This is a genomic window from Paracoccus laeviglucosivorans, assembly GCF_900182695.1.
Classification (GTDB): Bacteria; Pseudomonadota; Alphaproteobacteria; order Rhodobacterales; family Rhodobacteraceae; genus Paracoccus; species Paracoccus laeviglucosivorans.
Genome location: NZ_FXTK01000005.1, coordinates 55,346 through 165,610, shown reverse-complemented (window position 1 = coordinate 165,610; position 110,265 = coordinate 55,346). Strand labels below are relative to the sequence as shown.

Below are 110,265 nucleotides of genomic sequence, written 5' to 3'. Positions count from 1 at the left end.
AGCCCGATGGACAGGCGCAGCAGACCCGGCGTGATACCCAGGCCCAGACGAACCTCCTCGGCCAGACGCGAATGGGTCGTGGTCGAGGGATGGGTCACGATGGATTTCGCGTCGCCAAGGTTGTTCGAGATCAGGAAGATCCGCATCCGGTCCATCGCGGCAAAGGCGGCTTCCTTGCTGCCCAGATCGACCGCGACCATCGTGCCGCCCGCACCCATCTGGCGCATCGCCAGATCGTGCTGGGCATGGCTGGCAAGACCCGGATAGATGACGCGCGAAACGCCGGGCTGATCCTGCAGCGCCGTGGCAAGCGTCAGCGCGGTGTCCGACTGGGCGCGCACGCGCAGGTCCAGCGTCGTCAGCCCGTTCAGCATGATCCATGCGTTGAAGGGGCTGATCGCCGCGCCGGTATGTTTCAGATAGGGCTCGGCCACCTCACGCACGAATTCGCGCGTGCCGCAGATCACGCCGCCAAGGCAACGCCCCGCCCCGTCGATATGCTTGGTCGAGGAATAGACGACGACATCCGCCCCCTGCTCTACCGCACGGGAATAGACCGGCGTGGCAAAGACGTTATCGACGATGACCAGCGCGCCGACCGCATGGGCCAGCTTGGCCACGCCCGCGATGTCCACGATCTCAAGCGTGGGGTTCGACACGGATTCAAAGAACACGGCCTTGGTGTCGGGCCGGATCGCGGCCTGCCATTGATCCAGATCGGTGCCATCGACATAGCTGATTTCGACCCCGAAGCGGGCCAGCACGTCCAGCACGTACAGGCAGGAACCGAACAACGCCCTGGACGACACGATGTGATCGCCGGGCTTGGCGAAACACATCAGCGCGCCGTTCACCGCAGCCATCCCCGAGGCCGTGGCAAATGCGTCCTCGGTGCCTTCCAGATTGGCGATCCGATCCTCGAACATGCGCGAGGTGGGGTTGCCATAGCGGGCATAGATGAATTCGTCGGGTCCAGTCTTGATGAAGCGGGCTTCGGCCTGTTCCGAATTGTCATAGGCAAAGCCCTGCGTCATGAACAGCGCCTCGGCCATCTCGCCATATTGGCTGCGGCGGATGCCGTGATGGACGGCGCGGGTGCGCGGATGCAGGGCTTTGTCAGACATAGCGGGCCTCATTGAATGGGTCAGGCCGGGTTACTCCTGCGCGCGCAGGCGTGCAAGGGGCCGTCATTCGTCCTTGGGCAGGGCGTGACGCTCAAACAGCTTGGCGTTCAGGACGAAAAACACGACCATGACCGCAGGCAGGCCAAAGGTCTTGAAATTGACCCAAGCCGTTTCCGACATGCTGCGCCAGACGACCTCATTGGCAAGGGCAAGGCCAAGGAATAGCCCGACCAGCCGCTGGGTCAGGATGCGCCAGCCTTCGGCGGACATCGGCAGCGCCTCGGACATGACCAGTTGCAGCCAGTTGCGGCGCAGGGCCAGACTGATCCCCAGCGCACCCGCGAACAGCAGATAGATCAGCGTGGGCTTCATCTTGAAAAAGCGCGGATCGTTCAGCCAGACGGACAGACCGCCGAAGACGATCACCAGAACCAGCGTGGCGATCTGCATGGGCGCAAGCTTGCCCGTCAGCCGCCACAGCGCCAGCGTGCTGAGGATCAGCACCGGGATAAAGACCAGCGTGGCCACGATGAAACCGGAATATTCCGTGCCGCCGATGGCCACCGTCTTGTCGCGCAACCGCATGAAGACGACAAAGAACAGGATCAAAGGCCCGAATTCCAAAGCGGCCTTCAGCAGCGGGTTGATCTTTTTCGTCTGGGTCATCGCATGGCCTCCGGGTTCATCGCTTGGCCTGTCTGGCGCAGCGCGCGGCCCCAGTCCAGCCCGTTCGCTGGGTCAGTCCAGCCGGATCGCAGCAAGGATCGGCCCGGTCGCCGCCGTCTTTTCATGCCCGCGCCCCATGGCCTGCGCCAGAATGGCGTGGCGCGTATCGGCCGGGAAGGCGTCGCCGCTTTGCGCATCCGCCTTGACGGTCATGCGCAAGGGCGCGCGCCCATCCCATTCGCCGATCCGGTCCACGGCCAGAACCACGTTGCGATAATTCACCGCGACGCCGCGATTTTCGCCCGCCTTGATCGTCACGCTGCGTTCAGGCGCATAACGCACCAGCAAAATCGCGACGCGGCTGCGGATCTGGGCGCGCGGGGTCAGCTCGATCTGGTAATCGGCATCGTGCTGGCTTGCCGTGACCAGCACCGGGGCCGGACGGGCCATCTGGGTTTCCAGCAGCGACATCAGTTCCGCCGGGCGCAGGGCGATCAGCGTATCGGTGCCGCCCACGACCATCTGCGGCGTATAGATCCCACGTTCGCCCCACGCATGGGCATAGGCCTGCTGACGCCGGGTAAAGGCCGGGTTCGCGAATTCATCCGCCCAACCCAGATAATCCCAGTAATCCACATGCCACGACAGCGCCAGAATGTCGTCGCGCTCGGCCAGTTCCGCCAGCATCTGATCGGCGGGCGGACAGGACGAACAGCCCTGAGAGGTGAAAAGCTCAACCACCACGGGGGGATGACCGATCGGGCCGAACATGCGGGCGCGGCTTTGCGCGGTGCGGCGTTCGGCAAAGGATGCAACCCCCGGCCCCTCGGCAAAGGGGGTGTTTGCAAACGGATCGGCTTCGCCTTCGGTCATTGCATCGGCGGCAAAACCGGGATCGCCGTCAGGCGCCTCGATCAGGCCCACATCTTCGCCGCCGGGGGCAGCATCGGCAGTCGCCGTGCTGGCCGATATGTCCGAACCCTGCGCAGGCAGGACCGAGACGCCCACGGGTTCGTCCAACGGCACCGGGCTTTCGACGCCGGGATCCATATGCGACAGCGGCATTCCCGGATCGGCAGACAGGGGCGCGGCCTGCCCGCCGACCTGCATGTCCTGTGCCAGTGCGGCCTGCCCCATCATCAGCCCCGCAATCAGGACCGATGCGGCAAGACGGAACCCAAGGACCGCGCCGCGCGATGATCCTTGCGTTCCATGCCCAACCTGCATGTATCCAACTGCCAAGCGAGAAGCCATGAGTCTGCTTATTCCCGAAATTTTCGATCCGCATCACCTAACGCCCACGCCGCCAAGGGAACAAATCAATGCTTTGTTAGCAGGCCGTTCCCGTCATGTGATCGTTGCCTGAAACACACATCATGCAGGTGCAGAAAAATCTGCATACCATCGCATACCATTTACGCCCTGCCCTTGAACCCCTGCCTGAAAAGGATCAAATGACAGGGCGAAGATGCCAATCAGCCACCTTTTTTTCCAAGAATTGGGAGCCGAGTCATGACCATCGTAACCGGAACCGACACCGCCAAGACGCGCCGTCAGCTTGACGTGGGTGGTTCCTCCATCGCCTATTACTCGATCGATGCCGCGACCGAGGCGGGACTGGGTGATTTCTCGCGGCTTCCTGCCTCGCTGAAAGTCGTCTTGGAGAACCTGCTGCGGTTCGAGGATAACGGCCGCACCGTCAGCGTGGACGACATCAAGGCATTCGCCGAATGGGCCGTGCAAGGCGGCCAGAACCCGCGCGAGATCGCCTATCGCCCTGCCCGCGTGCTGATGCAGGACTTTACCGGCGTGCCCGCAGTGGTGGACCTTGCCGCAATGCGCGATGGCATCAAATCGCGGGGTGGCGATGCACAAAAGATCAACCCGCTGAACCCGGTCGATCTGGTCATCGACCATTCGGTGATGATCGACGAATTCGGCAATCCCCGTGCGTTCCAGCGCAACGTGGAACTGGAATACGAACGTAACCTTGAACGCTATACCTTCCTGAAATGGGGGCAGAATGCGTTCAACAATTTCCGCGTCGTGCCGCCGGGAACCGGCATCTGCCATCAGGTGAACCTTGAATATCTGGCCCAGACCGTCTGGACCGACAAGGATCAGACCGGCGCCGAAGTCGCCTATCCCGATACGCTGGTCGGCACCGACAGCCACACCACCATGGTCAACGGCCTAGCCGTCCTTGGCTGGGGCGTCGGCGGGATCGAGGCCGAGGCCGCGATGCTGGGTCAGCCGATCTCGATGCTGATCCCCGAGGTCGTGGGCTTCAAGATCACCGGCGCGCTGCGCGAAGGCGTCACGGCGACCGACCTTGTGCTGAAGGTTGTGCAGATGCTGCGCAAGCATGGCGTGGTCGGCAAATTCGTCGAATTCTACGGCGAAGGTCTGGACCACATGCCGCTGGCCGATCGCGCCACCATCGCCAACATGGCGCCCGAATATGGCGCGACCTGCGGCTTTTTCCCCATCGACGACGAAACCCTGCGCTATCTGCGCCAAACGGGCCGCGAGGAAACCCGCATCGCGCTGGTCGAGGCTTATGCCAAGCAGAACGGCTTCTGGCGGACGCAGGATTACGCGCCAGTTTATACCTCGACGCTGGAACTGGATCAGGGCACGGTGGTCCCGGCGATTTCGGGCCCGAAACGTCCGCAGGATCACGTCGCACTGACCGATTCGGCCTTTGAGTTCGCGAAATATATCAGCGGCACGCGCAAGCTGGCCGAACCCACCCGCGAATCGCTGAAACGCTGGAACGGCGAAGGCGGCGCCCCCGCCGAAGGTGAGCTGCCCGGCCATCACGAAGGCTATAAATCCGGCGCAGTCGATGGCGAAACCTATCAGCTACATGACGGATCAATCGTGATCGCCTCGATTACCTCATGCACCAACACCTCGAACCCCTATGTGCTGATGGCCGCCGGGCTGGTGGCGCGCAAGGCGCGTGCGCTTGGCCTGACGCGCAAGCCTTGGGTCAAGACCTCGCTTGCGCCTGGATCGCAGGTGGTTGCCGAATACCTTGAAGCGGCGAACCTGCAAGAGGATCTGGACGCACTTGGGTTCAACCTTGTCGGCTTCGGCTGCACGACCTGCATCGGGAACTCGGGTCCGCTGCAGCCCGAAATCTCGAAGTCTATCAACGAAAACGATCTTGTCGCGGTGTCGGTCCTGTCGGGCAACCGCAACTTCGAAGGCCGGATCAGCCCTGACGTGCGCGCGAACTATCTGGCCTCGCCGCCGCTGGTAGTAGCCTATGCCATCGCGGGCGACATGAACATCGACCTGACCACCGAACCGCTGGCCCACACCGCCGAGGGCAAGCCGGTCTTCCTGAAAGACCTGTGGCCCAGCTCGAAAGAGGTGGCGGAACTGGTCGATACCATCGTCACGCGCGAAATGTTCCAGACGAAATATGCGGACGTTTTCAAGGGCGACGAACGCTGGCAGGCGGTCGAGATCACCGATAGCGAAACCTATGACTGGCCGGCATCTTCGACCTACATCCAGAACCCGCCTTACTTCCAGGGCATGTCGGCGGAAAAGGGCGAGATCCACAACATCCACGGCGCCCGCGTGCTGGCGCTGCTGGGCGACATGATCACCACCGACCACATCTCGCCCGCTGGTTCGTTCAAGCCGACAACCCCGGCAGGCGTCTATCTGACCGAACGGCAGGTCGCGCCCAAGGATTTCAACAGCTACGGCTCGCGTCGCGGCAACCACGAAATCATGATGCGCGGCACGTTCGCCAATATCCGCATCAAGAACGAGATGCTGGACGGCGTCGAAGGCGGCTTTTCCAAAGGCCCGGACGGTGAACAGGCGGCGATCTATGACGCGGCCATGGCCTATAAGGCGGCAGGCATTCCGCTGGTCGTGATCGGCGGCATCGAATACGGCGCGGGTTCGTCGCGCGACTGGGCGGCCAAGGGCACCAACCTTCTAGGCGTCAAGGCTGTGATCGCCGAGTCGTTCGAGCGTATCCACCGCTCGAACCTTGTGGGCATGGGCGTCGTGCCGTTCGAATTCACCGGCGGCGACAACCGCAAGACGCTGGACCTGAAAGGCGACGAGGTGATCTCAATCGACGGGCTGGAAGGGGACTTCAAGCCGCTTTCGCTGGTTCCCTGCACCATCAAATACGCCGATGGCACGGAAAAGGTGATCCAGCTGAAAGCCCGCGTCGATACCGAGGTCGAGATCGAATACCTGGAGAACGGCGGCGTGCTGCATTACGTGCTGCGCAACCTTGCGAAAGCCTGACCGCCTGAAAATCACAACGGCCCCGGAACTCTCCGGGGCCTTTTTCATTGGGCTGGCTGGAGGTTCCAGATGACAGTTGTGCGCTGGCAGGATGCGAACGGCACGGGGATCGAGCATTGCCAGCTTGATCGCGACAGCACGGGCCTGCGCTTGTCGGGCGTGGTCGCGGGCATTCGCGAAAGCGGCGATGGCGGCTTTTATCTGGTCACGACCGACGCGCATTTCCGCACGCGCGAGGTCTTGGTGTGGCTGACCAGCGGCCCGCGCCTGCATCTGCATTCGGACGGTCTGGGCCATTGGCACGACCTGCGCGACGGCAGTTCCCTGCCCGCTTTGGCTGGATGCATAGATGTCGATCTGGGCATGTCGCCCGTGACGAACACCCTGCCGATCCTGCGGTTGGGGCTGGACATCGGCCAGACCGCCGACATCCGCGCGGCCTATGTCCCCTTACCGGGCGAATTCCCGAAGTTTCAGGCACGGCGTATGTTACAGCACTACACGCGACTGGAACGCGATCTATACCGCTATGAAAGCAACGACTTCAGCGCCGAACTTCACGTCGATGCGGACGGCCTGGTGCTGGACTATCCGCAGCTGTTCCGCAGGCTTTAGCCTTCCGAGCAATACCACATCGTCCCGCCCACGGCGGCTGATCCGATGACCATCGAACCCACGGCCACGGGCGATGCGGCCACGCCCATTGCCGCTGCCCCCGCCGCCTCAAGCGTGCCGACCATGGAACCGGAGGTCGCGGCCAAAACCGCCGCACCGGGCCGCTGCGTGATCGCGTCGTAGCCTGCCACCGCCATCGCATTGGCGTTGCGGAAAGTGGCTGCGCGGGTGCTGTTCACACGCTCGCAGAACGTCTTGCGACAGACCGCATTGTTTTTGCGCGGCCCCTGCTGCGCCCCGATATAGGTGTCGTTCTGGCTGTCCCACAGCAGGCAATAGCTGCCATCGTCGCCCATGGCGTTGCGGCGCAAAATCTCGCGCAGGGTGACATAGCCGGGGCAGGAAATCTTGCCCCAGCCCGAGAAGTTCTTTTCCATCCGCCCGACATTCGCGCGGAATTCATCGTCGCGGACATATTTGATCTCGGTCCGGGCACCCGCGATCGAGGTTTCGCAGGTCCACAGCCGCTCATCCCGCGCGGATTTGCCGGTGGGCGCGGCCGCTTCCTGGGCCGGGGCGACATCTGGCGCGACTTCGGGCATGGCGGCGTCAGGCGCAGGTGTTTCCGGCGCGGGTTCGGGGGCAACTGCCTCGGCTGGCTCGGGGGTAGCGTCGGGCGCGACCGTCTCGGGCGCGGCCAGTTCAAGCAGCGGCGCGGGCGGCACAGTATCCTGCGCCGTGACCGGACCGGCCAGCCCCGCCATCATGGCCACCACTAGAAGCGCCGATCTTGCCCGCATCGCATCCCCCGAAATCGAATCTTGGCACTAAAAGCCGAAATGCCGTGCCGGTTTCAATCCGCCACGACACAACCTCCGGCCATTGTGATGCGGGCGGGGCACATGAACGAAAAAGGCCGCCCCGAAAGGGACGGCCCGGATCGCTGCAAGAACCGAAAAGGATCAGTTCTTCGCGTAGAATTCGACGACCAGGTTCGGTTCCATCTGCACGGCATAGGGAACATCGCCCAGAGCCGGGGTGCGAACGAAGGACGCGGTCATCTTGTTGTGGTCGACTTCCAGATAGTCGGGAACGTCACGCTCGGTCAGGGCGACGGCTTCCAGCACGACGGCCAGTTGACGCGAACGCTCACGGATCGAGATGACATCGCCTTCTTTGACGCGGTAGGACGCGATGTTCACGCGCTGGCCGTTCACCTCGATATGGCCGTGGTTCACGAACTGGCGTGCGGCAAAGATGGTGGCGACGAATTTCGCGCGGTAGACAACGGCGTCCAGGCGGCGCTCCAGCAGGCCAACCAGGTTTTCACCGGTGTCGCCCTTGACGCGCTCGGCTTCGGCATAGATGCGGCGGAATTGCTTTTCCGTCAGGTCGCCGTAGTAACCTTTGAGTTTTTGCTTGGCGCGCAGCTGGGTGCCGAAGTCGGACAGTTTGCCCTTGCGGCGCTGGCCGTGCTGGCCCGGACCGTATTCGCGCTTGTTCAGCGGCGACTTGGCGCGGCCCCAGATGTTTTCGCCCATGCGGCGGTCAATTTTGTACTTGGCAGACGTGCGTTTGGTCACGGCTGATCTCCTTCTTTAAGTTGTCGAAGGGCGTTGTCCTCTGGCCGAAGCCTGACAGGGTTCCCCTTGCGGGGTCCACCAACACCAGTGAAGCGGCGCTTATAGCTGCGTTGCCGCCCGTGTCAAGCACCCCTTGAGCGGCGGGCCCGATGCCCTTAAATAGGGGGGACAGAACAAGGAAGGCCCGCGATGTTTGCGATCCCCGGCAAGTCACCCGTCACCATCACCCCCGCCGCTGAAAAGCACATCGCGCGGCTGATGGCATCCAAGTCCGCAAGCGGGCTGCGCATCGGCCTGAAAAAGGGCGGCTGCGCAGGTATGGAATATACGATGGAACTGGCCCAGACCGCATCGCCGGGTGATGAGGTCGTCGAACAGGGCGACGCACGGGTGCTGATCGCGCCCACCGCGCAGATGTATCTGTTCGGCACGGAAATCGACTACGAAAACGGCATGCTGGAATCGGGCTTCAAATTCCGCAATCCGAACGTGACCGATGCTTGCGGTTGCGGTGAATCGGTCAGCTTCGCCCTGCCCGGTGCCAAAGCCTAAGGCTTTTTTCACACGTTAGCGCACACATCCCAAAGGGCCGCTTGATCCCCCGGCGCGCGGCCCCTATCCCCTTGGCAGACCATGACAAGGGAGAGGCTGATGGCCCCGCGCAAACTTGCTGCCGGTAACTGGAAGATGAACGGAACCCTGGCCTCGCTGGCCCAGATCGACCAGCTTCTGGCCGATGCCGTGCCGGGTTGCGATGTGCTGATCTGCCCGCCCGCCACGCTGATCCATGCGGTCGCGGCCAAAGGCATCGCCACCGGCGGTCAGGATTGCCACGCCAACGCCTCGGGCGCGCATACCGGCGACATCGCGGCGGCGCAGTTGAAAGATGCGGGCGCAAGCCATGTCATTCTGGGCCATTCCGAACGCCGCACCGACCATGCCGAAACCGACGCGCAGATTGCCGCGAAATCCGTCGCTGCGCATGAGGCGGGCCTGATCGCCGTGATCTGCGTCGGCGAGACCGAGACCCAGCGCGACAGCGGCGCGACGCTGGACGTGATCTCGGCGCAGTTGGCCGGCTCGGTTCCCGATTGCGCCACGGCGGCGAATACGGTCATCGCCTATGAACCCGTCTGGGCCATCGGCACCGGCCGCACGCCCACAGACGCCCAGATTGCCGAGGTTCACGCCCTGATGCGCGAACGCCTGTCCGAGCGTTTTGCCGATGGCGCCGATTTCAGCCTGCTTTACGGCGGCTCGGTCAAGCCCGGCAACGCGGCGGAAATCTTTGCCATCGCGCATGTGAATGGCGCGCTGGTGGGCGGGGCCAGCCTGAAGGCCGCCGATTTCGCCCCCATAGTCGCGGCGCTTTCGGCAGCCTGACCGCAGAATTTCACTCAAAAAGAACGCTATTCCATCCGTAACGCCGCGGATGGAATGGCATTGCCGTTTCCATGGGCAGGTGCCTCTTGCAAAGCGGGGGCTTGCGCGCATAGGTCAGCCTGAACTTCAGGAAGGACTTATGCAGGCTCCCGCAATCTCATTTCTGGACGTGACGCGCCGCTATCCGCAAAAGGGTGGCAGTGACGTGATCGCGTTGCAGGACATCACGCTATCGGTGCCACAGGGTGCCGTCACCGGCATCATCGGGCGTTCCGGCGCGGGCAAATCCACGCTGCTGCGCATGGTGAACGGGCTGGAACGTCCCAGCGCCGGACAGGTGATGGTGAACGGGCGCGACGTGGGCGCGGCATCGGGGTCGGAGCTGCGCGCCATCCGGCGCGAGGTCGGCATGATATTTCAGCACTTCAATCTGCTGGCCAGCCGCACGGTGGCGGAAAACATCGCGCTGCCGCTGGAAATCGCGGGCGAACGCAATATCGCCCCGCGTGTGGCCGAACTGATCGAACGGGTCGGTCTGACCGCGCAGACGAACCGCTATCCGGCGGAACTGTCGGGCGGGCAGAAACAGCGCGTCGGCATTGCCCGCGCCTTGGCGACCGGCCCCAAGGTGCTGCTGTCAGATGAGGCGACCTCGGCCCTTGATCCCGACACCACGCGGCAGGTGCTGGACCTACTGGCACGGATCAACCGCGATCTTGGCCTGACGATCCTGCTGATCACCCACGAAATGGCCGTGGTGCGTGACATCTGCAGCCATGTCGCCGTGATCGAAGGCGGCCAGATCGTCGAGGCGGGTGAGACTTACGCCGTCTTCTCTCGGCCAGCGCATCCGACCACGCGGTCGTTCCTGAAAGGCGTCACCGGCGTCACCATGCCGCAATTCGTGGCCGAACGCCTGCGCGACACCCCGGAAGGCGCGTCCGAGGCGGTGGTGCAGATCACATTCACCGGCACGCACGCGACCGACCCGATGCTGGCCCGTCTGACGGCGGAACGCGGCGTCAGCGTCAACATCCTTGCCGGCGCCATTGAGGAGATCGGCGATCAGCCCTTTGGCAGCCTGATCGTCGGCATCCCCGCCGAACGGGCCGAGGAATCGCGCCGCTTTCTGGAAGAACACGGGCTGCTGACCGAGGTGCTTGGCTATGTGGACTAACCTTGCGCCCCTGCTGTGGGAATCCACGCTGCAAACGCTTTACATGGTCGCCATGTCCACGCTGATCGGCACGCTGATCGGTGGCCCCTTGGGCATTTTTCTGGCCACTTCGCGCCGGGGCGAATTGCTGTCGGCCCCGATCCTTAACACGGTGCTGGGGCTGGTCGTGAACGCCGCGCGTTCGACCCCCTTTATCATTCTGGTCGTGGCGATCATTCCGCTGACGCGGCTGATCGCGGGCACGTCCATCGGCACCACCGCCGCCATCGTGCCCCTGACCATTGCAAGCGCCCCCTTCATCGCCCGCCTGATCGAAACCGCCATCCGCGAGGTGGATGCCGGCCTGATCGAGGCCGCGCGCGCCATGGGTGCCACCCCCGGCCAGATCGTCCGCAAGGTGCTGATCCCCGAGGCGATGCCCGGCATCATCCTTGGCCTGACGCTCGCGGTGGTCAGCCTGATCGGCTATTCCGCCATGGTCGGCGCAGTCGGCGGGGAAGGCTTGGGCGACCTTGGCATCCGCTATGGCTATCAACGCTTCATGCCCGAAGTGATGCTGGCCGTGGTGGTCATCCTGATCGTGCTGGTGCAACTGGTCCAGTCCCTTGGGGAATGGATCGCATCGCGCTTTGACAAACGCGCACCCCGCAACCGGGGCCGTTAACCCTGAAAGGACCAAACATGCGTAAACTTCGCATTGCCGCCCTCGCCTCGACGCTTGCGCTGATCGCGGGCATGGCCTCGGCCGAAGAAATCAAGGTCGGCGTTTCGGTCGGCGAACATGCCGAAATCATGGAACAGGTCGCCAAGGTCGCCGAAACCAAGGGCCTGACCATCGACATCATCGAATTCACCGATTACGTCGTGCCGAACCAGGCCCTGAACGATGGCGACCTGCAAGCCAACAGCTTCCAGCACCAGCCCTATCTGGACAACCAGATCAAGGATCGCGGCTTCGATCTGGTGTCGGTGGGCAAGACCATCACCACGCCCATGGGCGTCTATTCGCAAAAGCTGAAATCGCTGGACGATCTGGCCGAAGGCAACAGCGTCGCGATCCCGAACGACCCGACCAATGGTGGCCGCGCGCTGCTGCTGCTGCAAGCCAAGGGACTGATCAAGGTCGATGACGCGGCTGGCCTGTCTCCCACACCGCTGGACGTGACCGAAAACGCGAAAAAGCTGAAATTCCTTGAACTGGACGCGGCGCAACTGCCCCGCGCGCTGGCCGATGCCGATGCGGCGGTCATCAACACCAACTATGCGCTGGAAGCCGGCCTGAACCCGGAAAAAGACGCCATCGCCATCGAAGATGCCGACAGCCCCTATGCCAACATCATCGTCGTGCGCACCGCCGACAAGGATGCGGATTGGGCGAAAACGCTGGTCGAAGCCTATCACTCGCCCGAGGTAAAGGCATACATCCAGAACAAATATACCGGCGCGGTCATCCCCGCCTGGTAATACGTAAACGCCCCGCGAAAGCGGGGCGTTTTTCATTTCAGCGTTTGCGGCCCAAGGACCAAGCCCCGTCGCCCAACAGCGACAGCGCCCCCATCACCACGGCCCACAGCACGGGATATTCCCAGCCGCCGCCCGGATTGCTGAAGGTGAACCCGTTGCCGGCATGGCCGAACAAGGCCGCACCCAGCAGCACTGGCACCATCACCAGCGACACCCAACGGGTGGCGATCCCGGCGATCAGGGCAAGACCGCCCAGAATCTCGATCAGCATGGTCAGATAGCCAAGCGCACCCGGCAGGCCAATTGACTGGAAATAGCCCGCCGTGCCCGCAGGGGTGAACACGATCAGCTTGGTCAGGCCATGGACCAGAAACACCGCCCCGGTCGAGACGCGCAGGATAAAGGCGGCGATGTCCGCATTATTGTTGGTCATTTCATTTGCTCCGTCGAACAATTTGCATGAAGCGAACCTAAGCCTTTGCGACTATCGCAGAAATGGGTATGATTGGCGAAATATTGTCGCCGATATGGGGATCAATGGACAGACTTGACGGCATCCGTGCATTCGTCGCCGTGGTGGATTCCGGCTCGTTCACGCGGGCGGGGCAGCGGCTGGGCATCTCGAATAAGCTGGTCAGCAAATATGTCGCAGCGCTTGAGGGGCAGCAGGGCATCACGCTGCTGAACCGCACCACCCGCGCGCTGTCGCTGACAACGGCAGGCGAACGCTATCTGCTGGCCGCCCGTCGCGTGCTGTCGGCAGTCGAGGAGCTGGACGCACAGGCCAGCGCCGACGAAGGCGCGCTGTCGGGTCGGTTGCGCATCACCGCCCCCGTCAGTTTCGGCGAGATGTTCGTGCGTGTCCTGACCTCGGATTTCCTAAGCCAGCATAGCGGGATCGAGGTCGATCTGCGCCTGACCGACCGCTATGTCGATCTGGCCGCCGAAGGGTTCGATCTGGCCATCCGCATCGGCGTTCTGGGCGATTCCAGCCTGATTTCGCGCCGGATCGGCCGGACCGAGACATGGGCGGTCGCCAGCCCCGATTATCTGGCGCAGCACCCTGCCCCGCGTCATCCCGACGACCTGCGCGACCATCGCAATATCCGCGACAGTAATGCGGCATCCGCCCATCGTGGCACCTTCGTGATCGAAGGGCGGGCGATCAGCGTTCCCCTGCCGGGCAAGATCACGGTAAACAGCGCGCAGGCCGTGCGGCGTCTGGCGCTACAGGGCGAAGGGATCGGGCTGATCCCGCGTTTCATCATCACCGAGGACGTGTCACAGGGGCGGCTGGTGCGCCTGCTGGACGGCTTTCCGGGTCCGCAGCTGGATATTCAGGCGCTGTATCTGCCGCAGCCGTTCATCCCGCCGCGTCTGACCGCCTATCTGGATCACCTGCGCCACAACCTTAGTCCTGCGCTTGGGAAAGCACCGCCCCCGGATTCATGATGCCCAGCGGGTCCAGCGCCGTCTTGATCGCCCGCATCGCGGCCAGACGGGCGGGGTCGCCCCATTCGGCAAGCTCGGCCACCTTCAGGCGACCGACGCCATGTTCCGCCGAAAAGCTGCCGCCCCGATCCACCACCATCTGATGGACCAGCCGCGACAACGCCTTGCGGCTGGCATCATATTCGCCGCGCTGCCGCCCCGCCGCCGGGAACAGGTTGTAATGCAGATTGCCGTCGCCCAGATGGCCAAAGCAGTTGATGCGCAGATCATGGCCCGCCAGCGCCGCGCCCGCATCGCGGATGAAGCCCGCGATTTCCGAGAGCGGCAAGCTGATGTCATGGCTGGCAATGGCACCGATGCGGCGATTTCCTTCGGGCAGATGTTCGCGCAGGTTCCAGAAATCCGCCGCCTGCTGGCCCGACTGCGCGATAACCCCGTCCGTGACCAGCCCGCGTTCCATGGCGTCGGTCAGCAGCCCCTCCAGCGCGGTGTCCGAGGGCAGACCTTCGGGCAAACCGACCTCCAACAGCACCGACCATTCGGCGCCGGGCAAGGGCTGGCGGATCTCGGGCAGCTTCTCGGCCAGAAAGGCCAGCCCCTGCCCGGAGATCAGCTCAAAGCTGGTGACACCGCCTGCCATGCGCCCCTCGGCCAGCGACAACAGTGTCAGCGCGGCATCTGGGGAAGGCACTTGCAGCATCGCCACGCCCGTCGCCGCAGGCGGCACGACCAGACGCAGGCTGGCAGCAGTGATGATGCCCAGCGTCCCCTCGGCCCCGATCAGCAGGTCGCGCAGATCGTAACCGGTATTGTCTTTGCGCAGGCGTTTCAGGTCGTGAATGACGCTGCCATCGGGCAGCACTGCCTCGATCCCCAGACACAGCGCGCGGGCCGTGCCGTGGCGCAGCGCTGACACGCCGCCCGCATTGGTCGCAAGGCAGCCGCCAATCGCGGCCGTCCCCTGACTGGCCAGCGACAGCGGGAACAGCCGTCCCGCGCCCGCCGCCGCGTCGCGCACGGTTTGCAGGGTCATGCCCGCCTCGGCCACCAGCACGTTTTCCTCGGGCCACAGGCCACGCAGCGCGGTCATGCGTTCCAGCGACAGGATCAGCGGCGCGGGACCATCGGGCATGACCTGCCCGGCGACCAGCCCCGTCCCGCCGCCACGCGGCACGATACCCACACGCGCGGCAGCACAGGCCCGGACGATGGCTGCCACCTCAGCCGTGTTTCGCGGCGCAGCGACCAGACCCGCCTGCCCCAGATACCGCCCCCGAGGTTCCTCAAGATAGGCGGGCGTCAGTTCACGCAGCACGCCATCCGGCAGGGCTGCGGCCAAAGCGGAATCGGCAGGGTTCAGCATCAGCGCACCTCGGTCTTGCCGCGACGATCGCCCCGCAGGTTGGCGTATAGCACGTGGTTGCGCCAGCGCCCGTTGATCTGCAGATAGCTTTGCGCCACGCCTTCATATTTGAAGCCCGCGCGTTCCAGCACCCCGCGCGAGGCGGCGTTTTCCGGCAGGCAGGCGGCCTCGATCCGCGACAGATCCAGCGCGTGAAAGGCGTATTTTACCAGCGCGTCGATCGCTTCGCGCATATAGCCCTGCCGCGCGAAGGGCTGGCCGATCCAATAGCCGATGCTGGCCATCTGCGCAGGCCCGCGCCGGATATTGTCCAGCGTGATCGCCCCCAGCAGCGTGTTGTCATGCCGCATCAGAAACAGCGGCAGCGCCGAGCCGTTGCGATGCGCCCGCTGCGCCCAATAGACGCGGTTGGTGAAACTGCGCTTGGACAGGTGGTCGGCTGCCCAGACAGGTTCCCACGGCGTCAGGAAATCGCGGCTGGTGACGCGCAGGGCGGCCCAAGGATGATGGTCGCCATGCACGGGCAAACGCAGCACCATCCGCTCGGTTTCCAAACGAGGCGGACGGCGGCGGTTGAACATTATGCGGCAAGCCTTTCGGACAGCTTGTCGCGCGATGGGGCCGATTTCACCGGCCCATATAGCGCAAGCGCAGGCCGGGCATTCTGGATCAGCCGCACCGCGTGGTCGCGAACGTCCTGAATGGTCACGGCGTCGATGCGCGCGGCCACCTCGGCGGGGTCGGCAACGCGGCCCCAGATCGCCAGCGAACGCGCCATGCGTTCGGCCTGCCCGGTCGGGCTTTCCAGCCCCATCAGCAGACCGGCCTTTAGCTGCGCACGGGCACGGGCGATTTCACCTTCGGTCATATCCTCGGCCGAGCGGCGGATTTCATCGACCGTCAGGTTCGCCAGATCCGCGATCTGGTCGCCCGAGGTGCCAGCATAGATCGTGACCATGCCGGTATCGTCATGGAAACCCGACTGTGCGAATATCGAATAGCACAGCCCCTTTTCCTCGCGCAGCTTCTGGAACAGGCGCGATGACATGCCGCCCCCCAGTGCCGAGGTCCAGATCTGCGCCGCATAGAAATCCGGGTCCAGATAGCCCGGACCTTCGAAGGCCAGCGCGAAATGCGCCTGCTCCAGCTTTTTCACGCGCCGCGTCTCGGCGCCCTGCCACCGCGCCGGTTCGCGCGAGGTCAACGGACGCGCCGCCAGATGCGAAAACGTCGCCTGAACCTGCGCCAGAATGGCATCGTGATCGACCGCGCCAGCGGCGGCCACGATCATGCGTTCCGGCCCGTAATGTTCGCCTATGAAGCCCGAAAGATCGTCGCGGCTGAAATTGCTGACACGCTCGGCCGGGCCAAGGATGGTGCGGCCCATCGGCTGGTTCGGATAGGCAGCTTCCTGCAGCCAGTCAAAGATCACGTCATCGGGCGTGTCCAGCGACTGGCCGATTTCCTGCAGGATCACGCCACGCTCGACCTCGATCTCGCGCTGATCAAAGATCGGGTTCAGCACGATGTCGGAAATCACGTCCAGCGCCATGCCGACATCGCCCGCCAGAACGCGGACGTAATAGCTGGTCACATCGCGCGAGGTATAGGCGTTGATATAGCCGCCGACATTTTCGATCGCTTCGGCGATTTGCAGGGGCGTGCGCGTGGGCGTCCCCTTGAAGGCCATATGTTCAAGAAAATGCGCGATGCCGTTCTGTTCGGCGCGTTCGTCGCGACAACCGGCGCTGACCCAGATGCCGATGGCGGCTGAATGCAGGCCGGGCATGTCGCGGGTGATGACGCGCAGACCGTTCGGCAAGGTGCTGATGCGGGTGTCGTTCAAGCTGTTCTCCGTTCAAGGATCAGCGATTTAAGCTTTTCCGGGTCGTTTTCAACTCGGGTGATGCGTTCGGGTTTGTCGAAAAGATCGGCCATATGCGGCGGCAGCGCCGGGCGGATGCCGATTGCGGCCTCGACCGCATCGGGGAATTTGGCCGGATGCGCGGTGGACAGGCTGATCATCGGCACGCCGGGGCGCAGATGTTCGCGCGCGATCTTCACGGCGACGGCGGTGTGCGGGCAGATGACTTCTGCCGTTTCATCACGGATCACGGCGATGGTTTCCGTCGTCTCGGCTTCGGACACGCGGCCCGAAACGAAGGTTTCGCGCAACGCCTGCAACGCACCTTGGCTGATGGTGAAACCGCCGGATTTCAGCTCCTCCATCAACTGCGTCACGGCCGCGCCGTCCTGACCATAGGCCAGCCACAAGGCACGTTCGAAATTCGAGCTGACCTGAATGTCCATCGAGGGGCTGATCGAGGGTTCGACCGTGCCCACGCGATATTCGCCGGTGGTCAGCGCGCGGTGCAGGATGTCGTTCTGGTTCGTCGCAACGACCAGTTGGCCGACCGGCAGGCCCATGGCCTTGGCGATCGAACCCGCGAAGATGTCACCGAAATTCCCCGTGGGCACGGTGAAATCGACCTGGCGCCCCGGCGCGCCCACACTGACGGCGGCGGTGAAGTAATAGACGATCTGCGCCAGCACCCGCGCCCAGTTGATCGAGTTCACGCCCGCCAGACCCACGCCATCGCGGAAATCATGGTCGTTGAACAGATCTTTCAGCCGTGCCTGGCAGTCATCGAAGGTGCCGTCCACGGCCAGCGCGTGCACGTTTGCATCCGCAGGCGTGGACATCTGGCGGCGCTGCACTTCGCTGACGCGGCCATGCGGATACATGATGAACACATCGACGTTGGACAGGCCCCGGAACGCCTCGATCGCGGCCGAGCCGGTATCGCCCGAGGTCGCGCCAAGGATCGTGACCCGCTGCCCCGATTTCGCCAGCGCCAGTTGGAACAGCTGACCGATCAGCTGCATGGCAAAGTCCTTGAAGGCCAGCGTGGGCCCGTGGAACAGCTCCAGCAGGAAATGACCGGGGGCGAGTTGCACCATGGGCGCGCGGGCGACGTGATCGAAGCCTGCATAGGCGCGGCTGATCGCGCCCTTCAGCTCGTCCTGCGTAAAGCTTTCGCCGACAAAGGGGGTCAGGACGCGCAGCGCGACTTCCTCATAGGACAGGCCGTCAAGCGCCGCGATCTCCTCAGCGGTAAAGGTCGGAATCGTTTCCGGCAGATACAACCCGCCATCGCGGGCAAGGCCCGTCATCATGGCCTGCGCGAAATCCAGAACCTCTGCCCGGCCTCGGGTCGAAACGTAGCGCATCCTTGATCCCTTTAGAATTGACGCTGCCTGATACGCCAGATCAGCGCGACTGTCATCCCTGCCCAGACAACCGCAATCATTAACCATTGCACGGCATAGCTAAGATGGTTGTTCGGAATGCCCTGAATGGCGACTGGCATGGGTGCGACGCCCTGCATGTCACCTGCAGCCTGCGCCACGACGACCAGCACCGGGTCCGTGCCCAGCTTTTGCGCCATCGCGGGCACGTCGCGGGCGAACCAGATGTTTTCCGACAGGTTCGGCGCAGGTGTGGCCGAACCCTTTTCGTCCGGCCAATGCAGGTTGCCCACCACCTCAAGCCGCGTGGGCGGGCGCGGGTCGCGGCGATGATCCTGATCAACGAAACCGCGATCCAGCATGATGCGGCGCCCGTCATCGGTCACAAAGCCGGAAATCACCTGATAGCCGCCACCCAGATCCTTGGTGCCCGAAAGCACGTCGATTTCATCGCCGGTGGTCGTGCCGGAAACGGTGACGGGCTGGTATTTCATGGACGGGTCGGGATCCGCAGGCAGCGCGACCGGCGCGCCGTCGATGCGGGACTGGATCTGCGCCAGCATCGCTTCCTTCCATGCCATGCGCTGCAATTGCCAGACGCCAAGCGAAATCAGCGCCGCGCAGCCCAGCACGCCAAGGATCAACGGAAACAGATAGCGGCGCATATACCCTCATAGAAAACGGCGCGAGGGCTGTCCCCGCGCCGCCCGGAAAATCTTCAGGGGTCAGCGGCCCCAGATATAGACCACGACGTAAAGGAACAGCCAGACCACGTCCACAAAGTGCCAATACCAGGCCGCCGCCTCGAAGCCGACATGCTGCTTGGGGGTCATCTGCCCGCGCATGAAGCGGATCAGGCAGACGAACAGGAAGATCGTGCCGATGATGACGTGCAGCCCGTGAAAGCCCGTCGCCATGAAGAACGTGCCCGCATAGACCGTATCGGCCAGACCGAAGGCCGCGTGGCTGTATTCATAGGCTTGCAGCGCAGTGAAGCACAGGCCCAGAACCACGGCGATGATCAGGCCGTTGATCGTGGTCTTGCGGTCGCCTTCGTGGACAAAGGCGTGGTGCGCCCAGGTCACGGCAACGCCCGACAGCAGCAGGATCAGCGTGTTGATCAGCGGCAGGTGGAAGGGGTCGAATGTCACGATCCCCTCGGGCGGCCAGACGCCATCCTTGATCGGGCTGTCCGGCCCCATCGGGTAAAGCGCGTTCTTGATGAAGGCCCAGAACCAGGCGACGAAGAACATCACTTCGGACATGATGAACAGGATGAAGCCGTATTGCAGGCCGATGCGGACGACGGGGGTATGCTCGCCCGTCTCACCCTCGGTCACGACGTCGGACCACCAGCCGAACATCACGTAAAGCACTGCGACAAGGCCGATCAGGAACATCCACGGGCCTTCGATGGGCGCGCCGAAGAAGGTGATCCCCTTCATCCATGCCACCCCGCCGGTCAGCATCACGAAGGCACTGATTGCGCCGAGGAACGGCCAGATCGAGGGCGGAAGGATCTGATAGTCGTGGTTCTTTACATGGGCCATGGCTGCGCTCCGCTGTTGGCTCGCGTCTTCGTTGCTAGTTGACGTTTTGATCCGGCTTCTTGTCCAGAGCCGCCTGCTTGGGAGCAGAAGGCTCGGTCCGGTGGAAAGTATAGGACAGCGTGATGTCGCGGACGCGGCTGGCGTCGTCGTCATCCACGATCCCGGCATCGACGAAAAAGCTGACCGGCATTTCGATCCGCTCTCCGGGTTGCAGGGTCTGCTCGGTGAAGCAGAAGCATTCGATCTTGTTGAAGTAATAGCCCGCGATGTCGGGGGCGACGTTATAGCTGGCGGTGCCGGTGATCGGCTGGTCCGTTGTGTTCACCGCCTCGTAGAAGGCGATGGCGTTTTCACCGATCCGCAACTCCATGTCGCGCTGCATCGGGCGGAAGGTCCAGCCCATCTTGGGATCGACATTGGCATCGAACCGCACGCGGACCTTTTCATCCAGCACATGGTCGGATGCCTGCGTCGCGACGTTCGTCGTGCCGCCATAGCCGGTGACCTTGCAGAACCAGTTGTAGAACGGAACCGCGGCCCATGACAGGGCGCCCATCACCACGACGATGCCAAGCAGGTAGCTGACGGTGCGGGTGTTGGAACGCTGGATCACGGGCTTTCCTCCAAAGCTCGGGCGCCCGGCGTGCCCGGCGCGGCCACGGGACCGGCGGGCTTGGCGGGCGGGTTCGGGTCCTGCGGCAGGACCGAGGCGCGGGGCTGGTGGTCGAAGCCCTCCATCATGTCGCCATTGGTGATCTTGACGATCGACAGGCCGAAAACCAGCGCGGCAAAGGCCAGAAGCACGACCAGAAGGCCGATATTGCGGCTGCGGCGGCGCTTGTGCAGCTCATGCTCGACCCGTGGCAGCATCACCATCCCCCCATCCAGTGCTGCACCAGCAGCGCCAGGAAATGCAGGAAGGTGTAATACAGCGACTGGCGGAAATAGCGTTTCTCGACCTTGTAGCCATCCGCCTCGGCCTGTTCTTCGGAACGGCGCAGGATCTGCCAGCCGCCCGCAATGAACATGACGTTCAGCACGGCCGAGACCGCAAGGTAGAACGGCCCACCGACCGAGGTGAAGGCCAGCCAGATCGCGAAGGGCGCCAGCACCAGCGTGTAGCCAAAGATGTGGCGGCGCGTGACGCGGCGGCCATGCGTCACGGTCAGCATCGGCACGCCCGCCTTGGTGTAGTCGTTGTTCATGAACAGCGCCAAGGCCCAGAAATGCGGCGGCGTCCAGAAAAAGATCAACGCGAACATCAGCAGCGATTCCAGCCCGATGCCGCCCGTGGCGCAGGCCCAGCCGATCATCGGCGGGAATGCCCCCGCCGCACCGCCGATGACGATGTTCTGCGGTGTCGAGCGTTTCAGCCAGATCGTGTAGACCACAGCGTAAAAGAAGATGGTGAAGGCCAGAAAGCCCGCCGCGAACCAGTTCGCAGCCAGCCCCAGCATCATCACCGACAGACCCGACAGTGCCAGCCCCACGGCCAGCGCATCATCGCGCGACACGCGGCCGGACGGTACGGGGCGACCCGCCGTGCGTTTCATCACGGCGTCGATGTCCGAATCATACCACATGTTCAGCGCGCCCGACGCCCCGCCCCCCAGCGCGATGAACAGCACCGAGCAGAAGGCGACGAACGGATTCATCGGCACCGGGGCGATCCACAGGCCGACAAAGGCCGTAAACACGACCAAAGACATCACGCGCGGCTTCAAAAGCGCGACGTAGTCACCGAAGCCCGCTTCGGCGGGCCCCTCATATGCGTTGGTATCAGCCACAGCTTTCCCTTATTGCGCCTGCGCCAGCTTGACCGGCTGGGCAGGCAGATAGTCAGAGGCGTCGGCGGCGAATTCTTCCTTCGCACCGGCCAGCCAAGCGTCGTATTTCTCTTGGCTCACAGCCTTGACCACGATGGGCATATAGGCGTGGTTGATGCCGCAGAGTTCGGAGCATTGGCCGAAATATACGCCCTCATGATCCGCCGAAAACCAGAGCTGCGCAATGCGACCAGGCACCGCATCCTGCTTTACGGCGAATGCCGGGATCGTCCAGCTGTGAATCACGTCGGTCGCGGTGACTTGAACAAGCACCGTCTTGCCGACCGGCACGACGACCGGGTTATCGGCGGCCAGCAGATATTCATCCTCGGAATATCCCGCATCGGCCAGGGCATCCTTTTCCAGCATCAGCGCATCGAAAGCCACGCCGTCATTGGGGTATTCATAGGACCAATACCACTGGTGGCCGATGGCCTTGATGACCAGATCGGGATTGTTGGGCATTTCCTGGCTGCGGAACAGGATCGGCAGCGAAAACGCACCGATCGCGACAAGGATCAGCACCGGAACCAGCGTCCATGCGATCTCGATCGGGGTGTTGTGGGTAAAGCGCGCCGGAACCGGATTCGCGCGCCGATTGTAGCGCAGAATGCAGATCAGCAGCAGCAGGCAGACAAAGATCGTGACGGCGGTGATGATATAAAGGACGAAGTGGTCCAGCCATTGCTGGTCATGCGCAAGCGGGCTTGAAGGCGGCTGAAAACCCATTCCCTTGGCGTGCGGCTTGCCGATCACCGGCAGATCGCCCAGCACCTCTTGGGCGGCGGCTGGAACGCCTGACAATGCCGCGAAACCAAGGCCAGTAACTGCCGCGAATTTGCGGCGCATCGTCGCAATTGCCATTATCCCATCCCGTTGCCTACTGTCTTGTCGGTGAGCCAACCTCCTCCGGCTCAGCCAACATCGGTATTGTTTGACAACCATATTCTCTGTTCACGGGCAAGTCATACCTATCGACTTGCGACCAAAAAACCCCTAGTCGATGCTTCCAGGCAAAGGACTTTCGCATGACAGACGCGCCATTTTCCCCGTTTGAAACCCATCTTGACCGCGAACGCGCCCTGCGTGTGCTGCAAGATGCGCTTGCCGGGGCTGATGACGGAGAGCTGTTCATGGAACGCTCGCGCGCAGAAACGCTGGTCTTTGATGACGGACGCCTGCGCACCGCCAGCTATGATGCGGAACAGGGTTTCGGACTGCGTGCCGTACGCGGCGAAGTGACCGGCTATGCCCATTCGACCGAGATTGATGAAAACGCACTGAAAAAGGCCGCGCAGACGGTGCGCCTTGCGGTGGGCGACGGCGGGGCTTCGCTGGCTTTGCCGCCATCGGCCAATATCACCCCGCTATACGCGCCCATCGACCCCGCCGAGGGGATCAGCTTTGCCACCCGCGTGGCCGTGCTGCGCGAAATCGACGCCTTCGCGCGCGGGCTTGATCCCCGCGTGGTGCAGGTTTCGGCCAGCATCTCGACCTCGGTTCAGGAAATCGCGATTCTTCGCCCCGAAGGCGGGCTTGCGACCGACATCCGGCCCATGGCGCGGGTGAATGTCTCGGTCATCGTGGAATCGAACAGCCGCCGCGAAGCCGGCACCGCAGGCGGCGGCGGGCGCATCGCATTGGACGGGCTGATCGCGCCCGAACATTGGCAGGCACAGGTGCACGAGGCGCTGCGCATCGCATTGGTCAACCTGCGTTCGGTCCCGGCCCCTGCCGGAGTGATGGACGTGGTGCTGGGCCCCGGCTGGCCCGGCATCCTGCTGCATGAAGCCGTGGGACATGGGCTGGAAGGCGATTTCAACCGCAAGGGCCATTCTGCTTTTGCCGGGCTGATGGGCCAGCGCGTGGCGTCCCCCGGCGTGACGGTGCTGGACGACGGCACGATCCCCGACCGCCGCGGCTCGATCTCGGTCGATGACGAAGGCAACGCGCCCGCCCGCAACGTGCTGATCGAGGACGGGATTCTGGTCGGCTATATGCAGGACCGCCAGAACGCCCGGCTGATGGGGGTTGAACCCACCGGCAACGGTCGGCGCGAAAGCTATGCCCACGCACCCATGCCGCGCATGACCAACACCTTCATGCTGGCTGGGCAGGACGATCCGGGGGCGATTCTGGCCGATCTGAAAGACGGCATCTATGCCGTGGGCTTTGGCGGTGGTCAGGTGGACATCACCAACGGCAAGTTCGTGTTTTCCTGCACCGAGGCTTACCGCGTCAGGAACGGCCAGATCGGCGATCCGGTGCGCGGCGCGACGCTGATCGGCGATGGCGCGACCGCGCTGCAACAGATCCGCGCCATCGGCAACGATCTGGCGCTGGATCCCGGTATCGGCAATTGCGGCAAGTCGGGGCAATGGGTTCCGGTCGGCGTCGGGATGCCGTCCCTGATGATCGGCGGGCTGACCGTGGGCGGCTCATCTTCCTGATTGTCGTCGGAAAATTCTTCGGCGGCTAACCCATTCTTAACCATTGCCGTGCCATCACCACCCCAGCGGATGAGGCAGTGGTTCGAAAGCGATGGCAAGTCTTCCCCTTTTTGATCTCCACCACAGAACGATCAAGAACGGGGATGCGATTGCGGTCCTGCGCCTCATCCGCTCGCGCAAGGTGGGGCCTGCGACGTTTCACCGGCTGATGGCCGAACATGGCAGCGCAGAAGCCGCGCTGGACGCCCTGCCCCATATGGCGCGTGGCGCAGGTATTCAGGACTATGCCCCCTGCCCCATGGGTGTGGCAGAGGCTGAGATGGCCGCAGGTCACCGCGCCGGGGCAAAGCTGATCGCATGGGACGACCCGCATTATCCGCCGCAGCTGCGCGAAATTGCCGAAGCCCCGCCAGTGCTGTGGGTCAAGGGTGACATGACAGTGCTGCATCGGCTGCCGGTGGCGGTGGTTGGCGCGCGCAACGCCTCATCCCTTGGGCTGCGCATGGCGCGGGGGCTGGCGCTGGGGTTGGCCGAAAACGGTGCTGCGGTCGTTGCCGGACTGGCCCGCGGGATCGACACCGTCGCGCATGAGGCAACGCTGACCACCGGGACAGTCGCGGTCATGGCAGGCGGCATCGACATGATCTATCCCAGCGAAAATGCGGGGTTGGCCGCATGTATTTGCGAAACCGGCCTGTTGATGACCGAACAACCGCCGGGGACCGAGCCGGTAGCGCGGCATTTCCCGGCGCGAAACCGCATCATCTCGGGTCTGTCACGGGCCGTCGTGGTGGTCGAAGCGGCGCATCGTTCAGGCAGCCTGATCACGGCCAAAACCGCGCTGGATCAGGGGCGCGAAGTGATGGCCGTGCCGGGGCATCCCATGGATGCGCGCGCGGCAGGCTGCAACGCTCTGATCCGCGATGGGGCGGTGCTGGTGCGCAACTCTGCCGACGTGATCGCCGCGCTTGCCGAAAACGGTGCCATGCTGCATGAACAACGCGTCGTTTCCCCCGCCGTTCAACCTGCCGCCAAGCCCTTGCAACCGACTGCGATGGCGCGCCGTCTGGTCGATGTCGGTCGTGCCGTCTTGCCGCAATCATCCAAACGACCGGCTCAGGGCGGTCCCATCGAATTGGAGACGCGGATCCTGTCCATGCTTGGCCCCAGTCCGACCGAGGAAAACCTGCTGATCCGCGATCTTGGCCTGCCCGCAGCGACCTTGGCCCCCGCAATCCTTGCGCTGGAGCTTTCAGGTCGTGTTCAGCGCATATCAGGGGGCAAAATCGCACGGATTGGTGATTGAAATCCTTTGACCGCGGCCCCTTATCGCCCAAAAGCGGCTGTAACCGGCCATTTATGGCCTGTTCACATATGTTCACGCGGATGTTCTGGAACTGCCCAGATTAAGGGCGGTTAAGAATGCGATGAATTTATTCGCATCGGAAAAGGAACCGACATGCGTCGCATTCTCAGGGCCACCACTGCGCTGGTCACGTGCTTTTCGCTGATCGCCCCGCAGATTGCGGTGGCGCAGGAACAAGGCCAGATCATTCGCAAGGAACAGCAGCAGCGCCAGAAAGAACAAGCCCAGCCTGAGCGTAAGCAGCAGCCGAAGCCACGGGCCGAGCAGCGCGAAGCGCCTCGCCAGCAGCAAAAGGCCGAACAGCCGAAACGTCGTGAGCAAGCCGAACAGCCGCAGCGCCAACAGCGCCCTGCGCAGGCCGAGGGGCAGCAGCGCCGCCCGCAGCCCGAAGCTCAGCAGCAGCGTCAACGCGCACAGCAACAACAGCCGCAGCGCGAACAGGCGCAGCAGCGCGAACAGCCCCAGCCGCGGCGCGAACCGCAGCAACAGCAGCGCCCTGCGCCGCAACGGGAAGCCCAGCCGCAGCGCGATGTTCAGCAGCCCCGCCCTCGTCAGGCCGAGGAGCAGCAAAACCGTCAGCCGCAGCAGCGCCAGAACGGCGATGCCCCAGCCCGCCGCCCTGCCGCCGACGCGCAACAGCAGCGCGAAAATCGCGCCCCTGCCAACGACGCGACCCCGCCGCGCAACGCCGATGATCTGCGCCGCGCGATGGAGCAGCGTGAAAACGGCGGACGCGAAGCGCAACCCAACCGTAACCGCCCCGAACAGGCTGGCAACGGCCAGCCGCAGCAGCGCCCTGCCAATCAGCAGGAAGGGAACCGTCAGGCGGCAGAGCCGGGAGATCGCCCCGCCAACCGAAACGGCAATCCTGAAACTCCGCCCCGCAATGCCGATGAGTTGCGCCGTGCGATGGAGCAGCGCGAAAACGGCGGACGCGAACCTCAGATGCCCAATCGTAACCACCCCGAACAGGCCGGCAACGAACAGCAACCGAACCGCGCGCAGCAGCAGCGCCAGCAGCAGGCTGGCAATCAGCCGCGCCTGTCGCCGCAGGATCTGCAGAACCGCCTGCGCGAAGGCAATGGCGAGGCGAAGCTGCCCCCGCCCGAGGCATCGGGCCAGCAAAACGACATTGCCCGCCGCGCCGCCGAAGGTGCCAAGATCGGTCCCGCTGCCGCACTTGCCGCCAATGGCGAAGCCAAGGGCGAAGTCAGCGAACGCAAAATCTCGGATGACGACCGCCGCCGCTCGGATCAGGACTTCCGCACCCGAGTGCAGGACGGCGAGCGTCGTGGCGAAGGTCAGCGCCGCCTGACCGACGAAGAAATGCGCCGCGACCTTGAACGCCGCGAGCGCAACCTGCGCGAGGGGGAACGCGACCTGCGCGACGGCGAGCGTGAGGCAGACCGCCGCGAAGATCGGCTTGATCGGCGCGATGCGTGGATGGACCGCCGCGACAACCGTTGGGACGATCGCCGCGATGAATGGCGCGACAATGACGACGATGACAATTCAAGCGACATCGCCAAGTTGCTGCTGGCAGGTGCCGCCGGTTTTGCCGTCGGCAAGATGATGTCGGGGAACCGTCAGGTCGCGCTGAATACCGGCGACCGCGCGGTGCTGATGCTGCCCGATGGCAGCCAGCAGGTCGTGCGCGATGACAACGCGCTGTTGTATCAGCCCGGCTCGGACGTGCGGACCGAAACCTATCAGGACGGCTCGACCCGCACGACGGTGTTGCGTTCGGATGGCAGTCAGGTCGTGACGATCCGCGATGCCGATATGAATATCCTGCGTCGCACCCTGATCCGCCCGAATGGGACCGAGACGCGGCTGATCGACGATACGGCGGTGCAGCCCGTCGATGTCGCGACCCTGCCCGCGCCGCAGCCCGTCGTCTATACCAACCGCCCGTGGCAGGAGGATGAGCTGCGTCAGGCCCTGTTGACCGAATCGTCGACTGATCGTCGCTTTACGCTGGGCCAGATCCGCGACATCCCCGAGGTGCGTTCGCTGGTGGCGCCGGTCAATGTGCCGGAAATCACCTTCGATACCGGCTCGGCGGCGCTGTCCTCGGGTCAGGCAGAACAGCTTGCGACGCTGGGCAAGGTCATCGGCGACGCGGTTCAACAGAACCCGAATGAGATATTCATGATCGAGGGCTATACCGATTCCGTCGGCTCGAATGCCGCAAACCTTGCGCTATCCGACCGTCGCGCGGAATCGGTGGCGCTTGCCCTGACCGAGTATTTCCAGGTTCCGCCGGAAAACATGGTGGTGCAGGGTTACGGCGAACAGTTCCAGCTTGTGCCCTCGGACGGGGATGAGCGTGAAAACCGCCGCGTCAGCGTGCGCCGGATCACCGATCTGCTGGAACAGGGCAGCTAACCCCAGAAAACAAAAGCCGCGGGCAAGACCCGCGGCTTTTTCGTTTTCAGAAGATCCGGATCAGCCGAGCGCGTAACCCGTGCCGCGAACGGTGCGAACGGGATTGTCGCCGCCATTCACCATCAGCGCTTTGCGCAGCCTGCCGACATGCACATCAATCGTGCGGGTATCGACATAGATGTCGCGACCCCAGACCCGATCCAGCAGCTGTTCGCGCGTCCAGACCCGACCGGGCTTCTCCATCAGCGTGGACAGCAGCCGGAATTCAGTCGGACCCAGATGCAGCGCCAGACCGGCGCGGAACACCCGATGTTCGCCGGCGTCCAGAATGATGTCGCCATAGCTCAGGCGTTCACCCATCGAGGCAGGACGGGTCCGGCGCAATTGCGTGCGCAACCGGGCCATCAGCTCAACCACTGAATAGGGTTTCACCACATAATCGTCCGCGCCGGTTTCCAACCCACGCACCCGGTCCACCTCTTCCGAGCGGGCCGAGAGCATGATGATGGGGATCTGGCGGGTATGCGGGTCGGCCTTGACGCGACGACAGATTTCGATGCCGCTGACATTGGGCAGCATCCAGTCGAGCACGATCAGATCGGGCTGTTCTTCGGCAACGAGAAGCATTGCCTCGTCACCGTTTTCGGCGAGCACGACCGAGAAACCCTCGGCTTCGAGGTTGTATTTCAACACCTCGCGTTGCGCGCCTTCATCCTCGACCACCAGCACGCAGGGTTGCGCCTGAGCCATTAGTTCAGTCCTCGCCTTCGTTCAGGGTGGCACGGGTCACGCTGTCGCTTTTCGGGCGCGAATCGTCGGGCAGTTGGCCGGTGGCCAGATAGATTACCTGCTCGGCGATACCGGTGGCGTGGTCACCCATCCGTTCGATGTTCTTGGCGATGAAATGCAGGTGCATACAGGCCGTGATGTTGCGCGGGTCTTCCATCATGTAGGTCAGGAATTCGCGGAACAGCGCGTTATACATCTGATCGACTTCCAGATCGCGGTTGCGAACGTCAGTCGCCAGTGCTGCGTCGCGCTGGATATAAGCGTCCAGCGCGTCTTTCATCATGCCTTCGACGGTGGCCGACATGCGGCGCAGCGCCATGCCCGAGCTTTCGACGGCGGGCATATGCACCAGAACATGGCTGCGTTTCGCGATGTTCTTGGAGTAATCGCCCACACGTTCAAGAATGCCCGAGATCTTGATCACGGTCAGCACGGTGCGCAGGTCGGTCGCGGTCGGCGCACGCAGCGCGATCAGACGCGCCGCTTCTTCGTTGATCTGGACTTCCAGCTCATCCACGGCCTTGTCGCGGCGGCGGACGTTTTCGGCCAGTTCCTCATCGCGGGTTTCCAGCGCGATTGCCGCGTCATGGATCGCGCTTTCGACCATGCCACCCATCTTGACGACCAGTGCCTGGACGGTCTCCAGGTCACGGTCAAAGGCCGACATGATATGCCGTTCGGTATTCATGATATGTCCTTTCCGAGACAGGATCAGCCGATGCGGCCCGAGATGTAGCTTTCCGTGCGCGGGTCTTGCGGACGGGTAAAGATGGTGTCGGTGTCATCGTATTCCACAAGGTTGCCCAGATGGAAGAAAGCCGTTTTCTGGCTGACACGCGCTGCCTGCTGCATCGAGTGCGTCACGATCACGACCGAGAACTCGGTGCGCAGCTGGTCGATCAGTTCCTCAACCTGGCTGGTTGCGATCGGGTCCAGTGCCGAACAGGGTTCGTCCATCAGCAGGACTTCCGGCTGGGTCGCCACGGCGCGAGCGATGCACAGACGCTGTTGCTGACCACCCGACAGGCCCGTGCCCGGCTCGGCCAGACGGTCCTTGACCTCATTCCACAGCGCGGCCCCGCGCAGCGATTTTTCGACGATCTCGTCCAGCTCGGCGCGGTTGCGGGCCAGACCGTGGATGCGGGGACCGTAAGCCACGTTGTCATAGATCGACTTCGGGAAGGGGTTCGGTTTCTGGAACACCATGCCGACCTTGGCGCGCAGCTGCACCGGATCGACGCGCTTGTCGTAGATGTCTTCGCCGTCCAGCATGATCTTGCCTTCGACGCGGCTGATGTCGATCGTGTCGTTCATCCGGTTCAGGCAGCGCAGGAAGGTCGACTTGCCGCAACCCGACGGGCCGATGAAGGCGGTGACCGTCTTGTCCAGAATGTCCACGTCCACGTCTTTGATCGCGTGCTTGTCGCCGTAATACACCTGAACCTTACGGGCCGAAATCTTGATGTCCGTTTGGCTCACGGTGCGCTCCACTTTGCTCATGTCGTTCATAATGGTAACTCCTTCCTGGCTTTACCAGCGGCGCTCGAACTTGCGGCGCAGGAAGATGGCGAAAAGGTTCATACACAGCAGGAAGACCAGCAAGACGATGATCGCTCCCGAGGCACGTTCGAAGAATGCGGGGTCGGCGCGCTGGGTCCAGTTATAGACCTGAACCGGCAGAGCCGAGGCGGGGTCCATCAGACCTTCCGGCGGAGCGCCGGGGAAGTTGCGGACAAAGGCCACCATACCGATCAGCAGCAGCGGGGCGGTTTCACCCAGCGCCTGTGCCAGACCGATGATGGTGCCGGTCAGGATGCCCGGCATGGCCAGCGGCAGGACGTGGTGGAACACCGACTGCATCTTGGACGCGCCAACACCCAGTGCCGCATCGCGGATCGACGGCGGGACCGCCTTCAGCGCCGCGCGGGTGGCGATGATGATGGTCGGCAGCGTCATCAGCGTCAGAACCAGACCGCCGACGATGGGCGCCGATTGCGGCAGGCCTGCGACGTTGATGAAAGCGGCCAGACCAAGGATACCGAACACGATCGACGGCACGGCGGCCAGGTTCGAGATGTTCACCTCGATGATGTCGGTCAGGCGGTTCTTGGGCGCGAATTCCTCAAGATAGATCGAGGCTGCGACACCGATCGGCACGGCCAGAACCAGCACGACCAGCATCATGTAAAGCGAACCGAGGATGGCGATGCCGACACCGGCCGCTTCGGGACGTTGATCCGAGGCGTCGGGCATGGTCAGGAACGACCAGTTCCATTCGGTGGCGATCAGCCCTTTTTCCTTCAGCGCGTCCGCAAGTTGCAGCTGCGCCGGAGAGGTATTGCTGTCACGCGCCGCCGTTTCCATGGTGACGCGGCCTTTGTAATAGCCGTCCACGCGACCGTTGGTCAGCACGCGGGCGTCAACAGTCTGACCCACCAGATCGGGATTGGCCAACACGCGGTTGCGCAGCTGGGCCGACGCCTCTTTCGAGATCAGGTTGGCCACGTCAGGGCCGGACAGACCTTCGACGTTGATCCCGTTCGAGGTAATCGCCTGTTGCAGCGAGTTCTCAAGGATCTTGCCATAGCTGGTGGTCAGGACTTTCTTCAGATCCTCGGGGTCGCGGTTGCCGACCTTGTCCAGCTGGGCGGCGTCCAACGTAACCGGGATCTCCAAATAGGTCTGGCGGAATGCGCCGGTCCCGTCACGAAAGATCGTGAACATCAGGATGACCAGCAGCGCCACCGAGATCAGGATCGCGCCAAGACCATAGGCACGAAAACGGGCTTCTGCGGCATTGCGCTTGCGGGTGCGGGCATCGACGACCAGAAGCGAGCTTTTTGCGGCAGGCGCGCTGGACACGGGAAAGGTTGCGTCTGTCATTCGTACTGCTCCCGGTATTTACGCACGACGTAAAGGGCGACGATGTTCAGGCCCAGCGTGACGACGAAAAGGGTGATGCCCAGGGCGAATGCGACCAGCGTTTCAGGCGCGGCGAAATCGGTATCGCCGGTCAGCTGGCTGACGATCTTGACGGTGATCGTCGTCATCGCCTCGAATGGGTTCATGCTCATTTGTGCGGCGGCCCCTGCCCCCAGCACCACGATCATGGTTTCACCGATGGCGCGCGATGCGGCCAGCAGGATCGCACCGACGATGCCCGGAAGCGCGGCGGGCAGAACCACCTTGCGCACGGTTTCCGAAGGCGTCGAGCCCAGACCCAAGGCACCGTCGCGCATGGATTGCGGCACGGCGTTGATGATGTCATCGGACAGCGAGCTGACGAACGGGATCAGCATGATGCCCATGACCAGACCGGCGGTCATCACGGACGACCCCGAGCTGCCCAGCCCCAGCGGTTGCGCGAAATAGTCGCGCAGCATCGGACCGACGGTCACCAGCGCGAACAGACCATAGACGATGGTCGGGATACCGGCCAGCACCTCGATCGCGGGTTTCGCGAAGCTGCGCAGACGGGGCGAGGCGTATTCGGACATGTAGATCGCGGCGAACAGGCCGATCGGGATCGAAACGGCAAGCGCGATGAACGAGATATACAGCGTGCCCCAGACCAGCGGCAGGATGCCCAGCTGCGAACCACCACCAAAGCGGGGCGACCAGGTGCTGCCAAAGAAGAACTCGGTCCACGAGTATTGTTTGAAGAAGTTGCTCGTCTCGAACACCATCGAGAACACGATCCCGGCGGTGGTCGCGATGGCGATCATCGAGCACAGGATCAGCAAATAGCGCACGAAGGTTTCAACGGCGTTGCGCGCGCGGAAATCCGGCGTCGTCCGCATCAGGTTGAAGCCCATACCCACGGCAGCCATGATCAGCGCAACGACAGCAAGGACGGTGCCGCTGGCAGGTTTGGCGATGCTCCAGATTCCAATCAGAAACAGCGCCGGCACGGCGGTAAACAGCGCGACGTTCCAGCCATAGTAGCTGGTGCGCGAATGCAGACGGCGGCTATCGCCACCAGCTGCGGAAAGAACACGGGAGCGACCGATGAAATAACCGGCAACTGCCAAAGCCAGGACAAGCAGCAGGGTCCAGGTGACAGGCATGTGAGCCTCGGGGAATGGGAGGGGAGAAGAGGCGCGGGACCGTCATGGCCCCGCGCCAGCCGGCAGCGAATTAGTTCGCAGCCATGACGGTTTCGTCGGCAACGGCTTTTTGCACGTCAGCCAGCGCCGGGTCCGAAACCAGACCGTAAGCGGCCAGCGGGCCTTCCGGGCCAGCCATTTCGTCCGACACGAAGAATTCGACGAACTCTTTCAGGCCGGCGATTTCACCGATATGCGCTTTCTTCACGTAGAAGAACAGCGGACGCGAAACGGCGTATTCGCCTTTCGCGATGGTTTCGGTCGACGGTGCGACGCCAGCAAAGGTGCCGACTTTCAGCTTGTCGGTGTTGTTTTCGTAGAACGACAGACCGAACACGCCGATACCGTTCTTGGCCGACTGGATGCGGGCCAGAGTCTCGGTGTAGTCACCGTCGATGTCGACCGACTTGCCATCGGTGCGCAGCGCGCCACAGGCTTCGCCGCCTTTTTCTTCGCCCAGCTCTTTGTTGAAGATTTCGGCAGCGCCCGACTCTTCACAACCAGCGTGGATCACTTTTTCTTCGAACACTTCACGGGTGCCGTGCTTGGTGCCCGGAACGAAAGCCAGGATTTCCTGGTCCGGCAGCTCGGCGCGGATTTCGTTCCATTTGGTATAGGGGTTCGCGACGACTTTGCCGTCAACGACGACCTGAGCGGCCAGAGCGTTGAACCAGTCCGAAGCGGTGTATTGGAAATCGGCGCCAGCGATGTCGTTGGCGAACACGATGCCATCGTAGCCGATGCGAACTTCCATGATGTCGGCAACGCCGTTGGCCTTACAGGCTTCGACCTCCGACGATTTGATCGGACGCGACGAGTTGGCGATGTCGATGGTGTTTTCACCAACGCCTTCGCAGAATTTCTTCAGACCAGCCGAAGAACCGCCCGATTCCACGACGGGGGTCGGGAAGTCCGAGTTTTCGCCGAAAGCTTCGGCGACGATGGTCGAATAGGGCAGAACGGTCGAAGAACCCGAGACCTGGACCTGGTCACGGGCAGCGGCGACGGTCGCCGAAGCGGCGATGATTGCGAGGGCCGATACGGCGAGTTTCGCGGATTTCATAGGATCACTCCTGACATTTCCATGGGGCCGGTAGCGGCCTGCCCGACCCCTTAGAGGCCGGATGCGACGCTTATGCGTCAGGAATGTAACAAGGTTGCGACAATGCCGAATTCGCAAAAATTGTCTGTGGAAACAGGCGCCGCGGCCTGGATGTCAACCGATTCGGCCGCGTGTCCCGCCCGTTTGAGCGCGGTCCAAAAGCAGGTGGTCCAGAATCACGCAGGCCGCCATTGCCTCGGCGATGGGCACTGCGCGGATGCCGACGCAGGGGTCGTGACGACCCTTGGTGATCAGCTCGATTTCCTCGCCGCGCTGATTGATGGTGCGGCGCGGGGTCAGGATCGAACTGGTCGGCTTGACCGCGAAGCGCACCACGATGTCCTGCCCCGTGGAAATCCCGCCCAGAATGCCGCCTGCGTGGTTCGACAGATAACGCGGGCCGTCATTGCCCATGCGGATCTCATCGGCGTTATCGGTGCCGGTCAGCGCGGCCGAAGCCATACCCTCGCCGATCTCGACGCCTTTGACCGCGTTGATCGACATCATCGCTGCCGCCAGATCGGTGTCGAGCTTGGCATAGATCGGCGCGCCAAGACCCGCGGGGCATCCCCGGATCAACACTTCCAACGCCGCGCCGACGCTGTTCTGATCCTTGCGGATGCCGTTCAGATAGTCCTCCCACGCGGGCACCGCCGAGGCGTCGGGCAGGAAAAACGGATTGTTGCCGATCTCCTCGGCATCGAAATTCGCGCGGTCCAGATGCAGCGTCCCCATCTGCACCATGTAGCCCGTGATCGTCAGCTGGGGCGCAAGATCGCGCAGGACCGCATGTGCGATGCCACCCGCAGCGACCCGCGCCGCCGTTTCCCGCGCGCTGGAGCGCCCGCCCCCGCGATAGTCACGCAGGCCGTATTTCATGTGATAGGTGATGTCGGCGTGACCGGGCCGGAACGCCTGCGCGATGTCGCCGTAATCCTTGCTGCGCTGATCGGTATTTTCGATCATCAGCTGGATCGGCGTGCCTGTGGTTTTGCCTTCGAACACGCCCGACAGAATGCGCACCTGATCAGGTTCCTGACGCTGCGTGGTGAACTTCGACGTGCCCGGACGGCGACGATCCAGAAATTGCTGGATAAAGGCTTCGTCCAGCGCGACACCCGGCGGGCAACCATCGACCGTCGCCCCCAGCGCAGGACCGTGGCTTTCGCCCCATGTGGTGAACGTGAAGACCCGACCGAAGGTGTTGAAGCTCATCTTTCCTGCCCTTTTTGCCTGCGATAGCCGGACATAGGTGGTCAGGCAACGGAAAATGCATATTCAGGCGGCGAATCGCACGCGCGAATCGATCGCGGCAATATTTTACCACATGATCAAATTGCTAGCGCGATTCACGGGCTATTCACGGTATGGCGGGATAGTGACAAAACGGTCAAATGCCCTAAGCGGAATGTTTGTATTGTCCTTTCAAACCAAGGCGCAAAAAAACGGACCTGTCGGCGGATTTCGCAACAGCAGGTTCCAGAATTTCTACAATTTGGTCGGGAAGCTTGCGAACCGGCCCTTGGCGGCGCACGTTGGTAGCTGTAGAGGGAAAGGCCAGCAAAGGCCCGGATGCGCGAACTGGATGTCGACCAGCCGCAAGTGGTTGGATACCAAAGCGAGAGTCATAGGAATCATGCATTTCCTTTTTTCTACTCAACCACTAGTAGTGGTCCGTGGTAAATATTTCGGGCGGCGTTCAGACGTTCCTGTTGCCCAGTGCTACCGACACGCGCGACCGACTTTCGGGGTTGCAGCACTCGGTTCGACCAATTGCGGGTTGACGGGCATGACCGGATCGTAACGATCGCATCGGAACAGTTGCTTTTCCGTGCTTGTGGTGGGGTGCGGGCAAAGCAACTCGGGAGGGCGCGGGCCGGAGACACCCGCGCCCTTTCCCTATTTCGCGCGCGGCTTTGGCAACAGCATCGGCGGATGAAAGTTCCCGCTCAGGGAACGATTTCAACGCGCCGGACGTATAACCCCTGTTAGGTCCAACAGGGGGACATCATGACGGCCAAGACCCAAACCGAACCGGGCACGCCGCATCAGCCCGAGCTGAAGCGCGTGATGGGACCAAAGCTGCTGCTGCTATTCATCGTCGGCGACATTCTGGGCACGGGCGTCTATGCCCTGACCGGCACCGTCGCGGGTGAGGTTGGTGGTGCGGCATGGGCACCCTTCCTTGTAGCATTCCTTGTCGCGACGATCACCGCCATGTCGTATCTTGAGCTGGTGACGCGCTATCCGCAGGCTGCCGGTGCAGCGCTATACACCCACCGCGCCTTTGGCATCCACTTCCTGACATTCCTAGTCGCATTTACGGTGATGTGTTCCGGGATCACCTCGGCCTCGACCGCGTCGAACGCCTTTGCGGGCTTTCTGAATGACGGCTTCGGCCTTGGCTTTGCCAAGGATGGCAGCGGCATCCTGATACTTGCGCTTGGCTTCATGGCACTGGTCGCGCTGATCAACTTTCGCGGTGTCGGCGAAAGCGTAAAAGCCAACGTCGTTCTGACGCTGGTGGAATTGTCGGGCCTGCTGATGGTCATCTTCATCGGCTTTTACGCCATGTCCCAGGGTCGCGCCGACTTTACCGAGGTGATGATCTTCCGCTCTGCCGACGAAAAGGGCGCATTCATGGCGTTGACGGCGGCGACCGCGTTGGCCTTTTTCGCGATGGTGGGATTCGAGGATTCGGTCAACATGGCCGAAGAGGTCAAAGACCCGGTTCGCATCTTTCCGCGGATCATGCTGACGGGCCTTGCGATCACCGGCGTCATCTATGTGCTGGTCGCGATCTGCGCGGTGGCGTTGGTGCCGGTCGGTCAGCTTTCCAACCCCGATAACGGCTCAGCCCTGACGCAGGTCGTGCGCGCGGGCGCGCCCGGACTGCCCTTTGACAAAATCTTCCCGTTCATCGGCATGTTTGCTGTCGCGAACTCGGCGCTGATCAATATGCTGATGGCCAGCCGCCTGCTTTACGGTCTTGCCCGTCAGCGGGTTCTGCCCCACGCGCTGGGGCTGGTGCATCACGAACGCCGCACGCCATGGGTGGCGATCATCTTCACCACCCTGTTGGCATTCGGGCTGATCTATTTCGTCGTCACCCGTTCCGCCACGCCTGCGGTCAGCCTGCTGGGCGGCACGACATCGTTGTTGCTGCTGGCTGTGTTCACCATCGTGAACATCTCGCTTTTGGTGCTGCGCAAGCATCCGGTCGAGCATGAACATTTCCGCACGCCAGCCTTCCTGCCCTGGATCGGCGCGATCACCTGCGCATTCCTTGTCGGCCCCTGGGCCCGAAGCGAGGCGCAGATGGGCCAGTATCGCGTCGCCGCATGGCTTCTGGGCATCGGCATCATCCTGTGGATCGCCACCTATATCTGGAACCGCAGCACGCACCGTCCCGGCGACATGAGCCATATCGACGACATGTCATCGCATCACGGCGACTCGCCCCGGAACTGACGGGCATCCGCAAAAGCAAAAGGCCTCTCGGATGAGAGGCCTTTTTCGTTCAGTTTGCCAAGGCAGCGATCACGCCTGCAGCGACCGCACGCCCACTTCACCCTCGCCACGCGATTTGATCGCGGCGACGGCAGCGATGCTGCCCGCAGCGGTGGTGTAATAGGGGATCTTGTCGTTCAGCGCGACGGCGCGGATCTCGCGCGAGTCGGCAATGGCCTGCGCCCCCTCGGTCGTGTTCAGGACCATCACGATCTCGCCGTTTTTCAGACGATCCACGATGTTCGGGCGGCCTTCATAGACCTTGTTGACCAGATCCGTTTCCACCCCTGCGCCGCGCAGGAAGTTGGCCGTGCCACCCGTCGCGATCAGCTTGAAGCCCATCGCGGTCAGATCGCGCGCAGCCGATGCCAGCGCCTCGGACTTGTCGGCATCCTTGACCGAGATGAACACCAGACCTTCATGCGGAAGCTGCGTGCCAGCGCCCATCTGCGCCTTCAGGAAGGCGCGGGCAAAGTTGCGGTCCCAGCCCATGACTTCGCCGGTCGAGCGCATCTCTGGCCCCAGCAGCGTATCGACGCCGGGGAAACGGGCAAAGGGCAGCACCGCCTCCTTGACGCTGAACCAGGGCGTGTTCGGATCGGCCAGCGTCAGCGGATCGGCCAGCGGCAGATCATCCTCGGGGGCCACGCCTTCGGGATAGGCGGCGCGGGCGGGGAAATTCGACATGGGTTCCCCGGCCATCAGCCGCGCGGCGATGGATGCGATGGCGCTGTCAGTGGCTTTCGCGACAAAGGGCACGGTGCGGGACGCGCGCGGGTTCACCTCAAGCACATAGATCGCGCCGTCTTTCAGCGCGAATTGCACGTTCATCAGACCGACGACGTTCAGCGCCTTGGCCATGGCAACGGTCTGGCGCTTCAGTTCGGCCACGGTTTCGGCGTCCAGCGTGTGGGGGGGCAGCGAACAGGCGCTGTCGCCGGAATGGACGCCCGCTTCCTCGATATGTTCCATGATGCCCGCGACATGAACGGTTTCGCCGTCCGACAGCGCGTCCACATCCACCTCGATCGCGCCGGTCAGATAGCTGTCCAGCAGCACGGGGCTGTCACCCGAAACCTGCACCGCTTCGCGGATATAGCGCTTCAGATGGTCCATATCGCGCACGATTTCCATGCCGCGACCGCCCAGCACATAGCTGGGGCGGATGACCAGCGGGAAGCCGACGCTTTCGGCGATTTCCAGCGCCTGCGTGTCGGTGCTGGCGATGCCGTTCACCGGCTGTTTCAGGTTCAGGTCGTTCAGCAGCTTCTGGAAACGCTCACGATCCTCGGCCAGGTCGATGGCGTCGGGGGTGGTGCCCAAAATCGGGATACCCTCGGCCTCAAGCGCATTGGCCAGTTTCAGGGGCGTCTGGCCACCGAACTGCACGATGACGCCGTGCAGCGTGCCGTTTTCCTGCTCGATCCGCAGGATTTCCAGCACGTGTTCCAGCGTCAGCGGTTCGAAATACAGCCGGTCCGAGGTGTCGTAATCGGTCGAGACCGTTTCCGGGTTGCAGTTGACCATGATGGTTTCATAGCCGGCCTTGGTCAGCGCGAAGCAGGCATGGCAGCAGCAATAGTCGAACTCGATCCCCTGCCCGATCCGGTTCGGACCGCCACCAAGGATGACGACCTTCTTGCGGTCGCTGGGGCGGGCCTCGTTTTCCACGTCGCCCATCGCGGGGGCTTCATAGGTCGAATACATATAGGGCGTCTGCGCCTCGAACTCGGCGGCACAGGTGTCGATGCGCTTGAAGACCGGGTGCAGGTCATGGCCGCGACGTGCCTTGCGCACGGCGGTTTCCGATTGCGCCGACAACGTGGCCAGACGCGCATCGGTAAAGCCCATCATCTTCAGATGGCGCAGACCGTCCAAGTCTGCGGGCAGACCATTGGCGATCACGCCAGCTTCGGCATCGACGATCTCGCGCAGGCGGGACAGGAACCACGGATCAAAGGCGGTGGCATGGCCGATTTCATCATCGGACAGGCCGTGGCGCATGGCCTGCGCGATCAGGCGCAGGCGGTCGGGGGTCTGGGCGCTGATCGCCTTGACCACGGCCGATTTCTCGGGCGCGCCGGGAATTTCGATGTCGTCAAGGCCGGTCAGCCCGTTCTCCATCGAGGTCAGCGCCTTTTGCAGCGATTCGTGGAAGGTGCGGCCGATCGCCATGACCTCGCCCACGGATTTCATCGCGGTGGTCAGCTCGGGCTTCGATCCGGGGAATTTCTCGAACGCGAAACGCGGGATCTTGGTGACCACATAGTCGATGGACGGCTCGAAACTGGCGGGCGTGACCTTGGTGATGTCGTTGTCCAGTTCGTCCAGCGTATAGCCGACGGCCAGCTTGGCGGCGATTTTCGCAATCGGGAAGCCGGTGGCCTTGGACGCCAGCGCCGAGGACCGCGACACGCGCGGGTTCATCTCGATCACGACCATGCGGCCGTCCTTGGGGTTCACGGCCCATTGCACGTTGGACCCACCGGTTTCCACGCCGATCTCGCGCAGCACCGCAATCGAGCCGTTCCGCATCCGCTGGTATTCCCGGTCGGTCAGGGTCAGCGCCGGAGCGACGGTGATGCTGTCGCCGGTATGCACGCCCATCGGGTCCACGTTCTCGATGGAACAGACGATGATGGCGTTGTCAGCGCGGTCGCGCACCACTTCGAATTCGTATTCCTTCCAGCCCAGCAGCGATTCATCGACCAGCACCTGCGCCACCGGGGACGCTTCCAGCCCCGAGCGCACGATGCGTTCGTAATCGTCGCGATTATAGGCGACGCCGCCGCCCGTGCCGCCCAGCGTGAAGGCGGGGCGAATGATCGCGGGCAGGCCGATATCTTCCAGATCGTTCAGCGCCTGCGCGATACCCGCGCCGATGTCGTATTTGCCGTTCGGCAGCTTAGGTGCGGCGACGATGGTGGCGCGGGGGTTTTCCAGCCCGATGCGGTCCATCGCTTCGCGGAACAGTTTGCGGTCCTCGGCCATCTCGATGGCGGCGCGTTGTGCGCCGATCAGTTCCACGCCGTAGCGGTTCAGCACGCCCATATCGGCCAGCGCCAGCGCGGTGTTCAGACCCGTCTGCCCGCCCATCGTCGGCAACAGCGCATCGGGGCGTTCCTTGGCGATGATCTTTTCGACCATCTCGGGGGTGATCGGTTCGATATAGGTCGCGTCGGCCATTTCCGGGTCGGTCATGATCGTCGCGGGGTTCGAGTTCACAAGGATGACCCGATAACCTTCTTCGCGCAGCGCCTTGCAAGCCTGTGCGCCGGAATAGTCGAATTCGCAGGCTTGCCCGATGACGATGGGCCCCGCGCCGATGATCAGGATGGATTTGATATCGGTTCTTTTGGGCATGGCGGCATCCTCGGGCTGGCGGCAGGTAAATCGACCGGGGTTATAGCCATGGCAGGCAGCGGCGCAAGGGTGTGCGGCACGGGGGCGGCGGAAAAGATGCGCCGCCCCTGCCCTTGCGTCAATCCGTGGTCTGGACCTCGACCAGCGCGGTCACGGGTTTCCCATCTACAAGGATCGGGCGATGATGGTCGTCGGCCAGCAGGATCCCGATGACATGCCGGCCCGCAGGTGCCGGGCAATGGCCGAAACGCGCCTTGACCAGATCACCGCCCGTGTCGCTGTTCATGCTGTTATAGGGGCGGCCCGGTATGTTGCAGCTATCCCCATCGGGATCGATCTTCATGTGGATGTGGCCGCAGGCAGGATCGCCTTGACAGGTTCCGGCGGGTTTCAGCGCAATATTGGTGTCCACGACGATGCCGACGGCACGTTCGGGATCAGCGCCCAAAGGCACGGTCGCACCCGCAGGCGGCCACTTGATCGACAGGCGCGGCGCGTCCTGCGCAATCGCCGGGTTGGTCAGGACAAGCAGGGTCAGGGTCAGGGACAGTCGCAGCATGGCTGATTCCATTCATGTAATCGCTGATTACTTTACCTTGCCCACAGTTTCGCGCTAAGTAAACGGTGATTACAAAGGAATGCCGATGACGGATGACCGCCCCTATCACCACGGCAATCTGGTCGAGACCCTGCTGGCCGCGACCGTCGCCATCATCGAGGAAAAAGGCGTCGAGCATGTCTCGATCCGCGAGGCGGCCAAGCGGTCGGGCGTCTCTGCCGGTGCGCCGTTCCGGCATTTCGCCTCCAAGACGGCGCTGCTGACGGCGGTGGCCGAACAGGCCATGGCGCGGCTGCGTCAGGCGGTGGATACAGCATTGGAACAAGCCGGGGACGATCCGCTGCAAGGGTTCGAGGCGATCGGACGCGGTTATCTGAACTGGGCCATCGACAATCCCACGCATTTCATGGTGATCAGTTCGCGCACATTGATCGATTTCGACAGTTCCCAGACCTTGCGCCGCGACAATGCCGCGCTGCGCGCTCTGATGGTCGAATTGCTGGGCCGCGCGCAGGCTGACGGGGCTTTGCGCGCGGGGCAGGATCTGGATTATCTGGTTCTGGGCGCGCGGGCCTTTGTCTATGGTCTGGCGCGGATGGCGGCGGACGGGCATTTCCCCGAATGGCACGACAGGGAAAATCCCAAGGACGCGGCAATGCGCGCCCTTGGGCTGTATATCCTGCAGATCCGGGCTTAGGCGTCGATGAATTCCCGCACGAAAGGCGTGGCAGGACGGGCGCGGATGTCCTGCGGACGGCCCACCTGTTCGATTTTGCCCATCGACATCACGACCACCAGATCGGCCAGCTCCATCGCCTCGTCCTGATCATGCGTCACGAAAACGGTGGTCAGGCCGGTATTGTCGTGGATGTCGCGCAGCCCCTGACGCAATTCCTTGCGCACGCGGGCATCCAGCGCGCCGAAGGGTTCGTCCAGCAGCAGCATCCGCGGCTCGATCGCCAGCGCACGGGCCAAAGCCACGCGCTGACGCTGACCGCCCGAAAGCTGGTTCGGGAAACGCTTCGCGATCTGCGGCAGCTGGATCAGCTCCAGCAGCTTGGTGACGCGGCGCTGAATCTCGGCCTCGGGCGGGCGGTTGCGGCGTGGGCGGGCGCGCAGGCCATAGGCGATGTTTTCAAACACCGTCATGTGGCGAAACAGCGCATAGCTTTGGAACACGAAGCCCGCCTGACGTTCCTGCACCGACAGGCCCGTCGCGTCCTTGCCGTCAAACAGCACCCGCCCCGAGGACGGGAATTCCAGCCCGCCCAGAATGCGCAGCAGCGTCGTCTTGCCCGAACCCGACGGCCCCAGCAGCGCGACCAGCGCACCCGAAGGGATCGGCAGGCTGACCGGGTGCAGCGCCGTGGTGGAACCGAATTGCTTGGCGATCTCGTCGATCTCGATATGCATGATGGAACCTTTTAATGGCGACGGGTTGCTGCAAGCTGGTCGGCATGACGCCATTCCAGCGCGGTTTTCAGCGCAAGGGTGATCAGCGCCAGCAGGGCCAGAACGGCGGCCATGCTGAAGGCGGCGACGGACAGGTATTCGTTGTAAAGCATCTCGATGGTGATCGGCATGGTGGCGGTCTGCCCGCGGATTTTCCCCGAGACGACGGCAACGGCCCCGAATTCCCCCATGGCGCGCGCGTTGCACAGCAGAACACCGTAAAGCAGCGCCCATTTGATGTTGGGCAGCGTCACGGTGCGAAACACCCGCCAGCCCGATGCGCCAAGGGTCAGCGCGGCCTCTTCCTCGGCGCGGCCCTGTTCGATCATCACGGGGATCAGTTCGCGGGCGACAAAGGGAAAGGTGACAAAGATCGAGGCCAGCACGATCCCCGGCAGCGCGAAGATGATCGGAAAGCCGCTGGCGACCAACCAGCCGCCGATCAGGCTGTTGGTGCCGAACAGCAGGACCAGCGCCAGACCCGCGACGACCGGCGACACCGAAAACGGCAGGTCGATCAGCGTGATCAGGAACGCCTTGCCCTTGAAGTCGAACTTGGTGATGACCCAGGCGGCGGCGATGCCAAAGACCGCGTTGACCGGGACTGAGATCGCCGCGACCAGCAGCGTCAGTTGAATGGCCGAACGCGCATCGCGCGATCCCAGCGACTTGACGGCGGCCCACGCCCCCTTGGCCAGCGCCTCGGCAAAGACCACGGCAAGGGGGGCAAGGACCAGCAGCGCAAGCCCGCCAAGCGCAATCGCGATCAGGACGATGCGGGTGGTGCGGCTTTCCTCGGCGACCGGGCGCCATTTGCCCGGCACGACATCGGTATGGTCAAAGGCGGCGTCAGACATGGCCAATTCTCCGGCGGCTCCAGATCTGGATGAGGTTGATGACCAGCAGCATCGAGAACGAGATCAGCAGCATGGCGATGCCGATGGCCGCCGCGCCGTTATAGTCGAACTCTTCCAGCTTGATGACGATCAGAAGGGGGGCGATCTCGGTCTTCATGGGCAGGTTGCCCGCGATGAAGATGACCGAGCCGTATTCACCGACCGCCCGCGCCAAAGACAGCGCAAAGCCGGTCAGCGCGGCGGGCAGCAGCATGGGCAGGATGACCCGGCGCAAGGTGTAAAAGCGGCTGGCGCCCAGCGTGGCGCTGGCCTCCTCGACCTCGCGTTCGATTTCCGCGATGACGGGCTGCACGGTGCGGGTGACAAAGGGCAGGCCGACGAAGATCAGCGCAATCAGGATGCCCCATTCGGTATAGGCGATCTTGCCGCCAGCGGCCTTGGCAAGGCTGCCAAAGACACCGTTCGGGGCATAAAGCGCGGTCAGCGCGATGCCCGCCACGGCGGTCGGCAGCGCAAAGGGCAGGTCCACCACGGCATCGACCAGCCGCCGGCCGGGGAATTCGTAGCGCGCCAGCACCCATGCCAGCAGCGTGCCGAAAATCAGGTTGAACACGGCCGCAAAGAAGGCCAGCCGGAACGACAGGTAAAGCGCGGCCCAGACGCGGGGCGTGTTCACCGTGTTCCAGACCCCGGCAGGCCCGTAGCTGATGCCTTGCGCCAGCAGCGCCCCGATCGGCAGCAGCACGATCACCGACAGCATCGTCAGGGTGATCCCCATGCCAAGGCGGAACCCCGGCATGGGAGATTTCTGAGCTTGAGAGCGGAGCGCCAGCGCCATCGCTTATTTCCCGCTATAGATCTGATCGAAGGTGCCGCCATCGCCGAAATGCTCGGGCTGCGCTTTCTTCCAGCCGCCGAAATCGGCGATGGTCACCAGATCCAGTTTTGGGAAGCGTGCCACGTCGTCTGCATTGGCGGCGCTGGTATCCCATGCGCGGTAATAGTGTTTGAAGGCCAGCGCCTGCCCTTCGGGCGAATACAGGAACTGCAGATAGGCATCGGCCAGCGTCTTTTGTTCATCGTCGGCGATGTTCTTGTCAACCAGAGCCACCGGCGGTTCGGCCAGGATCGAAACCGAGGGAACCACGATGTCGAACTGGTCGTCGCCCAATTCGTTCAGCGCCAGATAGGCTTCGTTTTCCCAGGCCAGCAGCACGTCGCCGATTTCGCGCTGGGTGAAGGTCGTGGTCGAGCCACGCGCGCCGCTGTCCAGCACGGGGACGTGCTTGTAGATCTCGCCCACGAATTCCTTGGGATCCAGGTTGTTCTTCTGGGCATAGGCCCATGCCGCCAGATAATTCCAGCGCGCCCCGCCCGAGGTTTTTGGGTTCGGCGTGATGACCTCGATGCCGTCCTTGGTCAGGTCGTTCCAGTCCTTGATCCCCTTGGGGTTTCCCTCGCGGACAAGGAACACGATGGTCGAGGTATAAGGCGACGAGTTGTGCGGCAGACGCGACTGCCAATCCTCGGGCAGCAGGCCCTTGGCGGCGATCTGGTCGATGTCGGATGCCAAGGCCAGCGTGACAACCTGCGCTTTCAGGCCGTCGATCACTGAACGCGCCTGCGCACCCGAACCGCCATGCGAGGTTTCGATCGTCGGCGCCTTGTGGCCCTCGGCTTCCCATTTCGCGGCAAAGGCTTCGTTCACTTCGCGATACAACTCGCGCGTCGGGTCATAGCTGACGTTCAGCAGCGTGTTTTCCGCATGGGCCTGACCACCGGCCAGCAGCGCCAGACCGCTGACGGTCACGATCGCAGCCAGCGTGCGGCGACCAGCCAAGCCAAGGCAGCGCGACAGGATGCCCTGACGCAGCGGGTAGCCCGTCTGTTCCTTGGTGCCGTCCTGAACGGTCAGGCGGCCATCGAAATGGCGGCGCACAACGCGTCCATGGGCAAGCTGGGTGTCGTTCACGCGAATGGTGCGGATCATGGCGACTTTCCTCGTAACTCGGTTCCGGGCCTTTCGGGCCAAGGCTTCATGTCCACAATTACGACAGAGTTAGTCGTTAATATCAAGAAAAAAGACGAATAATTCTATCGTTTTTAATATTGTTATTTTTCATACTATTATACGAAAGAAAACGGTTGCAGCACCGGGTTTTTCGACCACCTGAGCCGCGCAAAAACAGCGCCTGGAAGCGAATTCGACGTAGAATCGTAGTCTATTCTGAAAAAATTTGGCCGCGCTTTCGGGGTCGAAAACGCGGCCAGCTAGACGTTTGTTTTACGGCGCGGACTAACCCGGCAGTTGTTCCTCGGCCTTTTGGGCCAGGGCTTCGGCACGGGCGGCAAGCTCGGCCATAGCCTCCGACAGGCTGGCGGGAACCACCGGAACCTCGACCCGCGCGGGGTTGGTCTTCAACCGCGACAACTCGCGTTCGGCAGTGATGGCGCGGTCCTCGAACGCAGTCGTGCGCTCGGCCAGCATCAACCCGGCCAGCAGCAGCAGGCGCGGTTCAGGCATCCGGCCCGCCTGCTCAAGGATATGCTGCGCCTCAGTATCCAGCAGGGCGGCGGCGCGTTTCAGCAGCCGCTCCTCGCCCTCCTGGCAGGCCAGCGTATAGGTCTTGTGCCCAATCGAAAAATCGACCTCGGCCATGTGTCAGCCCCTTTCCTGTTCGGATGCGGCCAGCGTGTCCTCCAGCGCCGCATCGGTCGCGACCGGGCTTTCCACGATGGCAGGCGTATCTGCGGGGCGCACGGATGCGGCAGGCGCGCCCAGCATCCGGTCCAGCGTGTCAACGATGTCGCCCATCTGCGCGACTTCGGCATCGCGGGCCGCGCGCAAAGCCGCGATCTCGGCCTGCAAAGCCTGATGCGGGGCGTCATCCACCCCTTCCAGCAGCGCGCGGTTGGCGCGGGCCAGATCCTCGTTCGCGGCGGCAAGGCGCGCGGCTTCGTCGCTGGCGGCGCTTAGCCGGTCATTCGCCTCGGCCAGCCGCGTCTCGAAGGTCGCGATCAGCGCGGCCTGCTTGTCGTGCAGCGCGGCAAGCTCATCCGACAGGCGGCGGTTTTCATCCTGCAGGCCATCGGCCGGGACAGCGGCGCGGGATGCCGTGCGGTCGATATACTGGTCAAGGCGGTCCAGCGCCGCGATCAGCCGCTTTTCGCTGGCGTTGAGGTCGTCTTTCATCGGGCGGGGTCCTTTCGGTCGCTCGTCCTTGGGCGTGATGTAACTTTTTGGCATCACTCCGCCCATATGACAAGCAAAGGCTGGGCCATACCCCTGCCCGTTCGCGCATTCGCGCCGATCGCGCGGCTTTTCACATCGCCTGCGCATGCCTATAAGGCGGCAGCACAACCGACAGAGAGGCCAGATGCGCAGCGCCACCATCACCCGCGAAACGGCCGAGACCCGGATCGAGGTCACGCTGAACCTTGACGGCACCGGCGTCTATGACAACCAGACCGGCGTCGGGTTCTTCGATCACATGCTGGACCAACTGTCGCGCCATTCGCTGATCGACCTGACGGTGCGCGCCAAGGGCGACCTGCATATCGACGATCACCACACCGTCGAAGATACCGGCATCGCCATCGGTCAGGCTCTGGTCCGCGCGCTGGGGGATAAAAAGGGCATTCGCCGCTATGGCAGCTTTCACCTTGCGATGGATGACGCGCTGATCCGCGCGGCGCTGGATTTGTCGGCGCGGCCGTTCCTGATCTGGAACGTCGATTTCCCGACCGCCAAGATCGGCACCTTCGACACCGAACTGGTGCGCGAATTCTTTCAGGCGCTGTCCACGCATGGCGGCATCACGCTGCATGTGGACCGCCTGCATGGCCTGAACAGCCACCACATTGCCGAAGCGGCCTTCAAGGCCGTCGCCCGCGCGCTGCGCGAAGCGGTCGAGCCTGACCCCCGCATGGCGGGCGTGCTGCCCTCGACCAAGGGCGCGTTGTGATGCGGGTCGCCCTGGTCGATTACGACAGCGGCAACCTGCATTCGGCGGAAAAGGCATTCGCGCTGATGGGGCGCGACGTGGGCGCGCAGGTCATCGTGACCTCGGACCCCGAGGCGGTGGCCGACGCCGACCGGATCGTCCTGCCCGGCGACGGGGCGTTCCCCGCCTGCCGCAAGGCTCTGGACGAGGTGCCGGGCATGGTCGATGCGCTACGCGATGCGGTGCTCGCGCGCGGCGTGCCCTTCATGGGCATCTGCGTCGGAATGCAGATGCTGGCCGAAACCGGGCACGAATATCGCGAGACTGCCGGCCTTGGCTGGATCGGTGGCCAGATACAGGCCATCCGTGCGCCCGGCCTGAAAGTGCCGCATATGGGCTGGAACGACCTGACGGTGCATGGCGCGCATCCTGTGCTGGACGGCATCAAGACCGGCGATCACGCCTATTTCGTGCATAGCTGGCAGTTTGACGTGACCGATCCGGCCCATCTGCTTGCGACGGTGGATTACGGCAGCGCGGTGACGGCGGTGGTCGGGCGCGACAATATTGTCGGCTGCCAGTTCCACCCGGAGAAATCGCAGGATGTCGGCCTGCGGATCATCGCGAACTTCCTGCGCTGGCGCCCCTAAGGGCGCAAGCCCTCGCCTTCGCGGCCCCTTGGATGGGGGCGGCGAAGGCGCGCCCGGTTCAGCGAACCTGCGTCCATGTTTGCGTCTTGCAGAACACCGCCACACAGCCCGACACGCTCAGCGTCTTGCCGTTCAGCACCATCTTGGACTTATAGGTCTTGTCCGCACCCGGATCCCAGATCGTCCCGCCCGAGAATTTGCCGCCGCCATCGTCGGTCATCCCCGCCACGATGTTCTTGCCAGTATGGGCCGAGCTGATTTCCTTGCCTGCCTTGTCGAAGGATTTCACCAGCCGCCCGCAATATTTGCCGCCGCAGTCATAGAATTCGACCATGCCGACATGGCCCTGATCGTTGGCCTGCGTCTGGAAGATACCGCCGATGCCATCGGCTTGCGCAGCACCCGCGCCCAGCATCAGCATCATGGCGAAAGCCCAAGATTTCATAGTGATTCCTCCCCCTGCGGGTCCGTGCCCGACAGGACAAGGATGCGCCTGCAACCCCGGCGCGATCAAGACTGACGTGGCGTTGGCGGGCCGCAGCCTGCGACCCTGCGGCCCCTTTCCGATCTTGCCGCCATGTGGCAAAGGGGCGCCAACCACAGGAGAGATGCGATGATCCTTTACCCCGCCATCGACCTCAAGGACGGCAATTGCGTGCGCCTGCTGCGCGGCGACATGGAGGCGGCGACCGTCTTCGGCACCGACCCCGCTGCACAGGCCCTGGCGTTTCAGGAAGCGGGTGCGCAATGGCTGCATCTGGTCGATCTGAACGGCGCCTTCGAAGGCCATCCCGTGAACGCCGCAGCGGTCGAGGCGATTCTGGCCGCGACCGACATTCCCGCCCAGCTTGGCGGCGGTATCCGCGACATGGCCACCATCGAAAGCTGGCTGGATCGCGGTCTGGCCCGCGTCATTCTGGGCACGGTGGCGGTCGAACAGCCCAGCCTTGTCCGCGAAGCAGCGCTGGCATTTCCCGGAAAGATCGCGGTCGGCATCGACGCCCGCGGCGGCCGTGTCGCGACCCGCGGCTGGGCCAAGGAGACCGACGTGATGGCCGTCGATCTGGCCCGCCAGTTCGAAGACGCCGGCGTGTCCGCCATCATCTATACCGACATCGACCGCGACGGCGCCATGCAAGGGCCGAATATCGCAGCGACCGAAGCTCTGGCGCGGGCCGTCAATATCTCGGTCATCGCGTCTGGCGGCGTCAGCTCGATGCAGGATCTGCTGGCGCTGCGCGACACGCGGGTCATTTCGGGTGCGATCTCGGGGCGGGCGCTTTATGACGGCGCGATCAATCTGGGCGAGGCGCTGCGCGCGCTGGCCTGATGATCCGCAAGGGTCCCCTGCCCGGTCCGAACCCGTTGGACGGGTATCGCAGGCCGGGCGATTTTCTTGATTGCTACAGCGCGCCCTCGGGCCTTTCCGCGCCCGAGGCTGCGCGTATCATCACCGCATTTCCCGGCTGGGCCAAGCGCCTGCTGGCATTGCGCAATGCCTTGATGCGGCCCTTTGGCCTGCGGGTCGAACCGCGCGAGCCCGGCCCCTACGGCTTTTTCCCGGCCGAGATTGAAAGCCCCGATCATGTGCTGCTGGGCTTTGACGACCGGCATCTGGATTTCCGCATCCTGATCCTGCGTGCGGATGGCCGCATCCATTGCGCGACATGGGTGGGGCCGCATCATATCGGCGGCAGGCTTTACCTTTGCGCTGTCATGCCATTTCACATATTGATCCTGCGAAACGCGATGGCGCGGCTGATGCGCGCCCCGGAAGGCCAAAGAACATGCTGAAAACCCGTGTGATCCCTTGTCTGGACGTGGCCGATGGTCGCGTGGTCAAGGGCGTGAACTTTGTCGATCTGGTGGATGCCGGCGATCCCGTCGAAGCCGCCCGCGCCTATGACGCGGCGGGCGCGGATGAGATCTGCTTTCTGGACATCCACGCCACACATGAAAACCGTGGCACCATGTTCGATCTGGTGACCCGCACGGCGGAAGCCTGTTTCGTGCCGCTGACCGTGGGCGGCGGCGTGCGCAGCCACAATGACGTGCGTGCGCTGCTGCTGGCGGGCGCCGACAAGGTCAGCTTCAACTCGGCCGCCGTGGCGAACCCCGATGTCATTGCCGAGGCCGCTGACCGCTTTGGCAGCCAATGCATTGTCTGCGCCATCGACGCCAAAACGGTCGCGCCCGGCAAATGGGAAATCTTTACCCATGGCGGGCGCAAGCCCACCGGCATCGACGCGGTGGAATTCGCCCGCACCGTCGCCGCCAAGGGCGCGGGCGAGATCCTGCTGACCAGCATGGACCGCGACGGCACCAAATCCGGCTTCAACATCCCGTTGACCCGCGCCGTGGCCGATGCCGTATCGATCCCCGTCATCGCATCCGGCGGCGTCGGCGCGTTGGAACATCTGGCCGAAGGCGTGATCGAAGGTCACGCCAGCGCCGTTCTGGCGGCCTCGATCTTTCACTTCGGAACCTTCACCGTGCGTCAGGCCAAGGAACACATGGCCGCCGCAGGCATCCCCATGAGGCTGGCATGAGCGGTATCCAACGACTGGCCGACACCATCGCCGCCCGCAAGGGCGCTGACCCGGACACAAGCTGGACCGCCAAGCTGCTGTCCAAAGGCCCCGAGAAATGCGCCGAGAAATTCGGCGAGGAGGCCGTCGAGGCGATCATCGAGGCCGTCAAGGGCGACCGCGCCCGCCTGACCTGCGAAGCGGCGGACGTGATCTATCACCTGCTGGTCATGCTGGCGGCGCGCGATGTGACGCTGGCCGATGTGGAAAATGAACTGGACCGCCGCGAAGGGCGTTCGGGAATCGAGGAAAAGGCTTCACGGACATGAAGACATGCTCGATCAACTGCTTGCGGAATTCCAACGCCCGATGAGCCTGCCGCTGCCGGTCGTGACCCTTCGACTGGTCATGGCTCTGCTGCTGGGCGGCGTGATCGGCTGGGAGCGTGAGGCAAAGCACCGTCAGGCCGGGCTGCGCACCCATATGCTGATCTCGCTGGCGGCTGCCTGTTTCACGCTGGTCGCGATGGAATTGGCCGAGGCGTTTAGAACCCATCCCGGCGAACAGCGCACCGATCCGTTCCGGCTGATCGAGGCGGTGACGGCAGGCGTGGCCTTTCTGGCCGCCGGGTCGATCATCACGCGGGGCGGCGATGTGCGTGGCGTCACCACCGGCGCATCCATGTGGCTATGCGGCGCGATCGGGCTGTGCTGCGGCACGGGCGATCTTTGGCTGGCGATCATGGTCACCCTGCTCGCCATCGCCGTGCTGTTCGTGGTCCGGCAGCTGATCAGCCCTGTCCTGCGCGACGAAGATTAGCGCGGAACGGTCACGACCTTGACCGCACCACCCTGCGCGGAAAGCGCAATCTCTCCGGCGGCAAGACGCAGCGCGTCCTGACCGAACACCTCGGAACGCCAGCCCGACAGCGCGGGCAGGTCGCGCGCGCCCGACGCAATCGCATCCAGATCGGCAGCCGAAGCGATCAGGCGGGGCGCAACCCCTGCCTCATCCGATTTGGCTTTCAGCAGCACGCGCAGCAATTCGGCCAGCGCGGCATTGCCGGGGCGGCCCGGTTCTTCGGGGGCGGGCTTGGGCAGATCCTTGGTTTCCAGACCAGCCTTGACCGCGGCAAGGATACCGTTCGCAATCTCTCCGCGCCGCGCGTCGCGCAGCAGCAGGCGGGATTTGCCCAGATCGGCCTCGGACAGCGGTTTGGTCGAGGCAAGCTCGATCAGCGCATCGTCCTTGAAGACGCGGGCACGGGGAATGTCGCGTTCCTGCGCATAGTTTTCGCGGAAGCGGGCCAGTTCCCGCACCACCGCCAGAAAACGCGGCGAGCCCGAGCGGGTGCGCACACGTTCCCAAGCCTCTTCGGGGCGGGTGATATAGGTTTCGGGGTTCAGCAGCACCGCCACTTCTTCCTGAAGCCACGGCGCGCGCCCGGTCTTGTCCAGCTGCGCCGCAAGGAATTCATAGATCGCGCGCAGATGCGTCACATCGGCCAGCGCATAGCTTGCCTGCGCCTCGGACAGCGGGCGGTGCGACCAGTCGGTAAAGCGCGAGGATTTGTCCAAGGGCTGACGCGCGATCTTTTTCACCAGCGTCTCATAACCCACCTGTTCGCCGAAACCGCAGACCATCGCGGCAATCTGGGTATCGAACAGCGGATCGGGCAGCACGCCTGCATCGTGGAAAAAGATTTCCAGATCCTGACGGGCTGCATGGAAAACCTTGACCGTCGCCTTGTGGCGGAACAGGTCGTAAAGCGGCTCAAGCGACAGATTGCCCAGCAGCGGGTCGATCAGCACAGCGGTCCCGCCATCGGCCTTGGTGCCAGAGGCGGGCGGAAGCGCCGCCTGAATCAGACACAATTTGGAGTAATAGGTCCGTTCCCGCAGGAATTCGGTGTCCAGCGTCACATAAGGCTGGGCCTTGGCCAGTTCGCAGAATTCGGCCAGTTCTGCAGTCGTCGTGATCGTGCGGATTTCGTCGTGCTTGGCGGTCGTCGGTTGGGCTGGCATGGGGCTCTTTCAGGCATGGGCGGGGCGTCCGCCGAATCTATATTCCGGCCATGCGGCAGTCTTTCCTAAAAATCAAGGCGCTACGTCACGACCTACAGCGGATCGATGTCGCCCTGTGCCCGCATTGCCTCGAATTCGGTGACAAACGCCGCAAGACGCCCGTTGGCGATCGCGTCGCGCAGGCCCGCCATCAGTTCCTGAAAATAGTGCAGGTTGTGCCAGGTCAGCAGCATCCCCGAAATCATTTCGCCCGAACGGAAGACATGGTGCAAATAGGCGCGGCTATAGCCGGTGCATGCGGGACAGGTGCAGTCGGCGTCCAAGGGGCGCGGGTCATCGGCATGACGCGCGTTCTTGATGTTGACCTGACCACGCCGTGTCCATGCCTGACCCGTCCGGCCCGAACGCGACGGCAGCACGCAATCCATCATGTCAACGCCGCGTACGACCGCGCCCACGATGTCGTCGGGCTTGCCCACGCCCATCAGGTAGCGCGGCTTGTCTTCGGGCAGGAAGCCGGGCGCATAGTCCAGCACGCCGAACATCGCGTCCTGCCCCTCACCCACCGCCAGCCCGCCGATGGCGTAGCCTTCGAAACCGATGGCTTTCAGCGCGGTCGCCGATTCCTCGCGCAGTTCGGGCGTGACGCCACCCTGCATGATGCCGAAAAGCGCATGGCCGGGCCGGTCGCCAAAGGCGTCGCGCGAGCGTTGCGCCCAACGCATCGACATGCGCATGGATGCCGCAACCTCGGCATCCGTTGCGGGCAGTGCGGGACATTCGTCAAAGGCCATGACGATGTCGCTGCCCAGCAGGCGCTGAATTTCCATGCTGGTTTCGGGCGACAGGAAGTGCTTTGAGCCGTCCACATGGCTGGCAAAGGTCACGCCTTCCTCGGTCAGTTTGCGCAGGCCCGCAAGCGACATGACCTGAAATCCGCCCGAATCGGTCAGGATGGGGCGTTCCCAGTTCATGAATTTGTGCAGGCCGCCCAGCCGCGCCACGCGCTCGGCCCCCGGACGCAGCATCAGGTGATAGGTATTGCCCAGCAGAATATCGGCCCCGGTGGCGCGCACCGATTCCGGCAACATCGCCTTGACGGTCGCCGCCGTGCCCACAGGCATGAATGCGGGTGTGCGGATCTCGCCCCGAGGGGTCTGGATCGCGCCGGTGCGGGCGCGGCCATCGGTGGCCGATACGGAAAATGCGAATCTCTGGGTCATGCCCGCGCAGATATGCGCTTTGGACCCGCGATGGAAGGCCCGCTTACGCCCCTGCTGCGCGAAGCAGTTTTGCCCGCGCGGGCGGAATCGCGCGAATCTCCAGCCCGGTGAAGACATGCAGCGTGTTCAACTGGCTATCGACCACCGCATGATCGCTGACCCAACCACCCATCGCCAGATAGGACCGCAGCAAAGGCGGCATCCCTGCCATAGCAGCGCGCGGATCGGGCTTGCGCAGCCGCAGCGCACGGGCAAAGCGGAACACCTTGGGCGCCTTGACGCGCGGCAGCCAACGCTTAGGCGCCAGGTGCCGTTCGCGCAACATGGCAAAGGTATCTTCATAGCCCTGCGTATCCGTGCCCATGAAGCTTGAGCAGCCGAACAGCATTTCCACCTGTTCCTGATCGACATGACGGGCCAGCGCACCCCATGCCAGGCGCAGGATGTCGGGATCGTGCCATTCGGGATGGATGCAGAAACGCCCGATCTCGACCATCTTGCCGTCGAATTCGCGCAGGCGGGACAGATTGTAATAGCGCGCGGAATAGCTGTCGCCGATCTCGTGACCGCCCGAAAGCGTCAGCATCCGAAAACACGCGATAAGTTGTCCCGATGATTCGCGAATCAACACATGCGTGCATCGGTCGTCGTAATCGTCGGCATCCACCGCCTCGGGCATGTCCGACATGGCGCGCTTGCCAATGAAACATAACCAGCGCAAACGCTGTGCTTCTAGGATTTCCGCTGCGTTTTCGGCGGTGCGGACTTCGTAGCGGCCTTTGTGCAATGCCATCATGGCACTCCTGCCCAATCCCCGGAAGACGGGGGCGAACGCGCCCGCCTTGTTCCTGTCCTCCCTGCACCTATCTTGTAACAGCAGCGCAAACAAATGAAGGGCCAAGATGACTGACCGCATCACGAAATCCGATGCCGAATGGCGGGCTGAACTGGACGACGAAACCTATCGCGTCACGCGCCAGGCCGGGACCGAGCGTCCGTTTTCGCATCCGGGCTTTCCCAAGGGACCGGGGCATTACGAATGCGTCTGCTGCGGTGCGCGGCTGTTTGACGGCGATGCCAAGTTTGAAAGCCATTGCGGCTGGCCCAGCTTTTCCAAGCCCGGCGGCGCGATCGACGAACATCGCGACATCACCCACGGCATGATCCGCACCGAGGTGCGCTGCCACCGCTGCGACGCGCATCTGGGCCACGTCTTCCCGGACGGACCACCGCCCACGGGCCTGCGCTATTGCATCAACGGGGTGGCGCTGCGCTTCGTGTCCGACGCCGCCTGAACCGCCCGCCTGTTACGAAAAAAGCGCCCCACGGGGCGCTTTTCTTATTGCTGATCCAGCAATTGCCCGGCCGAGACGCGGCCCACATTGCCCATCAGCTGCCGGATCAGGCCACTGCCGGACACGCCCGTATCGGTCACGCGGCGCGACAGCACGACGACTTGGCCGCGTTCCTGCCCAAAGCGTTCGACATTCGACACCGTGCCGCCTTCGTTGAAGCTGATGGCCAGCACCTGCCGGTCAACCTCGCGCGGGGGGCGGGCCCCGAAGGTTTCCCAGCGCGACCCGACGTAATACCAGGCCGAGCCGGTCAGCAGCCCCTGCGCGCTGGGACGACCAATCATCCCTTCCAGCTGGTCCTGCCGGGTCTGGCCCACGACAACCTGCGAAAGCTCATGCTCCGGCGGCACATAGCCGTGGTTGCGATAGGTGGCCTGACAGGCAGCAAGCGCCATCGGCACGGTCAACACGAGAGCCATGATCTGCCGCCTGGAAATCTTCATCTTGCCACCTGTTTCTTGTCGCGGCTGTTGACGCCGCGGGACCGACTTAGCAAACTCGCGCCCCGCGCTCAAGAATATCCCAAGCCGGCGTCATATCACGGAAAGGCCAGCAAAATGTCGCAACCCTCGCAGCCGCAGAGCCGCTACCGCGTGGCCCAGCTTAATCCGCGCCAGCCAACCGCCTTCACTTTGGCCCCCGATGCCGAGGCCCGCGCCGCAATTGCAGCAGAACTTGGCATCTCGGCCCTGTCCTCGCTGCGTTTTACCGGCGAAATCCGGCCTGCACCCAGCGAAGCATGGGAAGTGATCGGCCAGCTTTCCGCCAAGGTCGTGCAACCCTGCGTGGTGACGCTGGCCCCGGTCAAGACCGCGATCAGCGAATCCGTGCATCGCGTCTTTTCGCCCCATACCGCCACGCCATCGGGCGATGACGTGGAGATGGGTGATGAAGAACTGGAGCCGCTGGGCCAGTTCATCGACGTAGACGCCATCATGATCGAGGCGCTGACTCTTGCCCTGCCGCTTTATCCCCGCGCCGAAGGTGCCGAACTGGACACCCCCGAGGATGCCGAGGACGAAGGCGAGACCCGCAAGCCTTTCGCCGGGCTTGCTGATCTGCTGAAACAGCCCAGGAACTAGGCCGTCGCGTTCGGGCGCTGCTCATCTTCCCAATGGGTGTCCATCACGGGACCAAGGTTCAGCGGCGCCAGCATCCCCTGCCCCAGCACGTGATCGGCGGCCTTTTCGCCGGTCATGATGGACGGCGCATTCAGGTTGCCGTTGGTGATGCGCGGAAAGACCGAGCTGTCGGCCACCCGCAGCCCCTCGACCCCGATCACCCGCAATTCGGGATCGACCACCGCCATCGGATCGTCCGCACGCCCCACCCGCGCCGTGCCGCAGGGATGGAATGCCGATTCGGCATGTTCGCGGATAAAGGCATCGATCTCGGCATCGCTGGTGACACCTTCGCCCGGCTGTATCTCGTGCCCCTTGTATTCCGCAAATGCCGGCTGGTCGAAAATCTCGCGCGTCAGTCGGACGCAGGCGCGGAATTCCGCCCAGTCGTCGGGATGGGACATATAGTTAAAGCGGATTTCCGGGGCTGCGGTCGGATCGGCCGAGGTCAGCCGCACCGTGCCCCGCGATTTCGAGCGCATCGGCCCGACATGGACCTGGAAGCCATGCCCTTCGGCTGCCGCCTTGCCGTCATAGCGCACGGCCAAAGGCAGGAAGTGATATTGGATGTCGGGATACTCGACGCCCGCCCGCGACCGGATGAAGCCGCAGCTTTCGAACTGGTTCGACGCGCCAAGACCCGTCCCCGTCGCCAGCCATTGCGCCCCGATCGAGCCTTTGCCCCACAGGTTCCAATGCTTGTAAAGCGTGATGGGCTTGGTCGCGGTGAACTGCATATAGACCTCAAGATGGTCCTGCAGATTTGCGCCCACGCCGGGGCGATCCGCCCGGACCTCGATCCCATGCTCGGCCAGATGATCCGCCGGACCGATGCCCGACAGCATCAGCAACTTGGGCGTATTGATCGAACTGGCTGACAGGATGACCTCCTGGCTGGCGCGGAACACCGTGACGCCGCGATTGTTGCGCACCTCGACGCCCACCGCGCGGCCATCCTCGAACACAACGCGCTGCGCCAGACCGCGCCGCAAACGCAGCAGCCCGGTTTCCTGCGCCGGGCGCAAATAGGCGTTGGCCGCGGACCAGCGGCGACCTTCCCAGATCGTCGCCTCCATCGCGCCGAAACCTTCCTGACGCGCGCCATTGTAATCCTCGGTCGTGGGATAGCCCGCCTGCCGCCCCGCCCTGATAAAGGCGTCGAACAACGGATTCTTGCGCGACCCCCGCGTCACATGCAGCGGCCCTTCGGACCCGCGATAATCGCTGACCGCACTATGCGAGGTTTCCATCCGCTTGAAATAGGGCAGCACATCGGCATAGCCCCAGCCGGTTGCACCGCTTTCGGCCCAATATTCGTAATCCTTGGCGTGGCCGCGCACAAAGACCATCCCGTTGATCGAGGATGAGCCGCCCACGACCTTGCCGCGCGGCGTGACAAGCTTGCGGCCACCCAGATGCGCCTCGGGGACCGAAGAAAACCCCCAGTCATAGCGGCGCATGTTCATGGGATAGGACAGCGCGGCGGGCATCTGGATGAACGGCCCCGCATCGGTTCCGCCATATTCGATAATATCGACGCGCTTGCCCGCCTTGACCAGCCGGTAAGCCAAGGCGCAGCCTGCCGAGCCTGCGCCGACGATCACATAATCCGGGATCATGCCTGCCTCCCCTGCTCCGCACCTGCGGATTTCTCAGTTCTCCAAATACCCATGCCGACCGCGCCACAGGCGGGGCGGCGCTCAGTAAGGCGCATCGACGCCCCCCATGCCGACATAGACCGATTTCAGCTGCGAATAATGCTCGATGGCTGCGGCCGAATTCTCGCGCCCGACACCCGACAATTTACTGCCGCCAAAGGGAGCTTCGACCGGCGTCAGGTTATAGGCGTTGATCCAGGTCGTCCCCGCCTCCAGCGCCGCAGCGACGCGGTGGCCGCGGGCCAGATCACGGGTGAACACCCCTGCCGCCAGACCGTAAGGCGTGGCGTTGGCGCGGGTCACGGCCTCCTCCTCGGTCGCAAAGCGCAGCACCGTCATCACCGGACCGAAGATTTCTTCACGCGCAATGAACATGTCGTCACCCGCATCGGCAAAGACGGTCGGCGGCACGAAGGCCCCTTCGCCCACTCCGCCGCAGACCAGCCGCGCACCTTCGGCCTGTCCGCGTTCGATGGCCGCGCGAATTTTTGCCAGCTGCGCCGGGCTGACGATGGGGCCGTGCTGGGTGTCATCGTCCAGCGGATCGCCGATCTTCACGCCAGCCAACCGCTCGGCCAACCGCTCAAGGAAACGCGGCAGGATGCCGTCCTGCACAAAGACGCGCGTGCCGTTCGAACAGATCTGGCCCGAGGAATAGAAATTCGCCAGCATCGCTGCGCCGATCGCATCCTCAAGGCTGGCATCGTCGAAGACGATCAGCGGCGACTTGCCACCCAGTTCCATCGTGACATGGCGCATCCCTTCGGCGGCGGCGGCATAGACCTTTTGCCCGGTGCTGACCGAGCCGGTCAGCGATACCTTGGCCACGCGCGGATCGGTAACCAGCGCCGCACCTACTGCCCCGCGCCCCTGCACGACGTTGAAGATGCCTGCAGGCAACCCGGCCTCGGTGAATATCTCGGCCAGCTTCAACGCGCCCAGCGGCGTCTCCTCGCTGGGTTTGAAGACCATGGCATTGCCCATGACCAGCGCGGGCGCGGCCTTCCAGCAGGCGATCTGGCTTGGATAGTTCCATGCGCCGATGCCCGCACAGACGCCCAGAGCTTCGCGGATCGTATAGACGAAATCGCCGCCCAGGGGGATCGTCTGCCCGGTGATCGTCGCGGCCAGCCCTGCGAAATATTCCAGCGCATCCGCGCCCGAAGGCCAGTCTGCCACCCGCGTTTCCTGAATGGGCTTGCCGGTGTCCAATGTCTCAAGCCGGGCCAGTTCCTCGCCACGCTCGCGGATCAGCATGGCGGCGCGCATCAGGATACGACCGCGTTCGACCGGACGCAGCGCGGCCCATGCCGGTTGCGCCTTTGCGGCGGCGGCGGTGGCAGCGGCCACCTGCGCCCCGGTCGCCTCATGCAGGGTCGCGATGACTTCGCCGGTATAGGGGTAATGCACGGGCAGCGCCGCGCCCTGCCCCTCGACCGGGCGACCGTCGATGTAAAGGCTGGCTGTGGGTTGGGCGGAGTGGCTCATGGCAGGACCTTTTCAAGATAATCCAATGTCAGGCGTTCGGCGGCTTCGGCGTCGGGCGCATCCGACAATGCCGCGCGCAGGTAAACGCCATCTATCAACGCGCCCAGCGTCCGGGCGGTATTGGCCGCCTCGGCACCCACCAAGGGGCGCAGCACGGCCATCAGGTTCGAATGCAGCCGCCGATGATAGACGCGCAAAAGCCGCGCCGCCTCGGGATCGACCAGCGCGAGTGCGTAGAAATTCAGCCACGCCGCGATGGTTTCACGCTCAAAGTTCGCGCCGCCGAAACTGGCATGGATGATGGCGTAAAGCCGCGCGCGCGATCCTTGAGCGCCATGCAACGCATCAAGGTTCGTTTGTCGGTATTGGGTCAGAATGTGCCGCATTGCGGCAAGAAAGATTCGTTCTTTCGATCCGAAATAGTGATGCGCCAAAGCTGTGGACATCCCCGCCTCACGCGCGATCTGGGCCACGGTCACGTCCAATGACCCCGCACGGCCCACCGTCGCTATGGTAGCGTTGATTAATGCTGCCTTTCGGATAGGTTCTGCACCTAGTTTTGGCATCGAAGGGGACCGGACCTGTTGAATATGCGAAGGAAACCCAGCGCTAACCGTCTTTTGATTGACTCGTCAATCAATAAAAGCCTTAATCGGGCAACAGTCAATAAAACAGGGAGATACAAATGACATTTCGCCGCACCGCCGCATTCCTTGCCGGTCTGGCTACCTTGGCTGCCGGAACAGGAACGGCGCTGGCCCAAGAGCCGGCAGCGTGCCGTGATGTCGTGTTCTCGGATGTCGGCTGGACCGACATCTCTTCGACCACGGCGCTGGCATCGACCGTGCTGACGGCCTTGGGCTACAAGACCGAAACGAAGATCCTGTCCCTGCCCGTCACCTATACGGCGATGGCCAAGAATGACGTGGACGTGTTTCTGGGCAACTGGATGCCCAGTCAGGAAAACGACCTGAAACCCTATCGCGACAGCGGCACGGTCGAGGTGCTGCGCACCAACCTGACCGGTGCGAAATACACCCTTGCCACGAACGAGGCGGGCGCCAAGCTGGGCATCGACGATTTCGGCAAGATCGCAGCGCATAAGGACCAGCTCGACGGCAAGATCTACGGGATCGAGCCGGGCAATGACGGCAACCGCCTGCTGCTTGAGATGGTGACGGACAACAAGTTCGACCTTGGCACCTTCGAAATCGTCGAAAGCAGCGAACAGGGGATGCTGGCTCAGGTGGCCCGCGCCGACGGTGCGGATCAGCCGGTGGTTTTTCTTGGCTGGGCACCGCATCCGATGAACAATCAGTTCAAGATGACCTATCTTGCTGGCGGCGATGACGTGTTTGGCCCGGATTTTGGCGGCGCAAGGGTGGATACCAACGTTCGTGCGGGTTATGCAGCCGAATGCCCGAACGTCGGAAAATTCCTGTCGAACCTAGAATTTACGTTGCCGATGGAAAACGACGTGATGGGCTTGATCCTCAACGACGGCTCGGACCCGGCGACTGCTGCCGAAACTTGGCTGAAAGCCAATCCCGATGCCGCCAAGCCCTGGCTGGACGGTGTGACGACCTTCGACGGCGGCGATGCCGTGGCTGCGCTGAACGAGGCGCTGCAATAAGCGTTGGTGGGCGAGGCGCCGGTCTCGCCCCTCTGTCTCCAATGTCCTTCGGGGCGATTTCATCTACCCTTGCCGGGGCACGTCCCCCTTGCCTGACCGCCCCTGCGGGGCATGACGCAGGCTCGGCGCGAAATCCCGACCGGCAGAAAGAAAGAGACGCATGGACCAACTGACCGACCTTTTGACCGGGACCAAGATCCCCGTCGGCAAGACTGCCAAAGCGATCTTCGACTGGCTGAACGCCAATGCGGCATTTATCTTCAACGCCATATCCAAGGCCATGGATTCGCTGATCGGTGGCATCCTTTGGCTGCTGGAATTCCCGCATCCGCTGATCTTCACCCTGCTGATGGTCGCGCTGACATGGGCGTTGCAGCGCAGCTGGAAAACCTGCCTGCTGGTGGCGCTGGGTTTCCTGTTCGTGCTGAATCAGGGCTATTGGGAACCGATGATGCAATCGCTGACGCTGGTGCTTTCGGCCTGCGTCGTGTGCATGGCGATCGGCGTGCCCATCGGCATCGCCTGCGCCCACCGGCCCAAGCTTTACGCGTGGCTGCGCCCGGTGCTGGACCTGATGCAGACGCTGCCCACCTTCGTCTATCTGATCCCGGCCATCGTGTTCTTCGGCATCGGCATGGTGCCCGGCCTGATCGCCACGGTGATCTTCGTCCTGCCCGCCCCGATCCGCCTGACGCATCTGGGCATCAGCTCGACCCCCAAATCGCTGGTCGAGGCCGCGGTGGCCTTTGGTGCGACACCGCGCCAATTGCTGTGGAAGGTCGAACTTCCCAGCGCGCTGCCGCAGATCATGGCGGGCCTGAACCAGACCATCATGCTGTCCTTGTCCATGGTCGTCATCGCGGCGCTGGTCGGCGCATCGGGCCTTGGCGTGCCGGTCGTGCGCGCGCTGAACAGCGTGAACACGGCGCTGGGTTTCGAAAGCGGGTTCATCATCGTGATCGTCGCGATCATGCTGGACCGGATGCTGCGCGTGGGGAAAAACAATGACTGAACATCGCAACGCGGTCGAATTCGACAACGTCAACATCGTCTTTGGCGACAATCCCCAGGCCGCCCTGCCCCTGATGGATCAGGGTCTGGCGCGCGGCCCGATCAAGTCCGAAACCGGCCAGGTCCTTGGCGTCCACAATTGCAGCCTGAACGTGCGCGAGGGCGAGATTCTGGTCCTGATGGGCCTGTCCGGCTCGGGCAAATCCACGCTGCTGCGTGCGGTGAACGGGCTCAATCAGGTCTGCCGCGGCGATGTGCGGATCTGGGACGGCAAGCAGATGGCCTCGGTCACCAAGGCGCGGGGTGCCGAATTGCGGCGGCTGCGGCGGCACCATGTCGCGATGGTGTTTCAGCAATTCGGCCTGCTGCCGTGGCGCTCGGTCCGCGAAAATGTCGGACTGGGGCTTGAGCTTGCCGGCCTGCCGCAATCGGAACGCCACAAGCGGGTCGAGGCGCAGCTTTCGACGGTGGGCCTGACCGAATGGGCCGACCGCAAGGTGGGGGATCTGTCCGGCGGGATGCAGCAGCGCGTGGGTCTGGCCCGCGCCTTCGCGACCGAGGCGCCGATCCTTCTGATGGACGAACCCTTCAGCGCGCTGGACCCGCTGATCCGCACCCGGTTGCAGGACGAATTGCTGGAACTGCAGCAACGCTTCCAACGCAGCATCGTCTTTGTCAGCCACGATCTGGACGAGGCGTTCCGCATCGGCAACCGCATCGCCCTGATGGAGGGCGGGCGCATCGTGCAGGTCGGCACCGCGCGGGAAATCATCGCAAACCCCGTCGATGCCTATGTCGAGGATTTCGTGGCCCATATGAATCCGCTGGGCGTGCTGACCGCCGAAGACATGGCCGAACCGGGCGAAGCCCCCGGCGATCCCATCGCCCGCGACACGCCCGTGCGCGTCGCCATGCAGATGCTGACCGATACCGGAACCGAGGCGCTGGCCCTGCAGGGCGGCGGGCGTGTCACCCGTCATTCGATCATGCAACGCCTTGTCGCGCCGGGCGCGAAAAAGGGCGGCGCTGTCGAACACTAGTTGCGCCAAAACCATGACCCACCCCGCAAAATCCTGCGGGGTGGGTTGCAACGAATCGCATCCCGTGCCTATCAAGGCCTTGTTCTTGCAACCCTGAAGCAGAAAGGGCCTTCGTCATGATGACCAACATCGCCGCTCCGGCCGCCTTTTTTGCCGCCCATCGACGCCATTGGCGTGGGGCCAATCAGGGCTGACGGAACCGATCTGAACGCCCGATCGGGCTTTTCCCAAAGATCATGAACGACATTGCCTGACCGCGTTCGCGCGCGGCTGCGTCATGTCATTTTTCACACCTAGCTCAAGGACCGCGCTGCGCAAGCAGGCGGTATAACGGGATGAATGCGATACGTGTCTCGCGCGATTTGCGCGCGCCTTTGGACGACCTCATCAAGGATCACGGGCTGATCCGCGTCAGCTTTGCGCTGATGCGCGCGGCGTTAAGCAGGAAGACGCGCCCTCCACCCGTGACCAGCCTGCCGCCGCACCTGCTGCGCGACATCGGGCTGGATCCGCGCCATAATCCGTGGCGCTAGATTTGTTTGGCAAGATCCGGCGGCGGGGTGACGATGCCTCGCCGCTGCTTGGCCTCGCGCCAGGTGATATAGCTGATCGCGCCGATCATCACGCCGCCGCCAACCAGCACCCACATATCCACCGGTTCGGCAAAGACCAGAACGCCCAGCAGGCTGGCCCAGATCAGTTGCAGGAACACGACCGGCTGCGTCACCGTCAGGGGCGCTGCGACAAAGGCGCGGGTCATCGCATAATGCGCAGCCGTCGCAAAAAACGCGGTGCAGGCCAGCACCGCGCATTGCAGCATGGTTGGCGGCACCCAGTTCGCCGCCGCAATCGGCGCAAGGCCGATGCAGACCGTCAGCGACATCATCGCAACGACGACAGCGGGCGGCACCTGTTCGGACAGACGCTTGGCCACCAAATAGGACGCCCCGAACGCCACCGCAGCGCCAAGCTGTGCGATATGACCACCCTCCAGCACCCGCAGGCCGGGGCGCAGCACGATCATCGCGCCCATCAGCGCCACGACGATGGCCAGCCCGCGCCGCCATGACAGGCGTTCGCCCATCAGCAGCGCCGCGCCGACCGTGACAATGATCGGGTTCAGGAACCCGATGGCCGTCACCTCGGCCACGGTGATGCGGGCCATCGCATAAAACCACAGGATCACGGCGATGATATGCAGCCCACCGCGCAGGGCGAACAATCCCCACAGGCGCGGCGCAAAGCCGCGGCGCAGCGCAGGCAACAGCGCGGGGATCAGAAAGATCAGGCCAAAGACGAACCGCAAAAAGGCTGCCTCGGCGGCGGGCAACGCCTGACCCAGCCAGCGCACCGTGCCATTGACCGCGACAAAGCAAAGCCCCGCCGTCAGCATCCAGAAAATGCCGGACAGGTCCTGTCTGGTGGATGATGCGTTCATGACCCCAGCCATGACGGCTGAACCGCATCTGCGCAAGTCAGCCTTTGAGGATCAGCCCAAATGCAATTGTCCACATGACCAGTCCGACACATATATCCAGCACCCGCCAAGCCACGGTCCGCGCAAAGATCGGTGCCAGCAGCCGCGCGCCATATCCCAGCGCAAAGAAAAACGCGAATGACCCGGTGACAGCACCCGCCGCAAACCCGGTCCGATCGCCAAATCCGCTGGAAACCGACCCCAGCAACACCACCGTATCCAGCCAGACATGCGGGTTCAGCCATGTCAGCGCCGCCACCACCGCCAGCGTGGCACGCAGGCTTGGCGCGGCCTGCCCTGCATGCATCACCTCTCCGCCGCGCCATGCCGCGCGAAAGGCCCGCGCACCATAGACCAGCAAAAACGCCGCGCCGCCCCAGCGCATCAGCGACAGAAACCACGGGGCATGGGCAGCAATCGCCCCCGCTCCCATGACGCCGGCGGTGATCAGCAATGCGTCTGATACGGCACAAAACGCGCAGGTCGCAAAGACATGCCGCCGCATCAACCCTTGGCGCAGCACAAAGGCATTCTGCGCACCGATGGCCACGATCAGCGAAAGCCCGGTCCCCAGACCGGCAAGATAAGCCTGCATCGCATTCTCCTTTGACAGGGTTCTTGCCGCGAAGCCTCACTTCAGGCAAATTCATAATTCTTCGGCAGATGAAGGCTGGCTAATGCTCGACTATCCCGCCCTTGCGGCCCTGTCCGAGATCCTGCGCCGCGGCTCGTTCGAAGGGGCAGCGGCTGCACTTGGCGTCACGCCCTCTGCCATCTCCCAACGCATCAAGGGGCTAGAAGAACGGATGGGCGAGGTGCTGATCCAGCGCGGCCCACCCCCACGCGGCACCCAAAAGGCGCTGCGGCTGGTGCAGCATCTGGATCAGGTTCGGCTGCTGGAACAGGCACTGGACCCCGACGCCCCCAAGGCCACGCTGCGCATCGCGGTGAATGCCGACAGCCTTGCCACATGGTTCCCGCCGGTGATGACCGCCCTGCCTGTGCTTTACGATCTGGTCATCGACGATCAGGACCACGCCCGCGACTGGCTGCGTCAGGGACAGGTCTCGGCGGCAATCAGTTCCGACCCAAACCCCGTGCCGGGTTGCGATGTGACGCCACTCGGGCATATGCGCTATCACGCGATGGCCACGCCGGAATTCATCGCCCGTCATTTCGCAAATGGCGTCAATGCCACGACGCTTGGCGCCCCCGCAGTGATCTTCAACGAAAAAGACGCAGCCCAAAGCCGCTGGGCGCAGGCGGCGACAGGCCAGCGCGTCCACCCCACCGGTCACATGATCCCGTCATCCGAAGGTTTCGCCCGCGCGGTGGAACTTGGCCTTGGCTGGGGCATGATCCCCGAAGCGATGGCCCGTCCGCCGCTTGCGCATCTGAACGCCCACCTGCCTCTGGACGTCCCGCTGCACTGGCACGTCCAGCGGGCCATGCGGCCCGCGCTGGCCCCCCTGAGCCGCGCGATAAAACAAAGGGCCGCAGCAGAACTGCGACCCTGACTTCTTGGTTCTTCAAATACCCCCGCCGGAGGCAGGCCACTCAAAGCTGCGCAGCCACATCCTCGGGGATGTCGAAATTGCCGGTGACGTTCTGCACGTCGTCGTCATCCTCAAGCGCGTCGATCAGCTTCATCAGCTTCTGCGCCGTCTCAAGGTCGATCTCGGTCGGGGCTTGCGGCTTCCAGATCAGCTTGGCCGTCTCGGATTCGCCAAGCGCGGCTTCCAGCGCGGTCGAAACCTCGGCCAGATCCGTGTCGGCGGTATAGATCCAGTGGCCGTCCTCGTCGCTCTCGACATCCTCGGCCCCGGCCTCGATCGCGGCCAGCATCACGGTATCCGCATCGCCTGCGCTGGCGGGATACATGATCTCGCCCTTGCGATCGAACATGAAGTTGACCGAGCCGGTCTGACCCAGATCGCCACCATGCTTGGTGAAATAGGACCGCACATTCGACGCGGTGCGGTTGCGGTTGTCGGTCATCGCCTCGACGATGATCGCGATGCCGTTCGGGCCATAGCCTTCATAACGGATCTCGTCATAGTTTTCGGCGTCGCCGCCCTGCGATTTCTTGATCGCGCGATCGATCACGTCCTTCGGAACCGAGCTTGACTTGGCTTCCTTGACCGCAAGGCGCAGACGCGGGTTCTTATCGGGATCGGGATCGCCCATCTTCGCGGCGACGGTGATTTCTTTGGCCAGCTTCGAAAACAGCTTGGAGCGCAGCTTGTCCTGCTTGCCCTTCCGATGCTGGATATTGGCCCATTTGGAATGGCCTGCCATGGTTCTACCCAAGTTTGTCTATTGGAATATTGCAGGCGCTTTTAGCCAGCCAAGGCCGGGGCCGCAAGCATTACGGGCCAAAGCGGCCCTTAACGCATCCGTTTCAGCAGTTCCGCCAGCACATACAGCCGCAGCGCGGTGGCCAGACCGACCTCGGCCGGGCGCTTGGCGTCGATGGCGGCGATCAGGGCGGCAGCGGTCTGGCCGCGGTTCTTGGCAATGCCGCGCAATTCGCGCCAAAAGGCATCTTCCAGACTGACCGAGGTGCGATGCCCCCCGATCGTGACTGAGCGTTTGGCGGGCGGAGACATCGCAGGCAGTTCAGGCATCGTTACTATCACCATCGCGCCTGTGAACATCCAGATGGCGCGCGGCACGGTCGCGGTCATCCTTCTCAACCTGTTTCTGCAGCTTGGAACGACCGAACCTGGCCGCGTTTTCGTCGCCCTGCTTGCGGGCTGCGTCGCGCGCGGCACCCTTCCGGGCCTGACGAAGATTGATCACCTTTGTCATGCCACAAGCTGCCAGCTGACGCCGAACCGATCCTGCACCCATGTATAACTATCTGCGAAATCGTATTTGTCCAGCGGCATCAGCACCTTGCCGCCCTCGCCCAGAATTTTTGCCAATCTGACGACTTGCGCGGCATCGTCACATTCGATCAGCAGCGAAATCGCGGGGGTAAAGCCGAATTCATGAACCGGGGGGCTTTCGAACAGGCGCAGCACCTGCCCGGCGATCTGAACTTCGGCCGGATTACCCGGCCGAAGGATCATGTCGGGGAATGCGTGGCGCCACAGCGCCAGCGCCTCGTCCATTCCGCCCTGAAACATCAACTGCGGAATGACACGCATGGATCAGTCCTCGGGGCCGACCATCTGTTCGGGGCGGACCACGCGGTCGAAGGTCTCGCCATCGACCAGACCCAGCGCGATGGCTTCCTCGCGCAGCGTGGTGCCGTTCTTATGCGCAGTCTTGGCCACCTTGGTCGCGTTGTCGTAACCGATGGTCGGGGCCAGTGCAGTCACCAGCATCAGCGATTCCTTCATCAGCTTGTCGATGCGCGGGATATTCGCCTGCGTGCCGACGACCATATTGTCGGTGAACGAACCCGCCGCGTCGCCCAGAAGCTGCATCGATTGCAGCACGTTATAGGACATCATGGGGTTATAGACGTTCAGCTCGAAATGGCCCTGCGAACCGGCGAAACCAATCGCCGCGTCATTGCCCATGACATGGGCGCAAACCATGGTCAGCGCCTCGGCCTGCGTCGGGTTCACCTTGCCCGGCATGATGGACGAGCCCGGCTCGTTCTCCGGCAGGATCAACTCACCCAGACCCGAACGCGGACCGGACCCCAGCAGGCGCATGTCGTTGGCGATTTTGAACAGCGAACCGGCAACGGTTTTCAGCGCGCCCGAGAAAAACACCATCGCGTCATGTGCAGCCAGCGCCTCGAACTTGTTCGGCGCGGTCACGAAAGGCAGCCCGGTGATCTTGGCGATCTCGGCCGCAATCGCGGTGTCCCAGCCCTTCTTGGTGTTCAGGCCGGTGCCGACAGCCGTGCCGCCCTGCGCCAGCTCATAGATGTCGCCCAAGGCCAGCTTGACCCGCTCGATCCCCTTGGCGACCTGATGGGCATAGCCGCCGAATTCCTGACCCAATGTCAGCGGCGTCGCATCCTGCGTATGGGTGCGACCGATCTTGATGATGTCCTTGAATTCCTCGGATTTTGCGACCAGCGCCTTGTGCAGCTTTTCCAGACCGGGGATCAGCAGGTCGCGGGCGTGCATCGCGATTGCGACATGCATCGCGGTCGGGAAAGTGTCGTTCGACGACTGGCCCATGTTCACATGGTCATTCGGGTGGACGGGTTTCTTGGACCCCATCTCGCCGCCCAGAATCTGGATCGCGCGGTTCGAAATGACCTCGTTCGCGTTCATGTTCGACTGGGTGCCGGAACCGGTCTGCCACACGACCAGCGGGAAGTTGTCGTCGAACTTGCCCGCAGCGACTTCCTGCGCGGCCTGCACCATCGCATTGCCCAAAGCGGCGTCCAGATTGCCGGTCGCCATGTTCACCTGGGCCGCAGCCTGCTTGATGATGCCAAGCGCGCGGATCACCGGAACGGGCTGACGTTCCCAGCCAATCGGGAAGTTCATGATGGAACGCTGCGTCTGCGCGCCCCAGAACTTGTCGGACGGAACTTCAAGCGGACCGAAGCTGTCGGTCTCGGTGCGGGTATTGGTCATGGTCTCATCCCTCACGGTTTCGCGGGGGTTTTAGCCCCCGCCCGCCCGATTGGCAAATAGTATGCGAAAGTATGCCGTTAGCGCCTAAGCTTGCTGACGAAACACATAGACCCGTGCGGGCGGCAGATTGGCCCAGATCCGCTGGCTTTTCGTATGGGTCAGCCCGAACTGCTTGCGCACGGCTTCCGACAGCGGCGCGACGGGACCATAGGTGATCTGCACGAAAGGCGCGCCCGGCTTCATCATCTGCAAGGCAGCGCCGACGATGGCGGCTTGCAATTCGTCTGGCATCGGCAATGTCGGCACACCCGAGATCACGGCGTCCAGATTCTTGCGCCCGACATTGACCATTTCCTGCGCGGGCAGGTTGTGAACCGAAGTGCCCGGAAAGCGGTCGCGCAGCCGTTGGCAAAAGGCCGCGTTCAGTTCGTAAAGCTCCAGCCGCTCGGGCGGCAGGCCGGTGTTCAGGATCGCCTCGGTGATCGTGCCCGTGCCGGAACCGATCTCGGCAACCGCCTGCATATCGGGCGTCACCAGTCGCGCCATTTCGCGCGCGGTGGCGCGGCCCGTGGGCGCAATGGCGCGGATTTCAGAGGGACGGCGCAGAAACTGGCCAAAAAACAGCGACAGATCGGACAAGGCGGCCTCCAGCAATTATGCCTTTGGCCGGGTGTATTGCGCCGGGATGACAGCGGTATGACGGGCTATTTGCGCCACTTGTCCAGACTGACGACTTCGGCACCGCCCTTGGGCGTATCGTCGCCGCCCTCGTCGGTGTCGGTTTCATCCTCGTCTTCGTCCTCATCCAACTCGTCGTCATCGTCGGGCTGGTTTTCAAAGCGCAGGCCGAATTCCACCGAAGGATCGACGAATGTGCGCACCGCATCGAAGGGGACATAAAGCGGCTCGGGCGAGTTTCCGAAATTCAGCGTGATCGCGAAGCCGTCGGGCCGCACGTCCAGATTGTCGAACCAATGCTGGATCACGATGGTCATCTCCTCGGGATAACGCTCGCGCAGCCAGTCGGCCATTTCGACATCCGAATCGCGGGTATCGAAGGTGATGAAGAAATGATGTTCGCCGGGCAGACCTTCACGAGCCACGGCCTCAAGGACATCAGCGATCAGCCGCTGCATGGCCCGATGCATCATCCCGCCGTAATCTATTCCTCGCGCCATGGGCGTCTCCCCTTCTTCTTGTCGGTCAGCATAGGCAATTGCGCCCCGATGAAAAGCCCCTGCAAAACGTGCGGCGCAAGCCATGAACGCACCGCGCAAGGCATTTCTCGGTTCTACAAATACCCATTTCGGCAGACGCAAAATGCGCCTTTGCCGAAATCGGTAAACTGCCGCTTTCAAGGAAAAGGATGATGGCGCGGTTGACGGGGCTCGAACCCGCGACCCCCGGCGTGACAGGCCGGTACTCTAACCAACTGAGCTACAACCGCGCATCGTCTGGCGATTTCTGAAGATGATGGCGCGGTTGACGGGGCTCGAACCCGCGACCCCCGGCGTGACAGGCCGGTACTCTAACCAACTGAGCTACAACCGCGCAGAACATCTTCACCGGATCACCGTCCGGAGTGGGCGGTGTTTACGCACGGGGGCAGACCCCGTCAAGTGCTTCATCGCAGGAATTTCACTCGAATGCGAAAAAGAAAAAGGGCGCCCCGCAGGACGCCCCTGATCGCGGGTTGGCAAGCTTACTTGCGCACGGTCTTTTCGTCGAAGTCCGGCAGGGCTTCCAGCTCGGCCTTGGTATAGTTCGTGGCAAAGAACGTGTCGGTGCCCACAGACACCATGTGGATGGCATCGACGCCCAGCAGCACCTTCTTGGCCCCGATACCAAGGAAGCCGCCAATATCGGCGATATAGCCGACGACCTGACCCGAATCGTCCAGCACGATGTCATTGACCTTGGCGATGTCCTGCCATTCGGCGGGGCGCTCCTCCAGTTCTTCGGGCTGACTCCATTCCTGGGTCGAGGGCTGGTTGGTCGTCCAGATCCGGCGCGAGGTGATCCACGTGCCCAAAAGCCCCGGATCGGCTTCGGAAATTGCGGGCGGGTTCACGTCGGGCGGCGTTACCGGCGGGGCCGCGGCCTCGCCTGCCGGGGCGGCGGCGCTGTCGGGTGCGTCGGCTGCGGCATCTGCTGCCGAATCTGCCGCGTCAGATGCTGCGTCTTCGGCATTGTCTGCAGCGGCTGCGGCGTCGCCGGCCTGATCGCCCATTCCTTGGGCCGCGTTGGCCGCATCGTCGGCGGCGGTTGCTGCGGCATCGGCGGCCTGATCGGCGGCATTCGCAGCCTCGTCCGCGGCCTGTTCGGCAGCGGCCCCCGCCTCGTCTGCGGCTTTTTCAGCGGCGGCCTCGGCATTGTCGGCAGCGGTTTCGGCGGTTGCTGCCGCACCCTCGGCCTGATCCGCCGGGGCGGCGGTTGCGGGCGGGGTCGCAGGGGCAGTCGTCTGGGCGACGGCAGGAAGAGCCAGAGCCAGCGTCGTGGCGGCGATGACAAAGGGTTTCATGTCTCGGTCCTTTGATTGGGCTGGAACGGCATTTGCCGTCTTATGCAGCACAAACGCCCCGACGCCCGCATCGTTCCCCGAGAAAATATCCGGGTGTTCACAAAAATGTCGCCACACCAATGAATTGCGTGATCGCGACTAAAGTCTGGGATGGCTGATCCGACCACCGCAGACCGACCCCGGCGCACCCGTCGTCCCCGGCCCCGAGGTGGGCAGCCCGCGCATGACCCGCACGGCCAGCCAGCCGAATGCCTGCGCCTCAAGCATGTCGCCGTCCAGCCCCGCCTCCTCGACCAAAGCCACGCGGCAAGGCAATCGCGCCGTCAGCGCCGCCATCATCGCGCCGTTCAGGCGACCGCCGCCGCAGACCAGCACCAGTTCGGGCACCGGCAGCAGTGCAAGCCCGGCAGCCACCGCCGCCGCCGCCGCATGGGTCAACGTCGCCGCCGCGTCCGCATCGCTCAGGCCCGACACGCGCGGCAACAGATCAAAGGCGTCCCGGTCCAGCGATTTCGGCACGGCCCGCGCAAAATGCGGATGCGTCAGGAAATCCGCGATGACGCCTTCGTCCGGCACGCCCTGCGCCGCCATAGCGCCGCCTTCGTCCCGTGCAACCCCGCGGCGGCTGCGCATCAGATCGTTCAACGGCGCATTGGCCGGGCCGGTATCAAACGCGATGCAGGCCCCCGGCGCTTCGGGCGCACTGGCGGTCGGGTCCACCCAAGTCAGGTTCCCCACGCCCCCAAGGTTCAGAAACGCGACCGGCGCGCGGGGCAGCAACCCCTGCCCCATCGCCCATTCCGCACAGGCCCAGTGAAAGAATGGCGCAAGGGGTGCGCCCTCTCCGCCCTGACGCACATCCTCGGTGCGGAAATCCCAGACGACCGGGCGGCCCAGCTTGCGGGCCAGCGACGCGCCGTCGCCCGCCTGATGCGTGCCCCGCCCCTGCGGATCATGCGCCAGGGTCTGGCCGTGATAGCCGACCAGCTCGGCCTCGGGGAAGGTCTCGGCCAATGCAGCATGGGTCGCGACCGACAGATCGCCCGCCTCGGCCACGTCCGGGTCACCGGGCCATTGCCCAAGTGCGGCATGCAGCATCGCGGATTCATTGCCCGAATAGGCGCGATACGCGCTGCGACCGAACCCGCCGATGCGCGTGCCATCCGTATCTATCAGTGCCGCGTCCACCCCGTCCAAAGACGTGCCCGACATCATCCCCAGTGCACGGATCATTCGCCTGTTCCCCTTTTTTGCCGCGACAGGTATATCCGCTGCCATTCGAAAGGAAACGCTCATGACCTACCGTGCCAAATCCGACTTCCTTCATGTGATGATCGAACGTGGCTATCTGGCGGATTGCACCGACCTGCAATCGCTGGACGATGCGCTGATCCAAGGTCCGGTCACGGCATATATCGGTTATGACGCCACCGCCGCATCGCTGCATGTCGGCCACCTTCTGAACATCATGATGCTGCGCTGGTTCCAAAAGACCGGCAACCGCCCGCTGACGCTGATGGGCGGCGGCACGACCAAGGTGGGCGATCCCAGCTTCCGGTCCGAGGAACGCCCCCTGCTGACGCCCGATGCGATCCAATCCAATATCGACGGCATGGGTCAGGTCTTTGCCCGTTACCTTGATTACGGCGACGGCAAGGCGCTGATGCTGAACAATGCCGAATGGCTGGACAACCTGAACTATCTGGAATTCCTGCGCGACATCGGGCGGCATTTCAGCGTGAACCGGATGCTGTCCTTTGAATCGGTCAAGTCCCGGCTGGACCGAGAGCAGTCGTTGAGCTTTCTTGAGTTCAACTACATGATCCTGCAAGCCTATGACTTCCTTGAGCTTTACCGCCGTTACGATTGCCGCCTGCAGATGGGTGGCAGCGACCAGTGGGGCAATATCATCAACGGCATCGACCTGACGCGCCGCGTGCTGGATGGGGAAATCTTCGGGCTGACCTCGCCTTTGCTGACGACCTCGGACGGGCGCAAGATGGGCAAATCGGCGGGCGGCGCGGTCTGGCTGAATGGCGCGATGCTGTCGCCTTACGAATTCTGGCAGTTCTGGCGCAATACGACCGACGCCGATGTGGGCCGCTTCCTGAAGCTTTATACCGAACTGCCGGTCGATGAATGCGACCGCCTTGGCGCGCTGTCGGGATCGGAAATCAACGCGGCCAAGGTTATTCTGGCCAACGAAGTCACCACCCTGCTGCACGGCGCCGAGGCTGCGGCATCGGCCGAGGCCACCGCACGCGAGGTTTTCGAACAGGGCGGCGCGGGCGGTGATCTGGAGATTGCGACCATCGGCGCGGATGCGCTGGGTGCGGGGCTGTCGGTGGTGCAACTGCTGGTCCAGACCGGCATCGCGCCTTCGGGCAAGGAAGCCAAGCGCCTGATCGCCGAGGGCGGCCTGCGGCTGAACAACGAAGCCATCGCCGACCCGCAGCTGGTCGTCGATGCGGGGCTGATCGGGGACGGGCTCAAGGTCTCGGTCGGCAAGAAAAAGCACCGTATGGTGCAGGTGGGATAAGCAAAGGGCCGGGGCGAAAGCTCCGGCCTTTGTCATTGCGAAAAGGCAAGCAGATGAGCGACGATTTCCACGATGCGGCCTGCCATTGCGGCACGGTGCGGTTTCGGGTCCGACTGGCTGATGGGTTCAACACCGCGCGGCGCTGCGACTGTTCATTCTGCCGGATGCGCGGCGCGGTCGCGGTGACGGCGCGGCTGGATGATCTGCATTTCATCGCGGGTCAGGAAAACCTGACGCTTTACCAGTTCAACACCGGCACGGCGAAACATTGGTTCTGCAAGACCTGCGGCATCTATACGCATCACCAGCGCCGCTCTGACCCCAGCCAATATGGCATCAACGTGGCGTGCATCGCCGGGGCCAGCCCGTTCGACTTCGCCGAGGTCGTGGTGACGGACGGCATCAACCACCCCTCTGACGGGCCGTCGGGCATCGCGGGCATTCTGCGCTTTCAGCGGCCCTGACGCAAAGCCGCCGCCATCACCCGGTCCAGCGACTGCAGGAACTGCGCCCGGTCGGCCTTGCCGAAGGCGGCCCCCCTGCCCTGCGCGAACGGGTCCGCCGCGCGGATGTCCTGCATCAGGTCGCGGGTCGCCAGACGCCCGCCGATATTGGCGATGGTCAGCACCTCGCCATTGGGCTGCACCACCGCTGCCCCGGCTTTCAGGCAGCGGTCGGCCAAGGGAATATCGGTCGTCACCACCACATCGCCCGGCCCGCACTGGGCGGCGATCCACTTGTCCGCCTCGTCCGGGCCATCGGGCACGATCATCAGCGACACCAGCGGATTGGCGGACGGGCGGATGCCGCCATTGCAGACCAGCACCATCGGCACGCGCAAGCGGGTGGCCACGCGCTCGGCCTCGGCTTTCACCGGGCAGGCATCGGCGTCGATGTAAAGCGTGGTCATGCCGCTGCGAATTCCGCCATCAGCGGGCCATAGCTTTCGGGCGGCGGGAAGCCTTCAAAGCTGTGGCGCGCGGGCACGGTTGCCCATGCCAGCTTTTCGGCGGTGAATGTCTCGATGAAGGGCTGAAACCACTGCGCATCGTCCAGCATCGTCGCGCGCAGGTTCACGAAATCATCCATGCCCGCGATGCGCGTAAAGACCCAGCTTAGGCAATGCGGACAGAACATGTGCTGCTGTACCGGGTCGCGCAGACCGCCCTGCACCGGCTCGCCCTGCAAGACGCGAAACCCCGGCGAGGGGATCATCGCCGTCAACGAAAAGGCGCTGCCCGTCATGCGCTGGCAGCCCTTGCAATGGCACGCGGCGGTCATGATCGGGCCGGCGTCGATGCGGATGCGCAGCGCGCCACAGCGGCAGCCGCCTTCGGCGGGCAGGACAGGTTGGGGCATTGATTGGCTTTCTTTTGGCCTGATGAATGAAAGGCCGGGACCGGCCCGGCCTTTCATCTTATTCCTGAACGGTGACTTTCAGCATGTAATCGGGCTCGGATACCGAACCATTCGCTGCCGCGTCGCCTTTCTTGATGGCGTTCAGCACGTCCCAGCCATCGACCAACTGGCCGACGACAGTGTATTGCCCATCAAGGAACTCAGCCGGGGCCAGATCGATAAAGAACTGGCTGTTGGCCGAATTCGGGCTTTGCGAACGCGCCATGCCCACGGTGCCGCGCTGGAAGCTGACATCGTTGAATTCGGCATCCAGATCCGGCATGGACGAACCGCCCATGCCTGCGCGTGCGGTATCGGCGCCTTGCTTGCCGAATTCCACGTCGCCCGTCTGGGCCATGAAGCCGTCGATCACGCGGTGAAACACCACGCCATCGTAATTGCCCGCCTTGGCCAGCGTCACCAGACGCTCGACATGCTTGGGGGCCTTGTCGGCATAAAGGTCCAGAACGATCTGCCCCTTGGACGCGCCCGAGGCGTCCGCGACCTCGATCACAAGGTTCGGGCCGGGACCATCGGTGACGCCCGGCAGCCCTTCGGCATGGGCGGCGCCCGCCATCAGCAGGGTCGCGATCAGCGCCTTATGCAACATCGGCGGCCACCTTGACCGAGATCATGCGGTCGGGATTCGCCGGCGGCTCGCCACGGGCGATCTTGTCCACGGCTTCCATCCCCGAAATGACGCGGCCATAGACGGTGTATTGGCCGTTCAGGAAATGGTTGTCCTTGAAGTTGATGAAGAACTGGCTGTTGGCCGAATTCGGGTTCATCGAACGCGCAGCGCCCAGCGTGCCACGGTCATGCGGCAGCCGCGAGAATTCGGCAGGCAGGTCCGGCAGATCGGAACCGCCCGTGCCCGCACGGCCGGGATTGTAGTTGTTTTCCATATTGGCATGTTCCACGTCGCCGGTCTGGGCCATGAAACCCTCGATCACGCGGTGAAATGCCACGTTGTCGTATTTCCCGGCGCGGGCCAGTTCCTTCATGCGCTCGACATGCTTGGGTGCAACATCGGGCAGAAGCTCGATCACCACCGGGCCGTCCTTCAGCTCGACGATGACGGTGTTCTCGGGATCTTTGATCTCGGCCATGGGGGTCTCCTTCTACTGGCTCGGGGAAAGGCATAAGCATTTCATCCCGACCATACAACGCCAGCATTGCCGGGCGGTTCGCCGCCACGGCAGGTTGACGAGAATGTCATGATGCGGGACAACCCGCTGGGCCGTTTGGGGCTGATGAGGAAAGGGACGAACCATGCCGGATTTCAACACGATCGACGACCTCGACCTTGACGGGAAGGTTGTCCTGACCCGCGTGGACCTGAACGTCCCGGTCGAAAACGGTCAGGTGACCGACGCGACCCGGATCGAAAAGATCGTGCCGACCGTCAAGGACATTCAGGCCAAGGGCGGCATCCCCGTCCTGCTGGCGCATTTCGACCGCCCCAAAGGCAAGCGCGTTGACGCCATGAGCCTGCGTATCGTCGTCCCCGCGCTGGAAGCCGCACTGGGCCAGCCCGTGCAGTTTTCGGACGAAGCCATCGGCGGCCCTGCCAAGCGCGCCGTGGCCGATCTGAAAAAGGGCGATGTGCTGCTGCTGGAAAACACCCGCTTCTATCCGGGCGAGGAAGAAAACGACAAAACCTTTGCCGCCTCGCTGGCCGCGCTGGGTCAGGCTTACGTCAATGACGCTTTCTCTGCCGCGCACCGCGCCCATGCCTCGACCGAGGGTCTGGCGCAGCTTTTGCCCGCCGCCGCCGGTCGCCTGATGGAGGCCGAGCTCAAGGCGCTGGACGCGGCCCTTGGTGCGCCGCAGCGCCCGGTCGTCGCGGTCGTCGGTGGTGCCAAGGTTTCGACCAAGCTGGACCTGCTGGGCAACCTGATTTCCAAGGTCGATCATCTGGTGATCGGCGGCGGCATGGCCAACACCTTCCTGGTCGCACAGGGGATCGAGGTCGGCAAATCGCTGGCCGAACGCGACATGGCCGACACCGCGCGCGAGATTCTGGACAAGGCCGAGGGTGCTGGCTGCACGATCCACCTGCCCGTCGATGTCGTCGTGGCACGTGAATTCAAGGCAGGCGCCGAGAATGAGACCGTAGCCGCCGACGCCTGCCCCGCCGATGCGATGATCCTTGATGCCGGGCCGCAGACCGTTGTGAAAATCCGCGAGGTGTTCGAAGCCTCGCGCACCCTGATCTGGAACGGCCCGCTGGGTGCGTTCGAAATCGCCCCCTTCGACACCGCAACCAATGCCGCCGCACAGGAAGCCGCACGGCTGACGCGCGAAGAAAAGCTGATCTCGGTCGCGGGTGGCGGCGATACCGTCGCTGCGCTGAACAAGGCGGGCGTGTCGGGTGATTTCACCTTCATCTCGACCGCGGGCGGTGCATTCCTTGAATGGATGGAGGGCAAGGAACTGCCCGGCGTCGCGGCGCTTGAGAAACGCTAAAAGAAAGGGGCCGAAAGGTCCCTTTTTCAATTCGCCGCTGCGGGTGGACTTGCGGGTGTGCTGCTGTCCGGCGTCGCCTGACCGGTGGTGCCTGCGGGCGGGTTCGCGTCGGGTGCTGCCTGCCCATCGACCGGGGCAGCAGGGGATTCGGTCTGGGTGATGTCCCCCTCCTCCTCGGGGGAGGAGCCGACCCACCAGAACCATGCAAGGGCCGCGACCAGCAAAGCCACGATGATCGCGATGATAGGCGCAGGATGACGCTTGGCGGCGCGTTCGGGATCGGTATTGTAGGACATGGCAATCCTCCTTTGTCCGAACAACGCCGGCCTGTGGCGAATGTTCCGGCAAGGCTTTGCCGCATGGATGGGCGGGCCTTTACCAATTTGACAGGATTTCTGCTTACCAACTGAAAAGACAACATACCGTTAGCGCAACCTAGATTGCTCCTGACGTTGATTTTGCTAAGTCACTGCCGAACTGGTTTGGAGTTTCACATGAAGATGACCGATACCGTCCGCAAGATCCTCGCGAATTATGAGGGTGAAACCCCAGGCGTGAAAGCGCAGCTTGCGCGCATGCTGATGACCGGCAAGCTGGCCGGCACGGGCAAGATGATCATTCTGCCCGTCGATCAGGGCTTTGAGCATGGTCCGGCGCGCACCTTTGCACCGAACCCGGCGGGCTACGACCCCCATTATCACTATCAGCTGGCGATCGACGCGGGCCTGAACGCCTATGCCGCACCGCTGGGCATGATCGAAGCGGGCGCGGATACCTTTGCAGGCCAGATCCCGACGATCCTCAAGGTGAACTCGGCCAACTCGCTGATGTCGAACACGGCTGGCAAGAACCAGGCGATCACCGCATCGGTCGATGACGCGCTGCGTCTGGGCTGCGCCGCCATCGGCTTCACGATCTATCCGGGTTCGGACATGGCGCTGGACATGTTCGAAGAGATCGTCGAGATGCGCAAGGAAGCCGCCGCCAAAGGCGTGGCGACCGTCATCTGGTCCTATCCCCGCGGCGAGGCGATCACCAAGGACGGTGAAACCGCGATCGACGTGGCGGCCTATGCGGCGCAGATCGCAGCCCTGATCGGCGCGCATATCATCAAGATCAAGCTGTCGACCGACCACCTGATGCTGCCGGAAGCGAAAAAGGTCTACGAAGACAAGAAGATCGACATCGCGACCCAAGCCAAGCGCGTGGAACACTGCATGCAGTCGTCCTTCAACGGTCGCCGCATCGTCGTTTTCTCGGGCGGCGCGGCCAAGGGTGCCGATGCGGTCTATGACGACGCCCGCGCGATCCGCGACGGCGGCGGCAACGGCTCGATCATCGGGCGCAACAGCTTCCAGCGTTCGCGCGAAGAGGCGCTGGAAATGCTGCAAAAGCTGGTCGATATCTATCTGGCCAAAGCCTGATCCATCGGGCGCGGGGGCTCTGCCCCCCGCCTTTGCCACCCCTTGGCGGGGTGACAAAGGCGTCCCCCGAGGTATTTTCAGAACTAAGAAGCTGGGCGTCTTTCGGGGCGCCCTTTTCCTTTCCCGCCGGAAGCCCTAGTTTCTGGCGGACAAGACAAAGGATGGGTGCATGTCGTTTTTCACCAAGCTGCGCGATCGGCTGACGCGGTCCTCTTCGAAGATCGGGGCGGGCTTGGATGACATCGTTGCCGAAGGCACGACGGATGCGCAGCCGGAAGCCGCTTCTGTGCCCCAGCCGATGCAGCCGCCCGTTCAACCGATCCCCACGCCGGTTCAGCAGCCCGCCGCTCCGCCCACCGAGCGTCCGGGCATGATCGGTCGCCTGTTCGGGCGCAGCACCGCAGACGAACCGCGCCGCGAACTTGACGACGCGATGCTGGAAGAGCTTGAGGACATGCTGGTGCAGGCCGATATGGGCGTCGAAACTGCGCTGCGCGTCACCGCCAATATCGCCGAAGGCCGCCTTGGCCGCCGCGTGTCGTCAACCGAACTCAAGGAATTGCTGGCCACCGAAATCGCGCGGATCATGACCCCCGTTGCAAAGCCCCTGCCGCTTTACCCCAAGCGCCCGCAGGTGGTGCTGGTCGTGGGCGTCAACGGCTCGGGTAAGACCACCACCATCGGCAAGCTGGCCAGCCAGTTCAAGGCGGCGGGCAAGAATGTCGTCGTGGCGGCGGGCGACACGTTCCGCGCCGCGGCTGTCGAACAGCTGCAGGTCTGGGGCCAGCGCGCCGGTGTGCCGGTAATGACCGCGCCCGAAGGCTCGGACCCCGCCAGCCTTGCCTTTGACGCCATGACACGGGCCGAGGCCGAGGGCGCGGATCTGCTGATGATCGACACGGCGGGCCGTTTGCAGAACCGTCAGGATCTGATGGAGGAGCTGGCCAAGATCGTCCGGGTCATCCGCAAGAAAGACCCTTCCGCGCCGCATAACACGCTGCTGGTGCTGGACGCGACCACCGGCCAGAACGCGCTGAGCCAGGTCGAGACGTTCCAGAAGCTTGCGGATGTGTCGGGGCTGGTGATGACCAAGCTGGATGGCACGGCACGCGGCGGCGTGCTGGTGGCCCTGGCCGACCGCTTTGGTCTGCCGATCCATGCCATCGGCGTCGGCGAACAGATCGACGATCTTGACGCGTTCGACGCGCGGGACTTTGCCCGCGCGCTGGTCGGTCTTCCCGACTGATCAGTTGGTTGCCCCCGATCAGTTGGTTGCAGGGGCTGCCGTCTCGGCTTCCTCTTCGTCCACAGGGGTAAAGGCTGCGGTCATCTCGGCCTTTTTGCTGTGTTTGTCATAGATGCAGATCGAACGATCCGCGCCGCCGCCTTCATAGGTGGTGGTGACGATGGCCGCGCCATAGGTTTCGGAACCGAAAGGGTTCACCTCGATCGTCGTTTCGCCCGCTTCGGGAGCAAGGGCCGTGCAGGCCGTTTCGACATCGGTCTGGAACTGTGCCCAGGCATCATCCGAGGATGCAAGGACGGGGCTGGCCGACAGAAGCAGGACAAGAATGGGAAGGCGCATTGGTCTCTCCTAAGATGTGGCAGATAACGCATGGCGGGCTGCCATGGATCCGTCACGAAATCGTAAGTCCAAGCTGCTGCGCGAAAGCCCCTACCTCGGCATCGTCGCCTGCCGCGATGGACCGCAGAAGCGTGGCCTGACTGCACAGGATCGGCGTGTCTCCGATGATCTTCAGATGGTTCGCCCGCAGCGTTTCGCCCGAGGATGTGATGTCGGCAATCGCCTCGGCAGTCAGGTTGGCCACCGTGCCTTCGGTCGCGCCCTGGCTGTCTACAAGCTGGTAGTCGGCGATTTCCTGATCCGACAGATAGGCGCGGACCAGACGGTGATATTTCGTGGCGATCCGCAGGCGAAAGCCGTGTTCGGCGCGAAAATCGCGGGCGATCGTGGCGAAATCGTCAAGGTTATCGCAATCGCTCCAGCAGGTCGGCACGGCAAGGATCAGATCGGCGTGACCGAACCCCATGGGCGCCAGTTCCTGCACATGGCTGCGCCAGCCCGCCAGTTTTTCGCGGATCAGGTCGGTGCCGGTCACGCCCAGATGGATGCGGCCCGCTTGCAATTCGCGCGGGATCTCGCCCGCCGACAAAAGCACCAGCGCGACATTTTCCGCGCCCTCGACCCGGCCCGCATATTCGCGTTCCGACCCGGCGCGCGAAAGGCGCACACCGCGCGCCGCGAACCAGTCGAAGGTCTGTTCCATCAGCCGCCCCTTGGACGGCACGCCAAGGCGGATCATGCCGCATTCCCCAAGTTCAGGCCCCCCAGTTCATGGACAAGACCGGGCCGGATGATGCCGCCGACTGCGGGGATCGAGCGGCCCTGCGCCTGCCCCAGCACCGCCGCCAGCGCGTCATAGCGCCCGCCCGTTGCGACCGGCGGCCAATCGGCCCGGCCCGGCGCGGTAAAGCTGAAGGTCATGCCGTCGTAATATTCCATCGTGTGCCGCCCGTGGCTGGCGTCGAAATGGATCGCCGCGACGTCGATGCCGCGCGACGTCAGCGCGGCAAGGTTACGCTCCAGCCGGTCCACGGCATCGGTAATGTCGGGGATTTCCTGCGCCAGATCGCGAAGCTGCCGCAGCGCCTCGGGGGCCGGGGCGCTGACGGCAAACAGCCGCGACAGCCGGTCGGCCCAGATCGGGGCCAGTGGGGCCTCATGCGCATCAGCTTGCAATCGGGCGATGCGGGCCTGCATTTCAGCCGGGCTGCGCAACCCGGTCCAATTGGCGGGTTCGGCAAACGCGCGCGGCGGGGCCGAGGTCGAGAAACGCTCCAGCAATCGCGCGAACCGCTTGGGTCGCCAGATGTGGTGCAAAAGCGCGGCGCGGCGCGCACCCGACAGCGGCAGCGCACGGACGGCATCCATCAGCAGATCCATGTCGCCCATGCTGGCTTGCAGGTGCAACGGCGCAAGCAGGCCGTGGAACAGCGCGAAAACCTCGGCATCGGCATCGGCGTCGCGGGCGAAAAGTTCGAACCCCGCCTGCAGATATTCGTTGTCGCGCGGATGTTCGGGCGGCGTTTCGCCATGGTCCTGTTTGCGGAAAACCTCGCCCAGATAGCAATAGCGGGCGGGTTCCGCGCCGTTTTCCATATGCATCTGCACGACGGGAACGGTAAAGTCCGGGCGCAGCATCATCTCGCCCCGGATCGGGTCCTGCGTGACATAGGCACGTGCGCGGATGTCTTCGCCATAAAGGTCCAGCAGGGTTTCGGCGGGCAGCAGCAGATCGGGCGCGACCTCGGCGGCCCCCGCCGCGCGGAAGGCCATCAGGATCTGTTGGCCGATGGCCTGTTTTTCGCGCTTGGTCATCCCAGAATGCGCCGGACTTCGGCGACAAGGCCGTCGCGGGCGATCTCGGTCTGGGCGGGCTGGGCCTTCCATTCCTCGTGACTGGCCTCGGCCGCGATCTTGGCGCCAAGGATCAGGTCTTTTACCTGCACGACGCCCCGCGCCGCTTCATCCGCGCCCTGGATGATGGCGACGGGGGACTGGCGTTTATCGGCGTATTTCAACTGGTTGCCGAAATTCTTGGGATTGCCCAGATAGACCTCGGCGCGGATACCAGCGGCGCGCAGTTCGGCAGCCATGGCCTGATACTCACCCATGCGGTCGCGGTCCATCACGGTCACGACGACCGGCCCGTGTTCTTGGCCGCCCATCAGGCCCTTGGCGCGCAGCGCGGCCAGCAGGCGGTCGACGCCGATGGAGACGCCCGTTGCAGGCACTTTCTGGCCGGTGAAGCGTTCCACCAGACCGTCATAGCGACCGCCGCCCGCCACGCTGCCGAATTGGCGCTTGCGGCCCTTTTCGTCAAGGATTTCAAAGGTCAGTTCGGCTTCGAAGACCGGGCCGGTGTAATAGCCAAGGCCGCGCACGATCGAGGGGTCGATGACCGCGCAATCTTCGCCGACGCCCATCGCAGTCAGCATGTCGGCGATCTGGGCCAGTTCATCGACACCCTCGGCACCGATTTCGGACGCACCGACGGCGGCGCGCAGGTTCGCCAAGGTCGCTGCGTTGTCCGCGCCCTTCGAGGTCAGGAAGGCGATCACCGGATCGGCCTGTTCGGGCGCAAGGCCCACGCCCGCAATTTCCGCGCCGCTGTCATCCTTGCGCCCGGTGGTCAGAAGCTGGCGCACGCCTGCCTCGCCCACTTTGTCGAACTTGTCGATGGTGCGCAGCACGTCGTCCGAGACCGGCCCTTCGGTCACGCCCATCGCCTCAAGAATGCCGTTCAGAACCTTGCGGTTGTTGATGCGGATCAGGTAATCGCCGCGCTGGATGCCTGCATGTTCCAAGGCTGCCGACAGCATCGCGCAGATTTCCGCATCCGCCGCGACCGAGGCGCTGCCCACCGTATCGGCGTCGCATTGATAGAATTGGCGGAACCGCCCCGGACCCGGCTTTTCGTTGCGCCAGACCGGACCCATCGCATAGCGACGGTAAGGGCTGGGCAGATCGTTGCGGAACTGGGCCGCCACGCGCGCCAAAGGCGCAGTCAGGTCATAGCGCAAGGCCAGCCAGTCGCCCGCGCCGCCGCCCCCCTGACCAATACCGGGCACCTCGGCCTCTTGCCACGCAAAGACGCCTGCGTTCGGGCGATCCACGTCGGGCAGGAACTTGCCAAGCGCCTCGACCGTTTCGACGGCACTGGTTTCCAGCGGGTCGAAGCCGTGGCGATGATAGATCTCGGCGATACGGTCGAGCATCTGCTTGCGCTCGGTCACGTCCGCGCCGAAATAGTCGCGGAACCCCTTGGGCGTATCCGCCTTGGGTCGGGGCTGTTTCTTTTCTTTCGCCATGGTTTGCCTCGGGCTTTTCCATGCGGGGGTCTAACGGATGGAGGATTGATGGACAAGCATGAGCAAGCCCTGAGGCTGGAAGAGGCCGTGGCCCACCTGACCCGCGTGGTCGATGACCTGTCCGCCATCGTGGCGCGGCAGGAAAGCGAGATCGCGCGGCTGGGTCGCCGCGTCGGGTTGTTGATGGAGCGTGAGGCCGAGCGCGAGGCGGAAGGGGGCACGATTCCCCTAGCCGATCAGCGTCCGCCGCATTGGTGATGGAAGTGAGGGGCGCTGCCCCTCGCCGCCTGATGGCGGCTCACCCCGAGGTATTTGGGGAACCGAGAAACGCTTAGCGGTTCGCCGGACCAAGGCGCGGGCCAAGCGGGGTCGCCGGTTGCGGCGGCGCGGTCAGCGGCGGTTCGCTGACGCGGGCCTGCGGCTGCTGTTTGGGCATGGCGCGCATGGGCTGGCTGAACGGCGCGCGGACGGGCTCGGGCAGATCCGGTGCGGTATCTTGGGGTTCGGGTTCCGAGGCCATCGGAGCGGCGACAGGCGGCGGGGCCGGGGTTGGTGTGGGCTGATGCGTGATATGGGCCGGTTCCTGCGGCTCATAGGCCAGTTCATCGACGCCGAGCGCGCGGCGGAACACCAGCAGATTGTGATAAACCGTGGTGCGGCTGGTCAGGCCAGAGCGTTCCTCGGCGGGCAGCACCTCGGCCCGGACATATTCCCAGCCGCTTTGCGCCATATCGTTCAGGGTCGCGGTGAGGGTTGCAGCAAAGCGTTCGCCGCCCGACTTGGCGCCGCGGCCCTTCTCGGCCCGGACGGGGGCGGGAATGACGGAATATTCATAGGCGGGCATGGCGTCGCTCCTGTTGTTCCATTGCTGGGATAGGCCGCAAATCGCTGTCTGACCAGAGGAAAGGTGGTCAAGTTTCAGCGCGTGCCGGAAAGCGCGATCCGGCCACCCAGCCAAAGCCCCGCAAGGTTCAGAAGCATCAGCGCCGCGCCGGGTGCCAGCAGACGGCCCAAAGCCGGGTTGCCCGCAAAGCCGTAGACGATCAGATCGGCATTGCCCAAGGCACGGCCTGCCGCGGTCAGCCCGACCCCAACCGCAAGCAGGATCAGCGTCAGCCGGATCGCCAGCGCCATGCGCGATGGCCCGTCCAGCGCCCGATCGCCGACGCCCACCGCAGCCACCCCGATCAGGACCGCCGCGACCAAGGGCAGCGCCCACAGGATCAGCGGGATCGGCAGGACATGGAGCATCGAATTGGCCGTGCCGAACACGCCCAGAAAGAACATGAAACAGACCAGATGCAGGCCGGTCAGACCCCAGCCGCCGCGCAGGATGCCGATGGACCGGGGCATCACTGCCCCAGCTTTTTCGCCACGAGTTCGTTGACCGCTGCCGGGTTCGCCTTGCCCCCGGTGGCTTTCAGCACCTGCCCCACGAACCAGCCCGCCAGTTTCGGGTTGGCCTTGGCCTTTTCGACCTGACCGGGATTGGCTGCGATGATTTCATCGACCGCCGCCTCGATCGCGCCAAGGTCGGTGACCTGCTTCATGCCGCGCGCGTCCACGATCTGGGCGGGGTCGCCGCCTTCGGTCCAGACGATCTCGAACAGGTCTTTCGCGATCTTGCCCGAGATGTCGCCCGAGGCGATCAGGTCGATCACGCCGCCAAGCTGGGCTGCCGACACGGGCGAGGTTTCGACCGTCAGGCCCTCTTTGTTCAGGCGGCCGAACAGCTCGTTGATGACCCAGTTCGCGGCCATCTTGCCGTCACGCCCCTGCGCCACGGCTTCGAAATAGTCGGCATTCTCGACTTCGGCGGTCAGCACGCCTGCGTCATATTCCGACAAGCCCATGGCTTTGACGAAGCGTGCCTTTTTCTCGTCCGGCAATTCGGGCAGGTCGGCTGCGATGCCGTCGATCCATGCCTGTTCGATTTCCAGAGGCAGCAGGTCGGGATCGGGGAAATAACGGTAATCATGCGCTTCTTCCTTGGAGCGCATCGACCGCGTTTCGCCCTTGTCGGGATCGTAAAGCCGGGTTTCCTGCACGACCTTGCCGCCATCTTCGATGATGGCGATCTGGCGGCGGGCCTCGACCTCAATGGCTTGCTGGATAAAGCGCAGCGAATTCATGTTCTTGATTTCGCAGCGCGTGCCCAGATGGCTGAAATCCTGCGTTTCCTGATAACGCTCATACGCGCCGGGTGCGCAGACCGAGACGTTGACATCGGCGCGCAGGTTGCCGTTCTGCATATTGCCGTCGCAGGTGCCCAGATAACGCATGATCTGGCGGAGTTTCGCGACATAGGCCGCCGCTTCCTCGGGGCCGCGGATGTCGGGACGGCTGACGATCTCCATCAGGGCGACGCCGGTGCGGTTCAGGTCCACAAAGGACATGTTCGGGTCCATGTCGTGGATCGACTTGCCCGCGTCCTGTTCCAGATGGATGCGTTCGATGCGCACGCGGCGGGCGACACCCGGGGCCATGTCCACGATCACCTCGCCCTCGCCCACGATGGGGTGATAAAGCTGGCTGATCTGATAGCCCTGCGGCAGGTCGGGATAGAAATAATTCTTGCGGTCAAAGGCCGAGCGCAGATTGATCCCGGCCTTGATGCCAAGCCCGGTGCGCACGGCTTGAGCCACGCAGAATTCGTTGATGACGGGCAGCATACCGGGCATGGCGGCATCAACGAAAGCCACATGGCTGTTGGGTTCGGCACCGAAGCCCGTGGATGCACCCGAGAACAGCTTGGCGTTCGAGGCGACCTGCGCATGAACTTCCAGCCCGATGACCAGCTCCCAATCCTGCTTGGCACCCTGAATGACTTTGGGTTCCGGGGCGGTATAGGTCAGATGGTCAAGCATGGGCATTTCCCTTGAAAACTTGCCCAGCCTTCTAGGCGCTTGAGCCGCGCCAAGCAAGACCGCCTAGTTCCGTCTGCCGCCGGGTCGGCCCTGACGGACCAGACCATGTTCGGGTTCTTCGTCATCGGCAATGATCGGACCGGCGCTTGGGCCGTCGGAAAAACGGTCCATCAGCGCGTTTTCAAGCTGGCGGTTCAGTTCGCGCGAAAGCTGGACATATTCGGCATTCTCCTCAAGCGGGACACCGGGTTTCCAGACTTCGGCCAATTGGCGCAGGCTGGCGCGGTCCATGCGATAGAACACCGTTTCAAGCTCGGATGCCTCGTATTCCGACATGCCCAGATGCTCCAGCACATAGCGGCCCGCGCGCAGCGAGCTGTCGAATGTTTCGCGCACGATGTGGTCGGCCTTGGCGGCATAAAGCTGATACACGCTGACCCGATCACGGGCGCGGGCGATCACGATGATGTCGGGGCGCTTTTCCTTGGCATAGCGGATCAGGCGCAGATTCGCCTCGGTATCGTCCAGCGCGGCAACGATGATGCGCGCCTTGTCCAGACCCGCCGCCGTCAGGATCTCGGGGCGGGTCGGATCACCGAAATAACCCTTGAAGCCGAAGCGTCGCATCAGCTGGATGATCTTCAGATCGTGGTCCAGAACAGTCGTCTGGAAACCGGACATGGTGACCAGACGGTTCACCACCTGCCCGAAGCGGCCCACGCCTGCGATGATGATGGGCTGTTGTTCGGCAATCTCGTCCGGGGGCAGGTCGGCGCGTTCTTCGGCGATGCGGCGGCTGATGAAATCGGACAGGATGAAAAGCAGCGGCGTTGCCAGCATGGACAGCGCGATGACCAGCAGAAAACCCTGCGCCAGGTCCCGTGGCAGGATAGCCAGAGACACGGCGTAGGAGATCAGCACGAAGCCGAATTCCCCCGCCTGCGCCAAGGACAGCGTGAACAGCGTGCGGTCCCTGCCGTGCAATCCGGTGACACGGGTGATGATGTAAAGCACCAGCGCCTTGATCGCGATGACGACAAAGGTGACGCTGAGCACGATCACGGGCATGTCGAAGAGCATCTTGAAGTTCATCCCCGCGCCGACGGTGATGAAGAACACGCCCAGCAGCAGGCCCTTGAAGGGCGCGATCTGGCCTTCAAGCTCGTGCCGGAATTCAGACCCGGCCAGCATCACGCCCGCCAGGAACGTGCCAAGTGCGGGGGAAAGCCCCACCACCTCCATCAGGGATGCGATGCCCACGACGATCAGCAGCGCAAGCGCTGTGTCCAGTTCATTCAGCCGCGCCGAATAGACATAGCGGAAAGCCGGACGGATCAGATATTGCCCGATGCCGATGACGGCGCCCACCGCGCCCAGCGTCACCAGCGTGGCGGCCCAGCCGGGCAGCGTGTGCATGAAGGCCGCGCCGCCATGTTCGCCCTCGGCCCCGGCGACGACGCTGGTGGCCAGAAGCGGCATCAGCGCGATCATCGGGATCACCGCGATGTCTTGCGTCAGCAGCACCGCGAATGCGCTGCGCCCACCTGCGGTCTGCATCAGCGATTTTTCCGAAAGCGTCTGCAGCACGATGGCCGTCGAGGATAGCGACAGAATCATCCCCAGCGTCAGCGCCACCTGCCATGTCTGGTTCAGCGCCATCGCCACCAGCGCCAGCAGCGCGACCGTGCCAAGAATCTGCATCCCGGCCAGCCCGATCAGCTTTTTGCGCATCTGCCACAGCGCGCGCGGCTCTAGCTCCAGCCCGATCAGGAACAACATCATCACCACGCCGAATTCGGCAAAGTGCTGCAGATCGGCCATTTCGCCTTCGCTGCCTGCGAAACCAAGCACCGGGCCGATCACGATCCCCGAGATCAGGTAGCCCAGCACCGACCCAAGCCCCAGCCGTGCCGAAAGCGGCACCGCGATGACCATGGTCATCAGATAGACCGTGGCAATCAGCAGGAAGGATTCCATTTACCTGCCGTCCAGCATCCTGAGTTCACGCTGCTGACCAGATTTAACATAGGTCAGCTTTCCATCACCGATGGAATTGATCGTGCCGCCGTCGATCCTGTCGCCCAGACGAACCGTGACGATCTTGCCGTTGCGCAGCCGGATCAGCGCGCGGCTGGCGTCGCCCGCACCGATGATGCCGATGATCGTGGTGCGGCTGGTGTTCATTGCCCGCGATTGCGTCGCGGATTTCGCGACATTGGCGGCGGTCGTCCCGCCACGCAGGGTATTGGCCGCAATCTCGGGCTCGTTGTCGATTTCCGGTGGTTTATAGTCCTGACGACGGGCGCGTGCGGTGCGCTCTTCGGCCTCGGCCTGTGCGCGGGCGCGGGCTTCGGCTTGGGCGCGGGCCTGCGCTTCGGCAGCGGCATCTGCCTGCGCGCGGGCGCGGATGCGCGCCTCGGCCTGCGATTGCAATTGTTCGTCCAGTGCACGACGAGCTGCGATCTCGGCCTCGCTTGGGCCCTGCGCTGCGGCGGCCGTGGCGGCAGCGGGGACTTCGGGACGCGCCTCGGGGGCGGTGGCGCTTTCGGGCGCGGGATCGGGCCGGTCGCTGGTCTGCGCAGTGGCGGGGGCTGCGTCCGAACGGCGCGGCGGCGGCGGGGACGACCGCAGGGCCGACAGCCGGACGCCACCGGGCGATGCCGGGGCGGCCTCGACGGCGGCGGCGACGGCGCTTTCGACCGCGCCCGCCGAAACGCCTGCACCACCGGATTGCGGGCGCAGGTTCGGACGGGCCGAGCCACGCAAAAGCCCGCCCGGATCGCGGGCGGGCGCTGCTGCCGTCTCAGGGCCGGGAGCTGGCCGGTCTGGCGGAGCGGCCGTCGCAGAGCGCAGCGCATTCTGCACCGCCGAGGGTGAGACGGCATCGCTGGCCGTGCCGCCCCGTGCGGGGCGCGGGACCGGCCTTGCATCGGCAAGCTGCACGGACGCCGCATCGCCATCGAACGCGGGATCGGCCGGCCCCAGCCGCGACAGATCACGCCGAAGCAGGTCAAGCAGCGCATGATCGTCGGGGGCCAGTCCGTCACCTTCCGGCTGGATCAGGTCAGGGGCCGACCCTTCGGGACGCTGCGGCGGACGGGCCGAACCGCGGGTCGTGGTCTGGGTCGCTGCCGGGGTTGCGGCGGCGCGGGGGGCTTCGCGCACGGCTTCCTGCACCGCCGCTTCGACCGCGACGGCGCGGTTGCGGGCAGGCGGTCGGGCGCTGCGCACGGGCTGCGACGAACGCTGGCTGGCCGTATAGGGCAGCGGGTTCTGCGGCAGGCGGGGCGCGGCATCCACGCGCGGCTCGGACGTCTGGGGCGTGCTGCGGCGCGGGGCCAGTTGCGGGCGGGCCGAGCTGGTCAGGCGTTGTGACTGCGGAGCACGCGGCGCGGTCGCGGCCGGGCGCGTCGCCACCGGGCGCTGCGCTGCGGTGCTGGCAGCGGCCGTTGCAACCGGTGCGGTTGCCGCACGGGGCGCGGGGCTGGCTGCGGGCGTTGCCGTGGCGGGACGCTGAACGACTGGGGCCGGTGCAGGCACAGCGGCAGCGATGGGTGCTGGCGCGGGTTCGGGCGCAGGTTCAGCCGTTACCGGCAGAACCGATTGTGCACGCGATCCCGGCGGCGGGACCACGGCTGCAGCAACTGCGGCGGCGGCCACGACGACGCGACGCGCTTCGGCCTCGGTCAGCGCCGAAATCGGCGGTGCGGGGGGCGCAAGGTTTTCGTCCGCAAATTCCTCGACCGGGTCAGGCAACGCGACGGGGTCCGCTTCGACCTGCGCGGGCGAAGTATCGGGCAAAGCGGCCTGCTCGGCGGGTTCGATCGGGGCAGTCTCGACGGGATCGGTGGCAAGCTCCGCCTCGGGGGCGGGCGCATCTTCGACGGGCGCAGCGGGCGTTTGCGCAGCAGGCGCGGGCTGATTTTCGCTGGCGGCTACGATCTGCGCCGACTGTCTGTCGGGGACGACAAACGCCCAGATCAGCACCAGTCCGACCACCAGCGCGGCCAGCATCCCGACCAGACCGGCCAGACCGCCGCGATAGCCTGCGGCCACGCGATGCGGCGGTGCTGCGGGGGCCGCGCCTGCGGAACGCGACTGCCGCGCCTCGGCTGCGCGTTCGTGGATGGCACGGGCGCGCGGGTTCATCTCGGGGCTGGGCGCCGCCCCCGCAACTGGCGGGTGACGCACGACGGGCGCAGCCTGCGTCCTGTCATCGGCCACCGGATCGGCAGAGAAGGCCGTTTCCGTGGCAGGTTCCTTGGCAGTGTCGGATGCCGTTTCGGGCAGCGCGGCATCCGCCGCCTGCTCGGCCTGTTCGGAAGGCAGTTCCAGATCCTCGGCCTTCACCTCGGCTGGGGTCACCGGATCGTCGGCCTTAGCTTCGGCGGGCGCGGGCGCAGGCTCAGGGGCCGGGTCGTCCTTGAACATCAGTTCCGCCGCCGTCACCCCGGCCAGCGCAGGATCGACCACGGGCCGCGCGCGCGCGGGAGGGTCCAGCACGAAGACGGGTTCGCCGGGAAACAGCTCCTCATTGGGGTCGGCGCAATAGGCATCGCCCTGAAAACCGTATTGCGCGGCGAAATCGCGCGCCTCGCGCAGGGTCTGGCGGGCGACCGCCGCCACGCGCACCGTGTCGCCATCGCCCTGCCAGTCAAAGGACAGCTCATCAATGGCATAGGGTGTCAGCCCGTCCAGCGCCCGCCCGACCGCATGCTGGCGATCGACCGAGGGCGCGACGGTCAGCGTCGTGTAAAGGATCTGATCATCGGGAATGACCATCGTGACGGGCAGCGGATCATCGCCTTCCTCGCCCGTGGCCATGACGCGCAGACGGGCCAGCGCATCGCGAAACGACGGCTCGTCGAAATCGACGGATCCCAGATGCCGCCATGCCTGCTGACGCGCTTGCGTCCCCACCGCCGACGCCCGTTGGCGCTGTTGCAGATGGACCGCATCCCCGCTGAACGACAGGGCATATTCGGTAACGGAATCAAGCGACATCGGTAGGCACTGCCTTGCTGCTCCGGGCGCCGGGGCGCGACTTCTTTTATGGTTAGTTATGGACTACCGCAGAACGCGACCCGTGAAAAGCAAAACACCGCATTGTGACGGAGCCGTGGGTGGCTTTCCGGGTTATATCGGTTCAACCACAACAGGTTGCGGCACCAACCCCAAGCCGCAGGAACGAGAGAGAGATCACCATGTCCCGACTGAGACCCCTTGCCACGGTCGCCACGCTTGCCATGCTGGCAGCAGCGCCGGTGCTGGCCCAGGCTCCCGCACCGAACGAACCGCCGCCACCGGCCCATCAGGGACACAAGCCCATGCCGCATCACGCCAAGCTGACCGTCTCGGGTCAGGGTCAATCGACCGCGCAGCCCGACATGGCGACGATCAATGTCGGCGTCTCGACCGAGGCCACGACCGCAGCCGAAGCGATGTCGCAAAACGCCACGCGTCAACAGGCCGTCATCGACGCGTTGAAGGCCGACGGGGTCGAGGCGCGGGACATCCAGACCTCGGGGCTGAACCTGTCGCCCAAGATGGAATATGCCGATGGTCAGGCCCCGAAACTGGTGGGCTATACGGCGCAGAACAGCGTGACCGTGCGCATCCGCGATCTGGCCAATCTGGGCGCCGCGCTGGATAAGCTGGTCGCCACGGGCGCCAATGAAATCAGCGGCATCAGCTTTGGCCGCGACGACATGACCGAAGCGCAGGACACGGCCCGCGCCGAAGCCGTGACCGATGCACGCCGCCGCGCCGAACAGATGGCTAAGGCTGCCGGGATGCGTCTGGGCGCGCTGCGCGCCCTGTCGGACACCCCCATCGTCGAAGGTCCGCGCCCGATGATGGCGATGCGCGCCGAAGCCAAGGCCGATGCCACGCCCATCGAGGCGGGCGAGCTGGGGGTTTCCGCGCAGGTCACCGCCGTGTTCGACCTGCTGCCTGCCGAGGGCGCGACACCCGAAGGCCAGAACTGATCGGGACACTGATCCAGAACAGGGCGGCGGGGTATTCCCCCGCCGCTTTCGCTATGCGGTGGCCGCGGCCAATGCCTGATCCAGATCCGCGATCAGGTCCGCAGGGTCTTCGATCCCGATGGACAGCCGCACCACGTCCGGCCCCGCGCCTGCCGCGATCTTTTGCGCATCCGTCAACTGGCTATGCGTGGTCGAGGCCGAATGGATCACCAGCGAACGCGCATCGCCCAGATTGGCGACATGGCTGAACAGCCGCAGGTGATCGACCAGCTTCACCGCAGCGTCATAGCCGCCCTTGATCGCAAAGGTGAACAGCGCCCCTGCCCCCTTGGGATAGACGCGCTGCGCCGTTTCATACCATGGCGAGGACGCGAGCCCCGCATAGGTGACCGAGGTGACGCGGCTGTCACTCTCCAGCCAATCGGCCACGATGCGGGCGTTTTCGACGTGTCGGGCCATGCGCAGGCCCAAGGTTTCTATCCCCATGAGCGTGTAATGCGCGGCCTGCGGGTTCATGGTCATGCCCAGATCGCGCAAGCCGATGGCAATGCCGTGGAAGGTAAAGGCAAGATTGCCAAAGGTCTTGTGAAACGTCAGCCCGTGATAGGCGGGTTCAGGCTGCGACAGGCTGGGAAACTTGTCGGATGCAGACCAGTCGAAGCGCCCGCTATCCACAACTGCGCCGCCGGTGACCGTGCCGTTTCCGGTCAGGTATTTCGTCAGGCTGTGGACAACCAGCGTGGCGCCCATCTCGATCGGCTTGCAAAGCGACGGTGTGGCCAGCGTGTTGTCCACGATCAGCGGCAGGCCCAGTTCGTCAGCTATCCGGGCCACTGCCGGAATATCGGTGACATAGCCGCCGGGGTTGCTGATCGATTCACAAAATATCGCGCGGGTGTCGTCATCCGCCGCCGCGCGCAGCGCGTCGAGATCGTCCAGATCGACGAATTTCACGCCCCAGCCGAAGCGTTTGATCGTCTGGCTGAACTGCGTGATGGTTCCGCCATAAAGCCTTGTCGATGCGATGATATTCCGGCCCGGTCCCATCAGCGGGAACAGCGCCAGAATTTGCGCCGCATGACCCGAGGAGCAGCAGACTGCGCCAGCCCCCCCTTCGAGCGCGGCAATACGGGCTTGCAGCGCCGAAACGGTGGGATTGGTCAGGCGGGAATAGATATAGCCCACCTCTTGCAGGCCAAACAGCCGCGCGGCATGGGCGGCGTCCTGGAAGACGTAAGCAGTGGTCTGATAGATCGGCACCTGCCGCGCGCCTGTCGCCGGATCCGGCGCTGCGCCCGCATGGATGGCGTTGGTGTCAAAGCCCCAGTTCTCGGACATAACCCTTCCTCCCTGATGTCGGGGTTGAGACTAGGGCAAGCCGGACATGTTGCAACGTTTAAGAAAAATATTCGCCGCCGGGCGGGCGGCGCGGCGGCGAATGGGTATTTGCAGAACTAAGAAGAGTTCAGTCGCGCATCTGCCGGATCAGTTGCGCCAGATGTTCGGTCGAAGGATCATGGCCTGGGGTCGCACCCCCATCCAGAAGCGGCGCGACTTTCAGCGCCAGTTCCTTGCCAAGCTCAACCCCCCATTGATCGAAGCTGTTGATGCCGAGGATCGCGCCTTCGACGAAAACGCGGTGTTCGTAAAGCGCGACGATCTGGCCCAGCACGAAGGGCGACAGTTCCTGCATCACCAGCGTCGTCGAAGGGCGGTTGCCGGGGAAGACGCGGTGGCGCGCCTGACGGTCCAGTTCAGCACCCGCGAGCCCTTTAGCCTGCATCAGCGCGCGGGCCTCGTCCAGCGAACGGCCGCGCATCAGCGCCTCGGACTGCGCAAGGCAGTTGGCGATCAGCAGCAGGTGGTGATGGGCCAGATGCGGTTCATGGCCGCGTGCGGCAATCATGAATTCGCAGGGGATGATAGCCGTGCCCTGATGGATCAGCTGGTAGAAGGCGTGCTGGCCGTTCGTCCCCGGCTCACCCCAGATCACCGGACCCGAGGGGATGGTCAGATCGCTGCCGTCCATCGCTACGCGCTTGCCGTTCGATTCCATTTCGAGCTGCTGGAGATAGGCGGGCAGACGCGCAAGGCGGTTGTCATAGGGCAGCACGGCGCGCGTGCCGTATCCGCAGACCTGATGGTGCCAGATGCCCACCAGCGCAAGGATGATGGGCAGGTTCCGGTCGGCAGGTGCATTACGGAAATGCGTGTCCATGGCCAGACCGCCTGCGAGGAAATCCTCGAACGCGTCGGGGCCGATGGCGATCATCAGCGACAGGCCGATGGGCCCCCACATGGAATAGCGGCCACCGACCCAATCCTCGAAGCCGAAGACGCGGTCGGCGTCGATGCCCCATTGCGCGGTCTTGCCCTGCGCGGATGACAGCGCGGCGAATTGCGCGGCGGGCGTGGTGACCGAGGTCGCCATCCAGTCCCGCGCGGTTGCGGCATTGGTCATCGTCTCGATCGTGGTGAAGGTCTTTGAGGCGACGATCACCAGCGTCGTCGCGGGATCCAGCGCCTTGAGCGTATCTGCGATGTCGGCCCCGTCCACGTTCGAGACGAAATGCACCCGCGGCCCGTCATGCCACGGCGACAGGGCCCGCGCGGCCATGGCCGGACCGAGATCCGACCCGCCGATGCCGATATTGACCACATCGGTGATCTTACCGCCCTGCCCCGCGAAGCCGCCATTACGCACGCGGGTCGCGAAATCGCGCATCCGGGCATGGGTTTCGCGCACATCGGGCATCACGTCGCGCCCATCGACCGTGACCGAGCCTTGCAGATTGCGCAGGGCAGTGTGCAGGACCGCGCGGTCCTCGGTTTCATTGATGCGGTCGCCTGCGAACATGGCATCGCGACGGGCGGCGACGGGTTGGGCCAGTTCCAGAAGCAGGTCGCGCGCCTTGGCATCAATCGCAGTCTTGGACCAGTCGAGGACCAGGCCGTCAGCCGCGGTCGAGCAGCTTTCGGCACGGTTCGGATCGGCGTCGAACAGGGCTTCGATGCGCAACGCGCCCTGTGCGCTGCGATGTTCGGCCAGACGGTCCCAGATGTTGGTCATGTAATGCTCACTCTGCCCAATGCACGGTAATATCGCCAAGAAAGGCGCGGATCGGCGCGTCTTTTGCGTCCAGCGTCTGGGCACGTTCCAGCGCCGCACGCTTTTCCGCGCCGGTGATCATCAGATGGGTGTTGATCGACTTGGACAGCGCGGGCGCGGTCAGGGTGATGCGCGGCTCATCGCTTTGGCCGCGCACGGCCATGACGAGCGGCGCATCCGAGGCCAAGGCCAGCGCGGTTTCCGGCGCACCGGGAAACAGGCTGGCCGTATGCATATCCGCGCCCATGCCCAGCAGCAGGACGGTGATCGGCAGCTGGTCGCGGATGCGTTCCGACAGACCCTCGGCCGCCGCCTCGGGTTCGGCATCGCCGGTATAAAGGTCGATGTAATTCGCCGCCTCGGCCTTGCCGGTCAGCAGATGGCGATGCAGTAGCCGGGAATTCGAGCGGTTGTGTTCGCGATCGACCCAGCGTTCGTCGTTCAGGAATACCGTGACGCGCGACCAGTCGAGTTCGCTGCCCGACATCGAATTGAAGACCGGGGCGGGCGTCGTGCCGCCGGGCACGCAAAGACTGGCGGTTTCATTGGTACGCAGGTGCTGCGCCAACTGGCCCGCCAACTTGCTGGCCAGCGACAGCGCCAACATCTCGCGGTCGGGGTATTCGACGAATTCCAGCGTCATGGCCTAATCTCCCTCCAGCGGCGGTTGTCGCGATGCAGCAGGCGCAGCGCCTCATCCGGGCCGCTTGAGCCGGGATCATAAGGCTCGGGGCGTTTCGATCCAGCCTCCCAATCGGCGATGATCGGATCGGTCCATGCCCATGCCGCCTCGACCTCATCCCCGCGCATGAACAGGGTCTGGTTGCCGCGGATCACGTCCATGATCAGACGTTCATAAGCGTCGGGCATGTCCGTGCCGTTTTCGCCAAGCGCGTCAGCAAAGCTCATGTCCAAGGGAACCTGCACCAGACGCATCCCGCCGGGGCCCGGCTCTTTGATCATCACGGTCAGATCCATGCCTTCGTTCGGTTGCAGCTTGATGACAAGCTGGTTGGAACGCGGCCCGTCGCTTTCGTCAAAGATCGAATGCGGCGGCGCCTTGAAGGTCACGACGATTTCGCTGGTCCGCGCCCGCAGCCGCTTGCCCGTGCGCAGATAGAAGGGCGTGCCAGACCAGCGCCAGTTCGCGATGCGCACCTTGAGCGCGACAAAACTTTCCGTGCGAGATTGCGGATTGCCCGCATCGGCCAGATAGCCGGGTTCGTCTCCATCCGCCTGATATTGGCCGCGCACGATGTCGCCCGGTTCCAGCGGCTCAAGCGCGCGGATCACCTTCAGCTTTTCGTCCCGCACGGCGTCGGGGTCGAAATGATAGGGCGGCTCCATCGCGATCAGGCACAGAAGCTGCATCATGTGGTTCTGGACCATGTCGCGCATCGCGCCCGAATGGTCGTAATATTCGCCGCGCCCGCCGACACCCACGGTTTCGGCCACCGTGATCTGGACGTGATCGACATATTGCGCGTTCCACAGCGGTTCGAACAGCATGTTGGCAAACCGCACGGCCATCAGGTTCTGGACGGTTTCCTTGCCCAGATAATGGTCGATCCGGTAGATCTGGTTTTCCGCGAAATGCTGCGCCAGCGTCTGGTTCAGCGCCCGCGCGGTCGCAAGATCGCGGCCAAAGGGCTTTTCGACGACAATGCGGCTGTTGGTATCGGCAATCCCGTATGAGGCAAGACGCTGCGCAATATCGCCAAACAGCGCCGGCGCGACCGAGAAATAGAAGGCGTGCACGCCCTCGGGCCGGATGCGGGCCTTGAGTTCGTCCCATCCGTCGCTGCCGCGTGCGTCGATCGCGACATAGGCCAGATGGCGCAGGAAATCGTCAAGCTGGGAAAGATCGTCGCCTTTGCCCGCGAATTCCTGGATAGCGGCCCTGGCTTCGGCGCGAAACGCCTCATCGTCCTGCTTGGTGCGGGCGGCCCCGATGATCTGGGCCGTGGCGGGCACCTGCCCCGCGACAAAGCGGCGATAAAGGCCCGGCAGGATCTTGCGATGCGCCAGATCCCCCGTTGCGCCAAAGATCACAAGGTCGAAGTCGTCAACCGGAATGATGCGTGAAACCATCAAGCTCTCCTCATCGCTGATCTGGCGATTACCCATTGTTAGCGATAACATCAACCAAGACCTTCCTTAGGAACGACCCTTGCCCGAACGGCCGTCGGGTTCAACCCCGGCTTTGTCGAACCGTTCGATCGCCTTGGCAAGACGCGGCAGGCGGGCGCGGCGCATCAATTCCTTGCGCGTGATTGCACCGCCCGCATTCAAGGCACGTTTTTCCGTCGCGACAATGGCCGCAAGCACTGTCTCGGGGGCCAAAGCATGGAAATCGCGCAGGAATTCGTCAGGATGAATGGCGCGCAGCCCGACCTGCGCCAACGCACGGGCCGGAAAGTCGCGCAGATTCGCGGTGACGATGACCAGAGCGTCTGCCGCAAGCGCAGCTTCGACCACATGCAGATCGGCTGGATCGGGCAGATCCAGCGCAAAGACCTGCTGCGGCGTGACCATCGCCTGTGGAAAACGGTCGGTCAGCAGGGCGATCTCGACCCCGGCGGGAATGCCCTGCCGTTCGGCGGCGTGCCGCCATTCGTTCAGGATGCGCTGCGACCAGATCGGCTGGTAAAGTCCGGCGGCTGCGCAATCCGCAAGGATTTCGCGCAGGACCGTCGGATAAAGGACGCAGGCGTCCAGAACCGCCTTCATCCGTCAAGCCGGAAGAACAGCGATTTCAGGTAACCCGATTCGGCCAGTTGCGGCAGCACAGGGTGGTCGGGCCCGGCCTGCCCGGTATGGATCAGCTGCATCCGCCGCCCGCCGCGCCCGATGCCGCGCGCGCTGGCATTGCGGAACGCGGTCAGGTCGGCGGCATGGCTGCACGAACACAGGCCAAGATAGCCGCCCGGCGCGACCAGCGGCGCGGCCAGTTTCGCCACACGCTCATATGCGCGCAGCCCGGCCTCAAGCGCGGGTTTCGACGGAGCGAAAGCGGGCGGATCGCAGATCACCACGTCGAATTGCGCGCCTTCCTCGGCCAAAGCCTCAAGCTGGGCGAAGGCGTCGCCCTGGCGCGTGACCAACCGGTCGGCCGCGCCCATAGCCTGCGCACCGCCGCGCGCCAGCTCCAATGCGGGGGCCGATCCATCGACGCAGGTTGCCTGCGTGGCCCCTGCGGCCAGCGCGGCAAGGCCGAAGCCGCCGACATGCGAAAACACGTCCAGCACCCGCGCGCCTTGGGACAGGCGCTGCGCGAAGGCGTGGTTCGGACGCTGGTCGTAGAACAGGCCGGTCTTTTGCCCACCCAGCAGATCGGCCAGATAGATCGCGCCGTTCATCTGCACCTGCACCGGGGCGTCGATGCCGCCCGACAGGGTTTCCATCCGCTCGGGCAGACCCTCAAGCCCGCGTGCGCGGCCCTGCCCGTTCAGGATCACGGTCGAAACGCCCGCAACCTCGCGCAGCGCATCGGCGATGTCGCCCACCATGCGTTCGGCCCATGCGGCATTGGGCTGGATGACGGCAGCATCGCCGAAGCGGTCGATGATCACACCGGGCAACCCGTCCGCCTCGGCATGGATCAGGCGATAGAACGGCTTGTCGAACAGACGCTCCCGCATCGCCAGCGCGCGCGACAGACGCGCCGCGATCCAGGCACGATCGATCTGCGCCTGCGGGTCGGGGTCCATCATCCGTGCGATAATGCGCGAATCGGCGTTGAAGGTGACGATGCCCAAGGGGCTGCGCTCGGCATCCTCCAGCACGGCAAAGCTGCCCGCAGCAATCGCACGGGTGCGGCGGTCGGTCACGAGTTCATCCGCGAAGACCCATGGGAAACCATGACGGATCGCCTGGGGTTTGGATTTCGGACGCAGGCGGATGATTGGCAGTTCTGTCATGGTGGCCTCATATAGACCCAAGCAGGATTGCCATTTGTGACCGCGCGGGGCAAGAGCGGGGCAGTTGTCCCGTTATCGCTAACGGTCTATATCTTTGACAGGAGGGTTGCCAGCCATGACCATGCACGCCACCATCGACCGCGTTACGGACCGGATCCGTGAACGCTCGCTGAAAAGCCGCGCCGCCTATCTTGCCAAGATTGCCCGCGCCGCCGAGGAAGGGCCGCGCCGCGCCCATCTGTCCTGCGGAAACCAGGCCCATGCCTATGCCGCCATGCCCGACAAGCAGGACATGGCAACGACGCGCAAGCCCAATATCGGCATCGTCACCGCCTTCAACGACATGCTGTCGGCGCACCAGCCATATGAACGGTATCCCGACCTGATCCGCAGCGCGGCCCATGCGGCGGGGGCTACCGCGCAGGTCGCAGGCGGTGTGCCCGCCATGTGCGACGGCGTGACCCAAGGCCGCGCCGGGATGGAGCTTTCGCTGTTCTCGCGCGACGTGATCGCGCTGGCTTCGGGCGTGGCGCTGTCACATGACGTCTTTGACGCGGCGATGTATCTGGGCGTCTGCGACAAGATCGTGCCGGGGCTGATCATCGCGGCGGGCACGTTCGGCCATATCCCTGCGGTCTTTGTGCCTGCCGGGCCGATGCCTTCGGGGCTGCCCAATGACGAAAAATCCAAGGTCCGCCAGCAATTCGCGACCGGAGAGATCGGGCGCGACGCCCTGATGGCTGCCGAGATGGCCAGCTATCACGCGCCGGGAACCTGCACGTTCTATGGCACCGCGAACACCAACCAGATGCTGATGGAGTTCATGGGCCTGCACCTGCCCGGCTCCAGCTTTGTGAACCCGAACACACCGCTGCGCGAGGCGCTGACCGTCGCCGCCGTCCACCGCGCCGCCAGCATCACGCGGCTGGGCAACGACTATCTGCCCGCGGGCGAGGTTCTGGACGAACGCGCCTTTGTCAACGGCATCGTCGGGCTGATGTCCACAGGCGGCTCAACGAACCTGATCCTGCACCTGCCCGCAATGGCACGTGCGGCAGGCGTGCTGCTGGACCTTGAGGACTTCCACGACTTGTCGGAAACCGTGCCGCTGATGGCCCGCGTCTATCCCAACGGGCTGGCCGACGTGAACCATTTCCACGCGGCTGGCGGCTTGGGCTATATGATCGCGCAGCTTCTGGATGCGGGTCTGCTGCATCAGGATGTGCGCACGATTACCGGGGCAGGACTGGACAGCTATGCCCAGGAACCGCAACTGCGCGACGGTGCGGTGCATTGGGTGGCAGGCGCGCGGGAAACCCTGAACGACAAGATCCTGCGTCCCGCGACCGATCCCTTTGCCCCGACCGGCGGGTTGAAGCAACTGGCCGGAAACCTTGGTCGCGGCGTCATCAAGGTGTCCGCCGTCGCCCCCGAACGCCATGTGATCGAAGCCCCCGCCCGCGTCTTTGCCGATCAGGAGGAGGTGAAGGCCGCCTTCAAACGCGGCGAATTCACCAGCGACACCATCGTCGTCGTGCGCTTTCAGGGGCCGCGTGCCAACGGGATGCCGGAACTGCATTCGCTGACCCCGACCCTTGCCGTGTTGCAGGATCGCGGGCTGCGCGTGGCGCTGGTCACCGATGGGCGCATGTCGGGCGCGTCGGGCAAGGTTCCTGCGGCCATCCACATCTCGCCCGAGGCGGCGGATGGTGGGCCGCTGGCACGGGTGCAGGATGGTGACATGATCCGGCTGGATGCCGTGGCCGGGACGCTGGAATGTCTGGCCGAAGGCTTCGACAGCCGCAGCCCCGCCAGTTTCGACCCAGAAACCTCGGCCGAGGGGATGGGTCGCGAATTGTTCCGCGCCTTCCGCGCGCATGTCGGTCCCGCGACCGAAGGCGCGGCGGTGGTCGTTTGACGGCTAATGGTCAAGGCATCGTTGCGGTGCCTTGACCAATTCATCCGGCATCGCGCAGCCGCCAAAGGCGTGGCGCAGGTCGATCAGCCTGCCCGCCTCCTCGGGTCGGGCGAACAGCAGGGTCAGCGCCCTGCCCCCGCGTTCGTCATTGATCCCGAAGATACGGGCATCGACCCGAAAATGCCGCCCGGACTTCGAGATATGGGCCAGTTCGGGCAGATGCGCGCCCTGCTGCGCGGGGATGGCCAGCAAGTCGTTCATCCGCCCCGCGCAGCGTTCGCCAAGTCCGAACAGCACCCAGACCGGCTGGTCCAGCAATTCGTCGCGCACATAGCCCGTCAGCCGCAAATAACACTGATTGATCGCCAGAATCCGGCCCGTGGCATCCAGCGCCAGAACGGCGCGATGCGTGTGCAGCGCGCGCATGGCACGGTCCAGCCCCTTGGTCATCAACAGTTGGTCGAACATCAGCAAACTCCAATCCGGGTTCACCCAAGGCTAAAGCCAATCCCCTAAGAAACCGTTAGCGGATCATGCCTGAACAGGTTCGCCGAACCGGTCCAGCATCCGGTCGCGGATCTGGTCGCGAATCTGGCGATACAATGCCAGCTTCGCCTCGCGTCCTTCGGCCAGTCCTGTGGGGTCCATGATCGGCCAGTATTCGACCTCAAGATGGGCGACCCGCGTCAGTTCCAGCGCCTGCCGCTGGCTGGCGGGCGACAGCGCCACGATCAGGTCGAAACTGCCCAGATCGTCGCCCCATTCCTTCATCTCATCGAAAGAACGCGAGCGGTGCTTGGACAGCTCGACCCCGATTTCCTGACAGACGGCGATGGCGAAACCGTCGATCTCCATGTCGTTCTTGACGCCCGCCGACTGCACATAGGCGCTGCGACCATACAGCTTTTTCATCATCCCCTCGGCCATGGGCGAGCGAATCGCATTGTGATCGCAGCAGAACAGAACCGAGGGGGGGATCGATCCGGCCAAGTATCACTCCGGGATCAGGGCGCAGATCAGCGTGAACAGGCGGCGCGAGGTGTCGATATCGACCACGGCCTTGCCCTCCAGCCGTTCCTGCAAGGTGCGCGCACCTTCGTTGTGGATGCCGCGCCGGGCCATGTCGATCGCCTCGATCTGGGCGGGCGGCAGGCGCTTCACCGCGTCGAAATAGCTGGCGCATATCTGGAAATAGTCTTTGACCGTCTGGCGGAACGGACCCATCGACAGATGAAATTCGGCAACTTTTTCCGCGTTTTCGGTGGAAATGTCGAAAACCAGCCGCCGTTCGCGCAGCGCCAGCACCAGCGCATAAGGACCGGGCGGGGCCTCCTGCCCTTCGCGACCGGGCAGGCTGAAGCTGTTATCCTCCAGCAGGTCGAAAACCGCGACGCGCCGGTCCTGCTCCATCTCGGGCGAGGGGGGCGGCAGCGCGCTGTCGTCGATGTCGATCCGGCACAGCCGGTCAGTCTGTTCCGTCATTGCGCCCTCCGTTCAGGGACTCGAGCCGAGCAGACACCGAAAGTCCGTGCGCGGAAAGCCCCTCTGATGCGGCAAGGCGCACGGCGGCGGGACCGATGGCCCCCAGCGCGTCGGGCGACAGCTTGGCGATGGTGGTGCGTTTCAGGAAATCCAGCACCGACAGACCCGACGAAAACCGTGCCGAACGCGCCGTCGGCAGGACGTGGTTCGGACCGCTGACGTAATCGCCCACCGCCTCGGGCGTCCAGCCGCCCATGAAGATCGCGCCTGCATGGCGGGTTTTCAGCGACAAAGCCTCGGGGTCGTCCACGCAAAGTTCAAGGTGCTCGGGTGCGATACGGTCAGACAGCGCCGCCGCCTCGTCCAGATCGCGGGTGACGATGACGCAGCCGTAATCGCGCCAGCTTGCGCCCGCGACAGCGGCGCGCGGCAGCGTGGGCAGCAGGCGTTCCACCTCGGCCACGACCGCTTCGGCCAGCGCCTGATCGGGGGAAATCAGGATAGATTGCGCATCGGCGTCGTGCTCGGCCTGCGCCAGCAGGTCCAGCGCCAGCCATTCGGGGTTCTGCACGCCTTGCGCAATCACCAGCACCTCGGATGGGCCGGCGATCATGTCGATGCCGACGCGGCCAAAGACGTGACGCTTGGCCGCCGCGACATAGGCATTGCCCGGCCCGGTGATCTTGTCCACCGGGCGGATGGTTTCGGTGCCGTAGGCCATGGCCGCGACCGCCTGCGCCCCGCCGATGCGATAAACCTCATCGACGCCCGCAAGTTCGGCGGCCAGCAGCACCAGCGGATTGACCACGCCGTCAGGCGTCGGCACGCAGATCACCAGACGTTCGACCCCGGCCACCCGCGCCGGGATGGCGTTCATCAGGACCGAGGAAGGGTAGCTGGCCTGCCCGCCCGGCACGTAAAGCCCCGCTGCCGAAACCGGCGTCCAGCGCCAGCCCAGCGTCGCGCCCTCGGGGTCGGTCCAGCGCATGTCTTCGGGAACCTGACGGGCGTGATAGGCCCGGATGCGGTTCGCGGCCTGCGTCAGTGCGGCGCGATCCTCGGCCGAGACCTTGGCGGTTTCCGCGGCAATCTCCTCGCGCGTGAAGGCCAGACCTTGCGACACGTCCAGCCGGTCGAAACGCGCGGTCAGATCGACCACAGCCGCATCGCCGCGCTTGCGCACATCGGCGATGATCGTGGCCACGGCATCATTCACATCCGCCGCATCTTCGCGCTTCATATGCAGCATCTCGGTGAAACGCTGGTCGAAATCGGGCTGGGCGGTATTCAGGAAGATGGGCATGGTCACGCTTTCGATTGTCCCGCTGTTGATAGCGGCTGCGTGAAACCTGCTCAAGCGCCGTCAAGATCGCGCATCATCTCAATCTCGGGCGTGCCATGGGCATTGGTCACGCCGGTCCTGCCGGTGTCGCGAAAGCCAAGGCGTGCATACAGCGCGAACGCATGGGCATTGCCGCGCACCACGTTCAGCCCGATCGAGCGCATGCCTTTCGCCTGCGCATCCGTCATCACGGCGGCGATCGCAGCCTGTGCGTGTCCCCTGCCCCGACCGGCGGGGCGGCAATACACGGATATAAGCCACGCCCGCCGGGCATCGTGCGGGTCCAGATCCGCCATCCACGATGCGGTCGCCAGCATATGGTCGGGCGTATCGCCCGCCACGAATGTCGGGGCGACGATCAGCCGGGCTTCGAAATCCGCAAGTGGACGCGCCGACCAGTCGGCATGGGTGCTGTCGAACACCTCGGGGGCCAGTCGCAGCGCCTCAAGCCGCAGGTCGCGCCATGTCGCGGCCTGCTCTGGTCCGACGCGCCAGACGATCATGCCTCGGGGTGCTGCGGTGCGCGGCGCGAGGGCGCGATATAGGGCCGCGTCACGTCACGCAATTCGACGTTCAGGCATTCCGCCGTCACGGCCAGCGTGCCGTCGCCCGCAAATTCCAGCAGCAGCCGACCCGTGCCATCCTGACCCGGTTCCCATTTCATGGCCAGCAGTTCAAGGATCAGGTCGTTGTCACCCCGGTCGATCCCGTCGCTGAGCACGCGCTGCACATCCGAAATCAACAGGACCGAGCGGACACGCTCATAGGGGCGCTCCTCGCGCCGGGCCATGTCGGCATCTTCCCAGCGAAAGCGATTCAGCAGCAGCGCCAACTGATGACGGCGCATGTCATAGGAAATCTCGGTCACCGGCAGCACCGAATCCTGCACCAGTGCCGACAGCACGGTCAGGTCTTCGGCATCGCCCGCCATCAAGGCCAGCGGCGCGGGGTCGGCGTCGTTGAAGCTTGCGTCATGCATCGACTGGCTCCTTGATGCGTTCGATATCAGCGCCCACGCCGCGCAGCTTGCGCACGACTTTCTCATAGCCGCGATCAAGGTGATAGACGCGGCTGACGATGGTTTCCCCTTCGGCGGCCAGACCCGCAAGGATCAGGCTGACACTGGCACGCAGATCCGTTGCCATCACCGGCGCACCGCGCAGCTTGGCCACACCGTGAACCGTGGCATGACCGCCGTGCACCTCGATCCGGGCGCCCATGCGGGTCAGTTCCGGGGCGTGCATAAAGCGGTTTTCGAAGATCCTTTCCTCAAGCACCGAGGTGCCTTCGGCAGTGCAAAGCAGCGCCATCATCTGCGCCTGCAGATCGGTTGGGAAACCGGGGAAAGGCTCGGTCACGACATCGACGGCACGGATGCGGCCATTCTTGCGCGCCACTTTCAGACCACGTTCGGTTTCGGTCACCGAAACCCCTGCCGCGTCCAGTTTTTCGCAGAATGCCGACAACAGGTTGATGCGGCCGCCCAGCAGTTCCACCTCGCCGCCGCAGATCGCGGGGGCCAGCATGTAAGTGCCAAGCTCGATCCGGTCGGTGACGACGGGATGCGTCGCACCACCAAGCGCCTGCACGCCCTGAATGGTGATGGTCGATGTGCCCTCGCCCTCGATCTGCGCGCCCATGCGGCGCAGGCATTCCGCAAGGTCGACGATTTCGGGCTCACGCGCGGCGTTTTTCAGGACCGTCGTGCCGCGTGCCAGCGTCGCCGCCAGCAGCGCGTTTTCCGTGGCCCCGACCGAGACGATCGGGAAATCGATGACCGCCCCGCGCAGCCCGCCTGCGGGGGCCTTGGCATGAACGTAACCGTCACGCAGATCCAGTTCCGCGCCCATCGCCTCGAAGGCTTTCAGGTGCAGGTCCACCGGACGCGCACCGATGGCGCAGCCGCCGGGCAGCGACACGACCGCATGACCATCCCGCGCCAGCATCGGCCCCAGGACAAGGATCGAGGCCCGCATCTTGCGCACGATGTCGTAATCGGCGGTATGGTTGTCCAGACCGTGGCTGGACAGCGCCAGAACCCTGCCTTCCTGCAGGCTGGCCACTTCGGCACCCAGGGATTGCAGCAGCGCGGTCATGGTGCGGATGTCGGAAAGCCGCGGCGCGTTGGTCAGCGTCAGCGGCTGATCCGTCAGAAGCGTTGCCGGCATGAGCGTCAGGCAGGCGTTCTTGGCCCCGGCGATCGGGATCTCGCCATGCAGCGGCCCGTTCCCCCTTACGATGATCTGGTCCATCTATTCCTCGTTCCCGGCCATGCGCCCTTCCGGCGTCTGCGGCCCATGCTGCTCATCATCCTCGGACTCTTGTGCGGTCCGGGCGCGGCCTTGCGCCTTGCGTTTGGCAAGATTGGCGCGCAGCGCCGCCTTGAGGCGCGCCTCGCGGTCACTGGCTGCATCCGGTTTGCGCGGTCCCTTGGTCATATTCGACCTGTTACCCTTTGCGGCGCCGTGCGTCCAGCGGGCGCTAACATCGGGGCGCGGCGGCAAAGTTGGTTTTTTTCCGAACTCCCCCCTTGCGCCCTCTGCGCGCACGGTCTAAAGCCCCCTCCACGATGCTGTGGTAGCTCAGTGGTAGAGCACACCCTTGGTAAGGGTGAGGTCGAGAGTTCAATCCTCTCTCACAGCACCATCGTCCTCTGATTGAAAAAACGATGCGTGTTTCAGGCGATTTTTCGCCTATGCATCACGCAATTTTTTCGACGCCCCCAACCCGGCTTCTGCTTGTCTCATGGAACCTGCCGGAATCGCCCGCGTTTTACCCACAGAACGCCACAGATTAAGGGAGAAGTCGGATGAAAGGCATCGTCGCTTGGCTGTTAGGGGTGCCGGTTGTCGTCATCATTCTGTTGTATGTGACAGGTATTTTCTGAAGTCGATGTCCCCCATCAGTATCATTGCGCCCGGCAGACCCCCACTGCCGGGCGTTTCCTTTTGCCGAAGCGGTTCGCACCGCCTGCACGCGCCCATAACAACCCATTGAACGCGCCCCGCCCCTTTGGCATGAGGGATGCGTTCCTATGGCCGGCAATCGCGGGCCCAAACCGAAAAGGATACCCGAATGTCCGACATCAAACGCATCGACACCGGCGCCCGCATGAGCGGTGCTGTGGTCCATAACGGCACCATCTATCTGGCGGGCCAGGTCGCACTGGGCGCCTCCGTCACCGAACAGACCCAAGGCGCGCTGGCCGAGGTCGATCGCCTGCTGGCGGCATGTGGTTCGGACAAGACGCGCATCCTCTCGACCCAGATCTGGCTGGCCGATATGGCCGACTTCGCCGAGATGAACGCCGTCTGGGATCAATGGGTCCCGCAGGGCCATACCCCAGCCCGCGCCACCGGCGAATCGAAACTGGCGACCCCCGACTATAAGGTCGAGGTCATCGTGGTTGCTGCGCTGTAAGCACGCCCATGACCGACCGCGCGGCGCGCAGGCCCGGAGCCTCGCCGCCGCGCCCCAGTCGGTCCATCGTCAGGGCCATCGCCGCGTGCTGGACCCGACGCGCCTCGGGGTCTTCGATCAGGTGCAGCAGCGCCTGCGACATCGGACCCGGCTGGCATTTCCGCCCGATATATTCAGGCACGACCCGCGTTTCGCTGACCAGATTGACCAGCGTGACGGTATCTGTTTTCAGCAGCATTCCAATGATCATGCGGCTTAGCGGCGCCACGTCATAACCGATGACCATCGGCACGTCATTCGCCGCCAGATCCAGACTGACCGTGCCCGATGCCGCCAGCGCCAGATCGGCCGCCGCGAAAGCCGCGCGCCGCTCCTCGGCCGTCTCGACGACGACGGGGGCGGTGGGCCAGCGTTTCGCCATGTCACGCACCAAGGGCGCGACGCCGCGCACCGTCGATATCACGACGCGGATTTCCGGCACGCGGTCGCGCAGCCGCATCAGAGCCTCGTCGAAGCGGGGGCCAAGGCGCGCAACCTCGCCGCGCCGGGAGCCGGGCAGGCACAGGATCAGCGGCGCGTCTGGCGCAATTCCCTGCGTGGCGCGGAAAGCCGCACCGTCATCCTTGCTGGCGACGGGTTCGGCGGCGATGGGATGGCCCACGAAATCGCAGGTCATGCCGGCGGCGCGCATATATTCCGGCTCAAACGGCAGCAGTGCCAGAACATGGTCGATGACCTTGGCCATCTTTGCCGCCCGCCCCGGACGCCACGCCCAGACCGAGGGGGCGACATAATGCACCGTTTTCAGATCGGGCAGGATCGCCCGCGCCTGACGTGCGACGCGCAGGCAGAAGTCCGGGCTGTCGATGGTGATCAGAACGTCCGGTCGCGCCTCGGCCACGGCCTGCGCGGTCTGCCGGATGCGCGCCTTGAGCTGGCGGTATTTGGGCAGCACCTCGACGATGCCCATGACCGACAGCTCCTCCATCGGAAACAGGCTTTCCAGACCCTGCGCCGCCATGGCCTGCCCACCGACGCCCTGAAAAATCGCCTGCGGATCAAGGCTTTTCAGCCCTGCCATCAACGGTCCACCCAGATTGTCGCCCGAAGGCTCGCCCGCGATCAGGAAATACTTCATGGACCTGCTCCGGCTTCAGCGTCGAGCTTTTGGGTATTTGGAAAACAAGGCAGACGCAAACGCTTCCTTGTTTTCCAGTTGCCCAATTACGGCCTTGCCCACAGGAACAGCCCTGCGGCATTCGCGGCATCAATAGCCGCCTCACGTTCCAGCAAGATGACGCTGCCCGCTTCCCATGCAATCCCGCCCAGACCTGCGGCGGCGGCCTGACGCACGGTGTCGGGGCCGATGGTGGGCAGGTCGATACGGCGGTCCTGACCGGGCTTCGGCGCTTTGTAAAGCACGCCCTTGGGACCGTTGGGATCGGGCTTCAGCCCGGAATGCAGCGCCGCGAATTCCAGCATGGCCTGCGTGCCGGGCAGTGCCTCGATCGCAAGGCAAAGCCCTTGAGCCACGACCGCGCCCTGCCCCACGTCCAGCGGACCCATGCCCTGCACGATCTGGGCTGCGCGCTCGGC

At 63.9% G+C, this 110,265-nt stretch carries 117 protein-coding genes and 3 tRNA genes (2 of these 120 only partly in view); 37 read left to right on the top strand and 83 right to left on the bottom strand.

Annotated features, from left to right (window positions below; translation table 11 throughout):
* From metZ to FN835_RS08170, 3 genes are all read right to left on the bottom strand, one after another.
* Positions 1–1,124, bottom strand: the 5' portion of a protein-coding gene (gene metZ / locus FN835_RS08180; RefSeq protein WP_142662724.1) for an O-succinylhomoserine sulfhydrylase. It extends 52 nt beyond the left edge of the window; the window shows 1,124 of its 1,176 coding nt (coding positions 1–1,124); it begins with the start codon at positions 1,122–1,124; its stop codon lies beyond the left edge, outside the window.
* A 63-nt stretch (positions 1,125–1,187) separates the two neighbouring features.
* On the bottom strand, positions 1,188–1,790 hold the full coding sequence (locus FN835_RS08175) for an inner membrane-spanning protein YciB (RefSeq protein ID WP_142662723.1): 603 nt from the start codon (positions 1,788–1,790) through the stop codon (positions 1,188–1,190).
* 72 nt (positions 1,791–1,862) lie between these two features.
* On the bottom strand, positions 1,863–3,017 hold the full coding sequence (locus FN835_RS08170; protein WP_246098679.1) for a DUF1223 domain-containing protein: 1,155 nt from the start codon (positions 3,015–3,017) through the stop codon (positions 1,863–1,865).
* A gap of 285 nt (positions 3,018–3,302) precedes the next feature.
* On the opposite strand from FN835_RS08170, the gene acnA reads away from it, so the two are divergent.
* A complete protein-coding gene (acnA, locus tag FN835_RS08165) occupies positions 3,303–6,074 on the top strand; it encodes an aconitate hydratase AcnA (protein ID WP_142662722.1) in 2,772 nt (923 codons plus the stop codon).
* Between the two features lie 69 nt (positions 6,075–6,143).
* On the top strand, positions 6,144–6,689 hold the full coding sequence (locus FN835_RS08160) for a putative glycolipid-binding domain-containing protein (protein WP_142662721.1): 546 nt from the start codon (positions 6,144–6,146) through the stop codon (positions 6,687–6,689).
* Here FN835_RS08160 and FN835_RS08155 read toward each other — a convergent pair.
* On the bottom strand, positions 6,686–7,489 hold the full coding sequence (locus tag FN835_RS08155; RefSeq protein ID WP_246098678.1) for a hypothetical protein: 804 nt from the start codon (positions 7,487–7,489) through the stop codon (positions 6,686–6,688). The two genes, FN835_RS08160 and FN835_RS08155, sit on opposite strands and share 4 nt — an antisense overlap.
* Positions 7,490–7,651: 162 nt before the next feature.
* Positions 7,652–8,272: a 30S ribosomal protein S4 gene (gene rpsD / locus FN835_RS08145; protein ID WP_142662719.1), complete on the bottom strand. Its 621-nt coding sequence runs from the start codon at positions 8,270–8,272 to the stop codon at positions 7,652–7,654.
* 189 nt (positions 8,273–8,461) lie between these two features.
* On the opposite strand from rpsD, the gene FN835_RS08140 reads away from it, so the two are divergent.
* From FN835_RS08140 to FN835_RS08120, 5 genes are all read left to right on the top strand, one after another.
* Positions 8,462–8,824 carry a HesB/IscA family protein gene (locus tag FN835_RS08140; protein WP_142662718.1) on the top strand — a complete coding sequence of 121 codons (363 nt, stop codon included), beginning with the start codon at positions 8,462–8,464 and terminating at the stop codon, positions 8,822–8,824.
* A gap of 99 nt (positions 8,825–8,923) precedes the next feature.
* Positions 8,924–9,655 carry a triose-phosphate isomerase gene (tpiA, locus tag FN835_RS08135; protein WP_142662717.1) on the top strand — a complete coding sequence of 244 codons (732 nt, stop codon included), beginning with the start codon at positions 8,924–8,926 and terminating at the stop codon, positions 9,653–9,655.
* A gap of 139 nt (positions 9,656–9,794) precedes the next feature.
* Positions 9,795–10,832 carry a methionine ABC transporter ATP-binding protein gene (locus FN835_RS08130; RefSeq protein WP_246098677.1) on the top strand — a complete coding sequence of 346 codons (1,038 nt, stop codon included), beginning with the start codon at positions 9,795–9,797 and terminating at the stop codon, positions 10,830–10,832.
* Complete coding sequence (locus tag FN835_RS08125; protein ID WP_142662715.1) at positions 10,822–11,496, top strand: methionine ABC transporter permease; 675 nt, start codon at positions 10,822–10,824, stop codon at positions 11,494–11,496. Before FN835_RS08130 ends, FN835_RS08125 begins: the two co-directional genes overlap by 11 nt.
* Positions 11,497–11,513: 17 nt before the next feature.
* Positions 11,514–12,296: a MetQ/NlpA family ABC transporter substrate-binding protein gene (locus FN835_RS08120; RefSeq protein ID WP_142662714.1), complete on the top strand. Its 783-nt coding sequence runs from the start codon at positions 11,514–11,516 to the stop codon at positions 12,294–12,296.
* Between the two features lie 37 nt (positions 12,297–12,333).
* Here FN835_RS08120 and FN835_RS08115 read toward each other — a convergent pair whose 3' ends face one another.
* Complete coding sequence (locus FN835_RS08115; RefSeq protein ID WP_142662713.1) at positions 12,334–12,729, bottom strand: DoxX family protein; 396 nt, start codon at positions 12,727–12,729, stop codon at positions 12,334–12,336.
* A gap of 104 nt (positions 12,730–12,833) precedes the next feature.
* Between FN835_RS08115 and FN835_RS08110 the strand changes: the two genes are divergently transcribed.
* The gene (locus tag FN835_RS08110; protein ID WP_142662712.1) at positions 12,834–13,748 is read left to right on the top strand and encodes a LysR family transcriptional regulator; all 915 of its coding nucleotides are present in this window, start codon (positions 12,834–12,836) and stop codon (positions 13,746–13,748) included.
* Here FN835_RS08110 and FN835_RS08105 read toward each other — a convergent pair.
* From FN835_RS08105 to coxB, 10 genes are read right to left on the bottom strand one after another with little or no spacing between them, the layout of a single operon-like run.
* A complete protein-coding gene (locus FN835_RS08105; RefSeq protein ID WP_142662711.1) occupies positions 13,708–15,111 on the bottom strand; it encodes an FAD-binding oxidoreductase in 1,404 nt (467 codons plus the stop codon). The two genes, FN835_RS08110 and FN835_RS08105, sit on opposite strands and share 41 nt — an antisense overlap.
* Positions 15,111–15,692: a GNAT family N-acetyltransferase gene (locus FN835_RS08100; RefSeq protein WP_142662710.1), complete on the bottom strand. Its 582-nt coding sequence runs from the start codon at positions 15,690–15,692 to the stop codon at positions 15,111–15,113. Before FN835_RS08100 ends, FN835_RS08105 begins: the two co-directional genes overlap by 1 nt.
* Positions 15,692–16,957 (bottom strand): M16 family metallopeptidase, encoded by a 1,266-nt coding sequence (locus FN835_RS08095; protein ID WP_142662709.1) that lies wholly within the window; start codon positions 16,955–16,957, stop codon positions 15,692–15,694. The genes FN835_RS08100 and FN835_RS08095 overlap by 1 nt, the downstream gene beginning before the upstream one ends.
* A complete protein-coding gene (gene thrC, locus FN835_RS08090; protein WP_142662708.1) occupies positions 16,954–18,342 on the bottom strand; it encodes a threonine synthase in 1,389 nt (462 codons plus the stop codon). The genes FN835_RS08095 and thrC overlap by 4 nt, the downstream gene beginning before the upstream one ends.
* Before the next feature lie 11 nt (positions 18,343–18,353).
* Positions 18,354–19,025 (bottom strand): SURF1 family protein, encoded by a 672-nt coding sequence (locus FN835_RS08085; RefSeq protein WP_142662707.1) that lies wholly within the window; start codon positions 19,023–19,025, stop codon positions 18,354–18,356.
* A 60-nt stretch (positions 19,026–19,085) separates the two neighbouring features.
* Positions 19,086–19,910: a cytochrome c oxidase subunit 3 gene (locus FN835_RS08080; RefSeq protein ID WP_142662706.1), complete on the bottom strand. Its 825-nt coding sequence runs from the start codon at positions 19,908–19,910 to the stop codon at positions 19,086–19,088.
* A 34-nt stretch (positions 19,911–19,944) separates the two neighbouring features.
* Positions 19,945–20,523: a cytochrome c oxidase assembly protein gene (locus FN835_RS08075; protein ID WP_142662705.1), complete on the bottom strand. Its 579-nt coding sequence runs from the start codon at positions 20,521–20,523 to the stop codon at positions 19,945–19,947.
* Complete coding sequence (locus FN835_RS08070) at positions 20,520–20,786, bottom strand: hypothetical protein (protein WP_246098676.1); 267 nt, start codon at positions 20,784–20,786, stop codon at positions 20,520–20,522. Before FN835_RS08070 ends, FN835_RS08075 begins: the two co-directional genes overlap by 4 nt.
* Positions 20,780–21,697 (bottom strand): heme o synthase, encoded by a 918-nt coding sequence (gene cyoE / locus FN835_RS08065; protein WP_142662704.1) that lies wholly within the window; start codon positions 21,695–21,697, stop codon positions 20,780–20,782. The genes FN835_RS08070 and cyoE overlap by 7 nt, the downstream gene beginning before the upstream one ends.
* 9 nt (positions 21,698–21,706) lie before the next feature.
* Positions 21,707–22,600: a cytochrome c oxidase subunit II gene (gene coxB, locus FN835_RS08060; protein ID WP_246098675.1), complete on the bottom strand. Its 894-nt coding sequence runs from the start codon at positions 22,598–22,600 to the stop codon at positions 21,707–21,709.
* Between the two features lie 164 nt (positions 22,601–22,764).
* On the opposite strand from coxB, the gene tldD reads away from it, so the two are divergent.
* Positions 22,765–24,186, top strand: a complete 1,422-nt coding sequence (gene tldD / locus FN835_RS08055) for a metalloprotease TldD (protein WP_142662703.1) — start codon at positions 22,765–22,767, stop codon at positions 24,184–24,186.
* Positions 24,187–24,277: 91 nt separating this feature from the next.
* Complete coding sequence (dprA, locus tag FN835_RS08050; RefSeq protein WP_142662702.1) at positions 24,278–25,492, top strand: DNA-processing protein DprA; 1,215 nt, start codon at positions 24,278–24,280, stop codon at positions 25,490–25,492.
* Between the two features lie 72 nt (positions 25,493–25,564).
* On the opposite strand, the gene FN835_RS21545 is transcribed toward dprA, so the two are convergent.
* Complete coding sequence (locus FN835_RS21545; protein WP_246098674.1) at positions 25,565–26,542, bottom strand: hypothetical protein; 978 nt, start codon at positions 26,540–26,542, stop codon at positions 25,565–25,567.
* Here FN835_RS21545 and FN835_RS21540 point away from each other — a divergent pair.
* Positions 26,498–27,940: an OmpA family protein gene (locus FN835_RS21540; protein ID WP_246098673.1), complete on the top strand. Its 1,443-nt coding sequence runs from the start codon at positions 26,498–26,500 to the stop codon at positions 27,938–27,940. The genes FN835_RS21545 and FN835_RS21540 overlap by 45 nt on opposite strands.
* Positions 27,941–28,000: 60 nt before the next feature.
* Here the strand turns inward: FN835_RS21540 and phoB are convergent, their stop codons facing one another.
* The 7 genes from phoB to aroC all read right to left on the bottom strand — a co-directional run bounded on the left by phoB (position 28,001) and on the right by aroC (position 35,152).
* Positions 28,001–28,690, bottom strand: coding sequence for a phosphate regulon transcriptional regulator PhoB (gene phoB / locus FN835_RS08040; protein WP_142662700.1), 690 nt, complete (start codon positions 28,688–28,690; stop codon positions 28,001–28,003).
* Between the two features lie 4 nt (positions 28,691–28,694).
* A complete protein-coding gene (gene phoU, locus FN835_RS08035) occupies positions 28,695–29,417 on the bottom strand; it encodes a phosphate signaling complex protein PhoU (RefSeq protein WP_142662699.1) in 723 nt (240 codons plus the stop codon).
* Positions 29,418–29,440: 23 nt separating this feature from the next.
* Positions 29,441–30,238 (bottom strand): phosphate ABC transporter ATP-binding protein PstB, encoded by a 798-nt coding sequence (gene pstB, locus FN835_RS08030; protein ID WP_142662698.1) that lies wholly within the window; start codon positions 30,236–30,238, stop codon positions 29,441–29,443.
* 21 nt (positions 30,239–30,259) lie between these two features.
* Positions 30,260–31,612 (bottom strand): phosphate ABC transporter permease PstA, encoded by a 1,353-nt coding sequence (gene pstA, locus FN835_RS08025; protein ID WP_142662697.1) that lies wholly within the window; start codon positions 31,610–31,612, stop codon positions 30,260–30,262.
* On the bottom strand, positions 31,609–32,796 hold the full coding sequence (gene pstC, locus FN835_RS08020) for a phosphate ABC transporter permease subunit PstC (protein ID WP_142662696.1): 1,188 nt from the start codon (positions 32,794–32,796) through the stop codon (positions 31,609–31,611). Before pstC ends, pstA begins: the two co-directional genes overlap by 4 nt.
* Positions 32,797–32,866: 70 nt before the next feature.
* Positions 32,867–33,898 carry a substrate-binding domain-containing protein gene (locus FN835_RS08015; protein WP_142662695.1) on the bottom strand — a complete coding sequence of 344 codons (1,032 nt, stop codon included), beginning with the start codon at positions 33,896–33,898 and terminating at the stop codon, positions 32,867–32,869.
* Positions 33,899–34,051: 153 nt separating this feature from the next.
* Positions 34,052–35,152, bottom strand: a complete 1,101-nt coding sequence (gene aroC, locus FN835_RS08010; protein WP_142662694.1) for a chorismate synthase — start codon at positions 35,150–35,152, stop codon at positions 34,052–34,054.
* Between the two features lie 795 nt (positions 35,153–35,947).
* On the opposite strand from aroC, the gene FN835_RS08005 reads away from it, so the two are divergent.
* A complete protein-coding gene (locus tag FN835_RS08005; protein ID WP_246098672.1) occupies positions 35,948–37,408 on the top strand; it encodes an APC family permease in 1,461 nt (486 codons plus the stop codon).
* A gap of 69 nt (positions 37,409–37,477) precedes the next feature.
* Here FN835_RS08005 and carB read toward each other — a convergent pair whose 3' ends face one another.
* Both carB and FN835_RS07995 read right to left on the bottom strand, forming a co-directional pair.
* Positions 37,478–40,810: a carbamoyl-phosphate synthase large subunit gene (carB, locus tag FN835_RS08000; protein WP_142662693.1), complete on the bottom strand. Its 3,333-nt coding sequence runs from the start codon at positions 40,808–40,810 to the stop codon at positions 37,478–37,480.
* Positions 40,811–40,928: 118 nt separating this feature from the next.
* Positions 40,929–41,369: a hypothetical protein gene (locus FN835_RS07995; RefSeq protein ID WP_142662692.1), complete on the bottom strand. Its 441-nt coding sequence runs from the start codon at positions 41,367–41,369 to the stop codon at positions 40,929–40,931.
* 85 nt (positions 41,370–41,454) lie between these two features.
* Between FN835_RS07995 and FN835_RS07990 the strand changes: the two genes are divergently transcribed.
* Positions 41,455–42,066, top strand: a complete 612-nt coding sequence (locus FN835_RS07990) for a TetR/AcrR family transcriptional regulator (RefSeq protein ID WP_246098671.1) — start codon at positions 41,455–41,457, stop codon at positions 42,064–42,066.
* On the opposite strand, the gene FN835_RS07985 is transcribed toward FN835_RS07990, so the two are convergent.
* From FN835_RS07985 to FN835_RS07960, 6 genes are all read right to left on the bottom strand, one after another.
* Positions 42,063–42,782: a sulfate/molybdate ABC transporter ATP-binding protein gene (locus tag FN835_RS07985; protein WP_185958612.1), complete on the bottom strand. Its 720-nt coding sequence runs from the start codon at positions 42,780–42,782 to the stop codon at positions 42,063–42,065. The two genes, FN835_RS07990 and FN835_RS07985, sit on opposite strands and share 4 nt — an antisense overlap.
* An 11-nt stretch (positions 42,783–42,793) precedes the next feature.
* Positions 42,794–43,678 carry a sulfate ABC transporter permease subunit CysW gene (gene cysW / locus FN835_RS07980; RefSeq protein WP_142662689.1) on the bottom strand — a complete coding sequence of 295 codons (885 nt, stop codon included), beginning with the start codon at positions 43,676–43,678 and terminating at the stop codon, positions 42,794–42,796.
* Positions 43,671–44,516, bottom strand: a complete 846-nt coding sequence (gene cysT, locus FN835_RS07975) for a sulfate ABC transporter permease subunit CysT (protein WP_142662688.1) — start codon at positions 44,514–44,516, stop codon at positions 43,671–43,673. The genes cysW and cysT overlap by 8 nt, the downstream gene beginning before the upstream one ends.
* A gap of 3 nt (positions 44,517–44,519) precedes the next feature.
* Positions 44,520–45,668 (bottom strand): sulfate ABC transporter substrate-binding protein, encoded by a 1,149-nt coding sequence (locus FN835_RS07970; RefSeq protein WP_246098670.1) that lies wholly within the window; start codon positions 45,666–45,668, stop codon positions 44,520–44,522.
* A gap of 306 nt (positions 45,669–45,974) precedes the next feature.
* Positions 45,975–46,337 (bottom strand): cell division protein ZapA, encoded by a 363-nt coding sequence (locus tag FN835_RS07965; RefSeq protein WP_142662687.1) that lies wholly within the window; start codon positions 46,335–46,337, stop codon positions 45,975–45,977.
* A 3-nt stretch (positions 46,338–46,340) separates the two neighbouring features.
* Positions 46,341–46,871, bottom strand: coding sequence for a hypothetical protein (locus tag FN835_RS07960; protein WP_185958611.1), 531 nt, complete (start codon positions 46,869–46,871; stop codon positions 46,341–46,343).
* A gap of 184 nt (positions 46,872–47,055) precedes the next feature.
* Here FN835_RS07960 and hisB point away from each other — a divergent pair, with 184 nt between their 5' ends.
* Together hisB and hisH are read left to right on the top strand one after the other, a co-directional pair.
* Complete coding sequence (gene hisB / locus FN835_RS07955; RefSeq protein ID WP_142662686.1) at positions 47,056–47,643, top strand: imidazoleglycerol-phosphate dehydratase HisB; 588 nt, start codon at positions 47,056–47,058, stop codon at positions 47,641–47,643.
* Positions 47,643–48,272, top strand: coding sequence for an imidazole glycerol phosphate synthase subunit HisH (gene hisH, locus FN835_RS07950; RefSeq protein ID WP_142662685.1), 630 nt, complete (start codon positions 47,643–47,645; stop codon positions 48,270–48,272). Before hisB ends, hisH begins: the two co-directional genes overlap by 1 nt.
* Positions 48,273–48,330: 58 nt before the next feature.
* Here the strand turns inward: hisH and FN835_RS07945 are convergent, their stop codons facing one another.
* Positions 48,331–48,717, bottom strand: a complete 387-nt coding sequence (locus FN835_RS07945; RefSeq protein ID WP_142662684.1) for a DUF2147 domain-containing protein — start codon at positions 48,715–48,717, stop codon at positions 48,331–48,333.
* 168 nt (positions 48,718–48,885) lie between these two features.
* Here FN835_RS07945 and hisA point away from each other — a divergent pair, with 168 nt between their 5' ends.
* The 5 genes from hisA to FN835_RS07920 are packed head-to-tail and all read left to right on the top strand — an operon-like array spanning position 48,886 to position 51,619.
* Complete coding sequence (hisA, locus tag FN835_RS07940) at positions 48,886–49,602, top strand: 1-(5-phosphoribosyl)-5-[(5-phosphoribosylamino)methylideneamino]imidazole-4-carboxamide isomerase (protein WP_142662683.1); 717 nt, start codon at positions 48,886–48,888, stop codon at positions 49,600–49,602.
* The gene (locus FN835_RS07935; protein ID WP_142662682.1) at positions 49,602–50,066 is read left to right on the top strand and encodes a DUF2867 domain-containing protein; all 465 of its coding nucleotides are present in this window, start codon (positions 49,602–49,604) and stop codon (positions 50,064–50,066) included. Before hisA ends, FN835_RS07935 begins: the two co-directional genes overlap by 1 nt.
* Positions 50,060–50,821: an imidazole glycerol phosphate synthase subunit HisF gene (hisF, locus tag FN835_RS07930; RefSeq protein WP_142662681.1), complete on the top strand. Its 762-nt coding sequence runs from the start codon at positions 50,060–50,062 to the stop codon at positions 50,819–50,821. Before FN835_RS07935 ends, hisF begins: the two co-directional genes overlap by 7 nt.
* The gene (locus FN835_RS07925; RefSeq protein WP_142662680.1) at positions 50,818–51,129 is read left to right on the top strand and encodes a phosphoribosyl-ATP diphosphatase; all 312 of its coding nucleotides are present in this window, start codon (positions 50,818–50,820) and stop codon (positions 51,127–51,129) included. The genes hisF and FN835_RS07925 overlap by 4 nt, the downstream gene beginning before the upstream one ends.
* A 4-nt stretch (positions 51,130–51,133) precedes the next feature.
* Positions 51,134–51,619, top strand: a complete 486-nt coding sequence (locus FN835_RS07920; protein WP_142662679.1) for an MgtC/SapB family protein — start codon at positions 51,134–51,136, stop codon at positions 51,617–51,619.
* On the opposite strand, the gene rnd is transcribed toward FN835_RS07920, so the two are convergent.
* The 3 genes from rnd to FN835_RS07905 all read right to left on the bottom strand — a co-directional run bounded on the left by rnd (position 51,616) and on the right by FN835_RS07905 (position 54,843).
* On the bottom strand, positions 51,616–52,788 hold the full coding sequence (gene rnd / locus FN835_RS07915) for a ribonuclease D (protein WP_185958625.1): 1,173 nt from the start codon (positions 52,786–52,788) through the stop codon (positions 51,616–51,618). The two genes, FN835_RS07920 and rnd, sit on opposite strands and share 4 nt — an antisense overlap.
* 128 nt (positions 52,789–52,916) lie before the next feature.
* Positions 52,917–54,047, bottom strand: coding sequence for a tRNA guanosine(34) transglycosylase Tgt (tgt, locus tag FN835_RS07910; RefSeq protein ID WP_142662677.1), 1,131 nt, complete (start codon positions 54,045–54,047; stop codon positions 52,917–52,919).
* Between the two features lie 43 nt (positions 54,048–54,090).
* Complete coding sequence (locus FN835_RS07905) at positions 54,091–54,843, bottom strand: GNAT family N-acetyltransferase (RefSeq protein WP_142662676.1); 753 nt, start codon at positions 54,841–54,843, stop codon at positions 54,091–54,093.
* 106 nt (positions 54,844–54,949) lie between these two features.
* Between FN835_RS07905 and msrB the strand changes: the two genes are divergently transcribed.
* Positions 54,950–55,342 (top strand): peptide-methionine (R)-S-oxide reductase MsrB, encoded by a 393-nt coding sequence (gene msrB / locus FN835_RS07900; protein WP_142662675.1) that lies wholly within the window; start codon positions 54,950–54,952, stop codon positions 55,340–55,342.
* A gap of 44 nt (positions 55,343–55,386) precedes the next feature.
* On the opposite strand, the gene FN835_RS07895 is transcribed toward msrB, so the two are convergent.
* On the bottom strand, positions 55,387–55,845 hold the full coding sequence (locus tag FN835_RS07895; RefSeq protein ID WP_142662674.1) for an outer membrane protein assembly factor BamE: 459 nt from the start codon (positions 55,843–55,845) through the stop codon (positions 55,387–55,389).
* A 114-nt stretch (positions 55,846–55,959) separates the two neighbouring features.
* On the opposite strand from FN835_RS07895, the gene FN835_RS07890 reads away from it, so the two are divergent.
* Positions 55,960–56,484 carry a YceD family protein gene (locus FN835_RS07890; protein WP_142662673.1) on the top strand — a complete coding sequence of 175 codons (525 nt, stop codon included), beginning with the start codon at positions 55,960–55,962 and terminating at the stop codon, positions 56,482–56,484.
* On the opposite strand, the gene betA is transcribed toward FN835_RS07890, so the two are convergent.
* The 3 genes from betA to betI all read right to left on the bottom strand — a co-directional run bounded on the left by betA (position 56,481) and on the right by betI (position 60,235).
* Positions 56,481–58,142, bottom strand: a complete 1,662-nt coding sequence (gene betA, locus FN835_RS07885; protein ID WP_142662672.1) for a choline dehydrogenase — start codon at positions 58,140–58,142, stop codon at positions 56,481–56,483. The two genes, FN835_RS07890 and betA, sit on opposite strands and share 4 nt — an antisense overlap.
* Positions 58,143–58,223: 81 nt before the next feature.
* Positions 58,224–59,669, bottom strand: a complete 1,446-nt coding sequence (gene betB / locus FN835_RS07880) for a betaine-aldehyde dehydrogenase (RefSeq protein ID WP_142662671.1) — start codon at positions 59,667–59,669, stop codon at positions 58,224–58,226.
* The gene (betI, locus tag FN835_RS07875) at positions 59,666–60,235 is read right to left on the bottom strand and encodes a choline-binding transcriptional repressor BetI (RefSeq protein ID WP_142662670.1); all 570 of its coding nucleotides are present in this window, start codon (positions 60,233–60,235) and stop codon (positions 59,666–59,668) included. The genes betB and betI overlap by 4 nt, the downstream gene beginning before the upstream one ends.
* A 119-nt stretch (positions 60,236–60,354) precedes the next feature.
* On the opposite strand from betI, the gene FN835_RS07870 reads away from it, so the two are divergent.
* The 4 genes from FN835_RS07870 (at position 60,355) to FN835_RS07855 (ending at position 63,886) form a co-directional block, all read left to right on the top strand.
* A complete protein-coding gene (locus tag FN835_RS07870) occupies positions 60,355–61,302 on the top strand; it encodes a choline ABC transporter substrate-binding protein (RefSeq protein WP_142662669.1) in 948 nt (315 codons plus the stop codon).
* A gap of 160 nt (positions 61,303–61,462) precedes the next feature.
* A complete protein-coding gene (choW, locus tag FN835_RS07865) occupies positions 61,463–62,314 on the top strand; it encodes a choline ABC transporter permease subunit (RefSeq protein ID WP_142662668.1) in 852 nt (283 codons plus the stop codon).
* Complete coding sequence (gene choV, locus FN835_RS07860) at positions 62,307–63,353, top strand: choline ABC transporter ATP-binding protein (RefSeq protein WP_142662667.1); 1,047 nt, start codon at positions 62,307–62,309, stop codon at positions 63,351–63,353. The genes choW and choV overlap by 8 nt, the downstream gene beginning before the upstream one ends.
* A gap of 335 nt (positions 63,354–63,688) precedes the next feature.
* Positions 63,689–63,886, top strand: a complete 198-nt coding sequence (locus tag FN835_RS07855) for a hypothetical protein (protein WP_142662666.1) — start codon at positions 63,689–63,691, stop codon at positions 63,884–63,886.
* On the opposite strand, the gene FN835_RS07850 is transcribed toward FN835_RS07855, so the two are convergent.
* Positions 63,883–64,791, bottom strand: a complete 909-nt coding sequence (locus FN835_RS07850) for a DMT family transporter (RefSeq protein WP_142662665.1) — start codon at positions 64,789–64,791, stop codon at positions 63,883–63,885. The genes FN835_RS07855 and FN835_RS07850 overlap by 4 nt on opposite strands.
* Positions 64,792–64,828: 37 nt before the next feature.
* On the bottom strand, positions 64,829–65,425 hold the full coding sequence (locus FN835_RS07845; RefSeq protein ID WP_142662664.1) for a LysE/ArgO family amino acid transporter: 597 nt from the start codon (positions 65,423–65,425) through the stop codon (positions 64,829–64,831).
* A gap of 82 nt (positions 65,426–65,507) precedes the next feature.
* Between FN835_RS07845 and FN835_RS07840 the strand changes: the two genes are divergently transcribed.
* Complete coding sequence (locus FN835_RS07840) at positions 65,508–66,347, top strand: LysR family transcriptional regulator ArgP (RefSeq protein ID WP_142662663.1); 840 nt, start codon at positions 65,508–65,510, stop codon at positions 66,345–66,347.
* Positions 66,348–66,387: 40 nt separating this feature from the next.
* Here the strand turns inward: FN835_RS07840 and FN835_RS07835 are convergent, their stop codons facing one another.
* The 11 genes from FN835_RS07835 to FN835_RS07785 form a co-directional block, all read right to left on the bottom strand.
* On the bottom strand, positions 66,388–67,128 hold the full coding sequence (locus FN835_RS07835) for a YebC/PmpR family DNA-binding transcriptional regulator (protein WP_142662662.1): 741 nt from the start codon (positions 67,126–67,128) through the stop codon (positions 66,388–66,390).
* An 89-nt stretch (positions 67,129–67,217) separates the two neighbouring features.
* Complete coding sequence (locus tag FN835_RS07830; protein WP_142662661.1) at positions 67,218–67,457, bottom strand: ribbon-helix-helix domain-containing protein; 240 nt, start codon at positions 67,455–67,457, stop codon at positions 67,218–67,220.
* Positions 67,450–67,641 carry a DUF4169 family protein gene (locus FN835_RS07825; protein ID WP_142662660.1) on the bottom strand — a complete coding sequence of 64 codons (192 nt, stop codon included), beginning with the start codon at positions 67,639–67,641 and terminating at the stop codon, positions 67,450–67,452. Before FN835_RS07825 ends, FN835_RS07830 begins: the two co-directional genes overlap by 8 nt.
* A complete protein-coding gene (locus FN835_RS07820; RefSeq protein ID WP_142662659.1) occupies positions 67,638–67,982 on the bottom strand; it encodes a VOC family protein in 345 nt (114 codons plus the stop codon). Before FN835_RS07820 ends, FN835_RS07825 begins: the two co-directional genes overlap by 4 nt.
* A 3-nt stretch (positions 67,983–67,985) precedes the next feature.
* Positions 67,986–69,380: a class II fumarate hydratase gene (fumC, locus tag FN835_RS07815; protein WP_142662658.1), complete on the bottom strand. Its 1,395-nt coding sequence runs from the start codon at positions 69,378–69,380 to the stop codon at positions 67,986–67,988.
* An 84-nt stretch (positions 69,381–69,464) separates the two neighbouring features.
* On the bottom strand, positions 69,465–70,019 hold the full coding sequence (locus tag FN835_RS07810) for a class I SAM-dependent methyltransferase (RefSeq protein ID WP_142662657.1): 555 nt from the start codon (positions 70,017–70,019) through the stop codon (positions 69,465–69,467).
* A 65-nt stretch (positions 70,020–70,084) separates the two neighbouring features.
* Positions 70,085–70,558 (bottom strand): SspB family protein, encoded by a 474-nt coding sequence (locus FN835_RS07805; RefSeq protein WP_142662656.1) that lies wholly within the window; start codon positions 70,556–70,558, stop codon positions 70,085–70,087.
* A 192-nt stretch (positions 70,559–70,750) separates the two neighbouring features.
* Positions 70,751–70,827: transfer RNA gene (locus tag FN835_RS07800), tRNA-Asp, on the bottom strand.
* A gap of 27 nt (positions 70,828–70,854) precedes the next feature.
* Positions 70,855–70,931, bottom strand: a tRNA-Asp gene (locus FN835_RS07795).
* A gap of 151 nt (positions 70,932–71,082) precedes the next feature.
* Entirely contained in the window at positions 71,083–71,901 is an 819-nt protein-coding gene (locus FN835_RS07790) for a PRC-barrel domain-containing protein (protein ID WP_142662655.1), read from the bottom strand.
* Positions 71,902–72,039: 138 nt separating this feature from the next.
* Complete coding sequence (locus FN835_RS07785; RefSeq protein ID WP_142662654.1) at positions 72,040–73,134, bottom strand: anhydro-N-acetylmuramic acid kinase; 1,095 nt, start codon at positions 73,132–73,134, stop codon at positions 72,040–72,042.
* Between the two features lie 61 nt (positions 73,135–73,195).
* Between FN835_RS07785 and tyrS the strand changes: the two genes are divergently transcribed.
* Complete coding sequence (gene tyrS / locus FN835_RS07780) at positions 73,196–74,440, top strand: tyrosine--tRNA ligase (protein ID WP_142662653.1); 1,245 nt, start codon at positions 73,196–73,198, stop codon at positions 74,438–74,440.
* 53 nt (positions 74,441–74,493) lie between these two features.
* Positions 74,494–74,904, top strand: coding sequence for a GFA family protein (locus FN835_RS07775; RefSeq protein ID WP_142662652.1), 411 nt, complete (start codon positions 74,494–74,496; stop codon positions 74,902–74,904).
* Here the strand turns inward: FN835_RS07775 and FN835_RS07770 are convergent.
* The 4 genes from FN835_RS07770 to FN835_RS07755 are packed head-to-tail and all read right to left on the bottom strand — an operon-like array spanning position 74,892 to position 76,947.
* Positions 74,892–75,350 carry a YaiI/YqxD family protein gene (locus FN835_RS07770; protein ID WP_142662651.1) on the bottom strand — a complete coding sequence of 153 codons (459 nt, stop codon included), beginning with the start codon at positions 75,348–75,350 and terminating at the stop codon, positions 74,892–74,894. The two genes, FN835_RS07775 and FN835_RS07770, sit on opposite strands and share 13 nt — an antisense overlap.
* A complete protein-coding gene (locus FN835_RS07765) occupies positions 75,347–75,799 on the bottom strand; it encodes a GFA family protein (protein ID WP_142662650.1) in 453 nt (150 codons plus the stop codon). The genes FN835_RS07770 and FN835_RS07765 overlap by 4 nt, the downstream gene beginning before the upstream one ends.
* A 58-nt stretch (positions 75,800–75,857) precedes the next feature.
* Positions 75,858–76,415, bottom strand: coding sequence for a peptidylprolyl isomerase (locus FN835_RS07760; RefSeq protein WP_246098687.1), 558 nt, complete (start codon positions 76,413–76,415; stop codon positions 75,858–75,860).
* 22 nt (positions 76,416–76,437) lie between these two features.
* On the bottom strand, positions 76,438–76,947 hold the full coding sequence (locus FN835_RS07755; RefSeq protein ID WP_142662648.1) for a peptidylprolyl isomerase: 510 nt from the start codon (positions 76,945–76,947) through the stop codon (positions 76,438–76,440).
* A 163-nt stretch (positions 76,948–77,110) separates the two neighbouring features.
* Between FN835_RS07755 and FN835_RS07750 the strand changes: the two genes are divergently transcribed.
* Positions 77,111–78,307 (top strand): phosphoglycerate kinase, encoded by a 1,197-nt coding sequence (locus FN835_RS07750; RefSeq protein ID WP_142662647.1) that lies wholly within the window; start codon positions 77,111–77,113, stop codon positions 78,305–78,307.
* 26 nt (positions 78,308–78,333) lie between these two features.
* On the opposite strand, the gene FN835_RS07745 is transcribed toward FN835_RS07750, so the two are convergent.
* Entirely contained in the window at positions 78,334–78,603 is a 270-nt protein-coding gene (locus FN835_RS07745) for a hypothetical protein (RefSeq protein ID WP_142662646.1), read from the bottom strand.
* 198 nt (positions 78,604–78,801) lie between these two features.
* On the opposite strand from FN835_RS07745, the gene FN835_RS07740 reads away from it, so the two are divergent.
* A complete protein-coding gene (locus FN835_RS07740) occupies positions 78,802–79,731 on the top strand; it encodes a class I fructose-bisphosphate aldolase (RefSeq protein ID WP_142662645.1) in 930 nt (309 codons plus the stop codon).
* Between the two features lie 169 nt (positions 79,732–79,900).
* Positions 79,901–80,977 (top strand): signal recognition particle-docking protein FtsY, encoded by a 1,077-nt coding sequence (gene ftsY, locus FN835_RS07735; protein ID WP_142662644.1) that lies wholly within the window; start codon positions 79,901–79,903, stop codon positions 80,975–80,977.
* Positions 80,978–80,995: 18 nt separating this feature from the next.
* On the opposite strand, the gene FN835_RS07730 is transcribed toward ftsY, so the two are convergent.
* Genes FN835_RS07730 through hisS form a run of 4 tightly spaced genes read right to left on the bottom strand, consistent with a single transcriptional unit; the run spans position 80,996 to position 84,624 of the window.
* Positions 80,996–81,316 (bottom strand): hypothetical protein, encoded by a 321-nt coding sequence (locus FN835_RS07730; RefSeq protein ID WP_142662643.1) that lies wholly within the window; start codon positions 81,314–81,316, stop codon positions 80,996–80,998.
* Between the two features lie 52 nt (positions 81,317–81,368).
* The gene (gene hisG / locus FN835_RS07725; protein ID WP_142662642.1) at positions 81,369–82,055 is read right to left on the bottom strand and encodes an ATP phosphoribosyltransferase; all 687 of its coding nucleotides are present in this window, start codon (positions 82,053–82,055) and stop codon (positions 81,369–81,371) included.
* Positions 82,052–83,131, bottom strand: a complete 1,080-nt coding sequence (locus FN835_RS07720; protein ID WP_142662641.1) for an ATP phosphoribosyltransferase regulatory subunit — start codon at positions 83,129–83,131, stop codon at positions 82,052–82,054. The genes hisG and FN835_RS07720 overlap by 4 nt, the downstream gene beginning before the upstream one ends.
* On the bottom strand, positions 83,128–84,624 hold the full coding sequence (hisS, locus tag FN835_RS07715) for a histidine--tRNA ligase (protein ID WP_142662640.1): 1,497 nt from the start codon (positions 84,622–84,624) through the stop codon (positions 83,128–83,130). Before hisS ends, FN835_RS07720 begins: the two co-directional genes overlap by 4 nt.
* Before the next feature lie 48 nt (positions 84,625–84,672).
* Between hisS and FN835_RS07710 the strand changes: the two genes are divergently transcribed.
* A complete protein-coding gene (locus tag FN835_RS07710) occupies positions 84,673–84,882 on the top strand; it encodes a SlyX family protein (protein ID WP_142662639.1) in 210 nt (69 codons plus the stop codon).
* 73 nt (positions 84,883–84,955) lie between these two features.
* Here the strand turns inward: FN835_RS07710 and FN835_RS07705 are convergent, their stop codons facing one another.
* From FN835_RS07705 to FN835_RS07685, 5 genes are all read right to left on the bottom strand, one after another.
* A complete protein-coding gene (locus tag FN835_RS07705; protein WP_142662638.1) occupies positions 84,956–85,468 on the bottom strand; it encodes a DUF4177 domain-containing protein in 513 nt (170 codons plus the stop codon).
* A 74-nt stretch (positions 85,469–85,542) separates the two neighbouring features.
* Entirely contained in the window at positions 85,543–85,977 is a 435-nt protein-coding gene (locus tag FN835_RS07700; protein ID WP_142662637.1) for a hypothetical protein, read from the bottom strand.
* On the bottom strand, positions 85,977–87,491 hold the full coding sequence (gene gatB, locus FN835_RS07695) for an Asp-tRNA(Asn)/Glu-tRNA(Gln) amidotransferase subunit GatB (RefSeq protein ID WP_142662636.1): 1,515 nt from the start codon (positions 87,489–87,491) through the stop codon (positions 85,977–85,979). Before gatB ends, FN835_RS07700 begins: the two co-directional genes overlap by 1 nt.
* Positions 87,492–87,554: 63 nt before the next feature.
* Complete coding sequence (locus tag FN835_RS07690) at positions 87,555–89,468, bottom strand: cation:proton antiporter domain-containing protein (protein ID WP_142662635.1); 1,914 nt, start codon at positions 89,466–89,468, stop codon at positions 87,555–87,557.
* Positions 89,469–92,495 (bottom strand): hypothetical protein, encoded by a 3,027-nt coding sequence (locus tag FN835_RS07685; RefSeq protein ID WP_142662634.1) that lies wholly within the window; start codon positions 92,493–92,495, stop codon positions 89,469–89,471. It abuts the gene before it with no gap.
* A 200-nt stretch (positions 92,496–92,695) separates the two neighbouring features.
* On the opposite strand from FN835_RS07685, the gene FN835_RS07680 reads away from it, so the two are divergent.
* Positions 92,696–93,478 (top strand): SIMPL domain-containing protein, encoded by a 783-nt coding sequence (locus FN835_RS07680; RefSeq protein ID WP_142662633.1) that lies wholly within the window; start codon positions 92,696–92,698, stop codon positions 93,476–93,478.
* A gap of 51 nt (positions 93,479–93,529) precedes the next feature.
* Here FN835_RS07680 and FN835_RS07675 read toward each other — a convergent pair whose 3' ends face one another.
* From FN835_RS07675 to FN835_RS07650, 6 genes are all read right to left on the bottom strand, one after another.
* Positions 93,530–94,816, bottom strand: coding sequence for an O-acetylhomoserine aminocarboxypropyltransferase/cysteine synthase family protein (locus FN835_RS07675; RefSeq protein WP_142662632.1), 1,287 nt, complete (start codon positions 94,814–94,816; stop codon positions 93,530–93,532).
* A gap of 127 nt (positions 94,817–94,943) precedes the next feature.
* Positions 94,944–96,548: a glucose-6-phosphate isomerase gene (gene pgi, locus FN835_RS07670; RefSeq protein WP_142662631.1), complete on the bottom strand. Its 1,605-nt coding sequence runs from the start codon at positions 96,546–96,548 to the stop codon at positions 94,944–94,946.
* A gap of 7 nt (positions 96,549–96,555) precedes the next feature.
* Complete coding sequence (pgl, locus tag FN835_RS07665) at positions 96,556–97,230, bottom strand: 6-phosphogluconolactonase (protein WP_142662630.1); 675 nt, start codon at positions 97,228–97,230, stop codon at positions 96,556–96,558.
* Positions 97,227–98,678 carry a glucose-6-phosphate dehydrogenase gene (zwf, locus tag FN835_RS07660; RefSeq protein ID WP_142662629.1) on the bottom strand — a complete coding sequence of 484 codons (1,452 nt, stop codon included), beginning with the start codon at positions 98,676–98,678 and terminating at the stop codon, positions 97,227–97,229. The genes pgl and zwf overlap by 4 nt, the downstream gene beginning before the upstream one ends.
* A 66-nt stretch (positions 98,679–98,744) precedes the next feature.
* Positions 98,745–99,317, bottom strand: coding sequence for an RSP_2648 family PIN domain-containing protein (locus FN835_RS07655; protein WP_142662628.1), 573 nt, complete (start codon positions 99,315–99,317; stop codon positions 98,745–98,747).
* Positions 99,314–100,507: an RSP_2647 family RNA methyltransferase gene (locus FN835_RS07650; RefSeq protein WP_142662627.1), complete on the bottom strand. Its 1,194-nt coding sequence runs from the start codon at positions 100,505–100,507 to the stop codon at positions 99,314–99,316. Before FN835_RS07650 ends, FN835_RS07655 begins: the two co-directional genes overlap by 4 nt.
* Before the next feature lie 115 nt (positions 100,508–100,622).
* Here FN835_RS07650 and edd point away from each other — a divergent pair, with 115 nt between their 5' ends.
* A complete protein-coding gene (gene edd / locus FN835_RS07645) occupies positions 100,623–102,425 on the top strand; it encodes a phosphogluconate dehydratase (RefSeq protein WP_142662626.1) in 1,803 nt (600 codons plus the stop codon).
* Between the two features lie 3 nt (positions 102,426–102,428).
* Here the strand turns inward: edd and FN835_RS07640 are convergent, their stop codons facing one another.
* From FN835_RS07640 to FN835_RS07605, 8 genes are all read right to left on the bottom strand, one after another.
* Positions 102,429–102,893, bottom strand: a complete 465-nt coding sequence (locus FN835_RS07640; RefSeq protein WP_142662625.1) for a PAS domain-containing protein — start codon at positions 102,891–102,893, stop codon at positions 102,429–102,431.
* A 63-nt stretch (positions 102,894–102,956) separates the two neighbouring features.
* A complete protein-coding gene (locus FN835_RS07635; protein WP_142662624.1) occupies positions 102,957–103,415 on the bottom strand; it encodes an arsenate-mycothiol transferase ArsC in 459 nt (152 codons plus the stop codon).
* 3 nt (positions 103,416–103,418) lie between these two features.
* A complete protein-coding gene (locus FN835_RS07630) occupies positions 103,419–103,907 on the bottom strand; it encodes a UPF0262 family protein (RefSeq protein ID WP_142662623.1) in 489 nt (162 codons plus the stop codon).
* On the bottom strand, positions 103,891–105,210 hold the full coding sequence (gene hisD, locus FN835_RS07625) for a histidinol dehydrogenase (protein WP_142662622.1): 1,320 nt from the start codon (positions 105,208–105,210) through the stop codon (positions 103,891–103,893). Before hisD ends, FN835_RS07630 begins: the two co-directional genes overlap by 17 nt.
* Before the next feature lie 50 nt (positions 105,211–105,260).
* Entirely contained in the window at positions 105,261–105,752 is a 492-nt protein-coding gene (locus tag FN835_RS07620) for a GNAT family N-acetyltransferase (protein ID WP_142662621.1), read from the bottom strand.
* The gene (locus FN835_RS07615) at positions 105,749–106,228 is read right to left on the bottom strand and encodes a DUF2948 family protein (protein WP_142662620.1); all 480 of its coding nucleotides are present in this window, start codon (positions 106,226–106,228) and stop codon (positions 105,749–105,751) included. Before FN835_RS07615 ends, FN835_RS07620 begins: the two co-directional genes overlap by 4 nt.
* Entirely contained in the window at positions 106,221–107,501 is a 1,281-nt protein-coding gene (murA, locus tag FN835_RS07610) for a UDP-N-acetylglucosamine 1-carboxyvinyltransferase (RefSeq protein WP_142662619.1), read from the bottom strand. The genes FN835_RS07615 and murA overlap by 8 nt, the downstream gene beginning before the upstream one ends.
* Entirely contained in the window at positions 107,502–107,687 is a 186-nt protein-coding gene (locus FN835_RS07605) for a hypothetical protein (protein WP_142662618.1), read from the bottom strand. It lies immediately after the preceding gene.
* 133 nt (positions 107,688–107,820) lie between these two features.
* Between FN835_RS07605 and FN835_RS07600 the strand changes: the two genes are divergently transcribed.
* Both FN835_RS07600 and FN835_RS07595 read left to right on the top strand, forming a co-directional pair.
* Positions 107,821–107,895: transfer RNA gene (locus FN835_RS07600), tRNA-Thr, on the top strand.
* A 429-nt stretch (positions 107,896–108,324) separates the two neighbouring features.
* Positions 108,325–108,669: a RidA family protein gene (locus FN835_RS07595; RefSeq protein WP_142662617.1), complete on the top strand. Its 345-nt coding sequence runs from the start codon at positions 108,325–108,327 to the stop codon at positions 108,667–108,669.
* Here the strand turns inward: FN835_RS07595 and lpxB are convergent.
* Positions 108,647–109,807 carry a lipid-A-disaccharide synthase gene (gene lpxB, locus FN835_RS07590; protein WP_142662616.1) on the bottom strand — a complete coding sequence of 387 codons (1,161 nt, stop codon included), beginning with the start codon at positions 109,805–109,807 and terminating at the stop codon, positions 108,647–108,649. The genes FN835_RS07595 and lpxB overlap by 23 nt on opposite strands.
* 86 nt (positions 109,808–109,893) lie before the next feature.
* Positions 109,894–110,265, bottom strand: partial view of an LpxI family protein gene (locus FN835_RS07585; RefSeq protein WP_142662615.1) — the final stretch only. It continues 426 nt past the right edge of the window; only the last 372 of its 798 coding nucleotides appear in the window; its start codon lies beyond the right edge, outside the window; the stop codon is at positions 109,894–109,896.

What these genes read in the sequence shown, in the direction of transcription:
- FN835_RS08100 (WP_142662710.1), bottom strand. Translation starts at nt 15,692, where the DNA reads ATGTTCAACCGCCGCCGTCCGCCTCGTTTGGAAACCGAGCGGATGGTG.
- FN835_RS07605 (WP_142662618.1), bottom strand. Translation starts at nt 107,687, where the DNA reads ATGACCAAGGGACCGCGCAAACCGGATGCAGCCAGTGACCGCGAGGCG.
- FN835_RS07825 (WP_142662660.1), bottom strand. Translation starts at nt 67,641, where the DNA reads ATGACAAAGGTGATCAATCTTCGTCAGGCCCGGAAGGGTGCCGCGCGC.
- acnA (WP_142662722.1), top strand. Translation starts at nt 3,303, where the DNA reads ATGACCATCGTAACCGGAACCGACACCGCCAAGACGCGCCGTCAGCTT.
- FN835_RS08080 (WP_142662706.1), bottom strand. Translation starts at nt 19,910, where the DNA reads ATGGCCCATGTAAAGAACCACGACTATCAGATCCTTCCGCCCTCGATC.
- FN835_RS08175 (WP_142662723.1), bottom strand. Translation starts at nt 1,790, where the DNA reads ATGACCCAGACGAAAAAGATCAACCCGCTGCTGAAGGCCGCTTTGGAA.
- cysT (WP_142662688.1), bottom strand. Translation starts at nt 44,516, where the DNA reads ATGGCGCTGGCGCTCCGCTCTCAAGCTCAGAAATCTCCCATGCCGGGG.
- FN835_RS07730 (WP_142662643.1), bottom strand. Translation starts at nt 81,316, where the DNA reads ATGCGCCTTCCCATTCTTGTCCTGCTTCTGTCGGCCAGCCCCGTCCTT.
- hisS (WP_142662640.1), bottom strand. Translation starts at nt 84,624, where the DNA reads ATGGCGAAAGAAAAGAAACAGCCCCGACCCAAGGCGGATACGCCCAAG.
- tyrS (WP_142662653.1), top strand. Translation starts at nt 73,196, where the DNA reads ATGACCTACCGTGCCAAATCCGACTTCCTTCATGTGATGATCGAACGT.
- msrB (WP_142662675.1), top strand. Translation starts at nt 54,950, where the DNA reads ATGACTGACCGCATCACGAAATCCGATGCCGAATGGCGGGCTGAACTG.
- FN835_RS07990 (WP_246098671.1), top strand. Translation starts at nt 41,455, where the DNA reads ATGACGGATGACCGCCCCTATCACCACGGCAATCTGGTCGAGACCCTG.
- phoB (WP_142662700.1), bottom strand. Translation starts at nt 28,690, where the DNA reads ATGGCTCAGGCGCAACCCTGCGTGCTGGTGGTCGAGGATGAAGGCGCG.
- pstC (WP_142662696.1), bottom strand. Translation starts at nt 32,796, where the DNA reads ATGCCTGTCACCTGGACCCTGCTGCTTGTCCTGGCTTTGGCAGTTGCC.
- gatB (WP_142662636.1), bottom strand. Translation starts at nt 87,491, where the DNA reads ATGCTTGACCATCTGACCTATACCGCCCCGGAACCCAAAGTCATTCAG.
- murA (WP_142662619.1), bottom strand. Translation starts at nt 107,501, where the DNA reads ATGGACCAGATCATCGTAAGGGGGAACGGGCCGCTGCATGGCGAGATC.
- FN835_RS07650 (WP_142662627.1), bottom strand. Translation starts at nt 100,507, where the DNA reads ATGACAGAACTGCCAATCATCCGCCTGCGTCCGAAATCCAAACCCCAG.
- FN835_RS08130 (WP_246098677.1), top strand. Translation starts at nt 9,795, where the DNA reads ATGCAGGCTCCCGCAATCTCATTTCTGGACGTGACGCGCCGCTATCCG.
- FN835_RS07690 (WP_142662635.1), bottom strand. Translation starts at nt 89,468, where the DNA reads ATGGAATCCTTCCTGCTGATTGCCACGGTCTATCTGATGACCATGGTC.
- FN835_RS08085 (WP_142662707.1), bottom strand. Translation starts at nt 19,025, where the DNA reads ATGCGCCGCTATCTGTTTCCGTTGATCCTTGGCGTGCTGGGCTGCGCG.
- FN835_RS08005 (WP_246098672.1), top strand. Translation starts at nt 35,948, where the DNA reads ATGACGGCCAAGACCCAAACCGAACCGGGCACGCCGCATCAGCCCGAG.
- zwf (WP_142662629.1), bottom strand. Translation starts at nt 98,678, where the DNA reads ATGGTTTCACGCATCATTCCGGTTGACGACTTCGACCTTGTGATCTTT.
- FN835_RS07750 (WP_142662647.1), top strand. Translation starts at nt 77,111, where the DNA reads ATGCCGGATTTCAACACGATCGACGACCTCGACCTTGACGGGAAGGTT.
- FN835_RS07720 (WP_142662641.1), bottom strand. Translation starts at nt 83,131, where the DNA reads ATGACCAAGCGCGAAAAACAGGCCATCGGCCAACAGATCCTGATGGCC.
- FN835_RS07840 (WP_142662663.1), top strand. Translation starts at nt 65,508, where the DNA reads ATGCTCGACTATCCCGCCCTTGCGGCCCTGTCCGAGATCCTGCGCCGC.
- FN835_RS07760 (WP_246098687.1), bottom strand. Translation starts at nt 76,415, where the DNA reads ATGGCGGGCGCCGCCCATGCCGAAGGGCTGCCGGGCGTCACCGATGGT.
- FN835_RS08155 (WP_246098678.1), bottom strand. Translation starts at nt 7,489, where the DNA reads ATGCGGGCAAGATCGGCGCTTCTAGTGGTGGCCATGATGGCGGGGCTG.
- dprA (WP_142662702.1), top strand. Translation starts at nt 24,278, where the DNA reads ATGGCAAGTCTTCCCCTTTTTGATCTCCACCACAGAACGATCAAGAAC.
- tpiA (WP_142662717.1), top strand. Translation starts at nt 8,924, where the DNA reads ATGGCCCCGCGCAAACTTGCTGCCGGTAACTGGAAGATGAACGGAACC.
- FN835_RS07620 (WP_142662621.1), bottom strand. Translation starts at nt 105,752, where the DNA reads ATGATCGTCTGGCGCGTCGGACCAGAGCAGGCCGCGACATGGCGCGAC.
- hisF (WP_142662681.1), top strand. Translation starts at nt 50,060, where the DNA reads ATGCTGAAAACCCGTGTGATCCCTTGTCTGGACGTGGCCGATGGTCGC.
- betA (WP_142662672.1), bottom strand. Translation starts at nt 58,142, where the DNA reads ATGATCCCGGATTATGTGATCGTCGGCGCAGGCTCGGCAGGCTGCGCC.
- FN835_RS07785 (WP_142662654.1), bottom strand. Translation starts at nt 73,134, where the DNA reads ATGATCCGTGCACTGGGGATGATGTCGGGCACGTCTTTGGACGGGGTG.
- pstA (WP_142662697.1), bottom strand. Translation starts at nt 31,612, where the DNA reads ATGACAGACGCAACCTTTCCCGTGTCCAGCGCGCCTGCCGCAAAAAGC.
- FN835_RS07685 (WP_142662634.1), bottom strand. Translation starts at nt 92,495, where the DNA reads ATGTCGCTTGATTCCGTTACCGAATATGCCCTGTCGTTCAGCGGGGAT.
- thrC (WP_142662708.1), bottom strand. Translation starts at nt 18,342, where the DNA reads ATGCGCTACGTTTCGACCCGAGGCCGGGCAGAGGTTCTGGATTTCGCG.
- coxB (WP_246098675.1), bottom strand. Translation starts at nt 22,600, where the DNA reads ATGGCAATTGCGACGATGCGCCGCAAATTCGCGGCAGTTACTGGCCTT.
- FN835_RS07960 (WP_185958611.1), bottom strand. Translation starts at nt 46,871, where the DNA reads ATGAAAGACGACCTCAACGCCAGCGAAAAGCGGCTGATCGCGGCGCTG.
- FN835_RS08125 (WP_142662715.1), top strand. Translation starts at nt 10,822, where the DNA reads ATGTGGACTAACCTTGCGCCCCTGCTGTGGGAATCCACGCTGCAAACG.
- FN835_RS07850 (WP_142662665.1), bottom strand. Translation starts at nt 64,791, where the DNA reads ATGAACGCATCATCCACCAGACAGGACCTGTCCGGCATTTTCTGGATG.
- FN835_RS08105 (WP_142662711.1), bottom strand. Translation starts at nt 15,111, where the DNA reads ATGCTGAACCCTGCCGATTCCGCTTTGGCCGCAGCCCTGCCGGATGGC.
- betI (WP_142662670.1), bottom strand. Translation starts at nt 60,235, where the DNA reads ATGCCAAAACTAGGTGCAGAACCTATCCGAAAGGCAGCATTAATCAAC.
- FN835_RS08120 (WP_142662714.1), top strand. Translation starts at nt 11,514, where the DNA reads ATGCGTAAACTTCGCATTGCCGCCCTCGCCTCGACGCTTGCGCTGATC.
- FN835_RS07615 (WP_142662620.1), bottom strand. Translation starts at nt 106,228, where the DNA reads ATGCATGACGCAAGCTTCAACGACGCCGACCCCGCGCCGCTGGCCTTG.
- FN835_RS07595 (WP_142662617.1), top strand. Translation starts at nt 108,325, where the DNA reads ATGTCCGACATCAAACGCATCGACACCGGCGCCCGCATGAGCGGTGCT.
- FN835_RS07830 (WP_142662661.1), bottom strand. Translation starts at nt 67,457, where the DNA reads ATGCCTGAACTGCCTGCGATGTCTCCGCCCGCCAAACGCTCAGTCACG.
- FN835_RS08115 (WP_142662713.1), bottom strand. Translation starts at nt 12,729, where the DNA reads ATGACCAACAATAATGCGGACATCGCCGCCTTTATCCTGCGCGTCTCG.
- carB (WP_142662693.1), bottom strand. Translation starts at nt 40,810, where the DNA reads ATGCCCAAAAGAACCGATATCAAATCCATCCTGATCATCGGCGCGGGG.
- lpxB (WP_142662616.1), bottom strand. Translation starts at nt 109,807, where the DNA reads ATGAAGTATTTCCTGATCGCGGGCGAGCCTTCGGGCGACAATCTGGGT.
- hisH (WP_142662685.1), top strand. Translation starts at nt 47,643, where the DNA reads ATGCGGGTCGCCCTGGTCGATTACGACAGCGGCAACCTGCATTCGGCG.
- FN835_RS07680 (WP_142662633.1), top strand. Translation starts at nt 92,696, where the DNA reads ATGTCCCGACTGAGACCCCTTGCCACGGTCGCCACGCTTGCCATGCTG.
- FN835_RS08070 (WP_246098676.1), bottom strand. Translation starts at nt 20,786, where the DNA reads ATGGTGATGCTGCCACGGGTCGAGCATGAGCTGCACAAGCGCCGCCGC.
- FN835_RS07965 (WP_142662687.1), bottom strand. Translation starts at nt 46,337, where the DNA reads ATGGCCGAGGTCGATTTTTCGATTGGGCACAAGACCTATACGCTGGCC.
- aroC (WP_142662694.1), bottom strand. Translation starts at nt 35,152, where the DNA reads ATGAGCTTCAACACCTTCGGTCGGGTCTTCACGTTCACCACATGGGGC.
- hisG (WP_142662642.1), bottom strand. Translation starts at nt 82,055, where the DNA reads ATGATCCGCCTTGGCGTGCCGTCCAAGGGGCGGCTGATGGAACAGACC.
- FN835_RS07805 (WP_142662656.1), bottom strand. Translation starts at nt 70,558, where the DNA reads ATGGCGCGAGGAATAGATTACGGCGGGATGATGCATCGGGCCATGCAG.
- tgt (WP_142662677.1), bottom strand. Translation starts at nt 54,047, where the DNA reads ATGACCCAGAGATTCGCATTTTCCGTATCGGCCACCGATGGCCGCGCC.
- FN835_RS07710 (WP_142662639.1), top strand. Translation starts at nt 84,673, where the DNA reads ATGGACAAGCATGAGCAAGCCCTGAGGCTGGAAGAGGCCGTGGCCCAC.
- FN835_RS08015 (WP_142662695.1), bottom strand. Translation starts at nt 33,898, where the DNA reads ATGAAATCCGCGAAACTCGCCGTATCGGCCCTCGCAATCATCGCCGCT.
- FN835_RS07755 (WP_142662648.1), bottom strand. Translation starts at nt 76,947, where the DNA reads ATGGCCGAGATCAAAGATCCCGAGAACACCGTCATCGTCGAGCTGAAG.
- FN835_RS07790 (WP_142662655.1), bottom strand. Translation starts at nt 71,901, where the DNA reads ATGAAACCCTTTGTCATCGCCGCCACGACGCTGGCTCTGGCTCTTCCT.
- FN835_RS07745 (WP_142662646.1), bottom strand. Translation starts at nt 78,603, where the DNA reads ATGTCCTACAATACCGATCCCGAACGCGCCGCCAAGCGTCATCCTGCG.
- edd (WP_142662626.1), top strand. Translation starts at nt 100,623, where the DNA reads ATGACCATGCACGCCACCATCGACCGCGTTACGGACCGGATCCGTGAA.
- phoU (WP_142662699.1), bottom strand. Translation starts at nt 29,417, where the DNA reads ATGAATACCGAACGGCATATCATGTCGGCCTTTGACCGTGACCTGGAG.
- FN835_RS08140 (WP_142662718.1), top strand. Translation starts at nt 8,462, where the DNA reads ATGTTTGCGATCCCCGGCAAGTCACCCGTCACCATCACCCCCGCCGCT.
- hisD (WP_142662622.1), bottom strand. Translation starts at nt 105,210, where the DNA reads ATGCCCATCTTCCTGAATACCGCCCAGCCCGATTTCGACCAGCGTTTC.
- tldD (WP_142662703.1), top strand. Translation starts at nt 22,765, where the DNA reads ATGACAGACGCGCCATTTTCCCCGTTTGAAACCCATCTTGACCGCGAA.
- FN835_RS07855 (WP_142662666.1), top strand. Translation starts at nt 63,689, where the DNA reads ATGAATGCGATACGTGTCTCGCGCGATTTGCGCGCGCCTTTGGACGAC.
- FN835_RS07895 (WP_142662674.1), bottom strand. Translation starts at nt 55,845, where the DNA reads ATGAAGATTTCCAGGCGGCAGATCATGGCTCTCGTGTTGACCGTGCCG.
- FN835_RS07640 (WP_142662625.1), bottom strand. Translation starts at nt 102,893, where the DNA reads ATGTTCGACCAACTGTTGATGACCAAGGGGCTGGACCGTGCCATGCGC.
- FN835_RS08110 (WP_142662712.1), top strand. Translation starts at nt 12,834, where the DNA reads ATGGACAGACTTGACGGCATCCGTGCATTCGTCGCCGTGGTGGATTCC.
- hisA (WP_142662683.1), top strand. Translation starts at nt 48,886, where the DNA reads ATGATCCTTTACCCCGCCATCGACCTCAAGGACGGCAATTGCGTGCGC.
- FN835_RS08170 (WP_246098679.1), bottom strand. Translation starts at nt 3,017, where the DNA reads ATGCAGGTTGGGCATGGAACGCAAGGATCATCGCGCGGCGCGGTCCTT.
- FN835_RS21540 (WP_246098673.1), top strand. Translation starts at nt 26,498, where the DNA reads ATGCCCAATCGTAACCACCCCGAACAGGCCGGCAACGAACAGCAACCG.
- FN835_RS07770 (WP_142662651.1), bottom strand. Translation starts at nt 75,350, where the DNA reads ATGACCACGCTTTACATCGACGCCGATGCCTGCCCGGTGAAAGCCGAG.
- FN835_RS07700 (WP_142662637.1), bottom strand. Translation starts at nt 85,977, where the DNA reads ATGCCCCGGTCCATCGGCATCCTGCGCGGCGGCTGGGGTCTGACCGGC.
- FN835_RS07675 (WP_142662632.1), bottom strand. Translation starts at nt 94,816, where the DNA reads ATGTCCGAGAACTGGGGCTTTGACACCAACGCCATCCATGCGGGCGCA.
- pgi (WP_142662631.1), bottom strand. Translation starts at nt 96,548, where the DNA reads ATGACCAACATCTGGGACCGTCTGGCCGAACATCGCAGCGCACAGGGC.
- FN835_RS07935 (WP_142662682.1), top strand. Translation starts at nt 49,602, where the DNA reads ATGATCCGCAAGGGTCCCCTGCCCGGTCCGAACCCGTTGGACGGGTAT.
- ftsY (WP_142662644.1), top strand. Translation starts at nt 79,901, where the DNA reads ATGTCGTTTTTCACCAAGCTGCGCGATCGGCTGACGCGGTCCTCTTCG.
- FN835_RS07920 (WP_142662679.1), top strand. Translation starts at nt 51,134, where the DNA reads ATGCTCGATCAACTGCTTGCGGAATTCCAACGCCCGATGAGCCTGCCG.
- FN835_RS07655 (WP_142662628.1), bottom strand. Translation starts at nt 99,317, where the DNA reads ATGAAGGCGGTTCTGGACGCCTGCGTCCTTTATCCGACGGTCCTGCGC.
- FN835_RS07945 (WP_142662684.1), bottom strand. Translation starts at nt 48,717, where the DNA reads ATGAAATCTTGGGCTTTCGCCATGATGCTGATGCTGGGCGCGGGTGCT.
- choV (WP_142662667.1), top strand. Translation starts at nt 62,307, where the DNA reads ATGACTGAACATCGCAACGCGGTCGAATTCGACAACGTCAACATCGTC.
- choW (WP_142662668.1), top strand. Translation starts at nt 61,463, where the DNA reads ATGGACCAACTGACCGACCTTTTGACCGGGACCAAGATCCCCGTCGGC.
- pgl (WP_142662630.1), bottom strand. Translation starts at nt 97,230, where the DNA reads ATGACGCTGGAATTCGTCGAATACCCCGACCGCGAGATGTTGGCGCTG.
- FN835_RS07740 (WP_142662645.1), top strand. Translation starts at nt 78,802, where the DNA reads ATGAAGATGACCGATACCGTCCGCAAGATCCTCGCGAATTATGAGGGT.
- FN835_RS07630 (WP_142662623.1), bottom strand. Translation starts at nt 103,907, where the DNA reads ATGACGGAACAGACTGACCGGCTGTGCCGGATCGACATCGACGACAGC.
- FN835_RS07845 (WP_142662664.1), bottom strand. Translation starts at nt 65,425, where the DNA reads ATGCAGGCTTATCTTGCCGGTCTGGGGACCGGGCTTTCGCTGATCGTG.
- cysW (WP_142662689.1), bottom strand. Translation starts at nt 43,678, where the DNA reads ATGTCTGACGCCGCCTTTGACCATACCGATGTCGTGCCGGGCAAATGG.
- betB (WP_142662671.1), bottom strand. Translation starts at nt 59,669, where the DNA reads ATGAGCCACTCCGCCCAACCCACAGCCAGCCTTTACATCGACGGTCGC.
- FN835_RS07995 (WP_142662692.1), bottom strand. Translation starts at nt 41,369, where the DNA reads ATGCTGCGACTGTCCCTGACCCTGACCCTGCTTGTCCTGACCAACCCG.
- FN835_RS07890 (WP_142662673.1), top strand. Translation starts at nt 55,960, where the DNA reads ATGTCGCAACCCTCGCAGCCGCAGAGCCGCTACCGCGTGGCCCAGCTT.
- FN835_RS07775 (WP_142662652.1), top strand. Translation starts at nt 74,494, where the DNA reads ATGAGCGACGATTTCCACGATGCGGCCTGCCATTGCGGCACGGTGCGG.
- FN835_RS07985 (WP_185958612.1), bottom strand. Translation starts at nt 42,782, where the DNA reads ATGCATATCGAGATCGACGAGATCGCCAAGCAATTCGGTTCCACCACG.
- FN835_RS07870 (WP_142662669.1), top strand. Translation starts at nt 60,355, where the DNA reads ATGACATTTCGCCGCACCGCCGCATTCCTTGCCGGTCTGGCTACCTTG.
- FN835_RS07970 (WP_246098670.1), bottom strand. Translation starts at nt 45,668, where the DNA reads ATGATCCGCACCATTCGCGTGAACGACACCCAGCTTGCCCATGGACGC.
- FN835_RS07905 (WP_142662676.1), bottom strand. Translation starts at nt 54,843, where the DNA reads ATGATGGCATTGCACAAAGGCCGCTACGAAGTCCGCACCGCCGAAAAC.
- pstB (WP_142662698.1), bottom strand. Translation starts at nt 30,238, where the DNA reads ATGAACGACATGAGCAAAGTGGAGCGCACCGTGAGCCAAACGGACATC.
- FN835_RS07925 (WP_142662680.1), top strand. Translation starts at nt 50,818, where the DNA reads ATGAGCGGTATCCAACGACTGGCCGACACCATCGCCGCCCGCAAGGGC.
- FN835_RS07765 (WP_142662650.1), bottom strand. Translation starts at nt 75,799, where the DNA reads ATGCCCCAACCTGTCCTGCCCGCCGAAGGCGGCTGCCGCTGTGGCGCG.
- hisB (WP_142662686.1), top strand. Translation starts at nt 47,056, where the DNA reads ATGCGCAGCGCCACCATCACCCGCGAAACGGCCGAGACCCGGATCGAG.
- fumC (WP_142662658.1), bottom strand. Translation starts at nt 69,380, where the DNA reads ATGACCAATACCCGCACCGAGACCGACAGCTTCGGTCCGCTTGAAGTT.
- FN835_RS08160 (WP_142662721.1), top strand. Translation starts at nt 6,144, where the DNA reads ATGACAGTTGTGCGCTGGCAGGATGCGAACGGCACGGGGATCGAGCAT.
- FN835_RS07820 (WP_142662659.1), bottom strand. Translation starts at nt 67,982, where the DNA reads ATGCGTGTCATTCCGCAGTTGATGTTTCAGGGCGGAATGGACGAGGCG.
- FN835_RS07705 (WP_142662638.1), bottom strand. Translation starts at nt 85,468, where the DNA reads ATGCCCGCCTATGAATATTCCGTCATTCCCGCCCCCGTCCGGGCCGAG.
- FN835_RS07835 (WP_142662662.1), bottom strand. Translation starts at nt 67,128, where the DNA reads ATGGCAGGCCATTCCAAATGGGCCAATATCCAGCATCGGAAGGGCAAG.